Origin of the sequence: Burkholderia sp. R-40 (genome assembly GCF_049942845.1) — a bacterium.
Taxonomy (GTDB): Bacteria; Pseudomonadota; Gammaproteobacteria; order Burkholderiales; family Burkholderiaceae; genus Burkholderia; species Burkholderia ambifaria.
The window spans coordinates 1,886,938-2,001,759 of the sequence record NZ_CP187967.1 but is presented as its reverse complement, the minus strand read 5'-3'; the positions used below and the strand labels follow the sequence as shown (position 1 = coordinate 2,001,759).

Sequence of the window (114,822 nt, the reverse complement as noted above, 5' to 3'; positions counted from 1 at the left end):
AAAGAGCACGTTCCCGTTTCGATCTATCTCGTCAACGGCATCAAGCTCCAAGGGAACATCGAATCGTTCGACCAGTACGTCGTGTTGCTCCGTAATACGGTGACCCAGATGGTCTACAAGCACGCCATCTCGACGGTCGTGCCGGCGCGCCCGGTGAATTTCCACCCGGACGCGGAAGCGACCACGTCCTAACCTATCGCAGCGGCCGGCATCCGGTCGCCGCGAGCGACCGATGCCAGCCGCCTTATCTTGACACCCGATAATTTGATCAACGCAGCGCTCGTCGGCATCGACTTCGGCAAGACCGATTTCGAAGCCAGTCTGGAAGAACTCAGTCTTCTCGCCTCCAGTGCGGGGGCACGTCCCGCCGTCACCCTCACCGGTCGTCGCGCCAGTCCCGATGCCAAGATGTTCATCGGCAGCGGCAAAGCCGAAGAACTCCGGCTCGCCTGCGACGCACACAACGTCGAAATCGTCATCTTCAACCACGCACTGGCACCGGCCCAGCAACGCAATCTGGAGCAGGCGCTGAACAGGCGGGTGGTCGATCGCACGAGCCTCATCCTCGATATCTTCGCGCAGCGCGCCCGCAGCCACGAAGGCAAGCTGCAGGTCGAGCTTGCGCAGCTGCAATACCTGTCGACCCGGCTGATTCGCGCATGGACCCACCTGGAGCGGCAAAAGGGTGGTATCGGCCTGCGCGGCCCCGGCGAAACCCAGCTCGAAACCGACCGCCGGCTGATCGGCGAGCGCATCAAGATGCTGAAGTCGCGGCTCGACCGGCTGCGTCGGCAACACAGCACGCAGCGTCGCCAGCGCGCGCGCAGCGGCACGATGTCGGTGTCGCTCGTCGGCTATACGAACGCGGGCAAGTCGACGCTGTTCAATGCGCTGACGAAGGCGCAGGCCTATGCGGCCGACCAGCTGTTCGCCACGCTCGACACGACGTCGCGGCGCGTGTACCTCGGCGACGAGGTCGGGCAGATCGTCGTGTCCGATACGGTCGGGTTCATCCGCGAACTGCCTCACCAGCTGGTTGCCGCGTTTCGCGCGACCCTCGAGGAAACGATCCATGCGGATTTGCTGCTGCACGTGGTCGATGCGTCGAGCGCGGTGCGGCTCGAACAGATCGAGCAGGTGAACGGCGTGCTGCACGAAATCGGCGCGGACACGATCCGGCAGGTGCTGGTGTTCAACAAGATCGACGCCGTGCCCGAGCTGGCGGCCCGCGGCGACGCGGTCGAGCGAGACGAGTATGGTAATATTTCGCGCGTCTTTTTGAGCGCGCGCACCGGTCAGGGTCTCGACACGTTGCGTGCCGCCATCGCCGAAATCGCCTCCGCGGAACACCTTACCGGCGCGACGTTACCCAACGGCGCGCTCGACGGCGCTCCCGCAGAACCACACGAAGACCACACGATTTCCGAACACGGGCGCTAACCGGCCCCGGCCGGTTCGCTGACGTCCCATCTGGTGAACAAACTCTGGTGAACGAATACAACGAGCGGAGTACCTGGCGGCGGATGCGCGCCTTGCTGTCGATCAACGATCCCCGCTGGGGACGCGGCGAAGGCAAGGGCAACGACGCATCCCGTCCGCGTGCGAACGAATCGAAGCGTCCGCCCGGTGGCGACGGTGACGGTCCGCCCGATCTCGACGAGATGTGGCGCAACTTCAACCGGCGTCTGAGCGGCCTGTTCGGCGGCAAGGGCGGCAACGGCTTCCGGCCCGACAACGGCCGGGCCGCGCGCGTCGGCGTCGGCATCGTGATCGGCGTGCTGGTCGCGGTCTACGCGGGCAGCGGGCTGTTCGTCGTGCAGGACGGCCAGACGGGCGTCGTGCTGCAGTTCGGCAAATTGTCCGGCACGGTCGGCCAGGGTGTGCACTGGCGCGCGCCGTATCCGTTCGCGTCGCACGAGATCGTCGACACGTCGCAGGTCCGTTCGATCGAGATCGGCCGCAACAACGTCGTGCGGCTCGCGAACGTGAAGGAAGCCGCGATGCTGACGCGCGACGCCGACATCGTCGACGTGCGTTTCGTCGTCCAGTACCGGATCCGTTCGGCAACCGATTACCTGTTCCGCAGCGTCGACCCCGAGCGCGGCGTGTCGGAGGCCGCCCAGGCCGCGGTGCGCGCGATCGTCGGCACGCGCAGCGCGGCCGACATGCTGAACCAGGACCGCGACGCGCTGCGCGAGCAGCTGTCCGCCGCGATCCAGCGCGATCTCGATCGCTACCAGTCGGGGCTCGAAGTCACGGCCGTCACGATGCAGAGCGTCGCGGCGCCGGAGCAGACGCAAGCCGCGTACGCCGAAGTCGCGAAGGCGCGCGACGAGCGCGAGGCCGCCAAGCGTACCGCGCAGGCCTATGCGAACGACCTGCTGCCCAAGGCGCAGGGCAATGCCGCGAAACTCGTCGACGAAGCGAAGGCGTATGCCGATCGCGTGGTCACCGAGGCCGAAGGCGACGCCGACCGCTTCAAGCAGGTCTATGCGCAGTATTCGAAGGCGCCCGCGGTGATTCGCGAGCGGATGTACCTCGAGACGATGCAGGAAATCTATTCGAACGCGACGAAGGTGTTCGTCGGCAACAAGGGCAGCAACGTCGTGTACCTGCCGCTCGACAAGCTCGTCGAGCAGGGGCGACAAAACGCCGCGAGCGCCACGAATGCCGCGACGCCCGCCGGCGCATCCGCGCCCGACGCAGCGTCGGCGCCGGCCGGCGCGGCGGCGAGCGTGCCCGCGAGCGCGGCCTCGGCTTCGGCCGCGGCGGCGCCCGCACCGGGCAGCGACGTGCTGCGGTCGCGCGAAGCGTTCCGCAGCCGCTCGCGCGAAGACGATACGAAGTAACGGGAGCGCAGAACATGAACCGAATCATTGCGCTCGTCGTCGCAATCGTGATCGTCGCCTTCGCGGCATCGTCGACCGTGCTGACCGTCGATCCGCGCCACACGGCCGTGCTGTCGGGCCGCGACGGCACGCAGCCCGAACTCGCGGGCCCCGGCATCCATTTCAAGCTGCCGCCGCCGCTGCAGACGGCGACGCTGATCGACACGCGCCTGCAATCGCTCGAATCGTCGGATCCGCTGCAACTCGCGACCGAAGACAAGCACGATCTGCTCGTCACGTATGCGGTCAAGTATCGGATCAGCGATCCGATGAAGTACTTCATGGCGACGAGCGGCGACTCTGCCACCGCCGCCGAGCGTCTGGCCGGCGCGCTGAAGAGTGCGCTCGGTGACGCGTTCGGCAAGCGCGCGCTCGACGACGCGCTCGGCGGACAGCGCGACATCGCCAATGCGGCTCGCGATGCGGTGCGCGCGCAGGCATCCGGCTTCGGCGTCGACGTGGTCGATGTCCAGTTGACGCGCGTCGACTTGCCGGCCGCGCAGGCCGACGCCGTCTATCAGCGGATGATTGCCGCGCTGCGCGCGCAGGCCGCACAGGTGCGCGCGGATGGCGCTGCGGATGTCGAACAGATCAAGGCCGATGCGGAGCGCGAACAGCAGGCGGTGCTCGCGAATGCGTACAAGTCCGCGCAGACGATCAAGGGCGAGGGCGATGCGAAGGCCGCGTCGATCGCCGCCGACGCATTCGGCCAAGATCCGCAGTTCTACCAGTTCTACGCGAGCCTGCAGGCTTACCGGAATACCTTCAAGCGCAACGACATCATCGTGGTCGATCCCGACAGCGAGTTTTTCCGTTTCATGCGCAGCCCGACGGGCGGTGCCGCACCGGCGGCACCTGCTCCCCGCAAACACTGACCTTGGGGCGCCGCGTCGAGCGGCGCCGTCGTTCGCATGGATCTGGCTGGTTCGTTGTTGCTCGCGGTAGCACTGATGCTGATCATCGAGGGGGCGTTTCCCTTCGTGTTTCCCGTCGCCTGGCGCGACACGTTTCGTAGAATAGCGGAGCGGCCGCCGCATCATATCCGGATCGGCGGGCTCATCGTGATGGCGCTGGGGCTCATCCTGCTGCTGCTCGCCACCTGAACGGAGACCTGAACGAGACGGCCAATCCGCCGTCCGTTCCGCACGATTCCGATTTCCGATTTCATCTCGTGGCGCGCGCGTCGCGCCCTGTTTCCCGTCGTAGGACCGTACCGATGTCGACCTGGTTACTTCCCGAGAATATCGCCGACGTACTGCCGTCGGAAGCGCGCAAGATCGAGGAGCTGCGCCGCAGGCTGCTCGACCGCTTCCGTTCGTACGGCTACGAAATGGTGATGCCGCCGCTGCTCGAATACCTCGAGTCGCTGCTGACGAGCGGCGGCGCCGACCTGCGCCTGCGCACCTTCAAGCTGGTCGACCAGCTATCGGGCCGCACGCTCGGCCTGCGCGCGGACATCACGCCGCAGGTCGCGCGCATCGACGCGCACCTGCTGAACCGCCAGGGCGTCACGCGCCTTTGCTATGCGGGGCATGTGATGCATACGCGTCCGCGCGGCCTGCACGCGACGCGCGAGCAGATCCAGATCGGCGCCGAAATCTACGGGCATGCCGGGCTGGAAGCCGATCTCGAGATCCAGCAACTGATGCTCGACGCGCTGCACCTCGCGGGGCTGTCGCGAATCCGTCTGGACCTGTGCCATGCGGGCGTGCTCGCGGCGCTGCTCGCGCGCGACGCGCAGGCCGCCGAGCGCGGCGAGTCGCTGTACGACGCGCTGTCGGGCAAGGACGTGCCGCTGCTGAACGAACTCACCGACGATCTCGGCGCCGACACGCGCGCGGCGCTGCGTGCGTTGCCGCATCTGTACGGCGACGCGAGCGTGCTCGACGAGGCGCGCGCACGGCTGCCGGTGCTGCCCGAGATCACGCGCGCGCTCGACGATCTCGCGCAGCTCGCGGCCCAGGCGAAGGGCGTCGAGGTGGCGATCGATCTGGCCGACCTGCGCGGCTACGCGTACCACAGCGGCGCGATGTTTACGGCGTACATCGACGGCGTGCCGAACGCGATCGCGCGCGGCGGCCGTTACGACCACGTGGGGCAGGCTTACGGTCGCGCCCGTCCGGCGACGGGCTTCTCGCTCGATCTGCGCGAGCTCGCGCGGATTTCGCCGATCGAGGCGCGCGGCACCGCGATTCTTGCGCCGTGGGCGCAGGATGATGCGCTCGGCGCGGCCGTCGCGGCGCTGCGCGATGCGGGCGAGGTCGTGATCCAGGCATTGCCCGGGCACGACCACGTGCTCGACGAATTCGCGTGCGACCGTTCGCTCGTCGAGCGCAACGGCGCATGGGTGGTCGAACCCCGTTAAAGAGGTGTTCGTGGGCCGTCGTTCGGCGTGCATATCGTTGAAGCGAAACGGAAAAATTCGGAATCGCCCGCGAACCTAGGTAGAATACGTTTTTAACCAGCTAACGAATCAACATGTCTGCCAGCGCAGTGAACGTGACTCCCGGGCGCAATGTCGTCGTCGTGGGAACGCAATGGGGTGATGAAGGCAAGGGCAAGATCGTCGACTGGCTGACGGACCACGCTCAGGGCGTCGTGCGTTTCCAGGGCGGTCACAACGCCGGCCACACCCTCATCATCGGCGGCAAGAAAACCATCTTGCGCCTCATTCCGTCGGGCATCATGCGTGAAGGCGTCGCCTGCTACATCGGCAACGGCGTCGTCCTGTCCCCCGAGGCACTGTTCAAGGAAATCGGCGAGCTGGAAGAAGCCGGCGTGAACGTTCGCGATCGCCTGTTCATTTCCGAAGCCACGACGCTGATCCTGCCGTACCACATCGCGATCGACCAGGCGCGCGAAGCGCGCAAGGGCGCGGGCAAGATCGGTACGACCGGCCGCGGCATCGGCCCCGCGTATGAAGACAAGGTCGGCCGCCGCGCGCTGCGCGTGCAGGACCTGTTCGACGCGAAGACCTTCGCCGACCGCCTGCGCGAAAACCTCGATTTCCACAACTTCGTGCTGACCCAGTACCTGGGTGGCGCAGCCGTCGATTTCCAGGCCACGCTCGACACGATGCTCGGCTATGCCGATCGCCTGAAGCCGATGGTGGCCGACGTGTCGCGCCGCCTGTACGACGCGAACAACGCCGGTCAGAACCTGCTGTTCGAAGGCGCGCAAGGCACGCTGCTCGACATCGACCACGGCACTTATCCGTTCGTCACGTCGAGCAACTGCGTCGCGGGTGCGGCATCGGCCGGCGCCGGCGTCGGTCCGCAGCAGCTGAACTACATCCTCGGCATCACGAAGGCGTATTGCACGCGCGTCGGCGCGGGCCCGTTCCCGAGCGAGCTGTACGATGCGGACAATCCTCAGCGTCAGGATCAGGTCGGCGTCACGCTGGCGAACGTCGGCAAGGAATTCGGCTCGGTCACCGGCCGTCCGCGCCGCACCGGCTGGCTCGACGCAGCCGCACTGCGCCGCTCGATCCAGATCAACGGCGTGTCGGGCCTCTGCATGACGAAGCTCGACGTCCTCGACGGCCTCGATGAAGTCAAGCTGTGCGTCGGCTACAAGATCGACGGCAAGGACGTGGACATCCTGCCGCGCGGTGCGGCCGATGTCGCGCGTTGCGAGCCCGTGTACGAAACCTTCGCCGGCTGGAAGGAAAGCACCGTCGGCATCAAGACGTGGGACGCGCTGCCGGCGAATGCGCAGGCCTACCTGACCCGTGTCCAGGAAGTGGCCGGCGTGCCGGTCGACATGGTTTCGACCGGCCCGGATCGCGACGAAACGATCCTGCTCCGCCATCCGTTCAAGGTGTAATTTTCAGCATGACGCAGCAAATCACGATGACGGCGGCAGACTTGATGACCGATCCGCGCAACGACGACAAGAACCTGTGGGTAGGCTGGGACGAATACCATCGTCTGATCGAGCTGCTCGCGCTCCAGGTGCATGCATCGGGCTGGAAGTTCGACCAGATCCTGTGCCTCGCGCGCGGCGGTCTGCGTGTCGGCGATCAGCTCTCGCGCATCTATGACGTCCCGCTCGCGATTCTCGCGACGAGTTCGTACCGCGAAGCGGCCGGCACCGAGCAGGGTGAGCTCGACATCGCGCAGTACATCACGATGACGCGCGGCCAGCTCGCGGGCAACGTGCTGCTGGTCGACGATCTCGTCGATTCGGGCGTCACGCTCGCGCGTGTGCAGGAGCATCTCAAGGAGCGCTATCCGGCCGTCACGGCCGTGCGTTCGGCCGTGCTCTGGTACAAGGGTTGCTCGAAGGTGAAGCCCGACTATCACACGCAGTATCTGCCGACGAACCCGTGGATTCATCAGCCGTTCGAAGAGTGGGACACCGTTCGTCCGCACAACCTCGAGGCGTGGATCAAGCGTGGTCGCGCGCAGCGCGACGGTTCGGGCGCGTAAGCGCCCGGCCGATCGAACGAAAGCCTTGTACGGCGCCGCTTGCGGCGCCGTTTTTCATTGGGGCGGAAGGCGGGCGGCCGCGGCGATCGGCCGTTCGCGGTAGGCAGACGGCGCGGGCCCGGCTATGATGGCAGCCCTGCCACAGCTTGCGCAGGATTGCATGCGCAGCGTGGATCACGTGGTGTCAGGGCAACACGGCAGGGCGGTGTTTCAGGGGGGCGCGAGTAGAATAGCGCTCGTTTTGTCCGAACCGGACCCGATTATTACGCTTCATATGAACGACACGATCCAGGCGACCGACGCAGCCCATGCGCATTCGACGCACCAACACTCGATGCGGGCGCTTGCGATAGCGGCCATCGGCGTCGTGTTCGGCGACATCGGCACGAGCCCGCTATATGCGCTGAAGGAGGCGTTCAGCCCCGCACACGGCATCCCGCTGACCGAAAGCTCGATCCTGGGGGTGATCTCGCTGCTGTTCTGGGCGATCATCCTCGTGGTCGGCATCAAATATCTGCTGTTCGTGATGCGGGCCGACAACAACGGCGAGGGCGGCGTGCTCGCGCTGATGGCCCTGTCGCTGCGGCCGCTCGACTCGAAAACCCGCGTCGCGGGCGCGCTGATGGCGCTCGGGATATTCGGCGCGTGCATGTTCTACGGGGACGCAGTGATCACGCCGGCGATCTCGGTGATGTCGGCGGTCGAAGGTCTCGAAATCGCGACACCGCACCTATCCCACCTCGTGCTGCCGATCACGATCGTGATCCTGATCGCGCTGTTCTGGATCCAGCGCCACGGCACCGCGCTGGTCGGCAAGCTGTTCGGCCCGATCATGGTCGTGTGGTTCATCGTGATCGCGGCACTCGGCGTGTACCACATCGCGCGCGTGCCGGGCATCATCGCGGCGATCAATCCGTACTACGCGGCATCGTTCATGGCCGACCACCTGCTGCAGGCCTATGTCGTGCTGGGTTCGGTCGTGCTGGTGCTGACCGGTGCGGAAGCGCTTTACGCGGACATGGGGCACTTTGGCGCGAAGCCGATCCGCCTCGCCGCGTACGGGCTCGTGATGCCGTCGCTCGTGCTGAACTACTTCGGCCAGGGCGCGCTGCTGATCCAGAACCCGAAAGCGATCGAAAACCCGTTCTTCCTGCTGGCGCCCGAGTGGGCATTGCTGCCGCTCGTCGTGCTGTCGACGGTCGCGACCGTGATCGCGTCGCAGGCCGTGATTTCGGGCGCGTATTCGCTGACGTCGCAGGCGATCCAGCTCGGCTACGTGCCGCGCATGAAGGTGCTGCATACGTCCGAGCTGGCGATCGGCCAGATCTACGTGCCGGTCGTGAACTGGCTGCTGCTGTTCGTGATCCTCTGCATCGTGATCGGCTTCAAGAGCTCCGACAACCTGGCGGCGGCGTACGGTATCGCGGTGACCGCGACGATGGTCATCACCACCGTGCTGGCGTGCGTCGTGATGGTGAAGGTGTGGAACTGGAACCGGCTGCTCGTCGGCGCGATCATCGCGGTGTTCCTCGCGATCGACCTCGGCTTTTTCGGCGCGAACCTGCTGAAGGTCGCGCAGGGCGGCTGGCTGCCGCTCGGCATCGGCGCGTTGCTGTTCTTCCTGCTGATGACCTGGTTCAAGGGCCGCCACATCGTCAAGGAGCGCACGGCCGCGGACGGTATCCCGCTCGAGCCGTTCCTCCACGGGCTGCTCGCGCATCCGCCGCACCGCGTGTCGGGCACCGCGATCTACCTGACCGGCAACGACAAGCTCGTGCCCGTGAGCCTGCTGCACAACCTGAAGCACAATAAGGTGCTCCACGAGCGGACCATCTTCCTGACGTTCGTCACGCGCGACATTCCGTACGTGCGCGACGACACGCGCCTGAGTTCGCGCGATGCGGGCGGCGGCCTGTACATCGTCAAGGCCCAGTACGGCTTCAACGAGACGCCGGACGTGAAGGCCGTGCTCGAGGAATTCGGCCGCTCGCACGACATGACGTTCGAGCTGATGGACACGTCGTTCTTCCTCGCGCGCGAAACGGTCGTGCCGACGCATCTGCCCGGCATGTCGATCTGGCGCGAGCGCGTGTTCGCGTGGATGCATCAGAACGCGGCGAAGCCGACCGACTTCTTCTCGATTCCGGCGAACCGCGTCGTCGAGCTCGGCACCAAGATCGAGATCTGACCGACGCGCGGGCCGCGGATGCGGCCCACTCCGGCAGTACGCTTGCCGACGCCATGAAAAAGCCCGCCTGTCGGCGGGCTTTTTTTCGTGCGTCGAAAACCTTCGCGCGTTCAGCGCTTCAGCTTCGCGAACGCGGCGGCCATCGCACCGGCCGGTTCCGGCTCGCGCGAACGCTGCGGGCGGGCCGCGCCGCGGCCGGCATTGCCGCGCTCCTGACTGCTGCGCGGCGCCATGCCGGGCGCGGCCGCTTCGTCGTCGAGGCGCATCGTCAGCGCAATGCGCTGGCGCTTCACGTCGACGTCGAGCACCTTGACCTTGACGACCTGGCCGGCCTTCACGACTTCGTGCGGATCCTTGATGAACTTCGTCGACATCGCGGACACGTGGACGAGGCCGTCCTGGTGCACGCCGATATCCACGAACGCGCCGAACGCCGCGACGTTCGTCACGACCCCTTCGAGGAGCATGCCGGGCATCAGATCGGACACCTTCTCGACGCCGTCGCGGAACGTGGCGGTCTTGAATTCGGGCCGCGGGTCGCGACCCGGTTTTTCGAGTTCGGACAGGATGTCGCGCACAGTCGGCAGGCCGAAACGTTCGTCAACAAATTCCGTCGGCGACAGTCCGGACAGCGCGTCGCGGCTGCCGAGCACGTCGTCGATGCGCTTGTTGATCTTCGCGAGGATCCGTTCGACGACCGGGTAGGCCTCCGGGTGGACCGACGATCGGTCGAGCGGATTCTCGCCGCCGTTGATGCGCAGGAAGCCGGCCGCCTGTTCGAAGGTCTTGTCGCCGAGGCGAGGCACCTTGCGCAGATGGTCGCGCGACGGGAACGGCCCGTTTGCGTCGCGATAGTCGACGATGTTGCGCGCGAGCGTCGCGTTCAGGCCCGATACGCGTGCCAGCAGCGCGACCGACGCGGTATTTGCGTCGACGCCGACCGCGTTCACGCAATCCTCGACGACCGCATCGAGCGAGCGGGCGAGTTCGCGCTGGTTCACGTCGTGCTGGTACTGGCCGACGCCGATCGCCTTCGGCTCGATCTTCACGAGTTCGGCGAGCGGATCCTGCAGGCGGCGCGCGATCGACACGGCGCCGCGCAGCGACACGTCGAGTTCCGGGAATTCCTTCGCGGCCAGCTCGGACGCCGAGTAGACCGACGCGCCGGCTTCCGACACGACGATCTTCTGCAGCCGCAGCTCGGGGTGCTTCGAGATCAGCTCGCTCGCGAGCTTGTCGGTTTCACGGGACGCGGTGCCGTTGCCGATGCTGATCAGCTCCGCCTGCGTCTGCGCGGCGATGCGCGCGAGCTTCGCGAGCGAGCCGTCCCAGTCGCGGCGCGGCTCGTGCGGATAGATCGTGTCGGTCGCGAGCAGCTTGCCGGTGCGGTCGACCACGGCGACCTTCACGCCCGTGCGCAGGCCGGGGTCGAGACCGATCACGGCCTTCGGGCCGGCCGGCGCGGCCAGCAGCAGGTCCTTCAGGTTGCGCGCGAACACGCGGATCGCCTCGGCTTCCGCCGTTTCACGCAGTTGCGTGAGCAGTTCGTTCTCGATGTGCGGCTGCACCTTCACACGCCAGCACCAGCGGCACACGTCGGACAGCCACTTGTCGGCGGGACGGTTCTGGTTCGCGATCCCGAAATGGCGCGCGATCATCGCTTCGCCGGGATGCGGAACCTGCGCGTCGAGCTCCTCGCCGAGGCCGAGCTTGACGGTCAGCACGCCGGCGTTGCGGCCGCGGAACAGCGCGAGCGCGCGGTGCGACGGCACGGTCCGGATCGTCTCAGCGTAGTCGTAGTAGTCGCGGAATTTCTCGCCTTCCTCGTTTTCCTTGCCTTCGACCACGGCCGACGACACGACGCCCTGGCTGTGCAGGTAGTCGCGCAGCTTGCCGAGAAGCTCGGCCGTTTCGCCGAACTGCTCGGACAGGATGTCGCGCGCGCCGTCGAGCGCGGCCTTCACGTCGGCGACTCCCTTGTCGGCATCGACGTACGCGGCGGCTTCGGCCTGCGGGTCGAGCAGCGGATTCGCGAGCAGCGCCTGCGCGAGCGGCTCGAGGCCCGCTTCGCGGGCGATCTGCGCGCGAGTGCGGCGCTTCGGCTTGTACGGCAGATAAAGGTCTTCGAGCACCTGCTTGCTGTCGGCCGCGTCGATCGCGGCGCGCAGTTCGTCGGTCAGCTTGCCCTGTTCGTCGATGCTCGACAGGATCGTCGCGCGGCGATCCTCGAGTTCGCGCAGATACAGGAGGCGCTCCTCGAGCTGGCGCAGCTGCGTGTCGTCCAGGTTGCCCGTCACTTCCTTGCGGTACCGGGCAATGAACGGAACGGTCGAGCCTTCGTCGAGGAGTTGCACGGCCGCCGCGACCTGGCGCGGCTGGACGGACAGTTCGGTGGCGATGCGCTGTACGATCTTGAGTGCTACGGTTTCCGTCATGTCGTGGATGATGTGCCTGCTGAAATCGCGGCGCGGGCCGGCAGACCGCGCGCGGCGGGCTGCGAGACGGGCCCGCCGGACCAGATGCCGCGGGTGGGTGAAGCGGGGCATTTTGCCATAAATGGCGGAGCGTCCAGCCGGGGGTGATAGAATTTGACACATGTCCCGCAGCTTTCCTACGACGTTGCCAACTTCCCGCATTTCTCTCGTCGCGCTCGGCGCAGCGCTTGCCGCGGCTTTGTCCGCCGGGTCCACCGTCGCGTACGCACAGGCATCGGGCGCAAGCGCGCCTGACGCCGCTGCCGCCGTGCCCGTCGCAGCCTCCGCCACGCAGGATTTTGACGCCCGTCAAAAAGTGCTCAATCAACGTTCCGCGGAAAACGATTATCGTTATGCGGTGGCGGAGCACGATTGCTACAGCAAGTTCTTCGTCAATCACTGTCTCGGCAATGCGCGCGACCGGATGCGCGAGGAGCGGGCGAGCATCCGCCAGGAGCAGCTCGCGCTCGACGACGAACAACGTGCGGTGCGGGCGCAGCAGCGCGACCAGCAGCAGGCGCTGAAGCAGGCGCAGAATGCGGCGGAAGCGCCGCAGCGCGCGGCGAACGACGCGGCCAACGCGGCTGCGTTCCGCGACAAGCAGGAGCAGAATGCACTGAAGCGGGCGCAGCGCGGCGCGGAAGCGCCGCAGCATGCCGCGAGCAAGCAGGCCTACGACCAGAAGCAGGCCGACTTCCAGCGCAAGCTCGACCAGGCGCACCAGCAGGCTGCGCAGAAGGCGCAGGAGCGGGCGGACAACGCCACGCGCTACGAGCAGAAGCAGAAGGAAGCCGCGCAGCACAAGGCTGATGTCGAGCGGCGTCAGCAGGAAGCGGCCCAAAAGGCCAAGCAGCAGCAACAGCAGGGGCAGTAACGTATTGGATTGATCCGGACTCAGTCTCATGCGTGCCGGCACGCCAGTCGGCGCGCTGCTTCGATGAGGAGGCGCATATGCAAAACCGTCCCACGGAACAGCAGCAGGAATTGCACAACCGTTTGGCAGCATTGCAGGAGCAGCACCAGCAGCTCGCTCGAGAGATCGAGCTGAAGGAAGGACACTCCGACATCGACGACATTACGCTGCACCGGCTGAAGAAGGAAAAGCTGGCAGCCAAGGACAAAATCATTTTGCTGCAATCGCAGCTGGAACCGGATAAGCGCGCCTGAGCGCGGCCTGGCAAGCGCCGGCGCCGCCTCGGCGCTGGACACAGGAACGCTTGCCTTGAATTCACCGCTTGAAGCCAACCCCGATGCCCGGCCTGACGCGTCGTCTGCCGGGCGCGTTCGTGCGCCCGAAGGCACGTTCGAGCTGAGCCGCAAGCGCGTCGACGAACTCGACACGATCTTCGGTGAAGGCGGACTGCTTGCGCGCGCGCTCGACGGCTATCATCCGCGTCAGTCGCAGATCGAGATGGCGCGCGCGGTCGCGTCCGCGATGGAGGCGTCCGCGCGCCGTCTGCCCGAACCGGAAATCTTCGAAACCCGCAAGCGGCCGGCGCGCCGCCTCGGCGAAGGCGACAAGGCGGTCGAATCCGCCGCTGACGGAGCGGCGGCCGACGCCGACAGCGACGCCGGCGACAACACGCTGATCGTCGAGGCAGGCACCGGTACCGGCAAGACCTATGCATACCTGGTGCCCGCGATGCTGTGGGGCGGCAAGGTGATCGTGTCGACCGGCACGAAGCACTTGCAGGACCAGCTGTTCCAGCGCGACATCCCGACCGTGCGCAACGCGCTCGCGGTGCCGGTGACCGTCGCGATGCTCAAGGGCCGCTCGAACTACCTGTGCCATTACTATCTGCAGCGCACGGCCGACAACGGCCGCCTGCCGTCGCGACAGGACACCGCCTACCTGCAGGAAATCGTCCGGTTCGCGAAGATCACGAAAAGCGGCGACAAGGCCGAGCTCGCGAGCGTGCCGGAGACGGCGCCCGTATGGTCGATGGTCACGTCGACGCGCGACAACTGCCTCGGCCAGGAGTGCCCGCATTACAAGGAGTGCTTCGTGATGCAGGCGCGGCGCGAGGCGCAGCAGGCCGACGTCGTCGTCGTCAACCATCACCTGTTCTTCGCGGACATCATGCTGCGCGACACCGGGATGGCCGAGCTGCTGCCGAACGCGAACACGGTGATCTTCGACGAAGCGCACCAGCTGCCGGAGACGGCGACGCTGTTCTTCGGCGAGACGCTGTCGACCACACAGATCCTCGAACTCGCACGCGACACGGTCGCCGAAGGCCTGAGCCATGCGCGCGATGCGGTCGAGTGGGTGAAGCTCGGCGGCGATCTCGAGCGCGCGGCGCGCGACCTGCGCCTCGCATTCGCGAACGACCAGATCGTGCGCATGTCGCTCGCGCAACTGGGCGACGATCACCCGATGTTCGGCGCGCTCGACGCGCTCGAGGCGGCGCTCGATGCGCTCGCATCGGCGCTCGCGAGCCAGGCCGAGCGGGCGGAATCGCTCGGTGCGTGCCTGCGGCGCGCGCGCGAGCTTCAGGACCTGCTCGCGGGCTGGGTCGCGCCCGGGGCGGCGCAAGCGGCCGCTCAGGCCGATGCCGCGGCAGCCGCCGAGAAGGCGGGTGCCGACGACCCGAACGAGAAGGTGCGCTGGGTCGAAGTGTTCGCGCATACCGTCCAGCTGCACGAGACGCCGTTATCGGTCGCGCCGATCTTCGCGAAGCAGCGCGCCGGCGTGCCGCGCGCGTGGGTCTTCACGTCGGCGACGCTGTCGGTGCGCGGTGACTTCACGCACTACGCGGCCCAGATGGGCCTCAGCTCGCGGCGCTCGATGACGCTCGCGAGCCCGTTCGACTATCAGACGCAGGGCCTGCTGTACGTGCCGCGCAACCTGCCGCAGCCGTCGTCGCCGGCGTTTACCGACGCCGTATTCGATGCGGCGCTGCCGGCGATCGAGGCGTCGGGCGGCGGCGTCTTCATGCTGTGCACGACGCTGCGCGCGGTCGACCGGATCGCGTCGAAGCTGCGCGACGTGATCGAGTCGCGCGGCTGGAACACGCCGCTGCTGGTGCAGGGCGATGCCAGCCGCACCGAGCTGCTCGACCGCTTCCGTTCGTACGGCAATGCGATCCTCGTCGGCAGCCAGAGCTTCTGGGAAGGCGTCGACGTGCGCGGCGACGCGCTGTCGCTCGTCGTGATCGACAAGCTGCCGTTCGCGCCGCCCGACGATCCGGTGCTCGCCGCGCGACTCGATGCGCTGACCAAGAAGGGCTTGAGCCCGTTCGCGGTTCACCAGTTGCCGCAGGCCGTGATCACGCTGAAGCAGGGCGCGGGCCGCCTGATTCGCGCGGAAACGGATCGCGGCGTGCTGATGATCTGCGACACGCGGCTGGTCGACAAGCCGTACGGCCGCCGGATCTGGCAGAGCCTGCCGCCGTTCAAGCGCACGCGCGAGATCGCGGTCGTGCAGGACTTCTTCGACGAACATCGCGCGCAAAAGCGCGCGTGACGCACCGCCGCCCGCTACGGGCGGCGCCAATAAAAAACCCGGCTCGATGGCCGGGTTTTTTTGTGCGGTGAGCGTCGCTCAGAACTGCCACCACGACTTCTTCGTGCCGGGGCGCGAGTGGCCGGTGATGTACGGGCTGTCCGGGAAGGTGCCCGCGAGCACGCGCTTCGTGTCTTCCGCGAGTTGCGGCTGGTTCAGCCTGCCGTACGACAGGATCATGATGTGCAGCGCGTCCTCGATCGCCGGCGCGCCCTTGTAGTCCTTGATCGCGAGCTGCGCGCGGTTGATTGCCGCGACGTAGGCGCCACGCCGATAGTAGTAGTCGGCCGCGTGGACTTCGTGCGACGCGAGCGCGTTGACGATGTAGCGCATCCGCGCCGCGGCGTCGGGCGCATACTTGCTCTTCGGGTAGCGGTCGACGACGACCTTGAACGCGTCGTACGATTCGCGCAGTGCCTGCGGATCGCGCTCGCTCATGTCCTGGCCGGAGAAGCGGCCGAACAGGCCGAGATCGTCGTTGAAGTGGATCATCCCCTTCAGGTAGTACGCGTACGGGATATCCGGGTGATCCGGGTGCAGCTGGATGAAGCGGTCGACGGCCTGGTCGGCGGCTGCCGCTTCGTTGTCCTTCCAGTTGCAGTACGCGACGTTGATCTGCGCCTGTTGCGCGAAATGACCGAACGGATCGCGGCCTTGCAGCGATTCGAAATATTTCGCGCACTTGCCCCAGTCGCCGCCGGACAGTGCATCCTGGGCCTCTGAGTATAATTTGTTGTTCGACCAGGTAGCCGTCTCGTCCTGCTTCTGCGGTAAGCCGTGGCAGCCGGCGATGAGGGCCGCGGCCGCTACCGCCGCAGCTCGGGCGGCGACGGTTTTGGCCGTACGTTTGGTCGAATTCATCATGCTCGCATGTCCTAGCTTCAAGTCTCGGTGACCCAGTCTAAATGACCCGTTCAAGTTCGCAGAATGCCCCGCGGGGCAAGTCAAATCGCGAAGATTATAGCCCAAGCGATCGGCCCGCCGACGCCGCATCGGGGGATTCTCCCGATGACGGCCTGGCTGCAGGCGCGATGCAACCGCCTGTCGTGCCGTCCGCGGCGGCCGATGAGACGCCGCGCGTCGTCGAAGTGCCGCTGTCGCTCGCGGGCGAGCGCCTCGACAAGGCGCTTGCCCAGCTGTTCCCCGAATTCTCCCGCAGCCGCCTGCAGAGCTGGATCGAGGCGCAGCGCGTGCTGATCGACGGCGCGCCGGCGAAGATCCGCCAGCCGGTGCCGCTCGGCGCCAGGATCGAGCTCGTGCCCGACCTGCTGCCGGAGCAGCTGGCGTTCACGCCGGAGCCGGTGCCGCTCGACGTGATCTACGAGGACGACGCGCTCCTCGTCATCAACAAGCCGGCCGGCGTCGTCGTCCATCCCGCCGCCGGCAACTGGAGCGGCACGATTCTCAACGGGCTGCTGCATCGCTACGGCGACGCCGCGGCCGGCCTGCCGCGCGCCGGGATCGTGCACCGGCTCGACAAGGAAACGTCGGGCCTGATGGTGGTCGCGCGCACGCTTGCCGCGCAGACCGACCTCGTGCGCCAGCTGCAGGCGCGCACGGTGAAGCGCCGCTATTTCGCGCTCGTGTGGGGCACGATGCCCGAAGACGGCACGATCGACGCGCCGATCGGCCGCGATCCGCGCGAGCGCACGCGCATGGCCGTCGTCACCGGGGCGTCGGGCAAGCCCGCGCGCACGCATTTCCGTACGGTTGACACATGCCTGTGGCAACGTCAGCCGGTGTCCGCGATCCAGTGCGACCTCGAAACCGGCCGCACGCACCAGATCCGCGTGCACTGCGCGCATGTCGGGCATCCGCTGCTCGGCGATCCGGTGTACGGCCGCGCGCGCGGCAAGCGCTCGGTCGCGCCGCTGCCGGACGGGTTCGCGCGGCAGGCGCTGCACGCGTGGCGGCTCGGCCTCGTGCATCCGCTCACGGGCAAGACGATGCAGTGGCGCTGCCCGTTGCCGGACGACATGAACGCGCTCATCGCGGCGCTCGGTTTCGGGCAGGCCAGCGAGGAATTCGACGATGACGAAGGCGTCTACGACGATGACGATTTCGCCGGCGAATATCAGGATTACGAGGATCACGACGAGGATTGCGACGACGAGTCGGATCCGGACGACGACGAGGAGGAGTGAGTGCCGATGACGAACCTGGCGCCGTTGACGTGGCAGGACTGCGTACAGCCCGACTGGCAGGTGTCACCCCGCGTTCGCGCGCTGATCACGACGCGCGACGGCGGCGTGAGCGAAGGTCCGTACGGGCGCTGGCGGGACGGCGCCGCGTTGCCGGGCGGGATGAATCTCGGCTTGCATACCGGTGACGATCCGGCCCATGTCGCCGCGAATCGCGCGCGCTTGCTCGCGCTGGCCGGCCAGTCGCGCGCGGCGTGGCTCGAGCAGGTTCACGGCGCGCGGATCGTGCGCGCGGACGAGGTGATCGACGCCGCGCCGGATGCCGCGGCGCCCGTGCAGGCCGACGCGAGCGTGACGGACCGCGCGGGCGCGGTCTGCGTCGTGATGGTCGCGGATTGCCTGCCGGTGCTGCTGTGCGACGCGCAGGGCCGGGCGGTCGGTGCCGCGCACGCGGGCTGGCGCGGGCTCGCGGCCGGCATCATCGAACAGACCGCGGCTCGCGTCGCGGCGCTCGCCGGCGGCGCGGCGGATGAAGTCCATGCGTACCTCGGGCCCGCGATCGGCCCGCAGGCGTTCGAAGTCGGCGCCGACGTGCGCGACGCGTTTCTCGACACGGCTGCGCAGTCGGAGCATGATGGGACGCGGCAAGCGTTCGTCGCGATCGACGGCGCGCCCGGCAAGTTCCACGCCGACCTGTACGCGCTCGCGCGCCTGCGCCTCGCGCGTGCAGGTGTTGCGCACGTGAGCGGCGGGTCCGCCTGCACGGTCACCGAACGCACGCGCTTCTATTCATATCGGCGCGACCGCGTGACCGGCCGCATGGCGGCGGCGATCTGGCTGGCCGATTGACGACGGATCGCGCGCTTGCGCGCGCGGTTTATTGCGCTGCAAAATCGGTTTATCTCGATATTGACGCGGCAATGCGGCGTTGCATGGACAACCGAATGAATAATCCCGAAGTCAAGTCAACCAAAATATTTGAGGGTTCGCCGGAAGCCTTGTCCCGCCTGTTGCGCGTGGATTATCTCCGGGCAGAAACGTTCAGTGGTTTGACCCAGGCCTTCACATGGGGAAAACGATAATGATAAAAATACCGCACTGCGGCAGAATCTGGAGACGCCTCTCCAGAGCATGACGGCCCGGCTCGCAGCCGGCACGCCGCGCGCGAGCAGGATTTCACGATTGACGCTCACGAATCACCGGTAAGGCAGGTAATGACAGCATCGAAAAATTCGTCGACGTCCGCTCAGGCGGGCACTTCCGCAGGCAGCGCCGGATTCGGCCAGGCGGTCCAGCCGATGCAGCAGATGTTCGAAGCATGGCTGAATGCCTGGCGTGGTTTCGCCGATCCGGCACGCGCCGCCACGGCCGCGACCACCGCGAACCCGTTCGCCGCATTCCAGTTCCCGACATCGCTTCCGTTCCAGATGCCGTCGATGCCCGATCTGAGCAGCTTCGGCAGCATGGCGTCTCCGTTCGCGGGGCTGAAGCTGCCGGCAGCCGCGATCTCGCCCGAACGGCTCCAGAAGTTGCAGGCCGACTATGCGCGCGACTGCGTGACGCTGATGCAGCAGGCGGCCGCCGCGAAGCTCGAGTCGCCCGAACTGAAGGACCGCCGCTTCAGCTCGGATGCGTGGAAGGCCTCGCCCGCGCATGCGTTCGCGGCGGCGTGGTATCTGCTCAACGCGCGCTACCTGCAGGAACTGGCCGACGCGCTCGAGACCGATCCGAAGACGCGCGAACGCATTCGTTTCTCCGTCCAGCAATGGACGGCCGCCGCCGCGCCGAGCAACTTCCTCGCGCTCAATCCCGATGCCCAGAAGTCGATCCTCGAGACGCAGGGCGAAAGCTTGCGGCAGGGGATGATGAACCTGCTCGGCGACATGCAGCGCGGCAAGATTTCGCAGACCGACGAATCGCAATTCGTCGTCGGCAAGAACCTCGGGTGCACCGAAGGCGCGGTCGTGTACGAGAACGACCTGATCCAGCTGATCCAGTACTCGCCGAAGACGGACAAGGTGTTCGAGCGGCCGCTGCTGATCGTGCCGCCGTGCATCAACAAGTTCTACATCCTCGACCTGCAGCCCGAGAATTCGCTCGTCGCGCATGCGCTGTCGAGCGGCCATCAGGTGTTCCTCGTGTCGTGGCGCAATGCCGATGCATCGGTCGCGCACAAGACGTGGGACGACTACATGAACGAAGGGCTGCTCGCGGCGATCGACGCGGTGCAGCAGGTCAGCGGCCGCGAGCAGATCAACACGCTCGGCTTCTGCGTCGGCGGCACGATGCTCGCGACCGCGCTGGCGGTGCTCGCCGCGCGCGGCGAACATCCGGCCGCGTCGATGACGCTGCTGACCGCGATGCTCGACTTCACCGACACCGGCATCCTCGACGTGTTCGTCGACGAGGCGCACGTGCAGATGCGCGAGCAGACCATCGGCGGCAAGAACGGCACGGCGCCCGGGCTGATGCGCGGCGTCGAGTTCGCGAACACGTTCTCGTTCCTGCGGCCGAACGACCTCGTGTGGAACTACGTCGTCGACAACTACCTGAAGGGCCGCACGCCCGCGCCGTTCGACCTGCTGTACTGGAACAGCGACTCGACGAGCCTGCCCGGTCCGATGTACGCGTGGTACCTGCGCAATACCTATCTCGAGAACAAGCTCCGCGTGCCGGGCGCGCTGACCGTGTGCGGCGAATCCGTCGACCTGTCGCGCATCGACGTGCCGACCTTCATCTACGGGTCGCGCGAGGATCACATCGTGCCGTGGCAGACGGCCTACGCGTCGACGTCGATCCTGACGGGCCCGCTGAAGTTCGTGCTCGGCGCGTCGGGTCACATCGCGGGCGTGATCAATCCGCCGGCGAAGAAGAAGCGCAGCTTCTGGGTCAACGAAGGCGACCTGCCCGAATCCGCGGACGACTGGCTTGCCGGCGCGACCGAGCAGCCGGGCAGCTGGTGGACGACCTGGGTCGAGTGGCTCGATCAGTACGGCGGCCGCAAGGTGGCGCCGCCTGCCCAGCCCGGTTCCGCGCAGTTCCCGGTGATCGAGCCGGCGCCGGGCCGTTACGTGTTGCAGCGCGATTGACGAAAGCCGGACGGCAGCGCACGCTGTCCGGTGCACCGCAGTTTTTTTAACAGGGCCGGTAACGATGCGCCGTGTCGTGCGGGCCTGGAGGAAAGGGAAATGACGGACGTAGTGATCGTATCGGCCGCGCGGACCGCGGTCGGCAAATTCGGCGGCTCGCTCGCGAAGATCGCGGCACCGGAACTGGGCGCGACGGTGATTCGCGCGGTGCTGGAGCGCTCGGGCGTGAAGCCCGAGCAGGTGAGCGAAGTGATCATGGGTCAGGTGCTGGCGGCCGGCTCGGGACAGAACCCGGCGCGTCAGTCGCTGATCAAGGCCGGCCTGCCGAGCGCGGTGCCGGGCATGACGATCAACAAGGTGTGCGGCTCGGGCCTGAAGGCCGTGATGCTGGCGGCGAACGCGATCGCGGCGGGCGACGCGGAGATCGTGATCGCGGGCGGCCAGGAAAACATGAGCGCGGCACCGCACGTGCTGCCGGGCTCGCGCGACGGGTTCCGGATGGGTGACGCGAAGCTGGTCGACACGATGATCGTCGACGGCCTGTGGGACGTGTACAACCAGTACCACATGGGCATCACGGCGGAGAACGTCGCGAAGGAATACGGGATCACGCGCGAAGACCAGGACGCGTTCGCGGCGCTGTCGCAGAACAAGGCGGAAGCCGCGCAGAAGGCCGGCCGCTTCAACGACGAAATCGTGCCGGTGTCGATTCCGCAGCGCAAGGGCGAGCCGCTGCAGTTCGCGACCGACGAGTTCGTGCGTCACGGCGTGACGGCGGAATCGCTGGCGGGCCTGAAGCCGGCGTTCGCGAAGGAAGGCACGGTGACCGCGGCGAACGCGTCGGGGCTGAACGACGGTGCGGCGGCGGTGCTGGTGATGTCGGCGCAAAAGGCGGCGGCACTGGGCCTGACGCCGCTGGCGCGGATCAAGGCGTACGCGAATGCGGGCGTGGATCCGAGCGTAATGGGCATGGGCCCGGTGCCGGCATCGCGCCGCGCGCTGGAGCGTGCGGGCTGGACGCCGGGCGACCTGGACCTGATGGAAATCAACGAGGCATTCGCGGCGCAGGCGCTGGCGGTGCACAAGCAGATGGGCTGGGACACGTCGAAGGTGAACGTGAACGGCGGGGCGATCGCGATCGGTCACCCGATCGGCGCATCGGGCTGCCGGATCCTGGTGACGCTGCTGCACGAGATGGTCAAGCGCGATGCGAAGCGAGGTTTGGCGTCGCTGTGCATCGGCGGCGGGATGGGTGTCGCACTCGCGGTCGAACGTCCGTAACCGGTCGTCCGTCAACGCCAAACCAATCCGTGCGCCGGCCGATTGCGGCTTCGGCCGGCGCCACGTGAAGTCAGAGGGGCCTCCGGCGGGTCTCGAAACCAAAAAATGGAGTGAGATTTATGTCTCAGCGAATTGCGTACGTAACGGGCGGGATGGGCGGCATCGGCACCAGCATCTGCCAGCGTCTGTTGAAAGACGGCTTCAAGGTGGTCGCGGGTTGCGGCCCGAACTCGCCGCGCCGTGTGAAATGGCTCGAGGACCAGAAGGCGCTCGGCTACGATTTCATCGCGTCGGAAGGCAACGTCGGCGACTGGGACTCGACCAAGGCAGCGTTCGACAAGGTCAAGGCTGAAGTCGGCGAGATCGACGTGCTGGTCAACAACGCGGGCATCACGCGGGACGTCGTGTTCCGCAAGATGACGCACGAAGACTGGACGGCCGTGATCGACACCAACCTGACGAGCCTGTTCAACGTGACGAAGCAGGTGATCGACGGCATGGTCGAGCGTGGCTGGGGCCGGATCATCAACATTTCGTCGGTGAATGGCCAGAAGGGGCAATTCGGGCAGACGAACTACTCGACCGCGAAGGCCGGCATCCATGGTTTCACGATGTCGCTCGCGCAGGAAGTCGCAACGAAGGGCGTGACGGTCAACACCGTTTCGCCCGGCTACATCGGCACCGACATGGTGAAGGCGATCCGTCCGGATGTGCTCGAGAAGATCGTCGCGACGATCCCGGTGCGTCGTCTTGGCGCGCCGGAGGAAATCGGTTCGATCGTCGCGTGGCTCGCGTCGAACGAATCCGGTTTCTCGACGGGCGCCGACTTCTCGCTGAACGGCGGCCTGCACATGGGCTGAACGTCGGGCTGCCCGGGCCCGGTTGGCCGCGCAGCCTGGCGTTTCCGAAAGCCCCCGCCTCCCGGATCCGGGCGGCGGGGATTTGTCACTTGCGCTACGCTGCACTCAAAGGCGTTACATGACTACTACAAAGAAAACGGCCGAGCGGCTCATCAAGAAGTACCCGAACCGCCGGCTCTACGATACCGAGACGAGCACGTACATCACGCTGACCGACGTCAAGCAACTCGTGCTGGAACAAGAGGACTTCAAGGTCGTCGATGCGAAATCCAACGAAGACCTGACGCGCAGCATCCTGCTGCAGATCATCCTCGAGGAGGAGAGTGGCGGCGTGCCGATGTTCTCGTCGTCGATGCTGTCGCAGATCATCCGTTTCTACGGTCATGCGATGCAGGGCATGATGGGCACGTACCTGGAAAAGAACATCCAGGCGTTCATCGACATCCAGAACAAGCTGACGGATCAGTCGAAGAACCTGTACGAAGGCAACGCGATGAATCCGGAAGTCTGGTCGCAGTTCATGAACATGCAGGCGCCGATGATGCAAGGGATGATGACGAGCTACATCGAGCAGTCGAAGAACATGTTCGTGCAGATGCAGGAGCAGATGCAGAACCAGGCGAAGTCGATGTTCAACACGTTCCCGTTCAAGCAACCGGGCGCGACGGAGCCGGAGAAGAAGTAAGCGGCGATCCGGTGTGGACGCGCAAAGTGTCGCGCCGGCATCGCGCGGGACGGCCCGTAGGGGACGGCCCGTGTGGGACGGCAACGGGCCGCGTCGCGGAATGATTGTCCGCACGGTGGCATTGCCCGCGAGTGCATGGGCGTTGTTGTACCGTAGCACATCAGTGCAGATTAAAACGCACAAGGCCGACCGGCAAAGCCCGGTCGGCCGAATATCAGATAAAGCGCTGATTGTAAAAGATGCCGATGGCCGGATTTTCGGCCGGCTTATCGAACCGCGAAGCGGCTTGCCGCCGATCCGTTCGCGCAGTTATTTCCGTAAATAAAGAGATTTCTATTTTCGGAAAATGCCGAGTAGATGATCGGAAAAACTTCCTTGGCACTGAACGAGTAAATGCCGTCGTTGATGGATATGAGGAGGTTGCCGCTCGTATCGGTTTCGATTTTGTCGATTTTACCTGCCTTGCAAAGCGATTCCGCGGAGGCGTACGAGGATGCGGCAAGCATCATCGCGAAAACGAGGGTGGTCGCGAGTTTTCTCATGGTCTTTCCTTGGTGAATGAGTGGATTGCTTGGGTTGTGATACAGGTAATGCACGGTTCAGTATTGGCTGGTCGAACAGGCGCCGATGTCTGATCGACGTGAAATATATCGGAGATTAATTGGGTGTTGAATGGGGGTGGCGGATTTGGAAATGGTTTTTGTGGATTGTTGAGTGTTTTAAAATATTATGGTGAATTGTGTGTTGTGCGGTCCGGCAAAGGCTGGGGTTAATGATGGTTGGAGTAAAATAAATCTACCGATCATTGTTGTTTTTATGATTTTTGGTTGTGGTGCGGTTTGTGTTTTTATTTATTTTTATTTGCTCGGCCGATTTTTTTGAATAATTGCCTTAGGTATTGAGGCTGGCAGCCGCCACCGACGAAGTGCGCAAGGCCATCGACGAGCGTGCCGCCGGGCGCATACGTTTCATAGGCGTGTTTCGGTGTGGTACTCGTGCAGGATCGTGCACGTGTCTGCAGCCGGAGCGAGGATTGGGTCGCCGGTGCGGTTTGTCAGTACCGCGCGGTGAGTGCGGTCGATGGTGGGAAGCTTCGCCCGGTGGCGTTCTGCGAGGCGCTGGCGGAGGCACGCGATAACGGCGGCGCGCAGGCTGCGTGCGTTCGGGTACGGTCGACAGCGATAGTTACGCGCCTGCGCCGACAACCGGCCGGCCGCAACTCGATGCGGCGCTGTGGCTGGTCGGCGATGGCGACGAGGCGATCTGGTTCAACCGGTGCCTGACGGCGGCGACGTATCCGAAGTGAGCATCGGATCGAGTACGGGCCTGCTTCGGTGGACTTTTTGCGATTTCGTCACGGGACTGGATGCGTCATGACGCCGGATCGAATCCGTCTTCGCCATCCGATGGCGGTAGATCGAGAACGAGCTTGACCGCGCTGTAGTTGGCCTTGAGCGAAAACACGCGGCCGATCACGAAAAACGTCTGCCGGGAATTTTCGAGCTCGACGAAATCGCCGGGCTGCGGCACGTGGGCACCCTGGTCGTAGGAGAAGCTGGTGCTGGTTTGCTCACCGATGGCTTCTGCCGCGTGCTCGGTGAATTCGATCGTGATGTGGGTGGTCATGCGAGCCCCGTTGAGTGGATGGAAGAGAGCGATGGCTTCGATTTTCGCATGGCAGCGCCGCGAATCCGCGGCGATTGTTGCGCGACCGCGGTTGCGCATCGTGCTCGCCTGCCGGCCCACGCATATGCGATCGCAACGACCGGGCCGAAGCGGGGGCGGGAGGGCGGGACGAGGCCGGACAGGCCGGCGCCGATGCCTGCGAATGCGCGCAGGAACACGCCGAGCGCGCGTTGCCGGACGTGGCGCTGGTGGTAGGCCGACAGCCCTCCCCGAAATGAAAGGGTCGTATCAAACTCACGATTCGTGACCCGCCGCCCATCATGTCGCGTATTCGAGCGGGCGGCCCACGCCGTCGCCAGCCGCTCATTTTGGCTCGCCGCCCATAAATAGCTGTAAACTCACGCTTTTGCCGCCACGCCCCCACATTCCAGATGTCTCAGTCCCCCAAAGTAGGCTTCGTATCGCTCGGGTGCCCGAAAGCCCTCGTCGACTCCGAACAAATCATCACGCAGCTGCGCGCCGAAGGTTATGAAATCTCCGGCACGTACGACGGCGCCGACCTCGTCGTGGTCAACACCTGCGGTTTCATCGACGAAGCGGTGCAGGAAAGCCTCGACGCAATCGGCGAAGCGCTGACCGAGAACGGCAAGGTGATCGTCACCGGCTGCCTCGGCGCGAAGTCGAGCGCGAGCGGCTCGAACCTCATCGAGGAAGTCCACCCGAAGGTGCTCGCCGTCACCGGCCCGCACGCGGTGGGCGAAGTGATGCAGGCCGTGCATTCGCACCTGCCGAAGCCGCACGACCCGTTCGTCGATCTCGTGCCGGCCGCCGGCATCAAGCTCACGCCGCGCCACTACGCATACCTGAAGATCTCCGAAGGCTGCAACCACCGCTGCACGTTCTGCATCATCCCGTCGATGCGCGGCGATCTCGTGTCGCGTCCGGTCGCCGAAGTGATGCTCGAGGCGGAGAACCTGTTCAAGTCTGGCGTGAAGGAACTGCTCGTGATCTCGCAGGACACGAGCGCGTACGGCGTCGACGTGAAGTACCGCACGGGCTTCTGGAACGGCAAGCCGATCAAGACGCGCATGACGGATCTGGTCGCCGCGCTCGGCGAACTCGCCGCGCAGTACGGCGCATGGGTGCGCCTGCACTACGTGTACCCGTATCCGAGTGTCGACGAAGTCATTCCGCTGATGGCCGAAGGCCCGTTCAAGGGCCACGTGCTGCCGTATCTCGACGTGCCGTTCCAGCACGCGCATCCGGAAGTGCTGAAGCGCATGAAGCGCCCGGCCAACGCGGAGAAAGTGCTCGAGCGCGTGCAGAAGTGGCGCGAGATCTGCCCGGACCTGACGATCCGCAGCACGTTCATCGCCGGCTTCCCCGGCGAGACGGAAGAGCAGTTCGAAACGCTGCTCGACTTCATCCGCGAGGCGGAACTCGATCGCGTCGGCTGCTTTGCGTATTCGCCGGTCGAAGGCGCGACCGCGAACGAACTGGACGGCGCGCTGCCGGACGACGTTCGCGAAGAACGCCGCGCGCGCTTCATGGAAGTCGCCGAGGAAGTGTCGGCGCAGCGCATCCAGCGCAAGGTCGGCAAGACCCTCAAGGTGCTGATCGACGAAGTCAGCGCGGAAGGTGGCATCGGCCGCACGGCGGCGGATGCGCCGGAGATCGACGGCGTCGTCTACGTCGAGCCGGCGACGAAGGCATCGAAGCGCTACAAGGTCGGCGATTTCGTGTCGGTGAAGATCACGGGCGCGGACGGCCACGACCTGTGGGGCGAGGTGTAAGCGATGACCGCGGCATTTCCGGAGATCCTCGCGCTCGGCGAGGCGATGATCGAATTCAACCAGTCGCAGCCGGGGCGTCCGGAGTTTCTGCAGGGCTTCGGCGGCGACACGTCGAACTTCTGCATCGCCGCGGCGCGCCAGGGCGCGTCGACGGGCTTCGTGTCGGCGATCGGTGACGATCCGTTCGGCCGCTTGCTGACCGGCATGTGGGCGGCGGAGCATGTGGACACGACCTACGTGCGGATCGACCGCGCGGCGCCGACCGGCGTGTATTTCGTCACGCACGGCGCCGACGGCCACCAGTTCGACTATCTGCGCGCGGGCTCCGCGGCGAGCCGCTACACGGTGGCCGACCTGCCGCTCGACGCGCTGGCCGCGGCGAAGGCCGTGCACCTGTCGGGCATCAGCCTCGCGATCAGCGCGGCCGCGTGCGATGCCGCGTTCGCGGCGATCGACCATGCGCGCAGCAACGGCGCGCAGGTCAGCTTCGACACGAACCTGCGCCTGAAGCTGTGGCCGCTGCCACGCGCCCGCGCGGTGATGCGCGAGGCGCTGCGCCAGACGGACATCTGCCTGCCGAGTTGGGACGACGTCACGGCGCTCACGGGCGCGAACGATCGCGACGCGATCGTCGATGCGATGCTCGAACACGGGCCTCGGGTCGTCGCGCTGAAGCTCGGCAAGGAAGGCGCGTATGTCGCGACCCCGAACGAACGGCGCGTGGTGCCGGGCTTCGCGGTCGAGGCCGTCGACGCGACGGGCGCGGGCGACTGCTTCGGCGGCGCGTTCGTCGCGCGGATCGTCGCCGGCGACGATCCGTTCGCGGCGGCGCGTTATGCGAACGCGGCGGCGGCGCTGTCGACGACGGGCTACGGCGCGGTCGCGCCGATTCCGCATCGCGATGCGGTGGAACGTCTGGTGCACGGCTGACGCGGATCCCGCACGCCGGCCATGCGCTGCGCTCATTCGAACCTTCGGATGGCGCGCGCGACCTGAACGGGGGCGGGCGGCACGCGTACTGCATCGGCGGCGGCTATACGCTCGTGACGATATACATCGGCGACGAGCAACTCATCGCCAGGTTTTTCGAGCGAATCTGAAGTAAGGGAGCAACACAAGGTGGGTCGATATCTGGAATGGCAACGGGCGCTGGTAATCGCCGGCGCGCTGGCGGCGGGCCTCGCGATGCCTGGCATGGTCGCGGCCCAGCCCGCCGCGCCGGGCGCGCAGCAGGATGAAGCGGCGCCCGTACGGCCGCTGCGGCCGAACCCGGAATTCGCCCGCCTGCCGCGCTACGAGGGCACGCTCGGCGACCGGCCGATCGTCGCGCATCTCGGCCCGAAGACGGACGAGGAAGGCGTGCACGGCGAATACCAGTTCACGGACACGGGCGAGGTGATCCTGCTCGCCGGCGATCGCGACGGCGACACGCTCGAAATCGAGGAATCGAACGACGGCACGAACATCACGGGCGTGTGGATCGGGCGCTTCGATTCGACGGGCGAGCTGAAGGCCGACCGGATGAACTCGGACGAATCGGATCCGCAACCGGTCGTGCTGCGCGCGGCGCCGGGCAAGCGCGCGGCGCTGCAGGTACGCGACGGCCGCGTGCAGGAAATCGAGACGGTCAGCGGCATCGTCAATCTGCGCACCGACGACTGAGCGCGCGCGCTGGCTCGGTGCGCGCGGCGCGCATTGTACCGGGCCAACCGCGCCGAATTTGGCTAATGTAGCGACACATTCCGCAACCGAACGGCCTTTCCCCGGGCCTCCTGCCATGACTGCATCCACTCCGAAGCGCGCACTCCAGACCCGCATCGTTCAACCCGACGACGTCATTCCGGACGGCTTCCGTTCGTTCGTGCCGCCGGTTGCGCGTGCATCGACGGTCGTGTTCCCCGATCTCGCGACGATGCGCGCGCTGGTCTGGCACAACGACAACCAGTGGCGCTACGGCCTGCACGCGACCCCGACGTCGCTCGCGCTCGCGCAGCGGCTGGCCGAGATCGAGGGCGGCGCGCATGCGCTGCTGCAGCCGTCGGGCCTCGCGGCGATCATGAACGTCTATTTCGGGATCGTGAAGGCGGGCGACGACGTGTTGATCCCGCACAACGTCTACGGGCCGAACGCCGATTTCGGCAACTGGCTCGCGAAGGATTTCGGCATCACCGTACGCTTCTACGATCCGCTCGTCGGCGCCGGGATTGCCGAGCTGATCCAGCCGAACACGCGCTTGATCTGGATCGAGGCGCCGGGCTCGGTGACGATGGAAGTGCCCGACGTGCGTGCGATCACGACGGTCGCGCAGGCGCGCGGCATCGTCACCGCGATCGACAACACGTATTCGGCCGGGCTCGCGTTCAAGCCGTTCGAGCATGGCGTCGACATCTCGGTGCAGGCGCTGACCAAGTATCAATCGGGCGGCAGCGACGTGCTGATGGGCGCGACGATCACCGCGAACGCCGAGCTGCACGCGCAACTGAAGCTCGCGCGGATGCGCTGCGGGATCGGCGTTTCGGTCGACGATTGCTCGCTCGTGCTGCGCAGCCTGCCGAGCATGCAGGTGCGCTTCGATGCACACAGCAAGAGCGCGCTGGCGCTCGCGCAATGGCTGAAGGCGCGGCCGGAGATCGCGGCGGTGCTGCATCCGCAGTTGGCCGATTGCCCGGGACACGCGTCGTTCGTGCGCGACTTCACCGGCGCGGGCGGGCTGTTCTCGGTGGTATTCGATGAACGCTACAGCAGCGAGCAGATCGATCGTTTCGTCGAGGCGCTCGAACTGTTTGCGATCGGCTGGAGCTGGGGCGGCGCGTGCAGCCTCGCGATGCCTTACGACGTCGCGTCGATGCGTGCGGACTGGCCGCATCGCGGCACGCTGGTGCGCTTCTACGTCGGTCTCGAGGACGAAGCCGACCTGCGCGCGGACATCGAGCGCGCGATGCAGGCGACGCTCGGCCGATAACGAAACCGCGGCAAAAAAACACAACGCCGGCGCGAGGCAACCTCGCACCGGCGTTTTTCATGGGCGGCTTGCGCGGATCAGAACAGCCGCAGCAGCCCGTCGAGGCCGACATGGTCGAATGCGACGGTGGCCGCACCGCGCACGACGGGCTTCGCGTGGAACGCGACCGACAGCCCGGCTTCGGCCATCATCTTCATGTCGTTCGACCCGTCGCCCATTGCGATCGCGCGGGTAGGCTCGATGCCGAGCGAAGCACAGGTTTCACGGAGCAGGCGCGCCTTCACGTCCGCGTTGACGATCTCGCCGAGCACCTTGCCGGTCAGCTTGCCGTCGACGATCTCGAGCGTGTTCGCATGCGCGAAGTCGATGCCGAGACGTGCCTTCAGGCGCTCGGTGAAGAACGTGAAACCGCCCGACACGAGCAGCGTCTTCAGGCCCGCGGCCTTCACGCCGGCGAGCATCTTCTCGGCGCCCGGCGACAACTGCAGCCGTTCCTCGTACACGCGCTCGAGCGCCTGCGCGTCGAGCCCCGCGAGCAGCGCGACGCGGCGCGTGAGGCTTTCGTTGAAGTCGCGGATCTCGCCGCGCATCGCCGCGTCGGTGATCTCCGCGACCTGCGTCTTAAGCCCGCAGAAATCGGCGATCTCGTCAATGCATTCGATCGTGATCAGCGTCGAATCCATGTCCATCACGGCGAGCCCGAAGTCGCCGAGCGTGCGGCCGGCTTCGACGAAGCCGAAGTCGAGCGCATGCGTGCCGCAGTACGCGTCGATGTCGAGACGCTGCGCGGGGTTCGCGTTTTCGATGCGCAGCGCATGTTCGTCGGTCTGCACGATGCGGGTGCCGCGCGACAGCGCGAGCAGCGGTTTGTGATGCGCGTCCGACAGCGGCGCGAGACTCTGGATGACGAGGTTGTGGGTCATGGCGGAATGATTGAAAGCGAATGAAACGCGTGCGCGGCCGGCATGCGGCCGCCTGCGAACGCGGGCCCTGTCCGGCGTCGGGCTGCTGCGTCGCGAACGCGCCATTGTAGCCGGTTGGTATCGGATAGCTATCCGATAGGTAGCCGGTTGGTATCCGGTCGCGGCCGGATCGCCGCGGATGGCCGGCCAGCGCCGCCGCCAGCGCCGCTCGCCGGACGGCGTTCAGCGTTCGTCCGCGCGATCCCAGTAGGGTGGATCGCCGAAGTGTTCGGCCAGGAACGCGATGAACGCGAGCGTCTTCAGCGGCACGTGCGCGCGGCTCGGGTAGACGGCCCAGATCGCGACGTCCTGCGCGAACGGGTAGTCGTCGAGCACGGTGACGAGCATGCCGTCCGCGAGCAGCGGGCCGACGTCCCAGGTCGACTTGATCGCGATGCCGAAGCCGTCGACGAGCGCTTCGCGGATCGCCTCGCCGTTGCTCGCGACGAGCCGGCCGCCGACCCGCACGGTGAGCGGGCCCTGCGGCGTGACGAACGACCAGTCGCGCTGGTCGCCGAGGATCACGCATTCATGCTGGGCGAGGTCGGCCGGATGGCGCGGCGTCCCGTGTTCGGCGAGATACGCGGGCGAGCAGCACAGCACGCGCCGGTTCGCGGCGAGCTTGCGCGCGACCAGCGTCGAATCCTTCAGCGCGCCGAGGCGGATCGCGACGTCGTAGCCGTCGTCGACGAGATCGACGATTTCGTCGGAAAGCCGCAGGTCCAGCGACACGGACGGGTAGCGGCGCAGGAACGCGGGAATCACGGGCGCGACGTGCTGGCGGCCGAACGACGACGACATCGACACCTTCAGCCGTCCGTACGGCTCGCTGCGGCCGTGGCCGACCGACGCCCGCGCGGCGTCGGCGGCCGACAGCAGCGCCTCGGCCCGGGCCATGAAGACCTCGCCGTCCTGCGTGAGGCTGATGCGGCGGGTGGTGCGGTGCAGCAATCGCGCGCCGAGCTGGCGCTCGAGCTGCGCGATGCGCGCGCTGGCGACCGCGGCCGACACGCCGAACTCCCGCCCGGCGGCCGTCACGTTCGCGAGCAGCGCGGCGCGCACGAACAGGCCGACGTCGAGCAGATCGAGCGGCTTGTCGGGGGCCGGAATCGGATCGGCACTCATTGTTCTGAAATTCCTGAAAATGTTTCAGGAAATATAGCGGTTTTCTCGAAGGATCGGGCCACCTACGATGGCATGCATGGGGCTGCGCCGCGGCCCGCCCGATTTCCCTGAAGGAGCTTCATGATGAAAGCCGTTGGATTGACCCGTTACCTGCCGATCGACGACCCGCAGGCGCTGCTCGACGTGGAACTGCCGCAACCGGTGCCGGGCCCGCGCGACCTGCTCGTGAAGGTCGAGGCGATTTCCGTGAACCCGGTCGACACCAAGGTGCGCGCGCCGAAGGCGCAGGTCGAGGAAGTACCGCGCGTGCTCGGCTGGGATGCGGCGGGCACGGTCGTCGCGGTCGGTGCCGAGGTCACGCTGTTTCGGCCCGGCGACGAGGTGTTCTACGCGGGCAGCATCACGCGCCCCGGCGCGAACAGCGAATTCCACGCGGTCGACGAGCGGATCGTCGCACGCAAGCCGCGCACGCTCGATTTCGCGGCGTCGGCCGCGTTGCCGCTCACCGCGCTGACCGCATGGGAGGCGCTGTTCGACCGGCTGCGCGTGTCGCCGCAGGGCGCGGACGCGGGCAAGTCGGTGCTCATCATCGGCGGCGCGGGCGGCGTGGGGTCGATCGCGATCCAGCTCGCGAAGACGCTCGGCAAGCTGCGCGTGATCGCGACCGCGTCGCGCCCGGCGTCGGCCGAATGGGTGCGCTCGCTCGGCGCGGATGACGTGGTCGATCATTTCGGCGACCTGCCCGCGCAGTTGCGTGACATCGGCCATCCGGAAGTCGACTACGTGCTGATCTTCAACGACACCGACCATCATTTCCCGGCCGCGGCGGAAGTCATCCGGCCGCAGGGCGGCATCTGCACGATCGTCGAGAACGCCAAGCCGGTGCCGGTCGAACTGCTGAAGGCGAAGAGCGCGGCGTTTCACTGGGAGTTCATGTTCACGCGCGCGATGTTCGAGACGCCGGACATGATCGAGCAGCACAAGATCCTGAGCGAGGTCGCGCGGCTCGTCGACGGCGGCACGCTGCGCACGACCGTCGGCGAGCAGCTCGGCACGATCAACGCGGCGAACGTGCGGCGCGCGCATCAATTGCTCGAGGGCGGGCGCGCGATCGGCAAACTGGTGCTGAGCGGCTTCTGAGCCGGCGTCGCGCGTAAGGGTGGCTGCGCCATGAACGCAAGCGGGGTAACACCCGATGCGTTTGCGGCGCATTGCATGCCGCTTGGCGGTAGACTGGCAACGCATCATGCATCGAAAACCGCGCGGCACGCGCGTGCCGCCGCATTACAAGGAGGTCAGCATGAGCCAACGCAGCTTGTCAGTCGCCGCATCGTGGTCGGCCGTGTTCGCGGCGGCGTGCGTCAGCGCGAGCGTATTCGCGGCGCCGCCGGTCAAGGGCAGCCTGAAGGGCGGCGGGACAGGGCAGCTCGAATACACCGTCAAGGTCGACTCGAAGACCTTCGGCAATACGCAGGAGACCCGCAAGATCCGCTCGGGCGAAACGGACGACTTCAACTGGAAGTCGGTGCCGCCGAGCGGTGCGGTCGCGATGCCGGACGGATGCCCGAACGCCGACAACCTGCCGCGCGACGCGAACGGCGCGATGGTGCGCCAGACCCAGGTGCGGCTCGCGCCGTCGGTCGACGCGAAGGGGAACGCGAACGTGCAGATGAGCTTCCAGGCGGCCGCGCCGAAAGGCACGCGCAACGCGAGCGCGGGCGGCAAGTCGCTGCAATGCCCGGACGTCGTGTCGGTGAGCCAGGTCAAGTGGGTGTCGCTTTCGACCAATGGCGGTTCGAAGACGGTCACGATGAGCGACGGCACCAGGGTGACGGTGTCGATCAAGCACTGAGTGCAGTGCGCGGGCCGGCCGCGGCCGGTGCGCGCGCAACCAATCGCGGGGTGTTGCAGAGCCGCGCGTGACGGTTACGTGGCGCGCGGCTTCGGGCTTTTCATCCTCGATGTTCGACTTTGTCGAGCCCGGCGTGCGTGACGTCACGCAGGTGTCGCGCTATCCTCGCGGAATTCGCCACCTCCTTCCCTGAACGTCATTCCATGAAACATCGCATGCGCGCGCTGCTGTCGGCCGCTGCGTTCGTCGCCGCCCATGCGCAGGCGGCCGACGATTGCAGCTTCGTGAAAAAAGTCGAGCTGTCGTCACGACAGCAGACCGCCGTCGTGTCGAGCGGTGCGCTCGAACCGTGCTCGACGGGCAGCTATGCGGTGCGCGTGTACTCGACCGCGCATGCGACGCCCGGCTTCGATACGGACGACTACGTGACGGGCGTGCTGCATGCGCGCGACGGCACCGTCGCCGATGCGTTTACCGCGGACCTCGGCGCGCGTGCGCCGCAGGCGCTCGTCGTCACGACGCGCTCGGCCGGCAGCGGCGGTTATGTCGGTGCGCAGGCCTATGTGACGACGCCGCGCGCGGTGCGGCTCGTCGCGTCGGTCGACGGGCTGGCGCCCGACGCCGACGTGACGGCCGCGTTGCGTCAGGCGCTCGGAAAGCGCCGCGCAGCCCGCTGACCGCACGCCGCGCGAAGGCCGCGTGCGTGGCGGCAGGCGCGCGTCACGGCGCGCGTTCCTCGAGCCGCGACGCGAGAAAGCGGTGGTCGGCCGAGAACAGCCGGCGATACGTCATCAGCACCGCGCCGACGGTACCCAGGGCGGATGCCGCGGCGATCAGGAACATGATCACGATCTGATAGCGCACGGCCTGCAGCGGCGACTGGCCGGCCAGCACCTGACCCGTCATCATCCCCGGCAGGCTCACGACGCCGACCACGGCCATCTGGTTGAGCGTCGGCAGCATGCCTGCGCGCACGGCCTGGCGCGCGGCGTCCTGCGCGGCTTCCCAGCGCGTTGCGCCGAGCGCGAGTGCGGTCTCGACGCGGTCGCGCCGCGCGGTCAGTTCCTCCATCATCCGCTCGACGCCGAGCGACACGCCCGTCAGCGTATTGCCGAGGAGCATCCCGAGGATCGGGATCACATATTGCGGCGCGTACCACGGATGAATGCGGATCACGACGAACAGGCCGATCGCCGCGACGAACCAGCTGCTGAACCAGATCGCCGCGATGCTGTCGACGCGTTGTCCGCGATACGCATGCTTGCCGCGACCGGCGCCCGCGAAGCCGGCGATCAACGTCATCAGCGCGGTGATCGGCAGCACGACGCTCCAGTGCGGATGGCCGAACACCCAGCCGAGCACGTAGCCGATCGCGAGCAACTGCACGACGGTGCGCACGGCGGCGAGCGCGAGCTTGCGCCCGAGGCCGAGCGACAGCGCGGCCGAGATCGCGCCATTGACCGCGACGAGGCCGGCGGCGATGCCGACGTCGACCAGACTCAGTTCCTGCAGGGATGGGCTCATTGCGCCGCCTGCGTCGCGCGCGCGGCGTGCAGCACGCCGGCCTGCATCACGAGCCGCATCGTGCCGATTCGTGCGGCCTGCGCCGGATCGTGCGAGATCCACATGTACGCGCGCGCGTCGGGCGCCGCGTCGAACCACACGCCGACGAGCGCTTCGATCGCGCGCGTCGACTCGGGGTCGAGCGCGGACGTCGGCTCGTCGAGCAGCAACACGTCGGGGTCGAGCTGCAGCACGCGCAGCAGCGCGGCGATCTGCGCTTCGCCGCCCGACAGTTCGCTCGCACGCTTGTCGAGGAAGTCGGCGCCGCGACCGGCGCGCGCGGCGAGCGCTTCGGCGCGCGCACGGTCGAACGTCGCGTCGCGATAAATCGCGAGCGAGTACGGGTAGCGCAATTGCGCTTCGACGGTCCCGTCCATTTGCGCGGGCCGCTGGCGCACGTACGCGACACGGCGCCGGTAGCCCGGAATCGCGCCGCGCCGGATGCGCTTGCCGTGCCACAGGATGTGACCGCCATCGAGCGGATCGAGCAACGCGAGCGCGCGCAGCAGCACGCTCTTGCCGGAACCCGACGCTCCCGTGATAGCAATTCGCGATCCCGCGGCGAGGCTGAAGTCGGTCGGCGTCAGCAACGTCTTGCCGCTGCTGGCGTCGCGGCGCGTGATCTGTTGCGCATCGATGAGGCCGGTGGGGACGGTCATGTCACAAATGAAAAAAAGCGTTAATGGCGCCGAAGCATTGGCGCAGCGTGCGCCATAATACCGATTGAAAGCCGCCGGTGTCGTGTTCGATTCACTCACGGGAGGGGCCCGACATGGCGCGCAAACTCTGCAGAACAACAACGGAACCGCCATGACGCTAGCTCGAGCCATTGGCAAGTCGGCTGCATGGATTGTCGGTATCGTCGCACTGGTCATTGCGGCAACCGGCATCTTCATTTTCACGTTCGACTGGAACCACGCGAAACCGTGGGTCAACGAACATGTGAGCACCGCACTTGGCCGTTCGTTTGCGATCCACGGCGATCTCAGGGTCGACTGGCACCGCCCGCAGGGCGAGACCGGCTGGCGCGCTTGGGTGCCCTGGCCGCGCTTCTCGGCCACGCAGCTCGAGATCGGCAACCCCGACTGGGCGAAGGGCCCGAAGTTCGTCACGCTCGACGCCGCCCACTTCGATCTCGCGATTCTCCCGCTCTTCACGCACCAGATCGTCATTCCGTCGATCGACGCCGTCAATCCCGCAGTCGACCTCGAGCGGCTCGCCGATGGCCGCAACACGTGGACCTTCGAATTCAAGCAATCGGGCAAGCCGACGCGGTGGAACCTCCGGCTCGACAGCTTCGCGTTCGCGAAGGGGACCATCGTCTATCGCGATGCGATCACCAAGGCCGATCTCACGATCGCGGTGGATACGCTCGGCCATCCGATTCCGATCGGCGACGTGCTGAAGGAGCAGGAACAGACCTCGCTCGCGGCGTCCGCCCAGCATGTCGGCAAGCAGGGGGCCGCGCAAATGGCCGCAAAGGCGCATGCGGAGGCCGCGTCCGCCGCGTCGGGTGCATCCGCGGCACAGGGCGCAAGCGCGGCGTCGACGCCCGTGGTCGCATCGGGGGCGGCGTCTGCCTCCGCGGCCAAGCCGGTCTCGTCAGCATCGACGGCCGTGCCGGCATCCGCCGCGAGCGGCGCATCCGGGGCCGCGGTACCCGCGAAGTCGGAGCCGACGTATGCGTTCGGCCTGAAGGTCGACGGCCGCTACAAGAACGTGCCGGTGACCGGCACCGGCAAGGTGGGCGGCGTGCTGGCGGTCGAGAGCGCGACGCAGCCGTTCCCGCTGCAGGCCGACGTGAAGGCCGGCGATACGCGGCTCGCGATCGTCGGCACGCTGACCGATCCGCGGCATCTCGCGGCGCTGAACCTGCGGCTGTGGCTGCAGGGCACGTCGATGTCGCACCTCTACCAGCTCACCGGCATCACGCTGCCCGACACGCCGCCGTATGCGACCGACGGACGGCTGATCGGCAACTTCAATCCGCCCACGAGCACGTTCCGCTACGAGAACTTCAAGGGCCGCGTCGGCGGAAGCGATCTGCACGGCACGCTCACCTGGGCGCAGCGCAAGCCGCGGCCGAAGCTGTCTGGCGAAGTCGTGTCGAACCTGCTGCAGTTCTCCGACCTCGCGCCGGTGATCGGCGCCGATTCTCCCGCGAGCAAGGCGAAGCGCGGCGACACGACGCGCCAGCCGCCGGACCGCGTGCTGCCGGTCGCGGCGTTCCGCACCGAGCGCTGGAGCGCGATCGACGCGGACGTGAAATTCACCGGCCGCAGGCTGATCAAGAGCCCGCAGTTGCCGATCACCAACCTGTACACGCACATCCTGCTGCAGGACGGCGTGCTGACGCTCGAGCCGCTCCAATTCGGCGTTGCTGGCGGCACGCTCGCGACGAATGCGCATCTCGACGGCAGCCGCACGCCGCTCAAGGGCCGCTTCACGCTGAGCGCGCGCCACCTGAAGCTCAAGCAGCTGTTCCCGACGCAGAAGGTGATGCAGACCGCGCTCGGCGAGATCAACGGCGACGCGTCGCTGTCGGCGACCGGCAACTCGCCGGCCGCGCTCGCCGCGACGTCGACCGGCGAGGTGAAGGCGCTCATCACGGACGGCCGCATCAGCCTGCTGCTGATGGAGGCGGCGGGCCTGAACGTCGCGAACGTCGTCTACGAGAAGCTGTTCGGCACCCGCGACGTGAAGATCAATTGCGCGGCGTTCGATTTCGTCGCGAATGACGGCATGCTCGAGCCGAAGGTCTTCGCGCTCGATACGGACGACGCGCTGATCAACGTCGACGGCCCGGTCAACCTGCGCGACGAATCGGTCGACCTGAAGATCCATCCGCACACGAAGGGTTTCCGGATCTTCTCGCTGCGCTCGCCGCTGTACGCGAAGGGCACGTTCAAGAATCCGAAGGTCGGCGTCGAGGCGGGCGCGCTCGCGCTGCGCGCCGGCGCGGCGGTCGGGCTCGGGCTGATCAACCCGTTCGCGGCGCTGATTCCGCTGATCGCGCCGAGCAACAACCGCGACGTGCCGTGTTCGCAGCTGTTCGCGCAGATGAAGGCCAAGGCGGCGGAGAAGGAAGCGGCGAAAGCGGGCAAGTGACGGCGACGGCGGTGGGGCAGGCGGGACGGCGCGGCCCTGGCCGGCCGCGCTCGTTGGGGCGCCGCTCCCGGTCGCCGCCTCTAGGTCCCGCCGCCGCCGCGCGGTATCTCCAGCGGCCGCTGCTCAGCGGCGGGCGCGCACCCAGACGAGTACCGCGTCAACCTCCCGGCCGCTGATGACGACGGGCCCGGCGGTGCCGAGTTGCATCCGGTCGCCGTCGATACTGACAACCCGCTGCTGGACGTTGCCGATCCAGTTCGGATACAGGCTCACGTCCATTTCATGGGTCAGCGTGCCGTCGTCGTCGACGTTAAAAGGGCCCGAATACGCGATGTAGCCGTGCGCCGCGGCGGCGCGTTCCTCGACACTGCCGCCCTGCAGGTCGCCGTCCGCATAAGGCGGGCGGCCGGGCGCCATCAACTGCGCGGACATGTAGCCGTCGGGCGTGTACAGGATCCAGCCGCGCGCGTCGCGGCCGAGCGGGTAGGTGACGGTGCCGCCGTCGCGCGGGCGGATTTCGTAGGACACGAGGCGCCATGCGCCGACGAGTTGTTCTCGAAGCTGGCTGGTTGGCATGCGGGGTTCCGGTGTGACGGCGATGGCGCGTATGCCGTCGTGTTGACGGGGCAGCGGGCACCGGGCAACGACCGTAGCGCGGGTGCCGCGGCGGTGTGGTCGGCAGTTTCTCCGACACCTGCTAAAATACACGGTTTTCCGTCGATTTCTCTCTTACGGGACCTGCCGTGCTTTCTACTGCCAACATCACGATGCAATTCGGGCCGAAGCCCTTGTTCGAGAATATCTCGGTCAAATTCGGCGAGGGCAACCGCTATGGTCTGATCGGCGCGAACGGCTGTGGCAAGTCGACCTTCATGAAGATCCTCGGCGGCGACCTCGAGCCGAGCGGCGGCAACATCGCGCTGGAGCCGAACGTGCGTCTCGGCAAGCTGCGCCAGGACCAGTTCGCGTATGAAGACGTGCGCGTGCTCGACGTCGTGATGATGGGTCACACCGAGATGTGGGCCGCGATGACCGAGCGCGACGCGATCTACGCGAACCCGGAAGCCACCGACGACGACTACATGCACGCGGCCGAGCTCGAAGGCAAGTTCGCCGAATACGGCGGCTACGACGCCGAGGCCCGTGCGGGCGCGCTGCTGCTCGGCATCGGCATCGAGGAGAAGTTCCACACCGGCACGATGGCCGATGTCGCGCCGGGCTGGAAGCTGCGCGTGCTGCTCGCGCAGGCGCTGTTCTCGAAGCCGGACGTGCTGCTGCTCGACGAACCGACCAACAACCTCGACATCAACTCGATCCGTTGGCTCGAGCAGACGCTCAACGAGTACAACTCGACGATGATCATCATCTCGCACGATCGTCACTTCCTGAACTCGGTGTGCACGCACATGGCCGACATGGACTTCGGCACGCTGAAGGTCTGGCCGGGCAACTACGACGACTACATGCTCGCATCGGCACAGGCGCGCGAGCGCCAGGCCGCGGCGAACACGCGCGCGAAGGAACGCGTGGCCGAGCTGCAGGACTTCGTGCGCCGCTTCTCGGCGAACAAGTCGAAGGCCCGCCAGGCAACGAGCCGCGCGAAACAGATCGACAAGATCAAGATCGAGGAATTCAAGCCGTCGTCGCGTCAGAACCCGTTCATCCGCTTCGAGTTCGACAAGAAGCTGCACAACGTCGCGGTGGTCGCTGAAGACATCACGAAGAAGTACGAGCGCACGATCTTCCAGAACTTCAACCTGTCGGTGCAGCCGGGCGAGCGCATCGCGATCATCGGCGAGAACGGCGCGGGGAAGACGACGCTGCTGCGTTCGCTGCTCGGCGCGCTGCCGCTCGATCACGGCACGGTGAAGTGGTCCGAGAACGCGAATGTCGGCTACATGCCGCAGGATACGTACGAGGAGTTCCCGAACGACATCACGCTGATGGACTGGATCGACCAGTACCGCAAGGACGGCGATGACGAGACGATGGTGCGCGGCACGCTGGGCCGCCTGCTGTTTTCGTCGGACGACATCAAGAAGTCGGTGAAGGTGCTGTCGGGCGGCGAGAAGGGCCGCATGATCTGGGGCAAGCTGATGCTCGGCCGCCACAACGTGCTGCTGATGGACGAGCCGACCAACCACATGGACATGGAGTCGATCGAGTCGCTGCAGATCGCGCTCGAGCAGTTCGAAGGCACGCTGATCTTCGTATCGCACGACCGCGAATTCGTGAGCGGGCTGGCGAACCGGATCATCGAAGTGCGCACGGACGGTACGCTGTACGACTTCGGTGGCAATTACGAGGAGTTCCTGACGAGTCAGGGGCAGGAGTAAAACCGCTGGTTTGTTCCAAGACGGCCCTTCATGGGTCCCGGATTGTCCCACGGAATTGTCCCGTTGGGACAATGACAGAGTCGCCTTCTAGGGGCGCCTAGGCGGAGCGTGTAACGCGGGACCGCCAGAAATACGAAAGGCCCACATCGGCAGATTGTCGGTGTGGGCCTTCTTGCTTCGTAGCTGGAACATCGTGGCGGCCGGGATTGGGAGCTAATGGTGTTCTGCAAGGGCGTAATGACGCTCACTTGTTTTTGCACTTGGCGCAGAGGTAAACGCGGTTTCCACTGGCATCGGTGCGAAACCAGACCTGTTTCCGACCAGAGCTATTCCAGCCGCGCAGTTCGACATTGCATCTAGAGCAGACTGTGGGTCCAAACGTTGACCCAGGCTTGTTTCTAAAAAGATACGATAACAGCAAGAATGGAACGAAAACGGCGATGACAATGCCCGCAAAGATGTCCATAGCGCTCTGAAGCCATCGAGTATGTGGGGACGTAAAGAGACGCTGATGCGTCTCGTATATATGAAGCGCATGGCTTCATGCCGAGGTCTTGTGAGCAACTCCTACTACGGGGCTGTCAATACGGGGACTTCGTTCCCCACTGGCCGGTATATGGATTTTGGTTTCCTTGGGTAGACCAGTTGTCTAGCTTTGTATCGTTCGGGTTGGTCTGGTAGTGGCCCTGAACGTAAGTGCCGTTTGAGCGTGTGTAACCGTTGACGTAATGCTCACCGGAAGACGACCCGTAGAGATTCGAGCCGGATGAGTGGTGGCCGTAGCCGGAGGTATGCGCGTATGCTGTACCAGCGCTTACTAGAAGCGCGGCGAGAATGATCTTTTTCAAGGTGGTCCCCTGTAGCGTATCGGAAGTAGTTATTCTGCGCGTAGCAAATCCAAGGCGCAGTGCTCCGATACTACACCGGCCTTCCTGCTATTTCGACTGGTGCTTACCAGTCTCCAAATAAAATTCCGGAAATTTCCGAGAGGGTATCTGATAAAGTCCCGCCGCGAAATTCCCCCCGGTGGCCCTCCCGATTCTCGCGAGCGCGCCATCATGATGCGCATCAGGTAACGCGCGCGACTCCTGATGCGGGCACGTGCGTTTCTCCAGCGCGGTGGTTACTTGAGGCAGCGTGCAGGCATGCTCTCATGTACCGTGGCTCAGGACTCGCGAGGGCAGAAAGAAGAACGGGCCGCACGGCCCGTGATGGTGTAAGAGTGCTCGATTTGTAGGAAGCACCGAAGTCAAAAGAATCTGGCAATCCCGAGCTTCTTCGCGATTTTCTCAAGCAATAGTGCCGTGTTGTAGTAGTCCGTCACCCCAACAACCGCGCCGCAGGAGCTGCACTGCACCGTAACGACTTTGAAATTAGAGCCAGATGGTGAAAGGGTCTTTGACTCAAAGGAAGTGCTAGAACACTTCGGACATGTGGACGTCGCCATCGCTGTCTTTTTCTGAGTTATGGGATTTTGATTCTGTCCGAACGATTCACACCCGTCTAGTGGCTTTGACGTGCGCATCACGTCCAAAACCGCTCCCTTTCGGACACGGTCTGAGGATGTACGAAAGTGTGCTTGTAAACAATTCGGACATGGCCTAGTATTCGTACGTCTCTTTCGTACAGGTGTCCGATATGTCCCGCGTCTTCGCTTACTGCCGCGTGTCCACCCATGACCAATCCACTGAGAACCAGCGCCTGGAGATTGAGCGGGCTGGGTTCGCTATCGACAAGCGGCGCATCGTGGAGGAATCCATCAGCGGCTCTGTTGCTGCCTCTGAGCGTCCCGGTTTCACTCGCTTGATGGACCGCATGGAATCAGGCGATGTCTTGGTGGTCACCAAGCTGGACCGGCTGGGCCGCAATGCGATGGACGTGCGGGCTACCGTAGAGGCTCTGGCGGGCTTGGGAGTGAAGGTCCACTGTCTTGCCCTGGGTGGCGTTGACCTGACCAGCGCAGCGGGGAAGATGACGATGCAGGTCTTGAACGCCGTAGCTGAGTTTGAACGGGACCTGTTGATTGAGCGGACCAATGCAGGCATCCAGCGGGCCCGTACTGAGGGGAAGCAGTTCGGCAGGCCACCGGCATTGACCACTGAGCAGCAAGCGGAGGCAGCTGAGCGGCTGGCCAAGGGGGAGGCCGTAGCGGCGCTGGCGCGGGACTTTAAGACCAGCCGGCAGACCATCATGCGGCTGCGTGAGAAGGTGATTACGCCGGAGGTGAGCTGAGCATGGAACAGCAATTTCCCAAAGAGGGATTCTTCGACCTGACCGCGCCGGACCTGTTCAGGCTCGCGTGCGGTCAATACGAGAGCTTTTATCACGACCAGTCTCCAGTCAATGCCTTTCTGGTGTCGGTTACGCTGTTTCACCTGCTTGACTGGCTAGTTAAAGACGGCACGACACGCAGGGCGAAAATCTCAATTGAGGCTAAGGAGCTGGGTGACCGGACCCCGGAAGAGGTAATCGCGCTGGCTATTCATGAGTTGCCAGAGTTTCGCGCAGTAGTGAGCGCAGCAAACAACTCAAAGCACCGTGAGCTTGACGGTTACCGGCCTGCCTATGCAAAGAAGCGGAGAGTGGGGGCGTTCGCAGGTGTGACCAGGGCGGGGGATTCGCTAGACGATGAGCACCTCATCCTAGACATCGAAGATGAGGAAGTATGGCTGCGCGACGCGTTCGGCACGGTGCTAGAGCGGTATCGCGAATATTTCGACAGCCAGAAGCAGTGATGTAGCGTGACACCGGTTTGGGACGGTAATCAGGCAGACTCCCAGCCCACCAACCCCTGTATTGCCAGGACAGGTTTTCTGGGCGGTTCTTCGTCGTCGGCAAGCTTAACCCATGTGTTTTGAATTTCTTCCGGCACGACAGCGCCGGTAGTGAACGCGTTCGTATGGACAAGGCCAGTATGCTCATCCACAAAGCCACTTAGCTGCTTGATACCTACTTGGCCGAAGTACCGCACGCGCTGGACAAGTATCGAGGCTGTCAACTGGACGTTGATGAGATCATCGTAGCCATTCGAGACTTGAACGGCCGCATGCTCATAGAGAGGCAGGTCGTGATGTTCGCCTGAGGCCACTGGAAACGCCCCTGCGTTCCACTTTTCGATCGCCATTTGGAAGGCAGTCGGTAGTTCATCCCCCTGGGGGCTGAGAACTCGAAGATGGCCCGGGTGTTCTGCAACGCGAAATGCCTTAGCCGCGGTAGTTGAAATCGAGATGCTAATGCCAGCGCTGAAGAAATCGCATACGGCTGGTAGAGCGATGACGGTTCGCCACTTATGGTCTCCGGTGTCCAAGGGTCGGTACAGAGCTATCCGGAGACTCTTCGCGCGCTTCTTCGCTGTCGCTGTGAATCCAGCGGGGCAGACTAGCACTCCTTTGTTGACGCCGATATCGTCTACGAGCCCACTGAACTCTTCGACTCCCTTCACGTCCACCGGGGTCTTGTAGTCCTTGCAATCGATGGCGACCCGCATCGTGTATTGACCAATATTCTGTGTCAGTAGCACATCCACTTGACGACGCTCCCCAGTCACCTCTCCCACAAGCATTACGTCGTGCTCGACCTTCGCATCAGGGGCGAGATCTTGCTGAATCCGGGCCACCAACTGTTCGAATTCTCGCCATTCTTTTTTAGCCATGTGCTGCCCCGGTATCTGAATTGTTTGGAGCCACTGTTTTGTCTAACCACTCGCGCTTGATGGGGAGGCTGTACCCCTTGCCGTACCCCGCAGCTTCGCCCTTGGTTGCCCAGCCGCCAACCGAATGGCGAACCTCTGTAGGGCATCCGACAGCGCGTAAGCGGTCAGCCATCGTATGGCGGAACTCGTCCGCTGTGTGTTCCCACTTGTTCGCTCGTAGCCAGCCCGCAACGGTGGCCGATGCGCTGTCAACGTTGCATCCTTTGGCGTCTCAAGTGTAACGCGAGAAAGGAAATGGGCGGGCACGCGGCCCGCCATCCGTTAGTCCAGTTTGAGTGCGAGGTCCTCAGCGCGAAGGTGTGTGTAACGCTGGAGGTGCTTGAGATTCTTATGACCGGTGATAGCTGCTACTTCCATCACATTCAGCCCCTTCTCAAACAGGCGGCTAGCTGCCTCATGCCGCAGGTCATGGAAGTGGAGCGTGCCCAGCCCGCATTCATCGCGGACACGGCAGAACGCGTACTTCATAGCGGACTGCGTCAGCTTGAAGACGCGGCCTTTGTGAGGTGGGGGACACCACGTTAGAGCCTCGATGGCCCGAGTGGATAGCGGGACTTTGCGGGGCGTTCCATTCTTCGTCATGGGAAGAAAGGCGGTGCGCGCTTCAAGGTCGATGTGTTCCCACCGCAGCTTTGCTATCTCACCTTGGCGCATGGCTGTCTCAATGGCAAGGATGATTGCTGGGGCAATCTCGCGGTTGAAGTCTAGAGCTTTCTCAATCAGCCGCTCGTCGTCACCGGCCATTAGCCGCACGTCACGCGGAAGGGGGAGCTTAGGGCGACGGAAGCCGCGTACAGGGTTTACCGTGAGACCCATCTCCCATTCGTCTATCGCGACTCGGTAGACGGCTGAGATGGCGTCCAACTCACGACCCGCGGAGCTACCGAGCACTTCCGTTATGCGCCGGTCGCGCCATTCGGCAAGATGGGACTTGTTGAGCTGGGCAGCAGGAACGGAACAGAGTTTCTTTTCCTTCTTGAGCAGTCGCAGCAGCGTCCGGCGGTCCCACTCGCTTGACCGCTTTCCGGGCATAGGATGCTCTATGTACTTCCGGAACAGGTCCCCAACAGTCGGGCCGGTATCGACAGGCTTGGCCGCGTGTCCGGGCTCATGTTCGGCAGCCCACTGCGTAGCGGCTTCCTCACTGGCGAAGGTTGCGGACAGGCTGGGGAGCCCTTTGCGGCGGATTTTGACCTGCCATTTTGTCCCACGCAGGGTGATTGTTGCCATTCATGTTCTCCAAGTGGTTGATTTAGAACATGAAAGGGGTCCCGTGTCGCACGACCGCGAGTTCGTGAGCGGGCTGGCGAACCGGATCATCGAAGTGCGCACGGACGGTACGCTGTACGACTTCGGTGGCAATTACGAGGAGTTCCTGACGAGTCAGGGGCAGGAGTAAGTGCCCGGAGGTTTCCTCCGCGCATGAGTTCCGGTGCGGCACCGACCAGAACGCCCGGAGCGAACCGTCACAAGCGCATCAAGCCCGCATCGACAGCAGTGTCGATGCGGGTTTTTTCATTTCCGCTTGCGCCCGGGGCCAGCCGCCCCGCGAATTCCGGTTTCCTCCCGTTGACCGACTTCAGGTAAATTACCGCCGAACGCCATTCATCATTCCCCATTTCGACCCGGAGCCGTCCCTCGATGCAGGACCATCCCCTCCCGCTCGACCTGTCCGGCCTTGCGCAAAGCCTTTACGCGCAGGGCACCGAAGAGGGCATCCTGGCGCGCCTGATGGAGCGGATCGCGCCCGCTAACCGCTTCTGCGTCGACATCGGGGCGAGCGACGGGCTGCGCAACAGCAACACCGCGCGGCTGCTGCACGAACAGGATTGGGCCGGCGTGCTGGTGGAAGGCAGCGCATATCGGTTCGGCAAGCTTGCCGCCCACTACGCGGGCGCGGAGCGCGTCCGTCTGTATCAGGAACGCGTCCAACCCGATACGGTCGATCAACTGCTCGCCGATGCGAACACGCCGGCCGACTTCGACCTGCTGTCGATCGATATCGACGGCAACGATTACTGGGTGTGGCGCGGCCTGCAAGCGTTTCAGCCGCGCATCGTCGTGATCGAATACAACCCGTACTACACGCCGCCCGAACGCTGGGTCATGTGCTTCAATCCGGACCACGAATGGGATGGCTCGACCTACTACGGTGCAAGCCTCGAATCGCTCGTTCATCTCGGCAGGCGGAAGGGCTATGAACTCGTCTGCTGCGACGACATGGGCAACAACGCGTTCTTCGTACGGCAGGACCTGTACCCGCTGCTCGGCATCGCGAACAACGATCCGTCGGTGCTGTTCCGGCCGGCGATGTACAAGCTGCGCTATGTCGGACACAACACGTTCCTGACCGGTCATCCGTATCGATACGGACCGGCGGAGCACATCTGAATGGACCAGCTCGCGATCACCTTTGACGAGATTCGCGACGCCTACGCGCTGGGCCGAAGCGACGCACCGCGCCAGGTCAGCGAACGCGTGTGGTATCTGCCGACTGACAGCGGCGGTGTGGCAGTCAAGCTCTACGCGCTCGAACACCATGCGCGCGCGGCCACGGAGACCGGCGTCCTCGCGCATCTGGAAAGGCACGGCGATGCCCGCGTTCGTGTCCAGACGCTCAAACGCACGACAGGCGGCGCATCGCTGTGGACGGGGCAGGACTCGCACGCGATGCTCACGCGCTGGGAAGCCGGGCAGTTCAGAACCTACGATACATTTTCGCCGGCCGAGTGGGATGCGCTCGGCGCGAGTCTGGCCGCGCTGCACCTGAGCCTCGACCGGCTGCATCTGCCGTCGCTCGACACGATCCGCGCGCGGCTGACCGCGATCGATGCGGACGCGGTGCGCCGCAGCCTGCTCGACGCAGGGGATCGTGCGCACGCGAACGACGGCGGCGCGGACCTGCGCCGCTATGTCGATCTCGCGCTGCGCATGCTCGAGCGCTACTATCCGGGCAGTCTCGACGCGTTTCCCGCCGACGATCCGCAGCACCCGATTCACAACGACTACAACCAGTTCAACTATCTGTTCACGGGCACGCTGCCGCCGCTGATTCTCGACTGGGAAGCATCGATCGGCGCGCCGCGCGAATACGAACTGGTGCGATGCCTGAATCATTTGCCGCTGGAGGCGCCGCATCTGGCGGCAGCCTTCGTGCGCGCGTATGGCCGGGTCCGGCCGGTGAATCCCGCGCACCTCGCGTGGGCCGTCGATGCCGCGTGCCTGCAGCACGCGCTCAAGCTGTGGGTCGTGCAAGGCTGGCTCGACGATCCGTCGCGCTTCGCGTCGCACCTGAGCGGCGCGGTGACGATGGCGTCCGCGATGGTGGACGCGCGCGAGCGTCTGATCGATTTCTTTTCCCGTTGCGTGGAAGCAGGAAGCTGAAGTGAGTGCGAATCCGAACGACATCCCGAATCCGCCGCGCTCCGGCGAGCGACAGCATGTCTTCCCGCCGCCGCTGGATCGCGACTACCGCGTCGCCGATGGGCGCGTCCGGACGCGCTCGCTGGAAGCGCATATCGTCGACCACTGCAACCTGACCTGCGCGGAATGCTGCTCGCTGTCGCCTCTGCTGCCCGAGTGGTATGCGAGCCCCGAATCGATCGAGTCCGATCTGCGCAAGGCCGCGAAGGTGCTGAGCCCGCGCATTTTCAAGCTGGTCGGCGGCGAACCGCTGTTGCACCCGGCGCTCGTCGAACTCGTCGAACGCGTGCGCGGCACGGGCATCGCGCCCGACATCTCCGTCACGACGAACGGCCTGAAGCTCGGCGAGATGCCGGACGCGTTCTGGCAAGCGGTGGATGCGCTCACCATCTCCCGCTATCCGAAGCCGGCGCTTTCGCCCGACCTGATCGCGCATGTCGAGCACCAGGCCGCGCGTTTCGACGTGCGCCTGAACTGGAAGGTGCAGGACGTGTTCACGACGATGAATCGTGCACGGCCCGGCACGGATCGCGACGACGCGCGGCGTCTCTATCACGATTGCTGGATCCGCGAGCGCTGCCATATGATTCGCGACGGCATGTTCTACACGTGTACGCGTCCGGCGCATTTCCATACGCTCTACAAGGGCGAGAAGGATTTCCAGGCCGACGGCCTGCCGCTGCGCGACGACGCCGGCATGCTCGATGCGATGCTCGCCTATCTGCAGCGCGAGGCACCGCTCGAAGCATGCCTGCATTGCCGCGGCGGCAGCGCGCCGGTCGCGCCGCATCGCATCCTGAAACGCATTGAAGTGGACACCTTGAAGGCTCGTTATCCATGATCGTCGGCACGCGCGACCCGTTCGGTTTCGATCGTCTGCACTACCATCCGCGCAGCGGCGTGGCGGCGTCCGGCATCCGCGCCGTCCTGCAGGCGTCGGGGCAGGCGGCCGGCGCGCCGGATGCGGCCGCCATCGCGGGCTACCTGAGCGGCGAGCGCCTGATCGGCCGCACGGTGCTGCGCGACGTGCTCGCGGTGCCGCCCGGTCATGCACTGATCCGGGCGCCGCACGGCCTGACGGTGCGGCCGGCGCCCGAGCGGCCCCGGCATGCCGATCTGGACACCGTGCTGCGCGCATCGTTGCAACGCGCGCTCGACAGCGGCAAGCGCGTCGCGCTGGCGCTGAGCGGCGGGCTCGATTCGGCGCTGCTGCTCGCGTTGCTGCGCGAACTCGGCGCACAGCGGCACGTGACGTCCTATATCCTCGCGACCGACATGCCCGACTACTGCGAACTCGACGCGGCGCTCGAACTCGCCGCGCAGATGCAGGCGAACGTGAAGATCGTGCGCGCGAACGAGGCCGACTTCGTCGCGGCGCTGCCGAGAACGACCCATGCGGTCGAGGAGCCGATGTTCAACCTGCATCCGGTCGCGAAGCTGCTGCTGGCCGAGGCGATCGCCGCGGACGGCGTCGAGGTGGCGATCACCGGCGACGGCGCGGATCAGGTCTTGCGCCGCGACCGGTCGGCCAACTATCTGCCGCTGTGCCATGCGTTGTTCGACGAGGCGTCGGTCGATCTGCATCCGCCGTTCGTCGATGCCGACGTCGTCGCGCATCTGACGAGCATCGCACCCGACCCGAACAAGCAGTGCCTGCGCGATCTCGGTGCGCGCCTGAACCTGCCGGACCGTCTCGTGCACGGCCCGAAGCGCGGGCGGCTCGCACCGGCGATGGATCTCGCGCCGCTGCTCGATCGCGACCGCACGCGTGCACTGGCCGACTCGCTCGGTCTGGCCGCGCCCACGTTGCAGGCGGATACCGAGCGCGTGCTGTGGGTCACGCTGACGCTGATCCTCGATCATCTCGATCGCCTTCATCTCGATGCCGCGCATCGCCCAACCTGAGTCGCTCATGAAACGCATCCTGTTCTGCGTGGTGCCCGAGAAGGGCCACGTCAATCCGTGCATCGGCCCGGCCCAGCATCTGCGCGCGGCCGGCTGCGACGTCGCGTTCTACGCGCCGGCCGACATCAGCGCGCAGCTCGACGGCGCCGGCGGCTTTGCATTCGTCGGGCCGCGCGAGACGCCCGAACGCCACGACCTGTCGCGCGGCGCGAGCTTCGCCGCGAACATTCGCGACGCCGACTGGCTGAGGCACTGGATCCGCACGCTGCTGATCGACCTCGCGCCCGCTCAGGTGGACGGCATCCGCGCCGTGCTGCGCGAATGGCGGCCCGACGTGGTCGTGATCGATCCGCTGCTCTACGCCGCGGCGATCGCCGCCGAGCTGGAAGGGCTGCCGTGGGTCTCGATGTCCAATTCGCTGAATCCGGTGCTGCCCGACGCGCTCGATTCGGAACTGCTCCGTACGGTGCGATGGCTCGAGCCGGAACGCACGCGCCTGTTCGCGCGCTACGGTCTCGACGCGCGTTTTCGCGGTTGCGACATCCTGTCGCCGCATCTGACGCTCGCGTTCACGACCGACGCGCTGGTCGGTACGCCGCCGCCCGGTGTCGAACTGGTCGGCCCGGCGATGCCTTCGGGCCCGCGCGGCGACGAGACGGCGTTCCCGTGGGAACGCCTCGACGCGGATCGCCCGCTCGTCTACATGTCGCTCGGCAGCCAGCTTTACTACCACCCGGAGCTATTCGCGAAAGTCATCGACGCGACGCGCACGACGTCGGCGCAACTGGTGCTGTCGGTGGGCGAACTGGCCGATTCGGATTTGCTGCCGGTCGATGACGAGCGCGTCGTCGCGGTGCGTTACGCGCCGCAACTGGCGCTGCTGCGGCGCACGCACGCGTTCGTCAGCCACGGCGGCGCGAATTCGGTGATGGAGTCGCTCGCGTGCGGCGTGCCGATGCTGCTGTCGCCGTTCTGCAACGACCAGTTCCATTCGGCGCACTTCGTCGAACGGGCCGGCGCGGGATGCGTGCTCGATCTGCAGCAGGCCGGCGTCGCGGAGATTGCCGACGCGCTCGAACGCCTGTTGCGTCCCGGATCGTTGCGCGAGCAGGCGGCGCGGATCCGCGCGAGCTACGCGCGCGACGGTTCGGCGCAGGCCGCCCGCCTGATCAGCGCACTCGCTTCAGGAAGCCGCCTGGCGACAGCGTCATGAGCACGCGGTCCTCGATGTCGTGGTCGACTTCGAACCGGTCGTCGCCGGCGAGAAACGCATGCACGGCCGTGGCCGGGTTGTTGCCTCTGCCGTACGGCTTGCCGTCGAACATCGACTCGGGCAGATACTCCATGATGGTATCCATCACGATCGCGTAGCTGCCGGGCGTCACGAGCGGCGCATAGCAGGCGAGTTCTCGCAGCACGTGCGCGTGCGTATGCGTGAGATCGAGGATCGCCATCACGCGCGCGCCGTCGCCGATCCGCGCGCGTACCGACGCGAGCGTGTCGGTTGCGCACGATTCGCCTTCGATCAGCACCATGCGATGGGCGAGCCGGTGCGATTGCAGGCGCTGCCTGACCTCGTCGCGCAGGCGCGGTTCGATCGCGACCACACGGCCGTGGCCACCCGTCAATTCCAGCATCGACGCGGAGAACACGACGCCGCCGCCCGCCGCGATGCCGGTCTGCACGATGCAGTCGGGACGCGCGCGCCAGATCAGTTCCTGCAGCGCGAGCATGTCGCCGGGCAGATGGAAGAAGCGCTCGCCGAGCCAGCGCGTCTGGAACAGATGGTCGAATTCGGCGGCGCGCGTCAGCCATTCGATGTTGATGTCCCGCATGCGGGCCGAAGGACGCTCTGACATGGTCAATGCAACGAGTAGGAATGACGTGAAAACGCTGGAACCGTGGCTTCACCGGTACTGGAACATCGCGCCGGCGCGCCTGCAGGCGCTGGCGTCGGGCCATACTAACAAAACGTACCTCGTCGAGTGCGCCGCGGGGCGCACGGTGCTGCGCGTGTCGTGGTCCGGCAAGCCGGTCGGGCAGGTGCATCGCGAGGCGTCGATACTCGGGCGTCTCGGCGGTTTGCGCACGGCGCCGACATTGCCCGCGCTGCCGCGGCTGCGGCCGACCGTGGATGCGCAAACCGGTGTGCAGGCCGCGGATGAAAGCTGGCTGCACCTCTTCGAGCATATCGACGGACGTCCCGGCCTGCCCGACGATGCGCAGGCCGGCGCGATCGATGCGATGCGTGCGCTCGCGCATCTGCATGCGGCACTGGCGTCGATACCCGTAAGCGAATCGGCACCGCTGGCGTGGCTGTCGGCGCGCCATGCGCGCGTCGCCGCGCGGGCGATGCCGGCGTTGGCGGGCGATCTGGGTCGTGACTATGCCACGGTGATCCAGCGAATCCGCGCGCATCTCGACGCCGCCGCACGCTGGCTGACCGGGCCGGTGCAGTGGCTGCACGGCGACTATCACGCGGGTAACCTGCTGTATGTGGGCAATGCGGTGAACGGCGTGCTGGATTTCGACGATGTGGGGCAGGGCGCGCAATGGCTCGAGGCGGCCTTTGCGTTGTTCGCGCTGTCGCGCGATGCGGCCACGGACGATCGCTTCGTATTCGATGCACGGCGATGGGAAGCCGGCCTGCAAGCCTACGCAGCGACGCGGCCTGACGCTGCGCCGGACTGGATGCGCGTGAACCGGGATGCGCTGATGGTGCTGTTCTGCGCGGACCAGACGCTGATCCACCTCGAAGCCGCGCAGCGCGGCCTGTGGATGCCGGGGCCGGGCATCGGATTTCTCGGCGGCTGGCGCCAGTTGCTGGACGAGGCGGCACCCGAAAGCTAGCAGGCCGTCGCGTCAGCGCTGCCGATTCAGGAACAGGCGCACGGCTTCGACCGTGTTGGGCCGCGCTTCGCCGTGCCGCGACCCGTCGTGCATGCAGAACAGCACGTCGCGATGCCGCGCCGCGCTGGCGTCGACATGCGCGCACATTGCGTCGAATAGCACCTGCGGTGACGGCGCCGGCCGCTGCCAGTCATCCAGTATCGCGGTCCAGCCGGTGTGTTCGCGTTGCAGGCGCGCGAGCACGGCTGCGCGATTGTCCCGCGGCATCAACCCGTACGGAAGGCGCAGCGGGATCGCGTCCGGCGCAGGAACGCCGGCGCGGCGGCAGGCCTCGCGAATCAGCGTGTCGGTCGCCTCGATCTCGTCGATCAGCACGTCGTCCGCCAGCGCGCCCGGTCTCGCGTGCGAATGGGTGTGATTGCCGAGCCGGTGGCCTTCGTGCGCCATTCTCGCCGCGACGTCGAGCGCGCCTGCCAGGTTCGTGCCGAGCAGGAAGAAGGTCGCCTTGCACGATGCGTCGCGCAGGACGTTGAGCAACGCGGGCGTCGACGGGCCGGGGCCGTCGTCGAAACTGAGGTGAATGGACATCGCGTGGACGGCGCGTCGTGTGAGTGGAACCTGAACGATAGCGCAATCCGGAGGCTGATCGGTCATGCGTTGTCAGCGAGCGAAAGCATGCGCGCGCAACCGCCGTGCTCAAGCGTTGAATCGCTCAATTGTCGCAAGCGAGCGCCGGCTCGTCCGGAATTGCCCGCTCTGCCAGCGCGACATAATCGCCCGACGCCGTGCGTTCGACCCTTGCATCGACGCGGTACGCGCGCCGCAGGTTCGGCGGCGTCAGCACGTCGGCCGGCGCGCCGTCCGCGACGAGTCCGTCGGCGCTCAGCAGCACGAGCCGGTCGCAGAAACGCGAGGCGAGATTCAGGTCGTGCATCGCGACCAGCACGATTGCGCCACGCTGGCGGGCCGCCTCGCCCACCGCCTCGAGCGCGAGCAATTGCCAGCGCAGGTCGAGCGCGCTGGTCGGTTCGTCGAGCAGCAGCAGCGGCGTGTCGCGCACGAGCACCTGCGCGAGCCCGACCATCTGCCGCTGGCCGCCCGACAACCGGTCGAGTGGCGACATTGCCAGCGGGTGCAGCCGCAGCCGCGTGAACACCTGTTGCAAACGCCGGTCGCGCGTCGCGTCGGACAGGCCGCCGCAGGTGGCGCGCAACGCGCTGCGCACGGCTTCGTACACGAGTAGCGACGACGGTTGCGGCAAGGTCTGCGGCAGATAACCGACTTGCCGCGTGTGTTCGCGGCGCGACCCGTCCAGCAGGTCGAAGCTGCCGAATGTCGCGCGACCGGTCGCGGACGCAAGCCGCGCCAGTGCGCGCAGCAGCGTCGACTTGCCGACGCCGTTCGGACCGAGCAGCCCGACCGTCGTGCCCGGCTCGACCGGCGCGAGCGACAGCCCGTCGAGCACGACCCGGGCGCCGTAGCGGACGCACAGCGCGTCGAGATGCAGCATCGACTCAGCCATGGAGCCTCCTGCGCCGGCTGACGAGCAGCATGAACAACGGCACGCCGACCAGCGCGGTGATGATGCCGATCGGCAGCGTCACGCCGGGGATCAGCGTCTTGCTGAGCACGGACGCGCTGGCCAGCATGATCGCGCCGGCAAGCGCCGCGCCCGGCAGGTAGTAGCGATGCTCGTCGCCGACCAGCAGCCGCGCGACGTGCGGCCCGACGAGGCCGACGAAACCGATCGTGCCGACGAACGACAGCGCCGTCGCGGACAGCAGGCTGATGCGCGCGAGCGCGACGAGCCGCAGCCGCTCGACTGAGATACCCATGCTGCGCGCTTGCTCGTCGCCGGCGCGCAGCGCTGTCAACGATGCGACGTCGACGCTCGCCCACAGCGTGCAGGTGGTGAACACGCAGGTCAGCAGCGCGATCTTGCCCCACGTCGAGCGCGCCAGGCTGCCCATGCTCCAGAACACGATCTGCTGCAACGCATTTGCGTCGGCGATGAACTGCAGCAGCCACTGCAGGGCCTCGAAGCTGAACATCAGGCCGATGCCGAACAGCACGACGGTTTCGGTCGTCGCGCCGTGGCGCCACGCGAGCCAGACGATCAGCAGCGTCGCGACGCACGCACACGCGAACGCGCCGAGCGACAGCGCGACGTTCTCGTTCCACAGCACCAGGTGCCAGCCGGAAATCACGACGAGCGACGCGCCCACGCTCGCGGCGGCCGACATGCCGAGCGTGAACGGACTCGCGAGCGGGTTGTTCAGCACGGTCTGCATTTCGGCGCCGGCGAACCCGAGCGACGCGCCGACGAGCACGGCCATCAGCGCATAGGGCAGCCGCACGTCCCACAGGATCACGCGCTGTTCGAGCGGCAGCCCGTCGGGCCGGAACAGGCCGCCGACCACATCGGCGAGCGGAAACGGCGATGGGCCGGTCGAGACGTCGACGACGAGCAGCGTGACGAGCACGCATGCGAGCGCGGCCAGCGCACCGACACGCCGCGCGGCGACTGCGCGATAGCGAAGTCGCAGCGACGAAGGTGAAACGCGGGTCGTCGTGCTCATGCGAGCGCTCCGGACGCGGGCTCGAACACCACGCGTGACGCCAGCGCGAGACTCGGCAGCACGACGCCGCCGTGATCCTCGCCGTCGATCAGCCGGAACGCGGCGTCGAGCCCCGGGCGGCCGCCCACGCGCGCGACGAAGTCGCGGGCGGAACTGACCTGCTTGCGCGCCTGCTGGCGGCGCATCCGTTCGGCGTCGGGGTTCGGTGCACCTTCCTCGAGACTGCCTGCGGTCACGAGGACGCGCAGCGGCCATGCGAGCGGGGCGGTTTGCGCGGCGAACCGGTCGGCATAGGGCAGCAGCGCGCGCTCGCCCCACCAGATCGACGGGCTCGCGGCCACGTAGCGCCGAAACAGGTGCGCGCGCGTGAGCATCGCGTACAGCGTCAGCAGGCCGCCGTACGAGTGACCGAACAGCGTCTGCCGCTCGGGATCGACCGGCAACTGGCGGGCGAGCCACGGCTGGAGGTCGTGCTCGATGAAGTCGAGAAAGCGGTCCGCGACGACGCCGCGGCCGTTCGGTAACGGCGCGAGCGTGTAGTCGTCCGCGCGCGCGGCCATGTCGTAGGGCCCGTCGACCGGATAGCCGATGCCGATCACGACGGCCTCGGCGTCGCGCGCGCCGTCCGGCCGTGCGCGGCGATTGCGGGTGAGCTGCGCCGCGAGCGGGAACAGCGCATTGCCGTCGAGCACGGTGAGCACCGGATGGGGCGCCGAGCCGGAACGCTCGGCCGGCAACGCGACGAACAGGCGCCGCGTGCGGCCGGCGATCGTCACGTCGAACTGGCGGCTGTCCGGCACGAAGACCGGGGACGCGGCGTCGAGGCCGGGCCACGCAGGTGCATCGGCGGCACAGGCGGGCGCGAGCCGGCCGCCGAGCGGGCCGGCCAATCCGGCGACGAGGAGGGCGCGGCGCATGGAGGAGGCGGGCATCTGCATGTCAGGATCCTTCCTGCATCCAGTATTCGCCTTGAAGCGGAACGGGCTGGAAGCGTCGCACCATCGTGTCGAACGTGGTGCGCGGATCGAGATCGGTGAACAGTGCCGGATGCAGCCACTTGGCCATCACCTGCACGGCGACGACGTTGAACGGTGAATTGTAGAAGTGATGCCAGATCGCATACGCACGCCGCTCACGGACCGCGCGCAGCCGCGTGATCTGCGGCCGCTTCAGCGACCGGTCGAGCGAGCGGACGGCGGCGTCGTGCGGCACGCCGGCGCCGAGCGCGATGCGTTGCGGCGCGCTTTGCAGCGTCTGGAGCGAGCCAATCGCGGTGCCGATGTAGAAATCGGGCTGGCGGCTCAGCAGGTATTCGGGGTTCAGCGTGCCGTGCTCGCCGGGCACGCGGCCTTTCGCGACGTTGTTGCCGCCGGCGGCGTCGAGGAGGCGGCCCATCATGCCGGTCATCGTGTCGCAGCAGTCGCTCGACAGGCCGACGCGGCTTTCGAGGAACACGCTCGGCGCGGCCGGGTGCGCGGTCGCGAGCCGCGTGCGGACGAGGTCGAGCTGCTGTTGCCAGTACGCGTTGAATTCCGCCGCGCGCTGCGGCGAGCCGAGTACCTGGCCCAGCAGGGCGATGCTGCGCGGCGTGTTGACGAGCGGGTCGTGCCGGAAGTCGACGAACACGATTGCGACGCCGGCCGCCTCGAGCCGCGCGAGCGTTTCGCGATCGCGCTCGCCGGGGCCGTGGCCGCCGCCGAGCCCGAAGATCGCAACCTGAGGACGCAGCGCGAGCGCGCGCTCGTCGCTGAAGCTGCCGGTCTGCGAGCGTCCGATGCGCGGCACGTCCTTCAGGCGCGGGAAGCGCGCGAGCCATTGCGCGTAGCTCGCGGGATCGAGTTGCTCGAAGTCACCCATCATGCCAACGAGGCGGCGCGTCGGATCGTCGCCGTCGACCACCGCCAGCGCCGGCAGCAGGCGGCCCTCGCCGAGCAGCACGCGCTCGACGCGCGCGGGAATCCGGACCTGCCGCCCGGCCAGGTCGGTGACGGTCGTCGTGTCCGCCCGCGCGGTATGCACCACGAGCCATCCGCACAGCCATACGCCCAGCATGGCCCACATTCCGCTTGTCTTTTTCACGTGACTCCCGATACGATATAAATGAGAATAATTCTCATTTAATTGTAGCCGAGCCGAGGCCGTGGGGATGGGCGTCGGATGTTTGATTGAACGCGAAAATAGTTTGTGCAGGCGCACGACGCCTGCGCGCGGGGGTATGACGACATGACAGCGCTGACGCCAGCCGCTTTCCATTCCGATCGGAACCGACACGACGCGCACGTCGCGCGGATCCGCGAGGTGCGGCCCGGGCTGCGGATCCATTCGGACGATGCAACGGACGAATTCGACGCCGTGATGTCGGGGCAGTGTTCGCCGGGCCTGCATCTCGTGCTGCTGCTCGAGGGCGCACTCGACGTGTCGTACGGCAGCCGGCGCGTGGTGTTGACGACCGACGGGCGCCGCACCGGTCGCGCGGATCGTGACGCCGTGCGGCCCGCGGTGCGGATGCAGTCGTTCCTGCGCAACGCCGTCGAGCCGGACACGTTCCGCAGGCGGCTCAGCAAGGGCGGTTACGCGCGGCGGCTGAGCCTCGCGATGTCGGGCGAATGGCTCGGCCATCTGCAGGCAGCCAGCCGCGGTGTCCTGCCGGAACAGCTCGGCACGATGCTGTCCGCCCATCTCGCGATCCGCTTCTGGCAGCCGACGCCGCGTGCGACGGCGCTCGCCGAACAGATCGTGCGGCCACCCGCGTATCAGCCGATGCTGCAGGCGATCTATCTGGAGAGCCGCGTGCTCGAACTGCTCGCCGAGGCGTTCACGCCGCTCGAGACCGACGCGGCACAGGCGGCGGACGCGTCGCTCGGCTCGCGCGACTATCGACGGATGGCCGAACTGCGCGCGTTCCTCGCGAGCGACGCGGCGCAGGCACTGTCGATCGACGACATCGCACGGCACGCCGGGATGAGCGCGAACGCGATGCAGCGCCAGTTTCGTGCGGCCTACGGCACGACCGTGTTCGACTTCGTCCGCGAACATCATCTGCAACGCGCGCGGCTCGCGCTCGAACGCGACGCGGTGAGCGTCAAGCAGGCCGCAGCGCTGGCCGGCTACACGAGCGCCGCGAACTTCGCGACAGCCTACAAGCGCCGCTTCGGCGTCACGCCGACGCTCGCGCGACGCAGCGACAAGCGCTGACGACGGCCGGCGACGGCGCTCAAACGACTTCGATGCTTACGCAAAGATTTCGGTGGATTACATGTTTCATAATGCAAATGAGAATCAATCACATTACGAAACGTCGAAAGCGCCACCATGTCGAGTCAAGCCGCAAGCTTTGTATTGAAGCCGGTCGTCGTCGCCGGTCTGTATCTGATGAGTGCGCCGTGCGCGTGGGCGCAGACGCCTGACGCAACGGCGGAACCCGCCGCCGCATCCGCCGTCGCCACACCGGCCAAGCCGGCCAAGCCGGCCAAGCCGGCCAAGCCGGACAAATCCGCGTCGCCGGAGGCCGCCGCCGACCCGGCCGCGATGAAGGAGATCGTCGTCACGGCGAGCCGCCGCGAGCAGGCGATCCGCGAGGCGCCCGCGAGCATTTCGGTGATCACCCGGGAAGAGATCGAGGCGAAGCCGTATACGTCGGTCGCCGAGATCGTCGCCAACGTCGAGGGCGTGAGCGTCGTCGGTGCATCGCCGAACGATCAGGACATCTCGATTCGCGGGATGCCGGGCGAGTACACGCTGATTCTCGTCGACGGCCGTCGCCAGAACACGCGCGAAACGATGAACCGCGGCACGGCGGGCGTGCAGTCGAACCTGATGCCGCCGCTGTCCGCGATCGAGCGGATCGAGGTCGTGCGCGGGCCGATGTCGTCGCTGTACGGCGCCGACGCGATGGGCGGCGTGATCAACGTGATCACGCGCAAGGTGCCGAAGCGCTGGGGCGGCACGATCACGGCCGGCAGTGTGTGGCAGCTCGAATCGAACCAGGGCGACACGCAGAGCGTCGACTTCTGGCTCGGCGGCCCGCTGAAATCCGACGTGCTCGGGCTGCAGGCATCGGGGCGTCTCCTGCATCGCGGCGAAGACGACATCTACTACCCGAACAGCGGAACGGGCGGGGCGAACGGGCAACGGATCGGCAGCTTCGACGTGAAGTTGTCCGCGAAACCCGTGAGCAACCAGGACGTGAGCGTGAACGTCGGGCGCGAGCAGCTCACCTATCTCAGCACGCCGGGCAAGAGCGCCGCGCCGCTCACGCCGCGCACGGCGGCCACCGCGCTCACGGAGACGCGTCATGTCCGCGATTACTGGGGCATCACGCACGACGGCCGCTGGGGCTTCGGCGACACGACGGTGTCGCTGTACGGCGAGCGCGGCGTGCAGGACCAGTGGACGCCGGCCGGGCGTTCGCCGGTCAAGCCCGCGCTGACCGACACGATCCTGGAAGCCAAGACCGCGGTGCCGTGGTGGGGCGAGCGCAACATCATGACCGTGGGCGGCCAGCACATCTGGTCGAGGCTGTCGGGCGTGAGCGTGCAGGACGCGGTGCCGAAAGGGCATGGGGCCAATGCGGATCGCGTCGCACGCAACGCGTGGGCGCTGTTCGGCGAGAACGACTACTTCTTCAACGCCCGCCTCACGCTGACGACCGGCGTGCGACTCGATCACGACGATCGCTACGGCAGCCACGTGAGCCCGCGCGTCTACGGCGTGTACCAGCTCGGCAACGCATGGACGGTGCGCGGCGGCGTATCGACCGGTTTCCGTCCGCCCTCGCTGCGCCAGAGCACGGCCGGCTACTGCATGACGTCGGGCGGCGCGGCGGGCGCGGTCCCCGGCACGCTGTGCGGCAATCCGGATCTCAAGCCGGAGACGAGCCTGACCGAGGAACTCGGCGTGCGCTACGACCTTGGCGACACGTACGCGGGCCTGACGCTGTTCAACAACCTGTTCAAGAACAAGGTGGCGAGCTACGACACGGGCAACGCCGATCCGCGCTCGCCGGGCCGCAACATTTACGTGTACGACAACATCGACCGGGTCAAGCTGTACGGGCTCGAGATCGGCGCGGGCACGCGCCTGTCGCGCACGCTGAAGATGTCGGGTGGATACACGCTGACCGAATCGCGCCGCGAGGGCAGCGGCGAGAAGGCGTTCAACGGCAGTTCGCTCGACGGCTATCCGCTCGACAAGACGCCGAAGCACAAATTCAACGTGCAGGTCGACTGGACGCCCACAGCCAAGCTCGATCTCTACGCGACGGCGAACTACAGCGGCAGCGAATACTGGGCTGCGTTCCGCAACGGCGCGCAGGGCGTGCGCGAGCGGCCGTCGACGACGACCTTCGATCTCGGCGGGCGCTACCGGATCGACAAGCGTTTCTCGGTCAATTTCGCGGTGCTGAACCTGACCAACAAGATGGTGCCGATCGACGATCGCACGCGCACGACCGGGCTGAGCGGCAACTGGCTCGTCGACCAGGGGCGCCGCGTCGCAGTGAGCATGACCGCGGAAATGTGACGGCATGGCCGGCGCGCCGGCTCATTCAATCTGGAGGCAATATCATGAATGCGATTTCCCGACCTGATGAATTATTAGTACCCCATAGCGTGTGGGATGTGTATCGCGCGGATACCCCGCTGTTTCTCGCAACCCCCGCGCATACGCTGCTGGTCTGCGATGTCGCGGAGGCGATCCCGCATGCGGACGCACCGCTCGCGGCGCGCGTGAGCGACGCGTTGCACCGCGCGCGGGCCGACGGTCACGCGGGCGCGGCGGTAGTCGGCGCGGTGCCGTTCGACGTCGACGCGCCGGCCGTGCTGCGGGTCGCGCGCACGATGCTGCGCGCGCGGCCACTCGGCGCGCAGCGGGCAGCCGTGCCGGCCGGTACGCGCTACGCGACGCGCGAGGTGCCGTCCGCGAATGCCTATGCGGACGCGGTCGCGCAGGCGGTCGCCAGGATTCGCGCGGGCGAACTCGACAAGGTGGTGCTGGCGCGCACGCTGGAGGCGACCGGCGACGCACCGGTCGACGTTGCGGCGCTCGTCGCGCGCCTGGCGTCGTGTAATCCGCACGGCTATACGTTCTCCGTGGATCTCGGCGCGGGTCGCACGCTGCTGGGCGCGAGCCCGAAGCTGCTCGTGAACCGCTTCGGCAGCGTCGTGCGCGCGAATCCGCTCGCGGGCTCCGCGCCGCGCAGCCGTGATCCGGTCGAGGACCGGCGCCGCGCGCAGGCGCTGCTGGCGTCCGCGAAGGATCTCGACGAGCACCGGGTCGTCGTCGAAGCCGTGCGCGACAACCTCGCGCCGCTGTGTCGGCGGCTCGACGTGCCGGCGCGCCCGTCGCTCGTCCATACGGAAACGATGTGGCATCTGTCGACCGAGGTGTGCGGCGAAACCGATGCGGATGCGTTGACGCTCGCACTCGCGCTGCATCCGACGCCCGCCGTCTGCGGCGCGCCGCGCGCGGCGGCGCGCGACTGCATTCGCGATGCCGAGCCGTTCGATCGCGGCTTCTACGCGGGGATGCTCGGCTGGGTCGACGTACGGGGCGACGGCGAGTGGGTCGTCACGATCCGCTGTGCCGAGGCGTTCGACCGCACGCTGCGGCTCTATGCGGGCGCGGGCGTGGTCGGCGAATCGACGCCCGACGGCGAACGCGCGGAAACCGCCGCCAAGTTCCGGACGATGCTGGATGCGCTCGGTATCGATCGCGATGCCGCAACGGGCGCCGCGCGGGAGTTCGCATGAAGTCCGCGAAATGCACACCGTGGCCGGACGCGTTCGCCGCGGCGTATCGGCAGAAGGGGTACTGGCTCGGCCAGTCGTTCGCGCAATGGTTCGACGAACGCGTCGCGCGGCACGCCGAACGCGTCGCGCTCGTACAGGGCGACCTGCGCTGGTCGTACCGGACGTTCGCGGCGGAAGCCGAACGCACGGCCCGTGCGTTGACCGCGTGCGGGATCGTGCCGGGCGAGCGCGTCGTCGTGCAGTTGCCGAACTGCGTCGCTTTCTTCGCGGTGACGTTCGCGCTGTTCCGGATCGGCGCACTGCCGGTGTTTGCGCTGCCCGCGCATCGCCGGCGCGAGATCGGCTACTTTTGCCGGCACGCGGGCGCGGTCGCCTATGTCGCGGCGGAACGGCACGACGGGTTCGACTACCGGGCGCTCGCGAGCGAGATCCGCGCCGATGCGCCGACGCTGCGGCACATGCTGTTCACCGCGCCCGGCAATACGCGCGTCGCACTGCCGGAGCCGACGCCCGACGTCGCGCTGCCGCCGGGGCCCGGCGCGCACGAGATCGCGTTCCTGCAACTGTCGGGCGGCAGCACGGGTACGCCAAAGCTGATCCCGCGCACGCACGACGACTATCTGTACAGCGTGCGCGAGAGCGCGCGCATTTGCGGGCTGACCGAGCGCAGCGTCTATCTCGCGGCGCTGCCGGCCGCGCATAACTATGCGCTGAGTTCGCCGGGTTCGCTCGGCGTCTTCGATGCAGGCGGCACCGTCGTGCTGAGCGACGGCGCGAGCCCTGATGCCGCGTTCCCGCTGATCGAGCGCGAGCGCGTGACAGTGGCGGCACTGGTGCCGCCGCTCGTGCCCGTGTGGTTGGCAGCGGCCGGGCAGCGGCGCGGCGCGCTGGCGAGCCTCGAACTCGTGCAGGTCGGCGGCGCGCGCTTCGATCCGGCGCTGGCGGCCCGCGCGGCGGACGGCTTCGGCGCGCAATTGCAGCAGGTGTTCGGGATGGCCGAAGGGCTCGTCAACTACACGCGGCTCGACGATCCGCGCGACGTGGTGATCGCCACGCAGGGGCGCCCGATCTCGCCGGACGACGAGGTCCGCATCGTCGACGACGACGACCGCCCGGTCGAACCCGGTGAGGTCGGCCATCTGCTGACGCGCGGCCCGTACACGATCCGCGGCTACTACGACGCCGCCGCGCACAACGCGCGCGCGTTCACGGCGGACGGCTTCTATCGCACCGGCGATCGCGTCCGCCTGACGGCGGGCGGCCAGCTCGTCGTCGAGGGGCGCGCGAAAGACCAGATCAACCGCGGCGGCGAGAAGATCCCGGCCGAGGAGATCGAACACCTGCTGCTCGCGCATCCGGGTGTCGTCGACGCGGCGCTGGTCGCGATGCCCGACCCGTATCTCGGCGAACGCAGTTGTGCGTACGTGATTCGCGGCGTGCCGGCGCCGGCCGCGGCGGATCTCGTGCGCTTCGTGCGTGAGCAGGGCGTGGCGGCGTACAAGGTGCCCGACCGGATCGAATTCGTCGACGCATTCCCGAAAACGCCGGTCGGCAAGATCGACAAGCGCGCGCTTCGACAGCACATCGCGGATCGGCTCGCCGCCGCCGCTTGACGGGCGCGGCGACGTCCGGTCGATTCCTCCATTCCAATCCTGTCCATCATGGCCATTCCGAAAATCGCTTCCTATCCGATGCCGGCCGAGCTGCCGGCGAACCGCGTGAACTGGCGGTTCGACCCGCACCGCGCGGCGCTGCTCGTGCACGACATGCAGGATTACTTCCTCGACTTCTATGACCGTGCGGCCGCGCCCGTGCCGACGCTCGTCGCGCATGTACGCCGCCTGATCGATTTCGCGCGTGCGGCCGGGATGCCGGTCTACTACACCGCGCAGCCGGCGACTCAGGCGGCGGCCGACCGGGCGCTCCTGACCGACATGTGGGGGCCGGGCCTCACCGCGCAGCCGTCGCGCGCGGCGATCTGCGACGCGCTCGCACCGGCGTCCGGCGACACGGTGCTCGACAAGTGGCGCTACAGCGCGTTCCGGCGCTCGCCGCTCGAGACGTGCCTGCGCGAGCGGGCGCGTGACCAGCTTGCGATTTGCGGGATCTATGCGCACATCGGCTGTCTGATGACCGCTTGCGATGCGTTCATGCGCGACGTGCAGCCGTTCTTCGTCGCCGACGCGCTCGCGGATTTCTCCGAGCGCGAGCACCGAATGGCGCTCGACTACGTGGCGGGCCGCTGCGGGATGGCGGTGACCACGGACGCGCTCGTGGGCGTCGCGCCGGCGGATGATTCGGCACCCATGCTCGTCGCGATCGCGGCGCAGGTCGCGCGCAGCCTGCGGATACCGGCCGCCGACCTGCGCGAGCACGACAATCTGGTCGATTGCGGGCTCGATTCGATCCGGATGATGACGCTCGTCGAGCAGTGGCGCGCGCAAGGCTACGACGTCACGTTCGTCCAGCTCGCCGAGCAGCCGACGCTAGGCGCGTGGACGCAGGTGCTGCAGCGCGCGGCGCAGGTGAGCGCATGACGGCGCATCCGGCGATGCCCGATGCCCGTCCGGCGTCGTTCGTCAGCACGGCGCGGGTGTCGGTGCCGCAGGCCGACCGCGTGCTGTTCAAGCTGTGCAAGCACTACGCGATCAAGGTACCGGTCGTGTTCGACGAACATCGCGCAACCATCGATTTCCCGTACGGCGTCTGCCGGATGCTGCGCACCGACGACGTGCTGCAGCTTCGCTGCGAAGCCGATTCTTCGGAGCGGCTCGAGCAGATCCAGTACGTGATGGACGAGCACCTGGTGCTGATGTCGCGCAACCGTGCGCTGGTGGTCGCATGGGAGCGGGGCGCGTGACGCGGCCCGCCGCCGGCTCAACGAACTTCGGAGCAAGCCTGCCGATGAAAAACGAATCCTTGCCGATCCGCGCGACTTCCGCGCAATACGGAATCTGGGTCGCGCAACAGGTCGACTCCGACGATCCGGGCTATCTGACGGCCGAGACCGTCGAGCTCGACGGCGCGCTCGACGTCGCCGCGCTGACCGACAGCGTCGAGGCCGTGCTCGATCATGCCGACGCGCTGCACATGCGGTTCGTGTGGCAGGACGATGCGCTGTGGCAGGCGCGCCGGACGCCGCGCACGCGGTTGCCGCTCGTCGACCTGTCGGCGCAAGCCGATCCCGTGCAGGCGGCGCACGCGTGGATGAAGGCGTCGCTGTCGGTCTGCTGCGACGTGACGGCCGATCCGCTGTACCGTACCGCGCTGCTGCGGCTGTCGCCGACCCGGCACTGGTGGTATCTGCAGGTGCATCACATCGCGCTCGACGGCTTCGGCTACGGGCTGCTGCAGCAGGCCGTGGGCGCCCGCTACAACGCGCGCGTCGGCGGCGGGCCGCTGCCGGCGCTGCCCGACTGGCGGCTGGATCGCGTCGTGGAGGCCGAGGCGCGTTATCGCGCCGACGGCGGCTTCGATGCCGATCGCGCGTTCTGGCGTGCGCATCTGCGCGACGTGCCCACGCCGCTCGTACTCGCGCCGAAGCAGGACATCGCCGCCGATGCGCGGCGAGCGACGCACGTGCTCGACGCCGACCGCGTGCACGCGCTGCGCGCGGCCGCCGAGCGAGTCGACGTCGACTGGAATGCGTGGCTGCTGTGCGCGGTCGGCATCTGGCTCGCGAAGCAGGGCGGCCAGCGCGACCTGACGCTCGGGCTGCCGGTGATGAACCGGCTCGGCACGCCGGCGCTCGGCGTGCCGTGCATGGCGATGAACATCGTGCCGCTGCGCATGCACGTCGACGCCGAACGCTCGCCGCGCGCGCTCGCGCGCGAATGCGCGGAGCGCCTGCGCGCGATCCGGCCGCATCTGTATTACCGGTACGGCTGGATTCGCGGCGATCTGGGGCTGCTGGAGCGCAACGCGTTCCTGTTCAATCAGGCCGTCAACGTGATGCCGTTCGAACGGCGGGTCGCGTTCCACGGGCTCGTGAGCGATACGCGCGCGGTGAGCGGTGGCCCGGTGAAGGATCTGAACGTGACGCTCACCGTGCGTGGCGGCATGTGGCACCTGACGCTGGAAGCGAACCCGAACGCGTACGACGAGGCCATGCTCGCCGCGCACGCGCGTAACCTTGCCGAGTGGCTCGACGCATTTGCCGAACAGGCGCCGGACGCGCCTGTCGGCGCGTTGCTCGAGGGGATGCCCGCGCCGTCGATCGTGCGCGGCGCGCCGATCGCCGGGCCGTGCGACGACGTGCTCGCGCGGATCGAGCGCATCGCGCGCGATGCACCGTCGCACCCGGCGATCGAGGCCGGTGACCGGCGCATCGACTACCGGTCGTTGCTCGCCGACGCCGCTGCACTCGCGACGGAACTCGAACGACGGGGCGTGGGGTGCAATGCACGCGTCGTGATCGCCGCGCCGCGTGCGCCCGACGTGATCGCAGCGATGCTGGCCGTGCTGAAGGTCGGCGCGACGATCGTGCCGATCGATCCGGACGGACCGCCGCAGCGCGTCGCGGCGATGCTGGCCGATGCGGCGCCCGCACTGGTGATCACGCGCGATGCGTATCGCGAATGCGCGGGCGAGCGGTCGGTGCTCGATCTGGACGCGGCGCGTGTGCCGTTGCCGCACGACGTGGTGTGCGTGGCGCCCGATGCGGCCCGGCCCGCGTACCTGCTATACACGTCGGGATCGACCGGCCGGCCGAACGGCGTGCTGGTCGGGCGCGGCGCGCTCGCGCATTTCGTCGCGAGCACGCGGGACCTGTATCGGATCGGTCCGGGCGACCGCACGCTGCAGTTTGCGCCGCTGCATTTCGATGCGAGCTTCGAGGAGATATTCGCGACGCTCTGCAACGGCGCGACGCTCGTATTGCGCGACGACGCGATGCTCGACTCGGTCGACGCGTTTACGGCCGAGGTCGAACGCCGCCGCATCACGGTGCTCGATCTGCCGACCGCTTACTGGCACGTGCTCGCCCACGCACTGGACGCACGCCATGCGCAGCGCCTCGCCGGCGTGCGCCTGACGATCATCGGCGGGGAGGCCGCGTTGCCGGAGCGGATCCGGCGCTGGCATGCGCACCTGCCGCATCTGGCGCTGCTGAACACCTCTGGGCCGACCGAAACGACGATCATCGCGACCGCCGCCTGCGTGAGTGGCCCCGGCGCGATCTGGCGCGACGGCGAGCCGGTGCCGATCGGCACGCCGCGCGCGGGCGTCGACGCGTGTGTCGTCGACGAGCGGCTGTATCCGGTGGCCGAGGGCCGCACGGGCGAACTGGTGCTGTGCGGCGACGCGCTTGCGCTCGGCTATCCGGGCAATGCGGCGCTGACGTCCGGGCGCTTCGTCAGGCTGCCGGGGAGTGGCGTGCGCGCGTACCGGACCGGCGATCTCGCCACCGTGCGCGACGGCCGGCTGGTGTTCGACGGCCGGATCGACCACGAGGTGAAGATCAGCGGCGTGCGCATCGATCCGCGCGAGATCGAGGACTGGCTGCTGCGCACGCCGGATGTGCGCGAGGCGGCGGTCGTCGCCCTGCGCGGCGACGCCGACGTGACGACACTCGCGGCGTTCGTCGCCGGGGTCGACGACACGGCCGCGCTGCGGGCGCGGCTCGCCGACGCGCTGCCGGCCGCGGCGATTCCCGACGCATGGCACGTGCTCGAACGGCTGCCGCGCAACGTCAACGGCAAGACCGATCGCAACGCATTGCGGCAACTGGCGATAGCGGGCCGCATCGGCGTGGACGACGATCCGCGCGCCGACGCGCTCGAACGGCAGGTGATGCACGCGTGGCGCAGCGTGCTCGGCGGCGTCGCGCTGACGCCGGATTCGAATTTCTTCGACATCGGCGGCAAGTCGTTACAGGCGATCCAGATGAGCGCACGGCTGGCGACCGCGCTCGGTCGCGATGTGCCGGTGTCGATGCTGTTCCGCCATGCGACGGTCGCGGCATTGACGGCCGCGCTGCGCACGCCGCTGCCGTACCGGCCGCGCGCTGAGCGCGATGCGTTTGCACCGCATCTCGCGATCCAGACGGCCGGCGCGCCCGCGCAGCGGCTGATCTGCATCCATCCGGCCGACGGCCTCGCGTGGAGCTACCTGCGCCTCGCCGCGTACCTGCCCGACACGACGATCGACGGGCTGCAACTGTCGGTCGGCGACACGAACGGCGCGGCCGATTTCGACGCGCTCGTCGACACCTATGTGCGGCGCGTACGGGCGCTGCAGCCGGACGGTCCGTACCACCTGCTCGGCTGGTCGCTGGGCGGCGCGCTCGCGTACGCGGTCGCGGCGGCCCTCGAACGCGCCGGCGCGCCGGTCGGCGTGCTCGCGCTGATGGACAGTTATCCGTCGTCCGCGTGGACGGCACAGCCACAGCCGGAGACTGGCGACGCGCTGCGGATCCTGCTGACGGTGAACGGCGATTTCGACACGGCGGCGTTGTCCGACGTGCTGCTGCGGCAGCGCCTGCTGCGCGCGAACAGCCCGTTCGCCGCGCTCGGCGGCGCGGGGCTCGACGCGCTGGTCGGCGCGACGCTGCGGCAGATGCGCCTGTTCCGCGCGGCGCCGACCCCGCATTACGGCGGCGAGCTGCTGCTGTTCAACGCGACCCGCAAGCGGCCCGGCACGCCGACGCCCGACAGCTGGGCCGCGCTCCGGCCGGTGGCGTTGACGACTTGCGTGGCGCTCGACTGCTCGCACGACGGGATGTCCGATCCCGAGCCGATGGCGGCGATTGGCGCCGCACTGACCGAACGGCTCGCCGCATGGGCCGACATGGAAACCGTTATGAGGAACGCGAATCGATGAGCAGGGAAACCGAGATGACATTTCCGGCGGGCGTGGCCGTCGTGACCGGCGCGGCGCGCGGGATCGGCGCCGCGGTGGTTCGCGCGCTCGCCGCGTGCGGGGTCGACGTCGCCGCGTTCGACATCGACGCAGACGCGCTCTCGCGTGCGCACGAGGATCGCCCGCCGGCGCCGGGCCGCGTCCATTCGTTCGCGGTCGACGTGGCCGACGCGCGCGCCGTGCGCGCGGCGATCGAGCACGTGGAGGTGACGGTCGGCCCGATCGGCATGCTCGCGAACGTCGCCGGCGTGCTGCGGCTCGCGGCCGCGACGTCGCTGACCGACGACGACTGGGCGCATTGCTTCGCAGTGAACGCGCATGGCGTGTTCCACCTGTCGCGCGCGGTCGCACAGCACATGATCGAGCGGCGCGCGGGCAGCATCGTGACTGTCGGGTCGAATGCAGCGCTCGTGCCGCGCACGCAGATGGCCGCCTACGCCGCGTCGAAGGCCGCCGCGCATCAGTTCACGCGCTGCCTCGGCCTGGAACTGGCCGGCCACGGCATTCGCTGCAACATCGTCGCGCCGGGTTCGACCGACACGCCGATGCAGCGCCAACTGTGGCGCGGCCCGGAAGGCCCGGCGGGCGTCATCGCGGGTTCGCTCGAAACCTATCGCACGGGCATCCCGCTCGGCCGCATTGCGGCCCCTGACGACGTCGCCGGCACCGTGCTGTTCCTGCTGTCCGATGCCGCGCGCCACGTGACACTGCACACGCTGTGCGTCGACGGCGGCGCGACGCTCGGCGTGTGATCGCCCATCCACCTTCCGTTGCCCGACGTTTACCTTCTTTCATCGGAACACCTTATGTCGACGACTTCCGCTGACTCGCTGCCTACGCCGGCCGATGCCGGCAAGTCTTTCCTGCCGCTGCTGCTCGCCAATTTCGCGATGGTGGCCGGCACCTATGTATTCGTCACGATCGCCGGACCGATGGCGCGGCGCATGCATCTCGAGCCGCTGCACGTCGGCGCGATCATCGGCATCGTCGGGCTCGTGTGGATGATCGCCGCGCCGCGCTGGGGGCGCGTGGCGGACACCCGCGGGCGGCTGCCGGCGATGCGCGCGGCGATCGGCGGCTTCGTTGCGAGTTCGCTGCTGCTGACCGGCTACGTTGGCTGGGCGTTGCGCGACGGCGGCAGCGCCGTGCCGCCGGTATGGGCGGGCTTTGCCGCGCTGCTCGTCACGCGCGCGGCGATGGGCGGCTGTTATGCGGGGCTGCCCGTCGCGGCCATGGCGTGGATCGCGGACCGGACGCCGGCCACGGGGCGCGCGGCCGTGATCGCGCGATTCGGTGCAGCGGGTGCGATCGGGATGGTGCTCGCGCCGCCGCTTGCGGGCTGGTTGGCCGGGTTTGACATGACGCTCGCGCTCGCCGTTTTCGCGCTCCTGCCGCTCGCGGGACTGGCGGGGCTGCGACGGCTGCGCGACGACGGCGCGCATGCAGTGCGGCGGCCGTCGCCGCGGCTGAAGCCGGCTGATCCGCGCGTGCGCCTGCCGTGGTGCAGCGCGTTCGCGCTGTACAGCGCGGTGATGATCGCGAACAGCGTGCTCGGCTTTTACGTGATCGACCGGCTGCACGTGCGAACGGGCGACGCGTCGAGGGTGGCCGGCTACGTGCTTGGCAGCGCCGGCATCGGGCTGATCGCGGCGCAGTCGGTGGTCGGCCGCCTGCGTGCGGTCGCGCCGCTCCAATGGCTGCGTTGGGGCGCGCTGGCGGGTGGCATGGGGTTCGTGTCGACGCTGGCCGCACCGGCCGGGCATCCGATGCTGCTGTGCGCGAGCTACTTCGTGGCGGCGTGCGGGATGGGCGCAGCATTTCCCGCGGTCGCGGCGCTCGCGAGCACCCGCGTTGAAGCGCACGAGCAGGCCGCGTGTGCGGGTACGATGTCGATGGCGCAAGGGCTCAGCATGGTCGTCGCACCGCTGGCCGGCACGATGCTGTACGAACTGCATCCGGCGGCGCCGTTCGTGTCGATCGGCGTGGTGCTCGCGGCCGTATGCGTCGCGACATGCGGCGTTGGGGCGCGCTCGCCGGCGGCGTGACGGTTTTCGCGCATCGCGCGCGCCGGCTCAGCGGGCGGTGCGCGCGCACCATATCCGCCAGCGATTCCGGCTGCTGCGTCCGCATCGACGATAAAACCCGGGCGCATAGCGAGTGAGCCGCCTGCACGCCTGCGGCTCGAGATGCGGCTCAATCGGCCAGCCGCTTGTCCGCGAGCGCCTTGCAGCAGTCTTCGTACACCCATTGCACGAGTTTCGCCCGATAGTCGAGATCGTCGGTATCGACGATTTCCTCCACTGCGTCGCGCGCCCACGACGCGTCGACGAACCCCGCATGCCGCTTCGCGATGTCCTGTGCGAGCGCCGCGAGCCGGGCGACCGCGAGCCAGTCGGCCTGACGGTGATGGCGGTCGAGCCAGCGGTGCGCGGCCTGGACCTGGAACGTGGCGTCCGGCCACGATTCGTTGAGGTAAAACGCGCCGAGATTGCCGCAGGTGAGCCAGCAAAGCAGTTCCAGGCGGTCTTGCGAGCCGAGAGTGTGGGATGCGTCGGACATGGCAGCGCTCACGAAATGCGTCGATTCCGGGCGGCGCCGGCCGCAACGGGCCGATGCCGATAGTAAAAACATAGCACGATGCGAGCCCGCCCGCGCACCCGGGCGGATGCTGACGCGGCGGCGGCTGCGCGTCGGGCGCGCCGGTCTGGGTCGCCGGCGGCGCAGCAAGGGCGCGATAGCGCCGGGTCCTTTCGAATGGCTGTCAATCGTCACACCAGCGGACGGAAACGCTCGCTAGAATGTCGGCTTCCCTGGAGGCGGAAAACGATGAAAATCTACGACCAGTTCTACATCGACGGCGCATGGCGCAAACCGGCCGGCACGGGCACGATCGACGTGATCGACTCGGGTACCGAGGCCGTGATCGGCCGGATTCCCGAAGGCGTCGCGTCGGACGCGCAGGACGCGATCCGCGCGGCGCGCGCGGCATTCGACGCATGGGCCGCGACGCCGGCCGCGACGCGCGCGGGCTATCTGCGCAAGATCGTCGAGCGCCTGCAGGCGCGCAGCGAGGAACTCGCGCAGTCGATCACCGGCGAAGTCGGGATGCCGATCAAGCTGTCGCGCGCGATCCAGGTCGGCGGCCCAATCTACAACTGGAAGGCGTACGCGAAGCTCGCCGAATCGTTCGAATTCGAGGCGACGGTCGGCAACTCGCTGGTCGTGCGCGAGCCGGTCGGCGTCGTCGCGGCGATCACGCCGTGGAACTATCCGCTCAACCAGGTCACGCTGAAGGTCGCACCGGCACTCGCGGCCGGCTGCACGGTCGTCCTGAAGCCGTCCGAAGTCGCGCCGCTCAACGCGTTCATGCTCGCCGAAGCGATTCACGAAGCGGGCCTGCCGCCGGGCGTGTTCAATCTCGTATGCGGGTATGGCCCGGTCGTCGGCGAGGTGCTGGCGACCGATCCGGACGTCGACATGGTGTCGTTCACCGGTTCGACGCGTGCCGGCAAGCGCGTGGCCGAACTCGCGGCCGCGGGCGTGAAGCGCGTCGCGCTCGAACTCGGCGGCAAGTCGGCATCGGTGATCCTCGACGATGCCGATTTCGCGGCGGCGGTGAAGGGCACGGTCAACGCGTGCTACCTGAACGCGGGCCAGACCTGTTCGGCCCACACGCGGATGCTGGTGCCGGAGGCGCGCTACGACGAGGCGCGCGAGATCGCGAAGAAGGCGGCCGAAGCGTATGTCGCGGGCGATCCGCGTGACGAAACGACGCGCCTCGGCGCGCTCGCGTCGGCCGCGCAGCAGCAGCGCGTGCAGGCGTATATCCAGCGCGGAATCGACGACGGCGCGGAACTCGTGACCGGCGGCACGGGCCTGCCGGAAGGGCGCGCGAAGGGCTTCTTCGTGAAGCCGACGGTGTTCGGCCGCGTCGATCCGAAATCGACGATCGCGCAGGAAGAGATCTTCGGGCCGGTGCTGTCGATCATCACGTATCGCGACGAAGACGAAGCGGTGCGCATCGCGAACGATTCGCCGTACGGGCTCGGCGGCGCGGTGTGGGCGGGCAGCGACGAACGCGCGATGCGCGTCGCGCGGCGCATCCGCACGGGTCAGGTCGACATCAACGGCGGCATGTGGAACGGCGCCGCGCCGTTCGGCGGCTACAAGCAGTCGGGACACGGCCGCGAGAACGGCGTGTACGGGCTCGAAGAGTATCTCGAGTACAAGTCGATGCAGCTCAAGCCGGCGAATCCGGCCTGAGCGTTTTACCCCGCATGACCCGAAACGGCACGCTCGCGTGCCGTTTTTTATTGACGGCCGTCAAGGTGCGCACCGGTGGATCGTCGATCATCGCGTTTCCGATTTTCGATGTTTCGACGAGGTTCAGATGACCGCACGCACTTCCTTCCCGCCGCTCGAGATTCGCGGCCGCACGTTGCTGCCCGTGGTGCAGGGCGGCATGGGCGTCGGCATTTCCGCGCACCGCCTCGCCGGCAGCGTCGCGCGCGAAGGCGCGCTCGGCACGATCGCCAGCATCGACCTGCGTCACCACCATGCGGACCTGCTCGCGCGCTGCCGCGCGAATCCCGACCGCGCGACGCTCGAAGCCGCGAACCTCGACGCGCTCGCACGCGAGATTCGCCTCGCGAAAACCTACAGCGAAGGGCGCGGGATGATCGCGGTCAACGTGATGAAGGCGGTGAGCGCGCATGCGGACTACGTGCGCGTCGCGTGCGACGAAGGCGCGGATGCGATCGTGATGGGCGCCGGCCTGCCGCTCGATCTGCCCGACCTCACGCAGGGTCACGACATCGCGCTGATCCCGATCCTGTCGGACAGCCGTGGCATCGCGCTGGTGCTGAAGAAGTGGATGAAGAAGGGGCGGCTGCCCGATGCGATCGTGATCGAACATCCCGCGCATGCGGGCGGCCACCTAGGCGTCACGCAGATCGACGACATGCACGATGCGCGCTTCGATTTCGTACGCGTGCTCGACGAGACCGCCCAGGTGATGGCATCGCTCGGCCTCGCGCGCGACACGATCCCGCTGATCGTTGCGGGCGGGATCAACAGTCACGACACGGTGCGCGCGGCGCTGGCGGCCGGCGCGAACGGCGTGCAGGTGGGCACCCCGTTCGCGGTGACGGAGGAGGGCGACGCGCATCCGAACTTCAAGCGCGTGCTGGCCGATGCGCTGCCCGATGACATCGTCGAATTCGTCAGCGTGACGGGGCTGCCGGCGCGCGCGGTGAAGACGCCCTGGCTCGATCGTTACCTGCGCAACGAAACGCGTATTCGCGACAAGCTCGGCGCGTTCCGGCAGCGCTGCCCGACCGCGCTCGAATGCCTGAGCGTCTGCGGGCTGCGTGATGGCATCGAGAAGTTCGGCCATTTCTGCATCGACACGCGGCTCGCGGCCGCGCTGCGCGGCGACGTCGCGAACGGCCTGTTCTTCCGCGGCCGCGAAGCGCTGCCGTTCGGCAACGCGATCCGCAGCGTTCGCGATCTGCTCGATCTGCTGCTGACGGGCCGCGCGGCGGAGCCTGCGACAAACCGTCCGATGTTTACGCTGGCTTGACGAATATCAAGATGCCTCAAAGACCCTACAGGGAGAATGGAATGCATTCTTCAGGGGTCCGCACCATGCATAAAACGATTCGAACTTGTGTCACCGCCGCCGCGATCGCGGCAAGTCTCGCCGCGCTGCCTTCGCTGTCGCACGCGGCTTCGCCGGGCGACGGCATCAACCAGGGTGACGTACTGGTCCGGCTGCGCGCGATCAGCATCCAGCCGAACGAGCGCGCGAGCGACACGCTGGGCGCGATCAACACCGGCGTGAACAACGCGATCGTGCCGGAGCTCGACTTCACGTACATGATCCGCGACTACCTCGGCGTGGAACTGATCCTCGGCACGTCGCGGCACCAGATGACGTCGAGCCTCGGCAATCTCGGCGGCGTCGGCGTGCTGCCGCCGACGCTGCTGCTGCAGTACCACTTCAATCATGCCGGCAAGGTGCGCCCGTACGTCGGCGCGGGCCTGAACTACACGTACTTCTACAACAACGGGCTCAACGTCGGCGGCGAGGGCGTGTCGATCAACAAGAGCAGCTTCGGTCCGGCGCTGCAGTTCGGCGTCGACGTGCAGCTCACGAAGAAGGTGTTCATGAACGTCGATGTGAAGAAGATCTGGATGAGCACCGACGCGACGCTCGGCGACAAGGGCATCGGCACGCTGCACATCGATCCGCTGATCGTCGGCGTGGGCGTGGGGATGAAGTTCTAGGCGCGTTCGGACAAGAACAGAGTTGGGGTTGGCGGCATGTCAGTCGGCATGCCGCTCTTTTTTTGTGCGGCTTGCGCGACGGACGCGGGCACCGATTCGCAGCGCGCGTCGGCCCTTTCGTAATAGCGCGTCGTCGCAGGCGGCTCGGCTGGCAGCGCGATCGCCAGGCGGCAGTACGCGCCGTCCGGCAACGCGACCCGCAGCGGCGTCGTCAGTTGCGCGCCCGTGAGCAGCAACCTGCCTTCGCTTCCGCTGACGGTCACGAACCGGTCGTCGACGTCGACGACGGTCGACAGCACCGGCAGCGGTGCGCCGTTCGAGAGCGTCACGGTCAGCAGCACGCGCCGCGTTTGCTCGACGGCGAATTCGACGCGACTGACCGAACCGCGGCCGGCTTCGACGGTCTGTATGCCGTTCTTCAGGTCGAGATTGCGCGGCAGGCTTTTCGTGTTGATCCGCACGAGCGTTTGCGTGTACGCGGGCAGCGACGCGATGACGGCGCGGCCGTGGCGATCGGTCCAGACCGGGCCCGACGGCGTGACGAGTTCGATGCCGGCGCGATCGCCGACGCGGGCGAGTGCGAGCGTGTCGCGGATCTCGTACGGCGACAGCATGCCGACGCCATCGAGCAGCGCGACCGCACCGCGCAGATTGACACCGAGCGTGGCGCGATCGGCGCCGTAGAGGCCCGCGTTGACGATCGCGCGCACATGCTTCGGCGTGGCGCTGACGGTCGCGCGGATCGACGGCGACCGGATCGCGGTGTCGTAGTCGGCCGCGACGCTGTAACTGCCGGTGCGGCCGAACGTGTCGGAATAGCGGGCGCCCGAACGCACCGAATCGCCGGTGACATTCGCAAACGCGCTGACGCTGCGCGTACCGATCGGCACGGTCGCGCTCACATAAACCTGGGTGCCGACGGCGCCGCGGGTGCCGAACGTCCGGCTCACGTTCAGCGCGAGCGAGCCCCGCCCGAGCGGGCGGGTCCATGCGCCGGCGATGCGCTGCATCGCGGGGCCGTCGAATACCGCGACGCGCGTGTAGTCGAACGACAGCATGCCGAGCGTGCGATCGCGCCAGCCGAGCGCCGCCGCGAACTGGGTACGCGCCGGCGGCGTGAATGCGTCGGTCGACCGCACCGCATCGGTCAGTTCACGGTATCCGGACGTGCGCCGGACGAACGACACATTGGCGCGCAATGGCGTGTCGCCGTTGCTCGACAGCGCGATACGCGTCTGCGCGCCGTTGCGTCCGGCGGCGCGGGTGAGATCGACACCGACGGCCGCGGCGACGCCGGCAAGCGGTGCGAATTCCACGCTCGCGGCGCCCGACTGCAACGGCGACGACATGAGGATGCCGGCGTTGAGCCGCGCGCGTTGCCGGATCTGCCAGCCGCGCGTGGCGGTCGCGAGCCACGGCGCTTGTGCGTAGCCGTCGTTCTGCAGGCGGCCCACCGCGATCGCCAGCCCTTGCGCGGCGGCGAGCCCGGCACCGGGCAGCGACGAACCCGGCACGATGAAATGCTGCACGTCGCCCGTGGCCTCGACGACGGTCACGTCGAGATCCGCGCTGCCGCTGACGAGCGGCAGGTCGCTCAGCGTGAACGGCCCCGGCGGCAACTGCGACGCATGGATCAATACGCCGAGCTGGCGCACCTCGACGCGCGCCTGCGTGCGTGCGATCCCGGTCACGCGTGCGGCCGCGCCGGGCGTGACGGCGAGCGCTTCGTCCGGAAACATCTGCACACCGAACGTCCGGCCGATCGCGAACAGCGTCGAGCGCGGCACGATCTGCCCGGCCTGCAGCGTCGTGCCGCGCGAGGCGAACGTGCGCTGGGCGTAGGCTGCCTGATGATCGACGCCGGCATGGCCGCCGACGACCGTGGCGATCTGGCTGCTGCGCACGATCCAGTCCGCCGCGTTGAAGCCGGCTTCGGTCGTGGCTTGCCAGTATTGCGACGTGCCGGCCGGGTTGCGCGTCGTCATCGCGAGCAGGTCGTAGTTGACGAGCCCGGCGAAGCCGCCGTGCTCGAACGTGTCGGGCGTGCGCGGCCCCGTGTCGAGCGCGTCGGCCGGCACGACGAGGTCGACGGCGCCGTGGGCCGGGCGCAGCGTGACGATCGCCTGCGGATAGGCGCGCCGGTAGTCGTAGCATGGCGGCGTGTCGGTGCGGGCGTTCTCTGCGTTCTCTGCGGTCGCTGCGGCCGCATCCCGAAGCGCATCGGGCACGACGAGGCCGGCCGCGCGCAGCAGGCCGGGCGTCGCGCACAGGTTGCCGTTGTCGTCGAATCGCGCATCGGCGCGGCCGGCGCGCTTGCCGTTGACCGTCAACCGCACGGAAGCCGTGCCCGGCATGAAGCGCGGCGCGTGCGCGAAATAGCGGCTCGCCGTGGCGTCGATCCCGTGCTCGCGCAGCGCGCCGGTGTCGAACTCGACCGTGTCGGGCGCGGTGTGGCCCGGGCGGGTGGCGGCGGCGCACCGCATGCAGGTCGCAACGGCGAACAGCGCGAGCGCGACGAAGCCACGCGCGACGCGGCCGCGCGGGCCATGAATGGCACCTGACATGGCAAATCAGCAATCGCAGACGCGGTGCTTACCGTTGCTTGGCCGTATCGGCCGCATTGGCCGCAGCTGGTGGGACCAGCGCTGCGTCGTAGTGATCGACCGAGTAGCCGTAGACGGTGGCGGGGAAGAGGCGTACGTGCTCGGGCGTCGCGGCCTCGCGGGCCAGTGCGATCCGGCGGGTCTGTCCGGCCAGCACGTAGGGTGCCGGCAGCGACACGATCTGCCCCGACGGCAGCAACTGCACTTTCTGTTCGAGACGCACCACATAGCGGCTGTCGTTGCGCACGATCAGCTTGCCATCCTCGATCGACCACTTCAGCAGTTCCCATGGCCTGTCGTTGCGCGCGAGGTCTTGCGGCTGGATCAGCACCGGCAGGTTCTGGCGAATGATCGTCTGGATCTCGTTTTTGTTCTGGCGTTTCGGCGGAATGCCGGAGAACGAGACGCGGGCGAGGCGCTGCGTGGCGAGCGGCGCGTTGTCGGCGAGAACGAACCGGACGAGCTGCACCGCACCGGCTTCGACACGCGCGATCGGGGGCGTCACGATGAGGAGCTCGGCCTTGTCCTCGGGGATGGGCTCGACCGTCGTATGCAGGAGTGTCGGGTGATTGTCGGTGTTCCTGACCGAGATCGTTCCTTCGCCGTCGGCTTCGTCGACGATCACCACGGACGTCTCGGGCACGACGCCCATCGCGTGGACGACGCTCGAACCGATCAGGCAACCGAGGAGCGGGGCGAGCAACGACGCCCGCAGGGTATGACGTGCATGGAATTTCATGGGCAGCAGGCTAGGCGGTAATCGTGCGGCGCACCGCCGCTTCGGCGAAGCGGCGGTGCAGTCGACGCCTGTCAGGCAATCGACGCGATCGGAGGAAAAACGCGTACCGGAATTACAGGTACACGAGCGACACGGTGGCGAGGCCGTCGAGATTGATTTCCTGGCTCAGGTCGAGATTCGACGTCTTGTCGATCGCGGCCTGCACGTCGAGCGTGCCGGTGAAGACCTTCGCCGCGACCGGGACGGTCTGGCCTTTCTTCGCCCACGACTCGTAGTCGCCGGTGTTGGTGGCGACCCCGTTGGACGTCGCCCAGCTGGCGCCGCTGGTGGTCGAGCCAATCGAATCGACCGCCGCACCATCCGCCGTGAACGAGTTCGTTCTGAAACGGAATGCAAAAGCGCCGATATTCTTGCCGCCGGCCGCTCCGAGACCGAATTGCGTTTTAACCGGATTGGACGAGCCGAAGAAATTGATATTGCCGGTAAATGCGCCGGTGCCCGCGCGATTGTCCTGCGCGCTCAGTGCGACGCGGGCCGCAGCGTCACACGTGATCGTGATCGAATCCGACAGAACCTGCAGCAGCGTGGGCGCGGTCGGACTGAGTTCGGCCGAGCCGATCAGTCCGTAATCGAACGTGCCGCCGCCAGCGAGCGTCGGCGTGCAGGCGCCCGGCTTGATCTTGCCGGTGACCGCGACGTCGAACGAGTCGGCGAACGCCGACGCGCTCCCCAGGGCGAGCAGACCTGCCATCACGACATGCGACGCTTGGTTAGTCATCTTAATGAATTTCATTGGAGCGGTTTCCTTTAACTAGCCGGAATTCCGAAGGTAATTCGGTGATCCGGTTTTTCGATGGGTGGAAGATAAATCGCTCGCCATAATTTCCGGGGAGCGGATGGAATTTATCAATTAGATTTAATAATTGAAATCGTACTTGTACAGATTTTTGCGACTATTTCAGTGGAATTTATGGCATTTAATCGAGAAAATAATCCGATTTATCGATGGAAACTGGTGTTTCGATCGTTACGAATGTCAGATGTAATATTTTTCAGCTTCGATAAGGAACGAGCGGATTGGATTCAATCTGAGCGGACAATATCGAAAAAAAACGGGTGCGCGGGCATGCCGGTTGGCAATGGACGATCGTGACGAAGCACGCGCGACGTCATTGCGCCGATGGCGCTTGCCGGCAGCGGGAAGTCGGAACGGAAACGGAGCGGTCCCCTCGATCGCGACGGAGCGAGTGCGGTGGTGAGGCGGGGGGGGAGAGAAGTGCGGCTGGGTCAGGCCCGCCGGCGGCCGGCCCATGATCGGTCCAGCGGCGCCCGGGGCGGGCGCATCGCGTCGGCATGCGCCGACGCGGGACGGCTTACAGCTTGTCGTACTGGAAGCGCATCGCGGTGCCTTCGCGCGTGATGCGCTCCCACACGGCCCGCTTTTCGTCGTCGCTCAGGAACACCCAGTTCGATACCTCGGCGGCCGTGCGGCCGCAGCCCTTGCAGACTTCGTCGAAGAGGGTCGAGCAGACGCCGATGCAGGGGCTGTCAGGCAGGTCGTGGAGATTGGAGGCCATCGGAAGGTTTTGCGCCGTGAAATCGTCAGGGCATCATTTTAATGCATGGAGGCCGGGCGGCCGGCCGGATGCCGACGCGCCGCCGGTGCGCACGCGGTTTTGCCACCGCTTTCTTTTCCTGATGGACAGGCGTCGATTAACCGATAGAATTCCCCGGGAACGCCCCGCCGTGCGGGCCGCCCGGGCGGCTTGCGACAGCAATCTGTTCCGTTTGCGCGACACGGGCATGATTTTTTTGTGACGGCGCGCGAATAATGGTAGCGTTCGGGGTTTTCGAGGGGTGGCGTGCCGCAATGCGCCGCCATGACGAGGCAGACGGCAGCCGGACACACGGTCCGGCCGGAGGGAGAACGGGATGAAAGCAAAGGTAGTGGGCCGGTTCGCAGCGCTCGCGCTGTGCGTGGGTGCGTCGGCCGCAGCGGCGAAGGATACGCAGCTCAATATCTATAACTGGTCGGACTACATTGCGAAGGACACGATCCCGAACTTCGAGAAACAGACGGGCGTCAAGGTTCGCTACGACAACTACGACAGCGACGACACGCTGCAGGCGAAGCTGCTGACGGGCAGCTCGGGCTACGACATCGTCGTGCCGACCAGCAACTACGCGGGCAAGCAGATCGCGGCCGGCATCTTCACGCCGCTCGACAAGTCGAAGCTGCCGAACCTCAAGCACCTCGATCCGCAACTGATGGCGCTCGTCGCCGGCGCCGATCCGGGCAACAAGTACACGGTGCCCTGGGCCTACGGCACGACCGGTCTCGCCTACAACCTGACGAAGGCGCAGCAGGCGCTCGGCAAGGTCCCGCTCGACAACTGGGACATCCTGTTCAAGCCGGAAAACCTCTCGAAGCTGAAGACCTGCGGCGTGTCGGTGCTCGACGCGCCGGATCAGATGTTCGCGGCGGCGCTGCACTACATCGGCAAGGATCCGATGAGCACGAACCCGGCCGACTACAAGGCCGCGATGGAAGTGCTGAAGAAGATCCGCCCGTACATCACGCAGTTCAACTCGTCGGGCTACATCAACGACCTGGTCGGCGGCGACATCTGCTTCGCGTACGGCTGGTCGGGCGACGTCGTGATCGCGAAGCATCGCGCGCTCGAAGCGAAGAAGCCGTACAAGGTCGAGTACTACATTCCGAAGGGCGGCGCACCGGTCTGGTTCGACGTGATGGCGATCCCGAAGGACGCGAAGAACAAGGACGCCGCGCTGCAGTGGATCAACTACATCGAGGATCCGAAGGTGCACGCGGCGATCACGAACGCCGTGTACTACCCGAGCGCGAACGCCGAGGCCCGCAAGTACGTGCGGCCGGACGTCGCGAACGACCCGGCCGTCTACCCGCCGGCCGACGTCGTGAAGACACTGTTCCTGCTCAAGCCGCTGCCGCCTGAAATCCAGCGTCTGCAGACGCGTCTGTGGACCGAGCTGAAATCGGGCCGCTGACGCGAGCCGAAGTGAGCCAGCAGTCATGAAGCCCCTGGTGCCCCCGGGGGCTTTGTTCGTCAAACGCAGGAGAGAAGCAGCACATCATGAATAGCCAGTCGGGTGCGCCGGTTGCGGGCGCGCCGTCCTTCGTTCCTTCGTCCGGCGCGACTACGCGCGCCGAGACCTTTGTCCAGATCGTCGACGCCGTCAAGAAATTCGGCGAGACCGAAGTGGTGCGCAACGTGAACCTGACGGTGCGCCAGGGCGAGCTGTTCGCGCTGCTCGGCAGCTCGGGTTCCGGCAAGTCGACGCTGCTGCGGATGCTCGCGGGCCTCGAGACGGTCACCTCGGGCAAGATCCTGATCGACGGCGAGGACCTCGCGCAGATGCCGCCGTACAAGCGGCCCGTGAACATGATGTTCCAGTCGTATGCGCTGTTCCCGCACATGTCGGTCGAAGCGAACGTCGCCTACGGCCTGAAGCAGGAAGGCACGCCGAAGGCGGAGCTGAAGGAGCGCGTCGCCGCGGCGCTCGAGCTCGTGCAGATGAGCAAGTACGCGAAGCGCAAGCCGCACCAGCTGTCGGGCGGCCAGCAGCAGCGCGTCGCGCTTGCGCGTTCGCTCGTCAAGCGCCCGAAGGTGCTGCTGCTCGACGAGCCGATGTCGGCGCTCGACAAGCAGATCCGCCAGCGCACGCAGATCGAGCTCGTCAACATCCTGAAGAAGGTCGGCGTCACCTGCATCATGGTCACGCACGACCAGGAAGAGGCGATGACGATGGCGAACCGGCTCGCGGTGATGAGCGAAGGGCAGATCGTGCAGATCGGCTCGCCGAACGAAGTCTACGAATATCCGAACAGCCGCTTCTCGGCCGAGTTCATCGGCTCGACGAACCTGTTCGACGGCGTCACGGTCGAGGACGAACCCGACTACGTGTACATCGAATCCCCGGAGCTGCCGAGCCGGCTGTACGTGAGCCACGGGATCACGGGCCCGCTCGGGATGCCGGTCACGGTGTCGGTGCGCCCCGAGCGGATCGCGCTCACGCGCAAGCCGCCCGAAGGCGCGTTCAACTGGGCGCGCGGCAGGATCACCACCGTCGCGTACATGGGCGGCTATTCGCTGTATCACGTGAAGCTCGACGCGGGCAAGACGGTGATCGCGAACGTGTCGAGCCTCGCGATCACCGAGCTCGACACGCCGTCGCTCGGCGACGAGATCTACGTGCGCTGGAGCGCGACCGCAGGCGTGGTGCTGACGTCATGAACGCGTTCAAGTCCCTGCTCGCATGGCCGGTGCGGCGCTTCAACCTGACCGGCGGCTCGGCGGTCGTCGCGGGGCCGTATACATGGCTCGTGCTGTTCTTCCTCGTGCCGTTCGTGCTGGTCGTGAAGATCAGCTTCGCGGAGCTGCAGCTCGGCATCCCGCCGTACACGGAGCTCGCGTCGTACACGGACGGCGTGGTGCACATCGCGCTGAACCTGTCGCACTACGCGTTCCTGCTCACCGACAGCCTGTATTTCGCGACCTACGTGAATTCGGTGGTGGTCGCCGCGATCACGACCGTGCTGTGCCTGCTGATCGGCTATCCGATGGCGTACTACATCGCGCGCTCGAACCCGGCGACCCGCAACCTGCTGATGATGGGCGTGATGCTGCCGTTCTGGACGTCGTTCCTGATCCGCGTGTATGCATGGATCGGGATCCTGAAGAACAACGGGCTGCTGAACAACTTCCTGATGTGGATCGGCCTGACCCATACGCCGATCGAGCTGTACCGCACGAACTACGCGGTGTACATCGGGATGGTGTATTCGTACCTGCCGTTCCTCGTGATGCCGCTGTACGCGCACCTCGTGAAGATGGACCTGCGCCTGCTCGAAGCCGCGTACGACCTGGGCGCCAGGCCGTGGCGGGCGTTCGTGCAGATCACGCTGCCGCTGTCGAGGAACGGGATCATCGCGGGCTGCCTGCTGGTGTTCATTCCGGCGGTCGGCGAGTACGTGATTCCGGAGCTGCTCGGCGGCGCGAACACGCTGATGATCGGTCGCGTGATGTGGAATGAGTTCTTCAACAACGCAGACTGGCCGATGGCGTCGGCCGTGACCTGCGCGATGGTGCTGCTGCTGCTCGTGCCGATGGCGATGTTCCAGCACTTCCAGGCGAAGGAGCAGGAGGGCCGCCGTCGATGAAGCCGAATCGCTACCTGCAGTTCGCGGCGCTGTTTGCCGGCTTCGCGTTCCTGTACATCCCGATCATCAGCCTGATCGTCTATTCGTTCAACGAGTCGAAGCTCGTCACCGTGTGGTCGGGCTTCTCGCTGCGCTGGTACGCGGCGCTCGTGGACGACGACGAGCTGCTGACGGCCGCGTGGCTGTCGCTGAAGATCGGCGTGCTGACCGCGTTCGCATCGGTGTTCATCGGCACGTGGGCCGGCTTCGTGCTCGCGCGGATGGGCCGCTTTCGCGGCTTCGCGCTGTTCAGCGGGATGATCAACGCGCCGCTCGTGATTCCCGAGGTGATCCAGGGCATCTCGCTGCTGCTGCTGTTCATCGAGCTGGCGAAGTGGATCGGCTGGCCGGCCGAGCGCGGCGTGTTCACGATCTGGCTCGGCCACGTGATGCTGTGCATCTCGTACGTCGCGATCATCGTGCAGTCGCGCGTGCGCGAGCTCAATCCGTCGCTCGAGGAAGCCGCGCTCGATCTGGGCGCGACGCCGCTGAAGGTGTTCTTCACGATCACGCTGCCGCTGATCTCGCAGGCGCTGATCGCGGGCTGGCTGCTGGCGTTTACGCTGTCGATCGACGACCTCGTGCTGTCGGCGTTCCTGTCGGGCCCCGGTTCGACGACGCTGCCGCTCGTCGTGTTCTCGCGCGTGCGCCTCGGCCTGAACCCGGAGATGAACGCGCTCGCGACGCTGTTCATCGTCGCGGTGACGGCCGGCGTCGTGATCGCGAACTTCGTGATGCTGCGCCAGGAACGCAAGCGGATGGCCGCGTTCGCCGTCTGACGTTCTCACGCACAGGTTGCGCACGCAACGAACAACGCCCGGTGCCGACGACGAGTCGGGCCGGGCGTTTTGTTTTGGGGTGCGCGCCGCGTGCGGCTCGCGGCTTAGGCGCTGAACGCCGCCTTCGCCAGCAGCCCGCACGCCACGCAGACGAGCACGGCCGCGAAGCCGGCCTGCACGTGCCGCGCGGACAGGTGCCGGGACGCGCTGCGGCCGATGGCCATCCCGAGCGCGGTCGCGACCGTGAACCACAGCATCATGTCGAGCGGCGCGCGCGTGCCCGACACGAGCGTCGCGAACACGCCGCCGGTGCCGACCAGCGCGATCACCATCAGCGACGTCGCGACCACGCCGTGCATCGACACGTTCGTGAACTTGCGCAGCATCGGCACGATCACGAAGCCGCCGCCGACACCCAGCAGCCCCGTCATCAGTCCCGTCACCGCGCCGGTCGACGCGAGCGCGACGCCGACCGGCCAGGACCACACGAGCCGGCCCGTATCGGGATTCACGCGACCGACGCACAGCGGCGATTCGGCCGTGTCGCCGGGCGCGTTGCGCAGCGCCTGCCGTAGCAGGCGGCCCGCGACGACCAGCATCGTCAGCGCGAACAGCGCCAGCAGCACGCGCTGCGGCAGCACGTGCGCGAGCCGCACGCCGAGCGTCGTGAGCGGCACGCCGGCCACGGCCATCAGCAGCGCCGCGCGATAGCGCACGAGCCCGCGGCGAAACCCTTCGAGCGCGCCGAGCGCGGCACTGCCCGCGACCGCGACGAGGGCGACGGGCGTAGCTTGCTGCATCGGCCAGCCCATCCCGGCGACGAGTGCGGGCACCGCGAGAATGCCGCCGCCCGCGCCGGTGAGGCCGAGCACGGCGCCGACGAAGCCGCCGAGTACGAGGGAGATCAGCATGATGTCAGCGGGTTCCGGTCAACGGGCGATCGCGGGCTTCGCGAGCCATTCGCGGCCCTTGAGCATCGCTTTCCAGTAGAGCGGCGGCAGCACCCGCTCCTTGAGCAGCCACGCGAGCCGCGACGGGCGCTTGCCGTCGATCAGCCACGCGGGGAAGGTCGGCGCGACCTTGCCGCCGTACAGGAATTCGGCGAGCACGATCTTGCCGCGCTCGACGGTGAGCGGGCACGATCCGTAGCCGTCGTACGCGGCGTTGCCGTGCGCGCGGCCCAGCGACGCGAGCAGGTTGTGCGCGACGACGGGCGCCTGCTTGCGTGCGGCCGCGGCGGTTTTCGCGTTGGTCGTGTTGGTGACGTCGCCGAGCGCGAAGATGTCCGCGAACCGCCGGTGCCGCAGCGTCGCCGGATCGACGTCCACCCAGCCGGCCGCGTCGGCGAGCGGGCTCGCGCGCACGAAATCGGGCGCCTTCTGCGGCGGCACGACGTGGATCATGTCGAACGCGCGCTCGACGGTTTCCGTGCCGCCGTCGGGCAGCGCGCGCGTGAACGTCGCGCGCCGCGCCGGCCCGTCGATCGCGACGAGGTTGTGGCCGAACGACAGCGCGATGTCATAGCGCTTCACATACTCCATCAGCGCGGGCACGTAGTCGGCGACGCCGAACAGCGCGCCGCCCGCATTCAGGAACTCGACGTTCGCGGCGTCGAGGCGCCCCGTGCGCCGCCAGTGATCGCACGACAGGTACATCGCCTTTTGCGGTGCGCCCGCGCACTTGATCGGCATCGGCGGCTGGGTGAACAGCGCATTGCCGCCGCGGAACGCCTGCACCAGTTCCCACGTGTACGGCGCGAGATCGTAGCGATAGTTCGACGTGACGCCGTTGCGGCCGAGGGTTTGCGCGAGGCCGTCGATCGCGTGCCAGTCGAGCTTGAGCCCCGGGCACACGACCAGCCTGCGGTAGCCGATGCGCCGGCAGCCATCGAGCACGACCGTGTGCGCGTCGGGTTCGAAGCCGGCGACCGCCGCCTGGATCCATGTCACGCCGCGCGGCAGCAGGTCGGCCATCCGGCGCGCGGTCGTGTCGGGCCGGAACACGCCCGCGCCGACCATCGTCCAGCCCGGCTGGTAGTAGTGGGTATCGGCCGGGTCGATCACCGTGATATCGAGCGACGCGTCGCGCGCAAGCAGGCTCGACGCGACCGCGACGCCGGCCGCGCCCGCGCCGACGATCACGATGTCGTGCCGCGCGTCGACGGCCGGTGCGGCCTGATCGACGCCTGGTGCCACGCGTTGCGCAAGACGCGGCGCGAGCGCGCCGAGGTCGTAGCCGGCCGCGGCGGCGATCGCGACGATGTCGCCGGCCGGGCGTCGGCCTGCCTGCGACAGCGCCCACAGCGTCGCCGAACGCGTGCCGCTGCGGCAGTACGCGAGGACCGGGCCGGCGAGCGTCGCGACGAGCGCGCCGAACTGCGCGGCCTGCTCGTCGGTGACCTTGCCGGTATCGACGGGCAGGTAATGCACGGCGATGCCGAGCGGCGCGGCGGCGGCGCGGATCTCGGCGACGGTCGGCTGGTCGGCGCCTTCGCCGTCCGGACGGTTGCAGACGATCGCGCGGATGCCCGCCGCGTGCAGCGCGGGCAGGTCGGTCGCGGCGATCTGGGGCGAGACCGACAGCAGGTCGGTCAGCGGGCGGATGGTCATGTCGGGGTTCTCCGGTCGGGGCGGCGGCTCAGATCGCGTCGAGCGGGATCTTCAGGTAGCGCACGCCGTTGTTTTCGGGCTCGGGCAGGTGGCCGGCGCGCATGTTGACCTGCACCGACGGCAGCATCAGCACCGGCATGTCGAGCGTCGCGTCACGCGCGGTGCGCATCGCGACGAAATCGTCTTCGGTCACGCCGTCCTTCACGTGCACGTTCGCGCGGCGCTGCTCGGCGACCGTCGTCACGAACTGCACGTCGCGGCCACCCGGCTGGTAGTCGTGGCACAGGTACAGGCGCGTGTCGGGCGGCAGGCCCAGCACCCGTGCGATCGAGCGGTACAGCGTGCGTGCGTCGCCGCCGGGGAAGTCGCAGCGGGCGGTGCCGTAGTCGGGCATGAACAGCGTGTCGCCGACGAATGCCGCGCGCTGCGTCGCGTCGTCGACGCAGTACGTCAGGCAGGCGGGCGTATGGCCCGGCGTATGCAGCGCGCGGATCGTCAGCGCGCCGAGCGCGAGCGTGTCGCCGTCGTCGAGCAGGCGATCGAACTGGCTGCCGTCCTGCGCGAAGCCGGGGCCGGCGTTGAACAGCGTGCCGAACACGTGCTGCACGCGGCGCACGTGCGAGCCGATCGCGATCCGGCCGCCGACATGCGCCTTCAGGTACGGCGCGGCCGACAGGTGGTCGGCGTGCACGTGCGTTTCCAGCAGCCAGTGCACGGTCGCGCCGAGTTCGGCGACGCGGGCGATCAGCCGGTCGGCGCTCGCGGTGCGTGTGCGTCCGGACTTCGGGTCGTAGTCGAGCACGCTGTCGATCAGCGCGCACGCGCGGCTCTCGGTATCGAGCAGCAGATAGCTGACGGTGTGGGTCGCCGGGTCGAAAAAGCCTTCGACCGACAGCAGGGGGGCATGGCTCACGGGATGTCCTCGATCGGGTTCTGCATAGGCAATCGGCAATCCCATGTTCAAGAAGCGTGCCAATCCGCGTCACGAGGCTGGGCGATCCGGCAGGTACTTGATTCGGTTCGGATTTTCGTTGCGATGGGGACGCGTCGCGGTCACGACCGGCGAATGGCCGCCCGCGCGGACTGCCATGTCTGGCAGTGTCGTGGCAGAATTGGCAGTCGGCCTGGCAGTTCGCTCGGCCATTCGTTCTCCAGCCTCCCCATGAATCCGCACGACACTATTCCGATCGTTCCCGCGCAGTCGCCCGCCGTGATGCCCGACGTGCGCGCGCTCGTCGCGTATCTGGAACAGGATCCGCAGCCGATGATCGTCCTCGATCCCGACTACCGCATCCTCGCGGCGAACGATGCGTACCGGCGCCAGTTCGGCGTGGCGGGCGTCGAGCACGTCGGCCGGCACTGCTTCCAGGTCTCGCATCACTACGACGTGCCGTGCGACCAGGCCGGCGAGCATTGCCCGATGAAGCAGGCGCTCGAGTCGCGCAGCCTGAACCGCGTGCTGCACATTCACCATACGCCGCGCGGCCCCGAGCACGTCGACGTGGAGTTGCGGCCGATCTTCGACGCGCGCGGCGACGTGATCGCGTACGTCGAGCGGCTGACGACGGTGCGCAGCGCGTCCGCGCAGCCCAGCGCGGAAGGGCTCGTCGGTGGCGCCGACGCGTTCAATGCGGCGCTCGGCGCGCTGCAGCGCGTCGCGCCGTCGATGCTGCCCGTGCTGCTGCTCGGTGAATCGGGTACCGGCAAGGAACTGTTCGCGCGAGCGCTGCACGAGGCGAGCGCCCGTGCGATGGGGCCGTTCGTGGTCGTCGATTGTTCGGGCATCGCCGAGACGCTGTTCGAGAGCGAGCTGTTCGGTTACGAGAAGGGCGCGTTTACCGGCGCGAACCAGCGCAAGCCGGGCCTCGTCGAGACCGCGCAGGGCGGCACGCTGTTTCTCGATGAAATCGGCGACGTGCCGCTGCCGATGCAGGTGAAGCTGCTGCGGCTGATCGAGTCGGGGACGTTCCGGCGCGTCGGTGGCGTGGAGGCGCTGCGCGCCGATTTCCGGCTCGTCGCGGCCACGCACAAGCCGCTGCGCGAGATGATCGACGACGGCCGGTTCCGGCAGGATCTCTATTACCGGATCAACGCGTTTCCGATTCCGCTGCCGGCGCTGCGCGAACGGCAGGGCGACGTCGCGTTGCTGGCCGAATCGATCCTGCGCCGCATCGCGAACGCGCGCGGCAACGCGGGCGACGCGAGTGCGCGGCCGTTCATGCTGACCGAGCGCGCCCGCGCGTGTCTCGATGCGTATGCATGGCCCGGCAACATCCGCGAGCTGCGCAACGTGCTCGAACGCGCATGCCTGTTCGCGGACGACGGCACGATCCGCGTCGAGCACCTGCCGGCCGAACTCGTCGCGGCGGCAGCGGCGCCGCAGGAGCGTGACGCGGATGCGCGCGGCCTGTCGGACGCGGAGCTCGTGCGCATCGCGCGCACGTTCGACGGCACGCGCAAGGCGCTGGCCGAGCACGTCGGGATGAGCGAACGAACGCTGTACCGGCGGATGAAGGCGCTCGGCCTCGGCTCGCGCGAGCGCTGAACGGGGGCGCGACGCTGGTGGCGGCGCGCGGCTTTGTCGATAATGGCGCGTTCGATTCCACTGCCATCGCCGATGAAAAGACCTTTCCTTTCGCGTTGCCTGTTGCTTGCAGCCGCCGCGCTGGCCAATTCGGCCCGGGCCGCCGACTACACGTGGACCGATGCGGCCGGCGCGCATGCGGTGACGCTGGCCCGAACCACGTCCGGCGACGACGTCGAGCTCAAGGTGTCGGCGACGCTCGACGGCCGGCCCGACTGGACCGTGCGCGACTACGTGAAGGCGTGTCCGGTCGACGTGATCCTTGACGTCGTGCCCGCATCGATCGAGATGCGCGACCTGCTCGGCAACGGCCGCAAGCAGTTCCTGTTCGCCTACAGGATCGGCTGCCGCGGCGACGTCAGCGCCGACCAGGTCAAGTACTTCCTGATCGACGCCGGCACGAAATACGTGTTGCGCGGCGAGGAAACCGTCACGGTCAAGGGCAAGGTCGTGGACGGCGGCGCGGCGCCAGTGCCGAATGCGGACCTGAAGGCCCAGCCCGTATTCCTGCGCTACATGACGAAGCACTGGCGCGCGATCAGCATGCGCGACTACGACTAGGGGGCCGGCCCCGGCCGTTGCGCGCGATACAGGCGGGCGGTCGACACCAGCTGAGCATGCTGAACAATAAAAAATCACAATTGAACAACAATTAATTATCGTTTTACGATAATTATCGACGTACAATCGACGCTCGTTCATTCGACGTCGAGGACTTCTCATGCATTCCGATCGCATCGCCCGTATCAGCCAGCAGATGGCCACCGTCACGCTGGGGTTCATCGTCGGCATGCTGGTGCTCAACGCCGCGTGCTGGGCGTTTCCGTCACTGAACGGGGCCTCCGGGCCCGGCCTCGTGTTCGGCCTCACCGATTCGGTGATCTCGAACCTGCGCGTGGATGTCGCCGCCTTCCCGTGGTGGCAGAAGGCCGTCGGCATCCTGCTGTCGAGCGTGCCGCTGATTGCGCTCGCGAACGGCCTGCGTCATCTGCGCGCGTTGTTTCGCACCTACGCGCGCCGCGACTATTTCTCCGTGCAGGCGGCCGGCCACCTCGGCAAGACGGGGCGTGCGATTGGCCTGTGGGTGCTGCTGAGCCTGCTGTGCGAACCGCTGCTGAGCATGTGGGCGACGCTGCGCGAACCGGTCGGCCATCGCGTGGTCAGCATCGGCTTCAGCCTGCCGTACGTGGTCGCGCTGTTCACCGCGGCGTGCATCGCGGTCATCGCGCACATCCTCCGGCAGGCGAGCGAGCTCGACGCCGAGCATCGGCAATTCGTCTGAGGCGCGCGATGACGATCGTAGTCAGACTCGATGTGATGCTCGCGACCCGCAAGGTCCGCTCGAAGGATCTCGCGGCGGCCGTCGGCATCACCGAACAGAATCTGTCGCTGCTCAAGCAAGGGAAGGTCAAGGGCATCCGCTTCGCGACGCTCGAAGCCATCTGCCGCTATCTCGACTGCCAGCCCGGCGACCTGCTCGCGTTCAGCGATGACGGTGTCGGCGAGCCGGACTGACACATCGCCGCCGCGACGTGTCGAGACGGCGGGGTGCCGTCGGCCGCGCATCGTCGCGCTGGCCGTCGCAGTCTCCGTATCGATTCACCTGCTCGGATGGTTCGTGCTGCAACAGGCATCGACGGCTACCGGCCTGAAAGGCGGGGCGCCGCCCCGGATCGCGCTGCGTGTCGAGCTGATCCCCGCGCAGCCCACGCCCGCGGAGCGCACGCGTGACGCCGGGCGAACCGGCCCGATCGCGGGTGAGGGCGGCGTCGAGAGCGCCGTGCGATCGACGAAACGATCCGCCGCGGTTGCAACGTCGCGCATGACGATGCGGTCGACTTCGGAGGTGGCGGGCGTTCCGCATCGGCCACGCGAGACACCTGCCGGCGCAATCGCAAACCGATTTGAAAATCATCCCGAGACCGCATCAGGCCCCGACCTCGACTGGCGCCGCGATCTGGATGCAATCGGCTCGCGGCATGCGGCGGCGCGCAGTCCGGCGCAGGCGGCCGTCGGTGCATTGGGTGCGTCGTCCGGCGGCTCGGCTGCGAGCCGCGACACCGTCGACGCGAAGCTGGCCGACGGCATGTCGGACGCCCGTCGCGCCGACTGCCGGCACGCCTATTCGGGCGCGGGCCTGCTCGCATTGCCGATGCTCGCACTGGATGCGGTTCGCGACACCGGCTGCAAATGGTGAAACGGGCGGCATGCGGGAAACCCGCCTGCCGCCCGCACCTTCATGCGCTCAACACGCTCAGCGCGCTGGCACAAGCTGCGCCATCGCGTCGCGCACGAAACCGAGCAGCGTGTCGTCGGTCCACGAATCCTTCGTCAGCGCCGGCTCGTTCATCAGCGCATGGCGAAATTTCGCGTGCGTGGCCGGATCGTGGCCCGCGTAGCTGCAGAACAGATCGAGCCAGCGCTGCGCGAGCGCGCGGCCTTGCGGCGAATCGGGCGTCGCGCCCGCGTCGATCGCGTCGCGCACGTCGGCCATCAGTTGCGGCCATTCCAGCGCGCGTTCGCCGTAGTGCGCGCGCATGAAGCGGATCTCGTCCGGCGCGAGATACTTCTCGAAAATGCGCATTTTCGACTCCGCCGTCGCGCGCAGCACATAGTCGCGCAGCGCGGTCGAAATGCCGATCTTCGACTGCATCGCCGGTTCCCGTTCGTGCATCAGGTTCAGCTTGGCGAGCAGCCGCGGGTCGTTGTTCGTGTCGCGCACGAGCAGCGCCATCCAGCGCGCGGCGAGCGCACGCACGCGCTCGTCCTCGGGCGGCACGCCCGCGTCGTGCAGCGCACGGACCTCGCCGATGAGCGAAATCCATTCCGCGTCGCCCGCCTGGCTCTTCTGGTACATCGGCATGCGCGCGAGTTCTTCCTCGGAGAAATATTTGTCGTACACGGTCATCAACTCCAGTGTGGTGAGCCAATCGGCCAGTTCCGGCTCGGTGCCCGCCGCGAGCTGCGCGTGCAGGCTCACGAGCCGCTCGCGTAGCTGCGCGGTCTGCGCGAGCTGACGGTCGAGCAGCGCGATCTGCTTCGAGATGAGATCGACGAGCGGGGTGGTGCCGGGCTGGTTCAGGTGATCGCCGATTTCGGCGAGCGACAGTCCGAAGCGACGCAACGCCTGGATCTGGTGGAGCCGGGCGATGTCGTGGCGGTCGTACAGCCGGTAGCCGTTGTCGGCGCGCGCCGACGGCGTCAGCAGACCGATTGCGTGATAGTGATGAAGCGTGCGGACGGTCAGCCCGCTGCGTTTCGCCAGTTCTCCCACTTTCAGTCGCATTCGTTCCTCCGTTCGGTGCGCACACTGGAGTCTCGAACGTTACGCTACGTGAGGGTCAAGCGGAAGATCGCGGATCGGCGCGCGGGAGGGCACCGCGCGCCGTGCGCCTGAAGGAAACCGCGCGTTATTGCGGTGACGGCGGTGACGGCGGCGCGTCGGGCGCGGCCGTGCGCGCCTGGGTGGCGGGGGCACCGAGGGCATCGTGAGCCGCGTTGCCGGGATTGCCGGCCGTATCGGCTTTCCCGTCCTTGCCGGTGCCGTCGACTGGCGGCGTGCCCATCGCCTGGTAAAGCCGCGCGGTATCCGCGAATCGTGCGCCGGTCGCGCGAAGCTCGTCGAGTCGCGCATTGCGGTACTGCAGTTCGCTGGCGCGCGCGGCCGACGGCGGCAGCGCGCCGAGCCGCACGCGGGCGGCCGCGTCGTCGTACGCGCCGCGCGCGGAAAGCGCGGCGTGCGACGACGCGTCGAGCGCCTCGGCATCGTGCTCGAGTGCCGCGAGCGAATCGGCGACGTTCTGGAACGCGCCGAGCACGGCCTGCTTGTACTGGTCGACCGCGGCCTCGTAGGTCGCCTTCGCCGCGCGACGCTGGGCGAGCAGCGCACCGCCGTGGAAGATCGGCTGGCTCAGCGACGCGCCGACGTTCCAGATCGAGCCGGCGCCCGACAGCATCGTCGGCCAGCTGAAGCCGCCTTTGCCCATCGCCGCCGACAGCGACAGTTGCGGGAACATCTGCGCGGTCGCGAGGCCCACTTCGGCCGCGGCCGCCTTCAGCCCGGCGTCGGCGGCCTGGATGTCCGGACGGCTTTGCAGCAGGTCCGACGGCACGACGACGGGCACCTGCTCGGGCAGGTGCAGATCGGCGAGCGCGAGATCGGCCGGCGGCCGGTCGGGCGTGCGGCCGACCAGCACCGCGAGCGCATGGCGGGCCGAGTCGCGTTGCTGGCGCAATGCGGGCAGGCTCGCCGCGAACGTGTCGGCGCTTTGCCGTGCAGTCAGCGCGTCGCTGCGCGACGCCGAACCGAGCGCATGGCGGCGTTCGGCGTCGTGCGCCTGATCGTTCGCGAGCGCGACGAGCCGCTCGGTCGTCTCGATCTGGGCATTGAGCACCGCCACGGTGATCGACGCGGTGACGATGTTCGCGGCCAGCGCGCGCCGTGCGGATTCGAGCTGGAACGCACTGACGTCGACGCGTTTCGCGAGCGCGCGGTTCGCGAAACGCGACACGCCGAACAGATCGACCGTGTAGCTCGCCTGCAATTGCCCGACGAACGTGTCGTACAGCAGCGTCGGCGCGCCGAGCGCGGGAATCGGAACGCCGAGCGCGCGCTGGCGCGTGGCCTGGGCGCCCGCGTCGATCGACGGCAGCATCGAGCTGCCGATCTGCCCGCGCAGCTGCTCGCGCGCGGCATCCAGCGAATGCGACGCCGCGCCGAGCGTCGGGCTGTTGCGCAGCCCTTCGTCGACGAGCGCGTTCAGCGCATCGGAACGGTACTGCGTCCACCAGTCGGGCACCGGTTGCGCGCCGACCTCGAACTGCTGCGCGACGCCTTGCGCGGACACCGTCTGCTGCACTTGGGGCGTGGCGCCGTAATGCGCGGGCGACGGCATCGCGGGCGGCTCGCCGCTCGGCGCGAACCACGCGCAGCCGGCGAGCGGCCCGACGAGGCTCGCGGCCGCGAGCGCCCGCGCGGCCTTCGTTTTCAGGTTCATCGACAGTTCCATGGTCAGGCTCCCGACGGCGTGGCAGGCGTGCCGTCGTGCGGCGGTTCGTGCGGGTCGCGTTCGTCGCCTCGCACCTTGAAGCACGTCGCATAAAGGGCGGGCAGGAAGAAGATGGTCAGTCCCGTCGCGACCGTGATGCCGCCCATCAGCGCCGTTGCCATCGGGCCGAAGAAGCCCGAGCGCAGCAGCGGGATCAGGGCGAGCACGGCGGCGGCGGCGGTCAGCATGATCGGCCGGAAGCGCCGCACCGTCGCGCTGACGATCGCCGTGAAGCGCGGCTGTCCGGCTGCGATGTCCTGGTCGATCTGATCGACCAGGATCACGGAGTTGCGCATGATGATCCCGAACATCGCGATCACGCCGAGCAGCGCGACGAAGCCGAACGGCTTGCCGAACAGCAGCAGCGCGGCGACCACGCCGATCAGGCCGAGCGGCGCGGTCAGCACGACGATGAAGGTGCGCGAGAAGCGCTTGAGCTGAATCATCAGCAGCGTCAGCACCGCGATGATCATCAGCGGCATCTGGGCGTTGATGGACGTCTGGCCCTTCATGCTTTCCTCCGCCGCGCCGCCGATGTCGATCCGGTAGCCGGTGGGGAGCGTCGCGCGCAGCGTCGCCAGCGCACCGTCGATGTCGCGCGTGACGCCGATGCTCGCTGCGTCGCCGCGCACGTCGGCCTGCACGGTGATCGTCGGCTGGCGGTCGCGTTCCCAGATCACGCCGTATTCGAGCGTGTCGCGCACGTGGCCGATCGCGCCGAGCGGCACCGGGCCGTGCGGCGTCGGAATCGCGATGCCGGCGAGCTTCGACGGGTCGACGCGCTCGCTCTTCGGCGCGCGCAGGTCGACGTTGATCAGCTTGTCGCGCTCGCGATATTGCGTGACCGTGTAGCCCGACAGCGTCATCGCGAGGAAGCCCGACACGTCTTCCGACGTCACGCCGAGCTGGCGCGCCTTGAGCTGATCGATTTCGAACGACACCGAGCGCTCGGCCGGCTCGTCCCAGTCGAACTGCACGTTGCGCGTGCGCGGGTCGGCGCGCACCTTGTCGCGCCACCTTCTCGGCGATCGAGCGCGCGGTCGCGATGTCGTCGCCGCTCACGCGGAACTTGATCGGGAAGCCGACCGGCGGCCCGTTTTCAAGCCGCGCCACACGCGTGCGCACGGTCGGGAAACGGATTGCGAGCGTCGACTCGAGCCAGTGCGACAGCCGGTCGCGTGCTTCGACGTCCTTCGCCGTGATGACGAACTGTGCGAAGTTCGGCTGCTGAAGCTGTTGATCGAGCGGCAGATAGAAGCGCGGCGCGCCGGTGCCGACGAAGTCGACGACGTGATCGATTTCGGGGCGGCCAGCGAGCGTCTTCTCGAGCCGCGTGGCCTCGCGCAGCGTCGCGTCGAACGACGCGCCTTCCGGCAAGCGCAAGTCGACCAGCAGTTCGGGGCGCTCCGAGTTCGGGAAGAACTGCTGCGGCACGCGCGTGAAGGCGGCCATCGCGATCGCGAACAGCACCGCGGTCACGCCGAGCACGACCCAGCGGCGTTCGATGCAGGCCGAGATCCAGCCGGACAGGCGCCGGTAGAAGCCCGTGTCGTACACGTCCTGCCCGTGATCGTCCGGCAGGTGGGCTTCGTGCGCGTGCTTCTTGCGCTCGGGCAGCAGGTGATAGCCGAGCAGCGGGATCAGCACGACGGCCGCGAACCACGACGCGATCAGCGCGATCGCCGACACCTCGAAGATCGAGCGCGTGTACTCGCCGGTGCTCGACTTCGCGAGCGCGATCGGCAGGAAGCCCGATACCGTCACGAGCGTTCCCGTGAGCATCGGGAACGCCGTGCTCGTGTAGGCGAACGCCGCCGCACGCGTTCGCGTCCAGCCTTGCTCGAGCTTCACCGCCATCATTTCGACGGCGATGATCGCGTCGTCCACCAGCAGCCCGAGCGCAAGCACCAGCGTGCCCAGCGACACCTTGTCGAGCCCGATGCCGAACACGTGCATGCACAGCGCGGTCACGGCCAGCACGATCGGAATCGTGATGACGACCACCATCCCGGTGCGCAAGCCCAGCGACACGAGGCTGACCACGAGCACGATGGCGACGGCTTCGCCCACCGCCTCGACGAAGTCGTCCACCGAGTGTTTCACCGCGTGCGGCATGCTCGACACCGCGCTCAGCTTCACGCCGGCCGGCAGGCCTGCCTGGAGTTCGGCGGTCCTGGCGTCGAGCGCCTTGCCGAGATCGATCACGTCGCCGCCCTTTTGCATCGTCACGCCGATGCCGAGCACGGCATGGCCGTTCGCGCCTGGACCGGCCGTCCGCATCTGCGTGACGACCGGATCGTCGTAGCCGCGCTTCACCGTCGCGAGATCGCCGAGCCGGAACGTGCGGCCGTTGTTCACGGTATCGGCATGTCCGCGAGCGCCTCGCATTGTCTTGAACGCGCCGGTGGGACGCACGAACACGCGATCGTCCGCCGTCGTGATCGTGCCGACCGGCGCGACGGCATTCTGCGCGTCGATCGCCTGCGCGAGCTGTTGCGGCGTGATCGCGAGCCGGGTCAGCTGCGCGTTCGAGATCTCGACGAACACGTGCTGATCGGGGTCGCCGAAGTAGTCGACCTTGCCGACGCCGGGCACGCGCAGCAGCACCGCGCGCAGCTTGTCCGCGTAATCGTGCAATTGCGCCGGCGAGTAGCCGTCGCCTTCGAGCGCATAAATGTTCGTATAGACGTCGCCGAATTCGTCGTTGAAGAACGGGCCGACCGTGCCCTTCGGCAGCGTCGCGCGGATGTCGCCGACCTTCTTGCGCACCTGATACCAGGTTTCCGGCACCTGATTGACGGGCGCCGAATCCTTCATCGCGAAGAAGATCATCGACTCGCCGGGGCGAGAGTAGCTCTTGATGTTGTCGACGTACGGCGCGGCCTGAAGCTGGCGGCCGATCCGGTCGGTGACCTGCTCCTGGACTTCTCGGGCGGTGGCGCCCGGCCAGTAGGTCTGGATCACCATCACGCGGAACGTGAACGGCGGATCTTCGGATTGCGCGAGCCGCGTATAGCCGATGATGCCGAAGAGCGTCGCAAGGCCGATCAGGAAGATCACCAGTTGCTGATGGCGCAGCGCCCAGGACGACAGGTTGAAGCGACGTTCGTCGGCCTGGCCGGCGTCGGTTCGCGCGTCGTCCGGCAGATGTGTTCGGGGGCCGTTCATGACGGGAAGTCCTCCGGATGCAGCGGCGGCACGACCGGCCGCACGCGTCTCGCCCGCGCTGACGGTATGCACACCCTGCAGCACGACGCGCTCGTCAGGCTGCGAGCCCGTGCGACGTGATGGACACCGTGCGTTCGTCGTAGCGTGCGACGTCGACACCGTGCGCAGTTCCAGCGTGTCGCTGCCTTGGTGCGCACGACCCAGACCGCCGGCTGCTTGCCGCGGTGAAAGAGCGCGGTGGCCGGCAGCGTGATCGTATGGCCGCGTTGCCGGCAACCGGTGCGCCGTCGAACGCGACGTTCGTGGTCATCCCGAGGCGCACGTCCGGGCTCGGGCGCGACCAGCGTCAGCTTTACCCGCCACGTGCGGCTTTGCGGATCCGCGGCGGCCGCGACCTCGCGCACGCGCGCTTCGAACACTTTGCCCGGCAGCGCCGTCAGCCTGACGCGCGCGCCGCATGGCCGATCGCGAGGATCGCGCAGGTCGCGGCCTCCGACGCGTCGCACACGACGTCGAGCTCGCCGCTCCAGTCCAGATGAAACACCGCCTGCCCGGCCTCGACGTTCTGCCCGGTATCGGCATCCTCGGACGTCACGACGCCGTCGTGATCGGCGACGAGCGTCGCATAGCGGAGCTGGTTCTTCGCGAGCGCGAGCTGCTGCTGCGCCTGGTCGCGCTGCGCGAGCGCCGACGTGTAGCTGTTCTGGGTCTGTTCGAGCTGCGCGGTCGCGATCAGGTTCTCGCGCGCCTGCGCGCGGTCGCGCTCGAGCTGCTGCTTCGCGAACGCGAGGCTGTGCGTCGCGGCATCGAACTGCGCGCGCGCACTCAGCAGCGTGCTTCTGCAGACGTCGGCCGGATCCAGCGCCGCGAGCGTCCTGTCCGGCCTTGACGGTGTCGCCGAGGCGCACCTGCCGCTCGACGATCTTGCCGCCGACCCGGAACGACAGCGCCGTCGAATAGCGCGCCTGGACCTCGCCGGGCAGCACGCGCTCGCGATCGCGCCGCTGTCTGCATGAGCCGGCAGCGCGACCACCGACCGCGGTTCGGGCGGCGCGGCTTCCTTCGGATGACAGGCGGCAAGGACGAGCGCGGTGCCGATCAGCAGCACGGCGCGGGAACCGGAGCGATTCACGAAACCCCCAGATCAGGTGAGAGCGGAACGAAGCCGGCAAGCGCGATGGGCGCTTGCCCCGAGTGGCGCCGGGTGGGCGCGCACGGACAGTGCCGAACGAAGTCGTTCGGAAACTGCGGCGAATTCTAATACACACCTGTATCTGAATGCAAAGATGAATCCGAATGGGGGTTGATGCTAGACTGCGCGCCATGAAACCACAGCGCTTAACTCGCGAGCAGAGCCGGGACCAGACGCGCGAACGTCTGCTGAAAGCCGCGCACCGGATTTTTCTGAAGAAGGGCTATGTCGCCGCGAGCGTCGAGGACATCGCGGCGGCCGCCGGCTATACGCGCGGCGCGTTCTACTCGAACTTCCGCAGCAAGTCGGAGCTGCTGCTCGAGCTGCTCGAGCGCGACCATGATTCGGTGCGGGCCGATTTCGAGGCGATTTTCGAGGAAGGCGGGCCGCGCGAGCAGATGGAGTCGACGGCGCTCGCGTACTACAGCACGCTGTTTCGCGACGACGAGTATTCGCTGCTGTGGGGTGAGGCGAAGCTGCAGGCGGCGCGCGACGCGAAGTTTCGCGTGCGCTTCAACCAGTTCCTGCACGGCAAGCGGCTGCAGATGGCCGAGTTCATCCAGCGCTTCGCCGAGCGCGCGGGCACGCCGCTGCTGCTGCCGGCCGACACGCTCGCCTTCGGGCTGATGTGCCTGTGCGACGGCGTGCAGTCGTATTACACGGCCGATCCGCAGCACGTGTCGGCCGACGCGGCCGAAGCGGTGCTGGCGGGGTTCTTCGCACGGGTCGTGCTGGGCCGCGAGCCGGGCTGAACGCTCGGGCGGCGGGCGGCGCGGCGATCGGGGATGCGGCGGCGCGGCTCACCTAATGCGTCAACGCTCGCCGGTCATCCGCCGGTACGCGTCGAGCAGCGACGTCTTGTAGACGACCCCCGCGAGCGTCGGCTCGGCTTCGCTTTCGATCACCGGCAGCCGCTCACCCTGGAACGCCATGAAGCGTTCGAGCGCGGTCGCGAGCGGCATGTCGGGCGTGAGCAGCGGAAACGGCGTGTGCGCGTAGTGCGCGGCCGTCTTGTCGGTCGTGTCGCGCTTGTCGAGCAGGTCGGACGTGATGTCCTTCAATGCGACCGCGCCGCGAAAGCGCCCGGCGTCGTCGGTCACGTATAGATACTTCACCGGATATTCGAGAAACACGCGCGTCATGTCGGCGACGCTCGCGGCGAGCGGCACGACCGTCTGCGCGGGCTGGATCAGTTCGCGCATCTGCGTGGTGCGCAGCCGCAGCCGTTCCTGCGCGTCCTGATGGTGGCGCAGCGTGATCTCGTACATCGACGTCGTGCCGGTCGCGCGCGCGACGAAATACGCGAACACGCACGACACCAGGAGCGGCAGCACGACCTGGTAGCTCAGCGTCATCTCGAAGATCATCAGGATCGCCATCAGCGGCGCCTGCGTGGCGCCGGCCATGAACGCGCCCATCCCGACCATCGCATACGCGAAATATGCGGACGTGTGGCCCGGCCACAGCGCGTTCATCGCGAGGCCGAACAGCGAGCCGAACACGGCGCCGACGAACAGCGTCGGCGTGAACACGCCGCCGACCGCGCCCGAGCCGGCCGTCGCGGCGGTCGCGATCACCTTGAACACCAGCACCGCGACGAGCGCCTGCCAGGTCCACGGCGCATGCAGGATCTGGTTCACGACGCTATAGCCGTTGCCCCACACGTCCGGAATCCACACCGAGATCACGCCGACCACCAGGCCGCCGAGCGCGAGCCGCACCGGCAGCGGCACGGGCAGCCGCTTGAACTGGTTCTTCGACGCATCGAGCAGATGCAGGAACTGCGGCGCGAGCACGCCGCACAGCGCGCCGAGCACGACGAACAGCAGCACCTCGGGGCCCGTCACGGCCGGGAACACCGGCATCTCGTACGGCGGCCGGTAGCCGGCGAATTCCCGCATCACGATGTTCGCGACGACGGACGCGACGACCATCGGCCCGAAGCTCTCCATCGCGATCGTGCCGAGCACGATTTCGGAGATGAAGAACGCGCCCGCGATCGGCGCGTTGTACGCGGAGGTGATACCGGCCGCCGCGCCGCATGCGACGAGCAGGCGCAGGCGCGGCGGGTCGAAGTGCACGAAGCGGCCGACCAGCGACGCGGCCAGCGCCGCGAGTTGCACCATCGGGCCTTCGCGGCCGATCGAGCCGCCGCTGCCGATCGTCAGCAGCGACGAGACGCTGCGCCACAGGCTCTGGCGCACCGGCACGACGCCGTCGCCGAGCGCGACGGCTTCCATGTAGTCGGTCTTGCCGGCCTTGCTGTCGCCGCGCGTCGCGAGCAGCAGCACGCAGCCGGCCAGGAAGCCGCCCGCGGCCGGCATCCAGAAGCGCACGTACCACGGCAGGCTTCTCGCCATCTGCACGAAGCTGCCGCTGTGCCCGGAGATCAGGTGCTGCATCAGGTCGATGCCTTCGCGGAACGTCATGGTGGCGAAGGCGCCGCCGACGCCGACGACGGCCGACCAGATCAGCATCGTATGGGCGTCCGACAGGCGGAACAGCGTCTGGGCGCGAGTGCGCAGCTTCAGCAGGAACGAGAGCACGGCTGAAAGAGATTGATGAAGGGGACGAAGGAAAACGACGCGAAGCATAGCACTGCGCCGCGCCCGCGGGACCTTCCCGTCGGGCGCGGCGCGTGTCGCGGCGTGGATGTGCGGCTCAGCCAAGGCAGCGCTGCACGGCCCAGGTGATCCCGTAGCCGCCGGCGATCAGCCAGACGTAGAGGATCAGGCCGGTGGTGAGGGCGCGGGGGCCGGCTTCGCGGATCTGCGACACGCGGGTCTCGATGCCGAGCGCGGTCATCGCCATCGTCAGGGCGAAGGTGTCGAGCAGGTTCAGCGTATGCGTGACATCGGCGGGCAGCACGTTCAGCGAATTGACGATCACGAAGCCGAGGAAACCGAGCGCGAACCACGGCACGGCCACCTTGCGCTTGCCTTGCGCGCCGTCGGCGCTCGCGCTAGCCGAGCGGGCGGAGCGGGCGAGCCACCAGCCGAGCGCGAGCAGCACCGGCACCAGCAGCATCACGCGGGTCATCTTCACGATGGTCGCGACGTGCGTGACCTGCGGGCTGATGTCGCTCGCCGCGCCGACCACCTGCGCGACTTCGTGGATCGTGCCGCCGAAGAACAGGCCGAGGCCGGTCGGGTCGAGACCGAGCAGGCCGGCGTGATACGCGAGCGGGTACAGGAACATCGACAGCGTGCCGAACAGCACCACGCTGCCCACGGCCATCGCGCTCTGGTGCGGCTTCGACTGCAGCGTCGACTCGAACGCGAGCACGGCGGCCGCGCCGCAGATTGCGCTGCCGGCGGCGGTCAGCAGCGCCGCGTCGCGATCGAGCTTCATCACCTTCATGCCGACCCAGGTGCCGATCACGAGCGTGCTGAGGACGACCAGCACCGATACCGTCAGGCCCGGCAGGCCGACCTGCGCGATTTCCTGCAGGCTCACGCGCAAGCCGAAGAACGCGACCGCGATGCGCAGCAGCTTGCGCGCGGAAAAGTTGACGCCGGCCGCCCAGCTCGCGGGCATGCCGTCGCGCAGCGCGTTGCCGTACAGCGCGCCGGCGACGATCCCGACGATCAGTGGCGACAGGCCGAGCCCGGCGATCGCCGGCAGTTCCGACAGGCTCGTGACGGCGGCGGCGAACAGCGCGACGAACAGCACGCCGTTCAACTGGCCGCGCATCGACGGCGCGGCGTGGCTGAGATGGGGAGCAGGAGCAGTGGACATGAAGGGCACCGTGGCGAAGCAGGTTGCGATGGCTTAATCCTAATTTGGATATATCGATATGAAAAATTGTGATTTGTGACGTAAACTATCCGGAAAGCCGATAATTCACTCCCATGACCCCGGATCAACTGATAACGTTCGCGGCCGTAGCCGAACATCTGAACATCAGCCGTGCTGCGGTGGCGTTGCATCTGTCGCAGCCGGCCGTATCGGGCCAGCTACGCCTGCTGCAGGACGAGTTCGGCGAGCTGCTGTACCAGCGCGACGGGCGCGGCATCCGCCTGACGCCGGTCGGCGAACAGCTCGCGGAATACGCGAAGGCGCAGCGCGACACGTTCGCGCAGGCGCGCGCGTTTCGCGACGCGGTGCGCGGGCTCGACGCCGGCACGCTGCGGATCGGCGCGAGCACGACGCCGGCCAGCTACCTGCTGCCGTACCTGATCGCGGCGTTCCAGCCGCGCGTGCCGCGGGTGACGATCCAGACGATGAGCGGCAATACGGCCGACGTGGTCGCCGCGCTCGCGTCGCTCGACATCGCGATGATCGAAGGACCGCCCGGCGAGGCGCTGCCGCCCGGCACCGCCGTGCATGCGTGGCACGAGGACGAGATCGTCGCGGTCGTGCCGGCCGGGCATCCGCTCGCCGCGCCGGAGTACGAAGCCGGCGTCACGCTCGACGCACTCGCCGCGCATCCGCTCGTGCTGCGCGAGGAGGGCTCCGGCGTGCGGCAGCTCGTCGAACGCGTGTTCGCGCACGGCGGCGCGCCGATGCGCGTCGCGTTCGAGATCGCGGGCGTCGAGGCCGTGAAGGAGGCCGTGCGCGCGGGGATGGGCGTCGGGTTCGTGTCGGCGATGTCGCTGCGTCACGAAGAGGCGGCGCTCGTGCCGCGTTCGCTGGCCCCCGCGCCGCTCACGCGCCATTTCTCGATTCTGGTGCCGCACGGCGCCGCGCCGTCGCGCGTGGCCGCCCGGTTCCTCGAGATGAGCCTCGCGCGCGACGCCCGATAAGCGGCGGAACCCTTGCCGGCAACGCCGGACGCCGCTGCGCGGCCCACGGGATTCGCGCGGCCGCCGGCCTTAGGGATTTCCTCTATGGTGTGCACCCGCAGCGAAGCGCACCATCCGTCTCAAGCAAATGGAACCGGTTCCATTCCGGTAAAAAAAGGGCAGAAATGGCAGACATCGTGATCGTGGCGAGCGCATTCGGGATGGACCGCGTGCGTCAGGAGGGCCACCGGGCGTTTCTCGCGACCGCGGCGGCATCGGGCGCGACCGGGTTCGAGGTGCGCCGCGAGCTGTTCGCATCCGACGACGACGCGACGCCCGCCGCGCTGGCCGAACTCGGCACGGCACTCTCCGCACACGGGCTGTGGTCGGTCTATTCGACGCCGGCCACGTTGTACACGGAAGCCGGCGCGCTCGACGCCGACGCGCTGCGCGACACGCTTGTGGAAGCCGATGCCCTCGGCGCGCGCTTCGTCAAGTTCCAGCTCGGCGGCTTTGCCTGCGACGCGCATGCGGCGCAGATCGTCGCGCTGTCGCGCGGTGCGCGTGCCCGCGTGGTGGTCGAGAACGGCCAGCTGCCGGTGGGCGGTGCGCTCGCGCAGTTCCGCGGGCTGTTCGATGCGCTCACCGAGGCCGGCACGCCGGATGCACTCGGCATGACGTTCGATATCGGCAACTGGCAGTGGCCGGGCGAAGCGCCGCTCGCGTGCGCGCACGCGCTCGCGCCGCATGTGGAATACATTCATTGCAAGGCGGTCGTGGGCGACGGCGCGCGCCGCTTCGCGGTGGCGCCCGCACCGGGCGATCCGCTCGTCACGGGCGTGCTCGCGGTTCTGCCGCAAGCGGTGCCGCGCGGGATCGAGTTCCCGTTCGATGCGGCCGACCTGGCGGGCGACGCCGGGCGGCGCGTGGCGTGGCTCGCCGCCGCGTGACGCCGGAAGGATACGGAGGAATGCACTCATGAAAGCAGCACTCGATGTCGTGACCTACGGCGAAGCGATGGCGATGTTCGTCGCCGCCGAGCCGTGCCACCTCGCGCACGCCGCGCAATTCACGAAGCGGATCGCGGGCGCGGACCTGAACGTCGCGATCGGCCTGTCGCGGCTCGGCTTCCGGGTCGGCTGGATGAGCCGGGTCGGCCGCGATTCGTTCGGCACCTACGTGCTCGACACGCTCGCGCGCGAAGGCATCGACGCGTCGTGCGTGACCGTCGATCCGCGCTATCCGACCGGCTTCCAGCTGAAGTCGCGCAACGACGACGGCAGCGACCCGACCGTCGAATATTTCCGCAAGGGCTCGGCCGCGAGCCACCTGTCGTGCGACGACTACGTCGCCGATTACGTGCTCGGCGCACGGCACCTGCACCTGACGGGCGTCGCGCCGGCGATCTCCGCGACGTCGTGCGAGCTCGCGTTCCAGCTGGCGCGCGAGATGCGCGCGGCCGGCAAGACGATCTCGTTCGACCCGAACCTGCGCCCGACCCTGTGGCCGTCCGCCGACGTGATGGCGAAGACGCTGAACGCGCTCGCGACGCTCGCGGACTGGGTGCTGCCGGGGCTCGCCGAAGGGCGGCAGCTCACCGGGCACGACACGCCGGCCGACATCGCGGGCTTCTATCTGGCGCGCGGCGCGCGCGGCGTGGTGATCAAGCTGGGTCCCGAAGGCGCGTATTTCCGCACGGCCGACGGCCGCGCGGGCACGGTGGCGGGCGAGCGTGTCGCGAAGGTGGTCGACACGGTCGGCGCCGGCGACGGCTTCGCGGTCGGCGTGGTCAGCGCGCTGCTGGAAGGGCGCTCGGTCGAGCAGGCGGTCGCGCGCGGCAACCGCATCGGGGCGCTCGCGATCCAGGTGATCGGCGATTCGGAAGGCCTGCCGACCCGTGCGGCACTCGATCAGCTCGAAAACGTCAGCAATCGCGCCGATCGCTTAGAGGAAACCGTCACCGCGCAATGAGAGGCCGGACACGGCACAATCCGCGGACCCATTTCGTGCTTCACGCACGGTTTTGCATGAGGCCGGACGAGGCGACCAGACGCCGAGGCCGGTCGATTCCCGACAGGACGGGAGCGGAGCCAGGCGACGACTCGCCACTCCAACCTATCTAGGAGACATTCTGATGGCAGCCAATCTCGCAGTCCGACGCTGGTGGACGATCATGCCGATCGTCTTCATCACCTACAGCCTTGCCTACCTCGATCGCGCGAACTACGGGTTCGCGGCCGCGGCCGGCATCAACCAGGACCTCGGGATCAGCAAGGGCCTGTCGTCGCTGATCGGTGCGCTGTTCTTCCTCGGCTACTTCTTCTTCCAGATTCCGGGCGCGATCTATGCGGAGCGCCGCAGCGTCAAGAAGCTCGTGTTCGTCAGCCTCGTGCTGTGGGGGGCTTGCGCGGCGCTCACGGGCGTGGTCGCCGACATCCCGTCGCTGATGGTGATCCGCTTCGTGCTCGGCGTGGTCGAGGCGGCCGTGATGCCGGCGATGCTGATCTACATCAGCAACTGGTTCACGAAGAGCGAGCGCTCGCGCGCGAACACGTTCCTGATCCTCGGCAACCCGGTCACCGTGCTGTGGATGTCGATCGTGTCGGGCTATCTGGTGCACGAATTCGGCTGGCGCCACATGTTCATCGCCGAAGGCGTGCCGGCCGTGATCTGGGCCGTGTGCTGGTGGTTCCTCGTGCAGGACAAGCCGGCCGATTCGCCGTGGCTCACCGCGCAGGAAAAGCGCGACCTCGACGCCGTGCTCGCGGCCGAGCAGGCGGCGATCAAGCCGGTGCGCAATTACGGCGAGGCGTTCCGTTCGCCGGCCGTGATCAAGCTGTGCGCGCAGTACTTCTGCTGGAGCATCGGCGTGTACGGCTTCGTGCTGTGGCTGCCGTCGATCGTGAAGAACGGGTCCGAGCTCGGGATGGTCGCGACCGGCTGGCTGTCCGCGCTGCCGTACCTCGCGGCGACGATCGCGATGCTGGTCGCGTCGTGGGCGTCCGACAAGGTCGGCTCGCGCCGCGGCTTCGTGTGGCCGTTCCTGCTGATCGGTGCGGCCGCGTTCGCCGCGTCGTATGCGCTCGGCTCGTCGCATTTCTGGATCTCGTATGCGCTGTTGGTCGTCGCGGGCGCGGCGATGTACGCGCCGTACGGCCCGTTCTTCGCGATCGTCCCGGAACTGCTGCCGAAGAACGTCGCCGGCGGCGCGATGGCGCTGATCAACAGCATGGGCGCGCTCGGCTCGTTCGTCGGCTCGTATTTCGTCGGCTACCTGAACGGTGCGACCGGATCGCCCGTCGCGTCGTATGCGTTCATGAGCGCGGCGCTCGTCGCCGCGGTGATCCTCACGCTGTCCGTCAAACCCCAGGCGCGCGATGCGCACTCGCTCGCGACGCCGCTGCAAGGAAAATGAAAACGATGAAGCCTCGTATCGTCGCGTACAAGCCGTTGCCCGATGATGTTCTCGCGTACCTGCGCGAGCATGCGGACGTCGTGCAGGCCGACGGCCCCGCCGCGCTCGCCGATGCGTTGGGCGACGCGCACGGCGCGATCGGCGCGAGCCTGAAGGTCACGCCGCAGATGCTCGATCGCGCGCCGAAGCTGAAGGCCTGGTCGACGATTTCGGTCGGCTACGACAACTTCGACGTCGCGGATCTCACGCGGCGCGGGATCGTGCTCGCGCATACGCCCGACGTGCTGACCGAATCGACCGCCGACACCGTGTTCTCGCTGATCCTGGCCTCCGCACGGCGCGTGGTCGAACTGGCCGAGTGGGTGAAGGCCGGCCACTGGCATCGCAGCATCGGCCCCGATCTGTACGGCACCGACGTGCAGGGCAAGACGCTCGGCATCGTCGGCCTTGGGCGGATCGGCGGCGCCGTCGCGCGCCGCGCGGCGCTCGGTTTCCGGATGCAGGTGCTGTACGCGAACCGTTCCGCGCACGCCGAAGCCGAGACGCAGTACGGCGCGCGCCGCGTGACGCTCGACGAGCTGCTCGCGCAGTCGGATTTCGTGTGCCTGCAGGTGCCGCTGTCGCCGCAAACGCATCACCTGATCGGCGCGGCCGAATTCACGAAGATGAAGCGCGGCGCGATCCTGATCAACGCGTCGCGCGGGCCGGTGGTCGACGAGGCCGCGCTGATCGACGCGCTGCGCGCGGGCACGATCCGCGGCGCGGGGCTCGACGTGTTCGAGAAGGAGCCGTTGCCGGCGGATTCGCCGCTGCTGCGGATGAACAACGTGGTCGCGCTGCCGCATATCGGCTCGGCGACGCACGAGACGCGCCATGCGATGGCGCGCTGCGCCGCGGAAAACCTGATCGGCGCGCTGGCCGGCACGCTGCGCACGAATCTCGTCAATCCCGACGCGCTCGCGCACGCTTGAGCGGCGCGGGCCGGCCGGCGGGGCTGCAGGCGCGGTTAGAGTCGATGGTCTTGGTGCGGGAGGGCAGGCTGCGTTATGATCGCCCGCTCGTTGCATCGATGACCCGGCCACGCGGCCGGCAGCGTTCGACGACGGGCATCCGTGCCAGGTCCGGCGCGGCCGATCGCCGTGCGTGCCAGGCGACCGGGGCGGGCGCAAGTGCGCCGGCTTCGGGCGAGCGCGCGGCACGGGATCGGCGGCGTCGGCCCGGTGGCTTTCGTATCCAACAACAAAGGTCCGTCCGCACACGAAGCGGCGCGGATCGTACGTCGCGAGGCACGACTTGAGCGATTCGCAACCTTCCACGCAGCGTCCCGCGACGATCAGCGACGTCGCACGCGAAGCCGGCACGGGCAAGACCAGCGTTTCGCGCTATCTGAACGGCGAGACGCACGTGCTGTCCGCCGATCTGCGCCAGCGGATCGAGACGGCGATCGCGCGCCTGAACTACCGGCCGAACCAGATGGCGCGCGGCCTGAAGCGCGGCCGCAACCGGCTGCTCGGCATGCTCGCGGCCGACCTGACCAATCCATACACCATCGAAGTGCTGCAGGGCGTGGAGGCCGCGTGCCACGCGCTCGGCTACATGCCGCTCATCTGTCACGCGGCGAACGAAGTCGAAATGGAGCGGCGCTTCCTGCAGCTGCTCACGACCTACCGGGTCGAGGGGCTGATCGTCAACGCGCTGGGCGCCGAGGAAGACGTGCTGCGCCCGCTGCGCGGCGCCGGCATCCCGGCGGTGCTCGTCGACCGGACGGTCGAGGGCTTCGAGGCCGACCTGATCGGGCTCGACAACACCGATGCGATCGAGACGGCGCTCGCGCACCTTGTCGCGCGCGGCTTCGATGCGATCCATTTCGTCGTGCAGCCATTCGAGCGCGTCAGCTCGCGGCGCCTGCGCGAGGCTGCGTTCCGCGCGGCGCTCGGCGCACGCGGGCTGCCGGTGCCGCCGACGGTCGTGCTCGACCTGAACGAGCCTGCGGCGGCCGCTGCGGCGCTGGCCGACCTCGACGCGCGCCTCGACGACGCGACGCGACGCGGCGTGCGGGCGGCGCTGTTCGCCGCGAACGCGCCGGTCGCGCTCGCGATCGCGCGCCACCTGCGCGCGCGTTTCGGCGCCGCGTGGCAGGAAAAGGCCGCGCTGCTGTCGATCGACGATCCGGAATGGGCCGAACTGATCGGCATCACGACGATCCGCCAGCCGACCTACGAGATCGGCTACAAGGCCGTCGAATTCGTGCACGAACGCATCGACGGCGCGGCCGGCGACGTGCGCGTCGCGATGCTGCCCGGCGAGCTGATTGCGCGCGCGTCGACCGCAAGCTGAGTATCATTCGGGGCACGCAGCGCGCCAGGTGCGCTGCCCCGAACAAGGAAATTCATGACTGTCGCTCCCGTCACGCTGGCGGTGCTGATCGCCGCCACGCTGATCATCGCGCTACTGCCGTTCGTTCTCTTCCGTATCCTGCGCAAGCCGCTTGCGCTCGATCGCCGCGACACGATCGTCGGCGTCGCCGTCTTCACGCTGTTCGCGATGATCGTCGAACGCGCATTCCACGGCTTCGTGCTGAGCCAGACGCCCGCCGGCGGCTGGCTCACGCAGCCGCTCGCGTTCGTCGCGTACAGCGCGCTCGCCACCGCCGTGTTCGAGGAAGTCGGCCGCTATCTCGGGATGCGGGTGCTGAACCGCCGCTACGGCGCGTCGGCCGGCGACGGGCGCGGCATCGGCTACGGGATCGGCCATGCCGGCGCCGAAGCGTGGTTCGTCGGCGTGCTCGTATGGGGCCAGTGGTCGTATCTCGCGTGGCTCGCGAGCCGCGGGCAGCTCGAGACGCAGCTCGCGGATCTCCCCGGCGATACCGTCGTGCGGCTGCACGTGATGCTGGCGACGCTGTCGGCACAGTCGATCCTGCTGTTGCTGCTCGAGCGCTGCGCGGCGTTCGTGGTGCAGCTCGCGCTGTCGGTGCTGGTCTGGCGCGGCGTGCGCGCCGGCCGCGCGGGCGTGCTGCCGCTCGCGATCGTGCTGCATGCGCTGGCGGTCGCGCCCGCGCTGCTGTATCAGGTGCGCGTGTTGCCGGCCGCCTGGGTCGAAGCCGGGTATTTCGTGCTGGCCGCGATCCTGGTCGTCGTGCTGGTGAAGGCGTGCCGGTCGCCGCGTGCGGCGGCCTGACGGGAGGACGGAATGGACGACTATCTGATCGAGTGCCAGAGCGCGGAATTCGACGCGCTCGCGCGCGTGATCTGCGATCTCTTTCCGGAGCAGACGCGCTTTGCCGAAAGCAGCGACGAGCGCGGGCGGTTCCTGTCCGTGCACTGGCTGGCGATGCGTTTCGGCTCGACGCCGAAGAGGATGACGCTCGACATTCGCATCGTGCCGCCGGCGCTCGCGCGCTATCTGGCGCTCAAGCCGATGCAGCGCGCCCGCAGTCATGCGGTGCTGCATGCGTACACGGAAGCGATGCTGGGCTCGCTGGAAGAGCGCCACGCGGCCGGCGAGGCCGTCGAGCGTGACGCGGAACTCGAACTCGACGAAGACTTCGCTTGAACGTGAGCGCGCGCCGGCGCGATGCGGGCAGAGCGCCGCTGTGGCAACGCAGGCATGACGCCAACGTTTCAGGCCGCGACGCGCGACGACAGCACGCGATTCTTCGCGCCCCTGCGGTGCGTCAGGCGTCGCGGTAGACCTGCGCGAAACGCTGCGCCTGCACGACACCGTAGTCGCCGGGCGCATACTGCATGACCCAGTCGCCGGCGACGCCGCGCAGCGTGTCGCCGTTTTCCGAGCGGGCGATCGTGAACGGCTCGTCCATGCGGCGGGCGAGCACGACGGCCGGCCGATTGCGGTACGCGCCCGGCGTGCCGTGCGCGAGCGCCGGGTCGGCGGGCAGGTACTTCGCGTCGAAGCGTGCGCGCGACACGACCCAGCGGTCGCCGGTCGAGCCGGTGATCAGTGCGTCGCCCGCGACATAGCGGTTCGGGCCTTCGAGGCTCATCAGTTCGCCGTCGGCAGCCGCGAACGCGACCGTGACGGTTTCGTCCTTGACGACGTGACGGGCCTGCGGGTCGGTACGCAGATCGATGTGCTTGAGTTCGAGCATGGCGGGGAAGTGCGGGAAAAGCCGGGAGCTTATCCCGAATTCGGCGCGCCGTGTGACGCGCCGAATTCCCGCGGGATGCGCGACGCCGTTCGCCCGTCCGGGCAACGCGGCGTCGGCGATGCGGACCTCAGGGTTGCGCGGGCGCGCTGGCGGCCGGCGCGGCGGCTGCCTTGCCTTCCTTTTTGGCCTTGCCCGAGCCGCGATGTTCGCCGCCATGGTGCAGCCAGCTGCGGAACGTCGTGTCGGCCAGCGCCTTCTGTTCGGCCGGGAAGCTCTGGTAGAGCGGCGCGAATGCGTCGGCGAGCTTCTTCGCGCCGTCCGCGTTCGCCTGCGCGAGTTCCGCGTACTGCTTCATGTCGTCGACGGCGGACACGTTGTGGTTTTCCATCCGTGCGCGATACAGGTGACCCATCGTTTCACCGTTCTCGCGCATCGTGTCGGCGAACGTCTTCCATTGCGGCTCCTGCGCCGACGTGATCTTCAACTGATCGTGCAGGTACTTGATGCGCTGCTCGATGCGCGCTTCGTGGCGTGCCGCGCGCTGTTCGGCGCTCGGCGCGGATGCTGCCGCTGCCGTCGTTGAGGCGGGCGTTTGCGGTTGCGGCGGCGTTTGTGCGAATGCGCCTGCTGCAACGGCGAGCATCGCGAGGGTGAGCGAGATTTTCTTCATGGTTGGCTCTCCGGGGTGGTGTCGTGCGAGCGGGCGCCGCGGCCTGTGCCGCGAGCACGCATCTCGCGTCGCCTGCTATTAGTAGCACGTTGCGTGTCACGCGGCGGTGAAAGCGACACTTGCTTACATCCGAAACGAATCGAAATTGAAGGGGAACGCACATAGCGGATGGGCGGCGGACGATGGCGTGCGATGGCGTTCGGTTGTGCGTGTATCGGCACGCCGGGCGTCGCACGCGAGCGAGGAGCGCGGTTCGAACGCATGAACCAGCGATGGCGTGCGACGCCGTTTGGGCGCGCCGGCGTTCGGCGCTATCATCGCGTCACGTTCCATTTCGCCGGCGCGCTGCCCGCCGGCCCAGCCTCATGCGTCCACCTCGCCTCGACCAACTCGACGACCTCGACCGGCAACTCGTTGCGCTGCTGCAAGCTGATGCGCGCGCAAGCGTCGCCGATCTCGCGCGACAGCTCGACGTCGCCCGCACGACGGTCGTCGCGCGCATCGCGCGGCTCGAGCGCACGAACGTGATCGCCGGGTACAGCGTGCGGCTCGGGCAGGACGTGCTCGATGCGAGCATTTATGCGTATGTCGGCATCATCCTCACGCCGAAGTTCGGCAAGGACGTGTTGCGCAAGCTCGACCGGATGCCCGAAGTGCAGCTGCTGTGCGCGGTGAGCGGCGAATACGACTATGTCGCGTGGCTGCGCGCCGATTCGCCGGAGCGGCTCAACGACCTGCTCGACCAGATCGGCACGCTCGAGGGCGTCGAGCGCACGACGACGTCGATCATTCTGTCGCGCAAGATCGATCGCGGCACGATCGGCGGCTGATGCGCCGCATGCGGCGTCGCGCTTGACGCCGTGGCGCGATTCGTCGCGCAGATTGTTGCTGCTTTACCTTCCGTTGAACCCTCGCCGTTTGCGTTCGCCGCAGGGCGGGGCGTTCTCGCGCATCGTCGCGCAGGCTGTTACTCCTTTGCCTTGCCTTGAACCCCGGCCGTCGGCGTTCGCCCCAGGGCGGGGCGTTGGCTCGTGCATCGTCACGTGAGCGTCGTCGGGTCGAATGCCGGCCTGCATGCGCGTAACGATTTCTTCGCCGGGCGCCTGTCCCGCTTTGCCCGCTTCTTTCTCTCCGTTCAGACGCATCGATCGCGGCCCGTTTGCGGCGCGTCATATATGCGATTTTTAGATGTTTTGGTCGTTGTGACGAAATGCGTCGTCATTTCGTCGAATTTATCGGTCGTTTCGCATCATTCTTCGTCTTGGAACTGATTTTGCGCGTCCCTAAACTGTGTTCATGGCTCGACGCCGTACACCAACACCAAACCCATCATCAGGAGATAAGCGCATGAAAATCGCCATCGTCGGCGCAGGTCTGATCGGCCACACCATTGCTCACATGCTGCGTGAAACGGGCGACTACGAAGTCGTCGCGTTCGACCGAGATGCGGATGCGCTCGCCAAGCTGTCGCGTGAAGGGATCGCGACGCAACGCGTCGATTCGGCCGACGCCAATGCGATCCGTGAAGCCGTGAAGGGCTTCGATGCGCTCGTCAACGCGCTGCCATACTACCTCGCGGTCAACGTCGCCGCGGCGGCCAAGGCGGCCGGCGTCCATTACTTCGACCTGACCGAGGACGTCCGCGCCACCCACGCGATCCGCGAACTCGCCGACGGCTCGGACCGTGCGTTCATGCCGCAGTGCGGCCTGGCACCGGGCTTCATCGGCATCGCTGCGCACGAGCTCGTGAACGGTTTCAGCGAAGTGCGCGACGTGAAGATGCGCGTCGGCGCGCTGCCCGAGTATCCGACCAACGCGCTGAAGTACAACCTGACGTGGAGCGTCGACGGCCTGATCAACGAATACTGTCAGCCGTGCGAAGCGATCCGCGACGGCCGCAAGCAGTGGGTGCAGCCGCTCGAAGGCCTCGAGCACTTCTCGCTCGACGGCACCGAATACGAAGCATTCAACACGTCGGGCGGCCTGGGCACGCTGTGCGAGACGCTGTCGGGCAAGGTCGAGACGCTCGATTACAAGTCGGTGCGCTATCCGGGCCACCGCGGACTCGTCCAGTTCCTGCTCGAGGATCTGCGTCTGTCGAGCGACCGCGACACGCTGAAGTCGATCATGCGCCGCGCGGTGCCGTCGACCAAGCAGGACGTCGTGCTCGTGTTCGTCACGGTAACGGGCGTGAAGGACGGCCAGCTCGTGCAGGACGTGTTCACGCGCAAGATTTTCGCGAAGGACGTGTGCGGGATGCACATGAGCGCGATCCAGATCACGACGGCCGGCGCGATGTGCGCGGTGCTGGATCTGTTCCGCGAGAAGAAGCTGCCGCAGAGCGGCTTCATTCCGCAGGAGAAAGTGTCGCTGAAGGCGTTCCTGTCGAACCGCTTCGGCAAGCTGTACGAAGGTGGCACGATGGAGCGCGTGCACGAAGTCGCCTGACGGATCTCCGGCACGAGGGCCGTGCAACGCCGGGAGCGCAACAGCGCTTCCGGCGTTTTTTTTGAGGCTGGTCGAAGCAGGCAGGAGCAGGGTGGTGCGTGTGCGGCTCAGGCGGGCAGCGGCGGGACCATCGTTGCCTGCGGCGCCGGCGGCGCCGGCGGCACGATGCGGTACAGCAGCGCATCGATGTCCGCGTCGGACGGCGCGGTATTGTCGAACATCACGATGCCGTCGCATTCGTGGCCGGTCGGCACGAAGCGGCGT

At 67.4% G+C, this 114,822-nt stretch carries 101 protein-coding genes and 3 pseudogenes (2 of these 104 cut by a window edge); 70 read left to right on the top strand and 34 right to left on the bottom strand.

Translation table 11 applies throughout. From position 1 onward, the window contains the following. From hfq to ACP26O_RS09180, 9 genes are all read left to right on the top strand, one after another. Positions 1–192, top strand: the 3' portion of a protein-coding gene (hfq, locus tag ACP26O_RS09220; protein WP_006754897.1) for an RNA chaperone Hfq. Its footprint begins 51 nt before the window's first position; the window shows 192 of its 243 coding nt (coding positions 52–243); the start codon falls outside the window, past its left edge; its stop codon occupies positions 190–192. Between the two features lie 72 nt (positions 193–264). Beyond that, on the top strand, positions 265–1,440 hold the full coding sequence (gene hflX / locus ACP26O_RS09215; protein WP_175656188.1) for a GTPase HflX: 1,176 nt from the start codon (positions 265–267) through the stop codon (positions 1,438–1,440). A gap of 47 nt (positions 1,441–1,487) precedes the next feature. Beyond that, positions 1,488–2,849 (top strand): FtsH protease activity modulator HflK, encoded by a 1,362-nt coding sequence (gene hflK / locus ACP26O_RS09210; protein ID WP_126227977.1) that lies wholly within the window; start codon positions 1,488–1,490, stop codon positions 2,847–2,849. A 14-nt stretch (positions 2,850–2,863) separates the two neighbouring features. After that, complete coding sequence (gene hflC / locus ACP26O_RS09205) at positions 2,864–3,763, top strand: protease modulator HflC (protein ID WP_175664803.1); 900 nt, start codon at positions 2,864–2,866, stop codon at positions 3,761–3,763. A 36-nt stretch (positions 3,764–3,799) separates the two neighbouring features. After that, the gene (locus ACP26O_RS09200) at positions 3,800–3,991 is read left to right on the top strand and encodes a DUF2065 domain-containing protein (RefSeq protein WP_006755322.1); all 192 of its coding nucleotides are present in this window, start codon (positions 3,800–3,802) and stop codon (positions 3,989–3,991) included. A gap of 113 nt (positions 3,992–4,104) precedes the next feature. Continuing rightward, positions 4,105–5,253, top strand: coding sequence for an ATP phosphoribosyltransferase regulatory subunit (locus ACP26O_RS09195; RefSeq protein ID WP_006755321.1), 1,149 nt, complete (start codon positions 4,105–4,107; stop codon positions 5,251–5,253). 113 nt (positions 5,254–5,366) lie between these two features. Then, positions 5,367–6,713 (top strand): adenylosuccinate synthase, encoded by a 1,347-nt coding sequence (locus ACP26O_RS09190; RefSeq protein WP_006760651.1) that lies wholly within the window; start codon positions 5,367–5,369, stop codon positions 6,711–6,713. Positions 6,714–6,721: 8 nt separating this feature from the next. After that, positions 6,722–7,318, top strand: coding sequence for a phosphoribosyltransferase (locus ACP26O_RS09185; RefSeq protein ID WP_006755319.1), 597 nt, complete (start codon positions 6,722–6,724; stop codon positions 7,316–7,318). A gap of 274 nt (positions 7,319–7,592) precedes the next feature. Beyond that, on the top strand, positions 7,593–9,506 hold the full coding sequence (locus ACP26O_RS09180; protein WP_165751507.1) for a potassium transporter Kup: 1,914 nt from the start codon (positions 7,593–7,595) through the stop codon (positions 9,504–9,506). Between the two features lie 110 nt (positions 9,507–9,616). Here ACP26O_RS09180 and ACP26O_RS09175 read toward each other — a convergent pair whose 3' ends face one another. Beyond that, on the bottom strand, positions 9,617–11,941 hold the full coding sequence (locus ACP26O_RS09175) for a Tex family protein (RefSeq protein ID WP_105834130.1): 2,325 nt from the start codon (positions 11,939–11,941) through the stop codon (positions 9,617–9,619). Between the two features lie 160 nt (positions 11,942–12,101). Here ACP26O_RS09175 and ACP26O_RS09170 point away from each other — a divergent pair, with 160 nt between their 5' ends. The 3 genes from ACP26O_RS09170 (at position 12,102) to ACP26O_RS09160 (ending at position 15,446) form a co-directional block, all read left to right on the top strand. Next, positions 12,102–12,854, top strand: a complete 753-nt coding sequence (locus ACP26O_RS09170; RefSeq protein ID WP_011657013.1) for a hypothetical protein — start codon at positions 12,102–12,104, stop codon at positions 12,852–12,854. A gap of 77 nt (positions 12,855–12,931) precedes the next feature. Next, a complete protein-coding gene (locus ACP26O_RS09165; protein ID WP_006755091.1) occupies positions 12,932–13,147 on the top strand; it encodes a YdcH family protein in 216 nt (71 codons plus the stop codon). A gap of 55 nt (positions 13,148–13,202) precedes the next feature. Beyond that, complete coding sequence (locus ACP26O_RS09160) at positions 13,203–15,446, top strand: ATP-dependent DNA helicase (protein WP_175664801.1); 2,244 nt, start codon at positions 13,203–13,205, stop codon at positions 15,444–15,446. Between the two features lie 78 nt (positions 15,447–15,524). Here the strand turns inward: ACP26O_RS09160 and ACP26O_RS09155 are convergent, their stop codons facing one another. Then, entirely contained in the window at positions 15,525–16,349 is an 825-nt protein-coding gene (locus ACP26O_RS09155) for an outer membrane protein assembly factor BamD (RefSeq protein ID WP_175664800.1), read from the bottom strand. A 41-nt stretch (positions 16,350–16,390) separates the two neighbouring features. Here ACP26O_RS09155 and ACP26O_RS09150 point away from each other — a divergent pair, with 41 nt between their 5' ends. The 7 genes from ACP26O_RS09150 (at position 16,391) to phaR (ending at position 23,541) form a co-directional block, all read left to right on the top strand. Beyond that, positions 16,391–17,629 carry an RluA family pseudouridine synthase gene (locus tag ACP26O_RS09150; RefSeq protein ID WP_175664799.1) on the top strand — a complete coding sequence of 413 codons (1,239 nt, stop codon included), beginning with the start codon at positions 16,391–16,393 and terminating at the stop codon, positions 17,627–17,629. Between the two features lie 6 nt (positions 17,630–17,635). Beyond that, positions 17,636–18,475, top strand: a complete 840-nt coding sequence (gene pgeF, locus ACP26O_RS09145; RefSeq protein WP_175701278.1) for a peptidoglycan editing factor PgeF — start codon at positions 17,636–17,638, stop codon at positions 18,473–18,475. Positions 18,476–18,570: 95 nt separating this feature from the next. Next, the gene (locus tag ACP26O_RS09140) at positions 18,571–18,708 is read left to right on the top strand and encodes a hypothetical protein (protein ID WP_175660663.1); all 138 of its coding nucleotides are present in this window, start codon (positions 18,571–18,573) and stop codon (positions 18,706–18,708) included. Positions 18,709–18,840: 132 nt separating this feature from the next. Beyond that, positions 18,841–20,715, top strand: coding sequence for a class I poly(R)-hydroxyalkanoic acid synthase (gene phaC, locus ACP26O_RS09135; RefSeq protein WP_175664797.1), 1,875 nt, complete (start codon positions 18,841–18,843; stop codon positions 20,713–20,715). Between the two features lie 99 nt (positions 20,716–20,814). Then, a complete protein-coding gene (locus ACP26O_RS09130) occupies positions 20,815–21,996 on the top strand; it encodes an acetyl-CoA C-acetyltransferase (protein WP_426281476.1) in 1,182 nt (393 codons plus the stop codon). A 119-nt stretch (positions 21,997–22,115) separates the two neighbouring features. Beyond that, complete coding sequence (locus ACP26O_RS09125) at positions 22,116–22,856, top strand: 3-ketoacyl-ACP reductase (protein ID WP_011657007.1); 741 nt, start codon at positions 22,116–22,118, stop codon at positions 22,854–22,856. 118 nt (positions 22,857–22,974) lie between these two features. Further along, positions 22,975–23,541 (top strand): polyhydroxyalkanoate synthesis repressor PhaR, encoded by a 567-nt coding sequence (phaR, locus tag ACP26O_RS09120; protein WP_011657006.1) that lies wholly within the window; start codon positions 22,975–22,977, stop codon positions 23,539–23,541. A gap of 266 nt (positions 23,542–23,807) precedes the next feature. Here phaR and ACP26O_RS09115 read toward each other — a convergent pair whose 3' ends face one another. Continuing rightward, positions 23,808–24,083, bottom strand: a complete 276-nt coding sequence (locus ACP26O_RS09115) for a hypothetical protein (protein WP_175666488.1) — start codon at positions 24,081–24,083, stop codon at positions 23,808–23,810. Between the two features lie 614 nt (positions 24,084–24,697). Here ACP26O_RS09115 and ACP26O_RS09110 point away from each other — a divergent pair. After that, the gene (locus ACP26O_RS09110) at positions 24,698–24,847 is read left to right on the top strand and encodes a hypothetical protein (RefSeq protein WP_175666489.1); all 150 of its coding nucleotides are present in this window, start codon (positions 24,698–24,700) and stop codon (positions 24,845–24,847) included. 65 nt (positions 24,848–24,912) lie between these two features. On the opposite strand, the gene ACP26O_RS09105 is transcribed toward ACP26O_RS09110, so the two are convergent. Then, positions 24,913–25,167 carry a hypothetical protein gene (locus ACP26O_RS09105; RefSeq protein WP_011657003.1) on the bottom strand — a complete coding sequence of 85 codons (255 nt, stop codon included), beginning with the start codon at positions 25,165–25,167 and terminating at the stop codon, positions 24,913–24,915. 431 nt (positions 25,168–25,598) lie between these two features. Here ACP26O_RS09105 and rimO point away from each other — a divergent pair, with 431 nt between their 5' ends. The 4 genes from rimO (at position 25,599) to ACP26O_RS09085 (ending at position 29,922) form a co-directional block, all read left to right on the top strand. Further along, entirely contained in the window at positions 25,599–26,960 is a 1,362-nt protein-coding gene (rimO, locus tag ACP26O_RS09100; protein ID WP_175660882.1) for a 30S ribosomal protein S12 methylthiotransferase RimO, read from the top strand. A gap of 3 nt (positions 26,961–26,963) precedes the next feature. Further along, positions 26,964–27,890, top strand: coding sequence for a sugar kinase (locus ACP26O_RS09095; protein ID WP_175666490.1), 927 nt, complete (start codon positions 26,964–26,966; stop codon positions 27,888–27,890). Between the two features lie 189 nt (positions 27,891–28,079). Further along, positions 28,080–28,622 carry a hypothetical protein gene (locus ACP26O_RS09090; RefSeq protein WP_105834496.1) on the top strand — a complete coding sequence of 181 codons (543 nt, stop codon included), beginning with the start codon at positions 28,080–28,082 and terminating at the stop codon, positions 28,620–28,622. Positions 28,623–28,737: 115 nt separating this feature from the next. After that, positions 28,738–29,922, top strand: coding sequence for a cystathionine beta-lyase (locus tag ACP26O_RS09085; protein ID WP_175666491.1), 1,185 nt, complete (start codon positions 28,738–28,740; stop codon positions 29,920–29,922). Between the two features lie 77 nt (positions 29,923–29,999). On the opposite strand, the gene serB is transcribed toward ACP26O_RS09085, so the two are convergent. Both serB and ACP26O_RS09075 read right to left on the bottom strand, forming a co-directional pair. Next, on the bottom strand, positions 30,000–30,845 hold the full coding sequence (gene serB / locus ACP26O_RS09080; RefSeq protein WP_012363971.1) for a phosphoserine phosphatase SerB: 846 nt from the start codon (positions 30,843–30,845) through the stop codon (positions 30,000–30,002). 222 nt (positions 30,846–31,067) lie between these two features. Further along, positions 31,068–32,009: a LysR family transcriptional regulator gene (locus tag ACP26O_RS09075; protein WP_175666492.1), complete on the bottom strand. Its 942-nt coding sequence runs from the start codon at positions 32,007–32,009 to the stop codon at positions 31,068–31,070. A gap of 123 nt (positions 32,010–32,132) precedes the next feature. Here ACP26O_RS09075 and ACP26O_RS09070 point away from each other — a divergent pair, with 123 nt between their 5' ends. The 3 genes from ACP26O_RS09070 (at position 32,133) to ACP26O_RS09060 (ending at position 34,538) form a co-directional block, all read left to right on the top strand. Then, positions 32,133–33,149 (top strand): zinc-binding alcohol dehydrogenase family protein, encoded by a 1,017-nt coding sequence (locus ACP26O_RS09070; RefSeq protein WP_175660896.1) that lies wholly within the window; start codon positions 32,133–32,135, stop codon positions 33,147–33,149. A gap of 160 nt (positions 33,150–33,309) precedes the next feature. After that, positions 33,310–33,861, top strand: a complete 552-nt coding sequence (locus tag ACP26O_RS09065) for a DUF6013 family protein (RefSeq protein WP_105834522.1) — start codon at positions 33,310–33,312, stop codon at positions 33,859–33,861. Positions 33,862–34,064: 203 nt separating this feature from the next. Next, the gene (locus ACP26O_RS09060) at positions 34,065–34,538 is read left to right on the top strand and encodes a PliI family lysozyme inhibitor of I-type lysozyme (protein WP_175666493.1); all 474 of its coding nucleotides are present in this window, start codon (positions 34,065–34,067) and stop codon (positions 34,536–34,538) included. 43 nt (positions 34,539–34,581) lie between these two features. Here the strand turns inward: ACP26O_RS09060 and ACP26O_RS09055 are convergent, their stop codons facing one another. Both ACP26O_RS09055 and ACP26O_RS09050 read right to left on the bottom strand, forming a co-directional pair. Beyond that, entirely contained in the window at positions 34,582–35,385 is an 804-nt protein-coding gene (locus ACP26O_RS09055; protein WP_175666494.1) for an ABC transporter permease, read from the bottom strand. Beyond that, positions 35,382–36,083 carry an ABC transporter ATP-binding protein gene (locus ACP26O_RS09050; protein WP_175666495.1) on the bottom strand — a complete coding sequence of 234 codons (702 nt, stop codon included), beginning with the start codon at positions 36,081–36,083 and terminating at the stop codon, positions 35,382–35,384. Before ACP26O_RS09050 ends, ACP26O_RS09055 begins: the two co-directional genes overlap by 4 nt. Positions 36,084–36,234: 151 nt before the next feature. Here ACP26O_RS09050 and ACP26O_RS09045 point away from each other — a divergent pair, with 151 nt between their 5' ends. Next, positions 36,235–38,532 (top strand): AsmA family protein, encoded by a 2,298-nt coding sequence (locus ACP26O_RS09045; RefSeq protein ID WP_175666496.1) that lies wholly within the window; start codon positions 36,235–36,237, stop codon positions 38,530–38,532. A 123-nt stretch (positions 38,533–38,655) separates the two neighbouring features. Here ACP26O_RS09045 and ACP26O_RS09040 read toward each other — a convergent pair whose 3' ends face one another. Then, positions 38,656–39,108, bottom strand: a complete 453-nt coding sequence (locus ACP26O_RS09040) for a lipocalin-like domain-containing protein (RefSeq protein WP_175666497.1) — start codon at positions 39,106–39,108, stop codon at positions 38,656–38,658. Between the two features lie 167 nt (positions 39,109–39,275). Here ACP26O_RS09040 and ACP26O_RS09035 point away from each other — a divergent pair, with 167 nt between their 5' ends. From ACP26O_RS09035 to ACP26O_RS09025, 3 genes are all read left to right on the top strand, one after another. Beyond that, on the top strand, positions 39,276–40,868 hold the full coding sequence (locus ACP26O_RS09035; RefSeq protein WP_175666498.1) for an ABC-F family ATPase: 1,593 nt from the start codon (positions 39,276–39,278) through the stop codon (positions 40,866–40,868). 1,638 nt (positions 40,869–42,506) lie between these two features. After that, positions 42,507–43,100: a recombinase family protein gene (locus ACP26O_RS09030; RefSeq protein ID WP_175666499.1), complete on the top strand. Its 594-nt coding sequence runs from the start codon at positions 42,507–42,509 to the stop codon at positions 43,098–43,100. A 2-nt stretch (positions 43,101–43,102) separates the two neighbouring features. Continuing rightward, the gene (locus ACP26O_RS09025) at positions 43,103–43,603 is read left to right on the top strand and encodes a hypothetical protein (RefSeq protein WP_175666500.1); all 501 of its coding nucleotides are present in this window, start codon (positions 43,103–43,105) and stop codon (positions 43,601–43,603) included. Positions 43,604–43,632: 29 nt separating this feature from the next. Here ACP26O_RS09025 and ACP26O_RS09020 read toward each other — a convergent pair whose 3' ends face one another. Together ACP26O_RS09020 and ACP26O_RS09015 are read right to left on the bottom strand one after the other, a co-directional pair. Then, positions 43,633–44,520: a restriction endonuclease gene (locus ACP26O_RS09020; protein WP_175724405.1), complete on the bottom strand. Its 888-nt coding sequence runs from the start codon at positions 44,518–44,520 to the stop codon at positions 43,633–43,635. A 321-nt stretch (positions 44,521–44,841) separates the two neighbouring features. After that, the gene (locus ACP26O_RS09015) at positions 44,842–45,810 is read right to left on the bottom strand and encodes a site-specific integrase (protein ID WP_175666501.1); all 969 of its coding nucleotides are present in this window, start codon (positions 45,808–45,810) and stop codon (positions 44,842–44,844) included. 43 nt (positions 45,811–45,853) lie between these two features. On the opposite strand from ACP26O_RS09015, the pseudogene ACP26O_RS09010 reads away from it, so the two are divergent. The 6 genes and pseudogenes from ACP26O_RS09010 to ACP26O_RS08985 form a co-directional block, all read left to right on the top strand. Then, positions 45,854–45,979: pseudogene (locus tag ACP26O_RS09010) on the top strand (hypothetical protein); the annotation flags it as partial. A 242-nt stretch (positions 45,980–46,221) separates the two neighbouring features. After that, positions 46,222–46,971 carry an FkbM family methyltransferase gene (locus ACP26O_RS09005; RefSeq protein ID WP_175666502.1) on the top strand — a complete coding sequence of 250 codons (750 nt, stop codon included), beginning with the start codon at positions 46,222–46,224 and terminating at the stop codon, positions 46,969–46,971. Beyond that, positions 46,972–47,964, top strand: a complete 993-nt coding sequence (locus ACP26O_RS09000) for a phosphotransferase enzyme family protein (RefSeq protein WP_175666503.1) — start codon at positions 46,972–46,974, stop codon at positions 47,962–47,964. Between the two features lies 1 nt (position 47,965). Next, on the top strand, positions 47,966–48,844 hold the full coding sequence (locus ACP26O_RS08995; RefSeq protein ID WP_175666504.1) for a 4Fe-4S cluster-binding domain-containing protein: 879 nt from the start codon (positions 47,966–47,968) through the stop codon (positions 48,842–48,844). Next, on the top strand, positions 48,841–49,908 hold the full coding sequence (locus tag ACP26O_RS08990; RefSeq protein ID WP_175666505.1) for an asparagine synthase-related protein: 1,068 nt from the start codon (positions 48,841–48,843) through the stop codon (positions 49,906–49,908). The genes ACP26O_RS08995 and ACP26O_RS08990 overlap by 4 nt, the downstream gene beginning before the upstream one ends. 7 nt (positions 49,909–49,915) lie before the next feature. After that, positions 49,916–51,121, top strand: coding sequence for a glycosyltransferase (locus ACP26O_RS08985; protein ID WP_175666506.1), 1,206 nt, complete (start codon positions 49,916–49,918; stop codon positions 51,119–51,121). Here ACP26O_RS08985 and ACP26O_RS08980 read toward each other — a convergent pair. Next, complete coding sequence (locus tag ACP26O_RS08980; RefSeq protein ID WP_041491185.1) at positions 51,078–51,767, bottom strand: cephalosporin hydroxylase family protein; 690 nt, start codon at positions 51,765–51,767, stop codon at positions 51,078–51,080. The two genes, ACP26O_RS08985 and ACP26O_RS08980, sit on opposite strands and share 44 nt — an antisense overlap. A gap of 25 nt (positions 51,768–51,792) precedes the next feature. Between ACP26O_RS08980 and ACP26O_RS08975 the strand changes: the two genes are divergently transcribed. Beyond that, a complete protein-coding gene (locus ACP26O_RS08975; protein WP_175666507.1) occupies positions 51,793–52,758 on the top strand; it encodes a phosphotransferase in 966 nt (321 codons plus the stop codon). A gap of 12 nt (positions 52,759–52,770) precedes the next feature. On the opposite strand, the gene ACP26O_RS08970 is transcribed toward ACP26O_RS08975, so the two are convergent. The 5 genes from ACP26O_RS08970 to ACP26O_RS08950 form a co-directional block, all read right to left on the bottom strand. Next, positions 52,771–53,346 (bottom strand): polysaccharide deacetylase family protein, encoded by a 576-nt coding sequence (locus ACP26O_RS08970; RefSeq protein ID WP_175666508.1) that lies wholly within the window; start codon positions 53,344–53,346, stop codon positions 52,771–52,773. 124 nt (positions 53,347–53,470) lie between these two features. After that, the gene (locus ACP26O_RS08965; RefSeq protein WP_175666509.1) at positions 53,471–54,280 is read right to left on the bottom strand and encodes an ABC transporter ATP-binding protein; all 810 of its coding nucleotides are present in this window, start codon (positions 54,278–54,280) and stop codon (positions 53,471–53,473) included. Further along, on the bottom strand, positions 54,273–55,337 hold the full coding sequence (locus ACP26O_RS08960; protein ID WP_175666510.1) for a FecCD family ABC transporter permease: 1,065 nt from the start codon (positions 55,335–55,337) through the stop codon (positions 54,273–54,275). The genes ACP26O_RS08965 and ACP26O_RS08960 overlap by 8 nt, the downstream gene beginning before the upstream one ends. After that, positions 55,334–56,275 carry an alpha/beta hydrolase gene (locus ACP26O_RS08955; RefSeq protein WP_175666511.1) on the bottom strand — a complete coding sequence of 314 codons (942 nt, stop codon included), beginning with the start codon at positions 56,273–56,275 and terminating at the stop codon, positions 55,334–55,336. Before ACP26O_RS08955 ends, ACP26O_RS08960 begins: the two co-directional genes overlap by 4 nt. Position 56,276: 1 nt before the next feature. After that, entirely contained in the window at positions 56,277–57,398 is a 1,122-nt protein-coding gene (locus ACP26O_RS08950; protein ID WP_175666512.1) for an ABC transporter substrate-binding protein, read from the bottom strand. Positions 57,399–57,560: 162 nt separating this feature from the next. Here ACP26O_RS08950 and ACP26O_RS08945 point away from each other — a divergent pair, with 162 nt between their 5' ends. The 9 genes from ACP26O_RS08945 to ACP26O_RS08905 all read left to right on the top strand — a co-directional run bounded on the left by ACP26O_RS08945 (position 57,561) and on the right by ACP26O_RS08905 (position 70,989). Beyond that, the gene (locus ACP26O_RS08945) at positions 57,561–58,532 is read left to right on the top strand and encodes a helix-turn-helix transcriptional regulator (protein WP_426356235.1); all 972 of its coding nucleotides are present in this window, start codon (positions 57,561–57,563) and stop codon (positions 58,530–58,532) included. Positions 58,533–58,649: 117 nt separating this feature from the next. Continuing rightward, complete coding sequence (locus ACP26O_RS08940) at positions 58,650–60,857, top strand: TonB-dependent receptor domain-containing protein (protein ID WP_175701438.1); 2,208 nt, start codon at positions 58,650–58,652, stop codon at positions 60,855–60,857. Positions 60,858–60,901: 44 nt separating this feature from the next. Then, on the top strand, positions 60,902–62,086 hold the full coding sequence (locus ACP26O_RS08935) for an isochorismate synthase (protein WP_175666514.1): 1,185 nt from the start codon (positions 60,902–60,904) through the stop codon (positions 62,084–62,086). Next, complete coding sequence (locus ACP26O_RS08930; RefSeq protein ID WP_175666515.1) at positions 62,083–63,699, top strand: (2,3-dihydroxybenzoyl)adenylate synthase; 1,617 nt, start codon at positions 62,083–62,085, stop codon at positions 63,697–63,699. Before ACP26O_RS08935 ends, ACP26O_RS08930 begins: the two co-directional genes overlap by 4 nt. Before the next feature lie 48 nt (positions 63,700–63,747). After that, positions 63,748–64,623: an isochorismatase family protein gene (locus ACP26O_RS08925; RefSeq protein ID WP_175666516.1), complete on the top strand. Its 876-nt coding sequence runs from the start codon at positions 63,748–63,750 to the stop codon at positions 64,621–64,623. After that, positions 64,620–64,946 (top strand): DUF2218 domain-containing protein, encoded by a 327-nt coding sequence (locus ACP26O_RS08920; RefSeq protein WP_105834471.1) that lies wholly within the window; start codon positions 64,620–64,622, stop codon positions 64,944–64,946. Before ACP26O_RS08925 ends, ACP26O_RS08920 begins: the two co-directional genes overlap by 4 nt. 44 nt (positions 64,947–64,990) lie before the next feature. Next, entirely contained in the window at positions 64,991–68,905 is a 3,915-nt protein-coding gene (locus ACP26O_RS08915) for a non-ribosomal peptide synthetase (RefSeq protein ID WP_175666517.1), read from the top strand. Continuing rightward, the gene (locus ACP26O_RS08910; RefSeq protein ID WP_208446722.1) at positions 68,902–69,696 is read left to right on the top strand and encodes a 2,3-dihydro-2,3-dihydroxybenzoate dehydrogenase; all 795 of its coding nucleotides are present in this window, start codon (positions 68,902–68,904) and stop codon (positions 69,694–69,696) included. Before ACP26O_RS08915 ends, ACP26O_RS08910 begins: the two co-directional genes overlap by 4 nt. A 54-nt stretch (positions 69,697–69,750) precedes the next feature. Beyond that, positions 69,751–70,989 (top strand): MFS transporter, encoded by a 1,239-nt coding sequence (locus ACP26O_RS08905; RefSeq protein ID WP_175666518.1) that lies wholly within the window; start codon positions 69,751–69,753, stop codon positions 70,987–70,989. Between the two features lie 148 nt (positions 70,990–71,137). On the opposite strand, the gene ACP26O_RS08900 is transcribed toward ACP26O_RS08905, so the two are convergent. Then, complete coding sequence (locus tag ACP26O_RS08900; protein ID WP_011656964.1) at positions 71,138–71,503, bottom strand: hypothetical protein; 366 nt, start codon at positions 71,501–71,503, stop codon at positions 71,138–71,140. Positions 71,504–71,770: 267 nt separating this feature from the next. On the opposite strand from ACP26O_RS08900, the gene ACP26O_RS08895 reads away from it, so the two are divergent. From ACP26O_RS08895 to ACP26O_RS08885, 3 genes are all read left to right on the top strand, one after another. Further along, the gene (locus tag ACP26O_RS08895; protein WP_175666519.1) at positions 71,771–73,207 is read left to right on the top strand and encodes an aldehyde dehydrogenase family protein; all 1,437 of its coding nucleotides are present in this window, start codon (positions 71,771–71,773) and stop codon (positions 73,205–73,207) included. Positions 73,208–73,334: 127 nt separating this feature from the next. Further along, complete coding sequence (locus ACP26O_RS08890; RefSeq protein ID WP_175666520.1) at positions 73,335–74,525, top strand: NAD(P)H-dependent flavin oxidoreductase; 1,191 nt, start codon at positions 73,335–73,337, stop codon at positions 74,523–74,525. Positions 74,526–74,590: 65 nt separating this feature from the next. Continuing rightward, positions 74,591–75,232 carry an OmpW/AlkL family protein gene (locus ACP26O_RS08885; protein WP_012363958.1) on the top strand — a complete coding sequence of 214 codons (642 nt, stop codon included), beginning with the start codon at positions 74,591–74,593 and terminating at the stop codon, positions 75,230–75,232. Here ACP26O_RS08885 and ACP26O_RS08880 read toward each other — a convergent pair. The 4 genes from ACP26O_RS08880 to ACP26O_RS08865 all read right to left on the bottom strand — a co-directional run bounded on the left by ACP26O_RS08880 (position 75,229) and on the right by ACP26O_RS08865 (position 80,151). After that, entirely contained in the window at positions 75,229–77,796 is a 2,568-nt protein-coding gene (locus ACP26O_RS08880; protein WP_175666521.1) for a fimbria/pilus outer membrane usher protein, read from the bottom strand. The two genes, ACP26O_RS08885 and ACP26O_RS08880, sit on opposite strands and share 4 nt — an antisense overlap. Before the next feature lie 28 nt (positions 77,797–77,824). Continuing rightward, positions 77,825–78,574, bottom strand: a complete 750-nt coding sequence (locus ACP26O_RS08875) for a fimbria/pilus chaperone family protein (protein WP_175666522.1) — start codon at positions 78,572–78,574, stop codon at positions 77,825–77,827. A gap of 112 nt (positions 78,575–78,686) precedes the next feature. Further along, the gene (locus ACP26O_RS08870) at positions 78,687–79,352 is read right to left on the bottom strand and encodes a DUF1120 domain-containing protein (RefSeq protein ID WP_233410123.1); all 666 of its coding nucleotides are present in this window, start codon (positions 79,350–79,352) and stop codon (positions 78,687–78,689) included. Positions 79,353–79,947: 595 nt separating this feature from the next. Further along, positions 79,948–80,151 (bottom strand): DUF1289 domain-containing protein, encoded by a 204-nt coding sequence (locus tag ACP26O_RS08865; RefSeq protein WP_006493160.1) that lies wholly within the window; start codon positions 80,149–80,151, stop codon positions 79,948–79,950. A gap of 355 nt (positions 80,152–80,506) precedes the next feature. Here ACP26O_RS08865 and ACP26O_RS08860 point away from each other — a divergent pair, with 355 nt between their 5' ends. The 4 genes from ACP26O_RS08860 to ACP26O_RS08845 all read left to right on the top strand — a co-directional run bounded on the left by ACP26O_RS08860 (position 80,507) and on the right by ACP26O_RS08845 (position 84,592). Beyond that, entirely contained in the window at positions 80,507–81,601 is a 1,095-nt protein-coding gene (locus ACP26O_RS08860) for a polyamine ABC transporter substrate-binding protein (RefSeq protein ID WP_105788906.1), read from the top strand. An 86-nt stretch (positions 81,602–81,687) separates the two neighbouring features. Next, positions 81,688–82,848 carry an ABC transporter ATP-binding protein gene (locus ACP26O_RS08855; protein WP_175666523.1) on the top strand — a complete coding sequence of 387 codons (1,161 nt, stop codon included), beginning with the start codon at positions 81,688–81,690 and terminating at the stop codon, positions 82,846–82,848. Next, the gene (locus ACP26O_RS08850) at positions 82,845–83,774 is read left to right on the top strand and encodes an ABC transporter permease subunit (RefSeq protein WP_011656955.1); all 930 of its coding nucleotides are present in this window, start codon (positions 82,845–82,847) and stop codon (positions 83,772–83,774) included. The genes ACP26O_RS08855 and ACP26O_RS08850 overlap by 4 nt, the downstream gene beginning before the upstream one ends. Beyond that, positions 83,771–84,592 carry an ABC transporter permease subunit gene (locus tag ACP26O_RS08845; protein WP_175660848.1) on the top strand — a complete coding sequence of 274 codons (822 nt, stop codon included), beginning with the start codon at positions 83,771–83,773 and terminating at the stop codon, positions 84,590–84,592. The genes ACP26O_RS08850 and ACP26O_RS08845 overlap by 4 nt, the downstream gene beginning before the upstream one ends. A gap of 104 nt (positions 84,593–84,696) precedes the next feature. Here ACP26O_RS08845 and ACP26O_RS08840 read toward each other — a convergent pair whose 3' ends face one another. Genes ACP26O_RS08840 through ACP26O_RS08830 form a run of 3 tightly spaced genes read right to left on the bottom strand, consistent with a single transcriptional unit; the run spans position 84,697 to position 88,159 of the window. Beyond that, positions 84,697–85,503 carry a sulfite exporter TauE/SafE family protein gene (locus tag ACP26O_RS08840; RefSeq protein ID WP_175666524.1) on the bottom strand — a complete coding sequence of 269 codons (807 nt, stop codon included), beginning with the start codon at positions 85,501–85,503 and terminating at the stop codon, positions 84,697–84,699. 18 nt (positions 85,504–85,521) lie between these two features. Beyond that, on the bottom strand, positions 85,522–87,201 hold the full coding sequence (locus tag ACP26O_RS08835; RefSeq protein ID WP_175666525.1) for a bifunctional protein tyrosine phosphatase family protein/NAD(P)/FAD-dependent oxidoreductase: 1,680 nt from the start codon (positions 87,199–87,201) through the stop codon (positions 85,522–85,524). A gap of 28 nt (positions 87,202–87,229) precedes the next feature. Beyond that, complete coding sequence (locus ACP26O_RS08830) at positions 87,230–88,159, bottom strand: MBL fold metallo-hydrolase (RefSeq protein WP_425101608.1); 930 nt, start codon at positions 88,157–88,159, stop codon at positions 87,230–87,232. A gap of 204 nt (positions 88,160–88,363) precedes the next feature. Here ACP26O_RS08830 and ACP26O_RS08825 point away from each other — a divergent pair, with 204 nt between their 5' ends. From ACP26O_RS08825 to ACP26O_RS08805, 5 genes are all read left to right on the top strand, one after another. Then, complete coding sequence (locus ACP26O_RS08825; RefSeq protein ID WP_175666526.1) at positions 88,364–89,746, top strand: sigma-54 interaction domain-containing protein; 1,383 nt, start codon at positions 88,364–88,366, stop codon at positions 89,744–89,746. A 72-nt stretch (positions 89,747–89,818) separates the two neighbouring features. After that, complete coding sequence (locus ACP26O_RS08820; RefSeq protein WP_175666527.1) at positions 89,819–90,346, top strand: M949_RS01915 family surface polysaccharide biosynthesis protein; 528 nt, start codon at positions 89,819–89,821, stop codon at positions 90,344–90,346. Between the two features lie 160 nt (positions 90,347–90,506). Further along, positions 90,507–91,067 (top strand): DUF2975 domain-containing protein, encoded by a 561-nt coding sequence (locus ACP26O_RS08815; RefSeq protein ID WP_165751461.1) that lies wholly within the window; start codon positions 90,507–90,509, stop codon positions 91,065–91,067. 8 nt (positions 91,068–91,075) lie between these two features. Continuing rightward, positions 91,076–91,300, top strand: a complete 225-nt coding sequence (locus ACP26O_RS08810; RefSeq protein WP_011656947.1) for a helix-turn-helix domain-containing protein — start codon at positions 91,076–91,078, stop codon at positions 91,298–91,300. 103 nt (positions 91,301–91,403) lie between these two features. Then, positions 91,404–91,982, top strand: coding sequence for a hypothetical protein (locus ACP26O_RS08805; protein WP_244103705.1), 579 nt, complete (start codon positions 91,404–91,406; stop codon positions 91,980–91,982). A 57-nt stretch (positions 91,983–92,039) separates the two neighbouring features. On the opposite strand, the gene ACP26O_RS08800 is transcribed toward ACP26O_RS08805, so the two are convergent. The 4 genes and pseudogenes from ACP26O_RS08800 to ACP26O_RS08785 form a co-directional block, all read right to left on the bottom strand. After that, positions 92,040–93,071 (bottom strand): MerR family transcriptional regulator, encoded by a 1,032-nt coding sequence (locus ACP26O_RS08800; protein ID WP_175666529.1) that lies wholly within the window; start codon positions 93,069–93,071, stop codon positions 92,040–92,042. Between the two features lie 124 nt (positions 93,072–93,195). Beyond that, a complete protein-coding gene (locus tag ACP26O_RS08795; RefSeq protein WP_175666530.1) occupies positions 93,196–94,794 on the bottom strand; it encodes an efflux transporter outer membrane subunit in 1,599 nt (532 codons plus the stop codon). A 2-nt stretch (positions 94,795–94,796) separates the two neighbouring features. Next, a pseudogene (locus ACP26O_RS08790) lies at positions 94,797–98,001 on the bottom strand (efflux RND transporter permease subunit). After that, positions 97,998–99,133, bottom strand: a pseudogene (locus ACP26O_RS08785) (efflux RND transporter periplasmic adaptor subunit). Before ACP26O_RS08785 ends, ACP26O_RS08790 begins: the two co-directional pseudogenes overlap by 4 nt. Before the next feature lie 191 nt (positions 99,134–99,324). Here ACP26O_RS08785 and ACP26O_RS08780 point away from each other — a divergent pair. After that, on the top strand, positions 99,325–99,945 hold the full coding sequence (locus tag ACP26O_RS08780) for a TetR/AcrR family transcriptional regulator (RefSeq protein ID WP_105834449.1): 621 nt from the start codon (positions 99,325–99,327) through the stop codon (positions 99,943–99,945). 60 nt (positions 99,946–100,005) lie between these two features. Here the strand turns inward: ACP26O_RS08780 and ACP26O_RS08775 are convergent, their stop codons facing one another. Both ACP26O_RS08775 and ACP26O_RS08770 read right to left on the bottom strand, forming a co-directional pair. Next, positions 100,006–101,739, bottom strand: coding sequence for a ClcB-like voltage-gated chloride channel protein (locus ACP26O_RS08775; protein ID WP_206444909.1), 1,734 nt, complete (start codon positions 101,737–101,739; stop codon positions 100,006–100,008). A 115-nt stretch (positions 101,740–101,854) separates the two neighbouring features. Beyond that, entirely contained in the window at positions 101,855–102,931 is a 1,077-nt protein-coding gene (locus ACP26O_RS08770) for a YeiH family protein (RefSeq protein ID WP_175666533.1), read from the bottom strand. Positions 102,932–103,044: 113 nt separating this feature from the next. Between ACP26O_RS08770 and ACP26O_RS08765 the strand changes: the two genes are divergently transcribed. From ACP26O_RS08765 to ACP26O_RS08730, 8 genes are all read left to right on the top strand, one after another. Beyond that, positions 103,045–103,938, top strand: a complete 894-nt coding sequence (locus ACP26O_RS08765; RefSeq protein ID WP_175666534.1) for a LysR family transcriptional regulator — start codon at positions 103,045–103,047, stop codon at positions 103,936–103,938. 164 nt (positions 103,939–104,102) lie between these two features. Then, entirely contained in the window at positions 104,103–104,867 is a 765-nt protein-coding gene (locus ACP26O_RS08760; protein ID WP_175666535.1) for a sugar phosphate isomerase/epimerase family protein, read from the top strand. Between the two features lie 28 nt (positions 104,868–104,895). After that, on the top strand, positions 104,896–105,888 hold the full coding sequence (locus ACP26O_RS08755) for a sugar kinase (protein ID WP_006754794.1): 993 nt from the start codon (positions 104,896–104,898) through the stop codon (positions 105,886–105,888). 163 nt (positions 105,889–106,051) lie between these two features. Beyond that, positions 106,052–107,332: an MFS transporter gene (locus tag ACP26O_RS08750; RefSeq protein WP_175666536.1), complete on the top strand. Its 1,281-nt coding sequence runs from the start codon at positions 106,052–106,054 to the stop codon at positions 107,330–107,332. A 5-nt stretch (positions 107,333–107,337) separates the two neighbouring features. Then, positions 107,338–108,303: an NAD(P)-dependent oxidoreductase gene (locus tag ACP26O_RS08745; protein ID WP_175666537.1), complete on the top strand. Its 966-nt coding sequence runs from the start codon at positions 107,338–107,340 to the stop codon at positions 108,301–108,303. Positions 108,304–108,625: 322 nt separating this feature from the next. Beyond that, positions 108,626–109,669 (top strand): LacI family DNA-binding transcriptional regulator, encoded by a 1,044-nt coding sequence (locus tag ACP26O_RS08740; protein ID WP_011656933.1) that lies wholly within the window; start codon positions 108,626–108,628, stop codon positions 109,667–109,669. A gap of 54 nt (positions 109,670–109,723) precedes the next feature. Further along, a complete protein-coding gene (locus ACP26O_RS08735) occupies positions 109,724–110,512 on the top strand; it encodes a YhfC family intramembrane metalloprotease (RefSeq protein WP_175666538.1) in 789 nt (262 codons plus the stop codon). A gap of 12 nt (positions 110,513–110,524) precedes the next feature. Continuing rightward, positions 110,525–110,887, top strand: a complete 363-nt coding sequence (locus tag ACP26O_RS08730) for a DUF3022 domain-containing protein (RefSeq protein ID WP_175666539.1) — start codon at positions 110,525–110,527, stop codon at positions 110,885–110,887. A gap of 121 nt (positions 110,888–111,008) precedes the next feature. On the opposite strand, the gene ACP26O_RS08725 is transcribed toward ACP26O_RS08730, so the two are convergent. Beyond that, positions 111,009–111,440: a PGDYG domain-containing protein gene (locus ACP26O_RS08725; protein WP_011656930.1), complete on the bottom strand. Its 432-nt coding sequence runs from the start codon at positions 111,438–111,440 to the stop codon at positions 111,009–111,011. A gap of 127 nt (positions 111,441–111,567) precedes the next feature. Beyond that, a complete protein-coding gene (locus ACP26O_RS08720; RefSeq protein WP_175666540.1) occupies positions 111,568–112,110 on the bottom strand; it encodes a Spy/CpxP family protein refolding chaperone in 543 nt (180 codons plus the stop codon). Between the two features lie 365 nt (positions 112,111–112,475). On the opposite strand from ACP26O_RS08720, the gene ACP26O_RS08715 reads away from it, so the two are divergent. Then, entirely contained in the window at positions 112,476–112,940 is a 465-nt protein-coding gene (locus tag ACP26O_RS08715) for an Lrp/AsnC family transcriptional regulator (RefSeq protein WP_006481526.1), read from the top strand. Positions 112,941–113,457: 517 nt separating this feature from the next. Beyond that, positions 113,458–114,558 (top strand): saccharopine dehydrogenase family protein, encoded by a 1,101-nt coding sequence (locus tag ACP26O_RS08710; RefSeq protein ID WP_175666541.1) that lies wholly within the window; start codon positions 113,458–113,460, stop codon positions 114,556–114,558. A 107-nt stretch (positions 114,559–114,665) separates the two neighbouring features. On the opposite strand, the gene ACP26O_RS08705 is transcribed toward ACP26O_RS08710, so the two are convergent. Then, positions 114,666–114,822: the final stretch of an AAA family ATPase gene (locus ACP26O_RS08705; RefSeq protein ID WP_175666542.1), read on the bottom strand. It continues 470 nt past the right edge of the window; only the last 157 of its 627 coding nucleotides appear in the window; the start codon falls outside the window, past its right edge — the gene reads right to left on this strand; its stop codon occupies positions 114,666–114,668.

Coding starts and splice junctions, on each gene's coding strand:
- ACP26O_RS08755 (WP_006754794.1), top strand. CDS start 104,896: ATGAAAGCAGCACTCGATGTCGTGACCTACGGCGAAGCGATGGCGATG.
- ACP26O_RS08865 (WP_006493160.1), bottom strand. CDS start 80,151: ATGGCCTCCAATCTCCACGACCTGCCTGACAGCCCCTGCATCGGCGTC.
- ACP26O_RS08820 (WP_175666527.1), top strand. CDS start 89,819: ATGAAAAGACCTTTCCTTTCGCGTTGCCTGTTGCTTGCAGCCGCCGCG.
- ACP26O_RS08840 (WP_175666524.1), bottom strand. CDS start 85,503: ATGCTGATCTCCCTCGTACTCGGCGGCTTCGTCGGCGCCGTGCTCGGC.
- ACP26O_RS08800 (WP_175666529.1), bottom strand. CDS start 93,071: ATGCGACTGAAAGTGGGAGAACTGGCGAAACGCAGCGGGCTGACCGTC.
- ACP26O_RS08885 (WP_012363958.1), top strand. CDS start 74,591: ATGCATAAAACGATTCGAACTTGTGTCACCGCCGCCGCGATCGCGGCA.
- ACP26O_RS08780 (WP_105834449.1), top strand. CDS start 99,325: ATGAAACCACAGCGCTTAACTCGCGAGCAGAGCCGGGACCAGACGCGC.
- ACP26O_RS08925 (WP_175666516.1), top strand. CDS start 63,748: ATGGCCATTCCGAAAATCGCTTCCTATCCGATGCCGGCCGAGCTGCCG.
- ACP26O_RS09015 (WP_175666501.1), bottom strand. CDS start 45,810: ATGGCAACAATCACCCTGCGTGGGACAAAATGGCAGGTCAAAATCCGC.
- ACP26O_RS08830 (WP_425101608.1), bottom strand. CDS start 88,159: ATGGGATTGCCGATTGCCTATGCAGAACCCGATCGAGGACATCCCGTG.
- ACP26O_RS08980 (WP_041491185.1), bottom strand. CDS start 51,767: ATGTCAGAGCGTCCTTCGGCCCGCATGCGGGACATCAACATCGAATGG.
- ACP26O_RS08955 (WP_175666511.1), bottom strand. CDS start 56,275: ATGCAGATGCCCGCCTCCTCCATGCGCCGCGCCCTCCTCGTCGCCGGA.
- ACP26O_RS08930 (WP_175666515.1), top strand. CDS start 62,083: ATGAAGTCCGCGAAATGCACACCGTGGCCGGACGCGTTCGCCGCGGCG.
- ACP26O_RS08725 (WP_011656930.1), bottom strand. CDS start 111,440: ATGCTCGAACTCAAGCACATCGATCTGCGTACCGACCCGCAGGCCCGT.
- ACP26O_RS08870 (WP_233410123.1), bottom strand. CDS start 79,352: ATGACTAACCAAGCGTCGCATGTCGTGATGGCAGGTCTGCTCGCCCTG.
- ACP26O_RS09040 (WP_175666497.1), bottom strand. CDS start 39,108: ATGCCAACCAGCCAGCTTCGAGAACAACTCGTCGGCGCATGGCGCCTC.
- ACP26O_RS09165 (WP_006755091.1), top strand. CDS start 12,932: ATGCAAAACCGTCCCACGGAACAGCAGCAGGAATTGCACAACCGTTTG.
- ACP26O_RS08990 (WP_175666505.1), top strand. CDS start 48,841: ATGATCGTCGGCACGCGCGACCCGTTCGGTTTCGATCGTCTGCACTAC.
- ACP26O_RS08900 (WP_011656964.1), bottom strand. CDS start 71,503: ATGTCCGACGCATCCCACACTCTCGGCTCGCAAGACCGCCTGGAACTG.
- ACP26O_RS09105 (WP_011657003.1), bottom strand. CDS start 25,167: ATGACCACCCACATCACGATCGAATTCACCGAGCACGCGGCAGAAGCC.
- ACP26O_RS09020 (WP_175724405.1), bottom strand. CDS start 44,520: ATGGCTAAAAAAGAATGGCGAGAATTCGAACAGTTGGTGGCCCGGATT.
- ACP26O_RS09155 (WP_175664800.1), bottom strand. CDS start 16,349: ATGATGAATTCGACCAAACGTACGGCCAAAACCGTCGCCGCCCGAGCT.
- ACP26O_RS08985 (WP_175666506.1), top strand. CDS start 49,916: ATGAAACGCATCCTGTTCTGCGTGGTGCCCGAGAAGGGCCACGTCAAT.
- ACP26O_RS09140 (WP_175660663.1), top strand. CDS start 18,571: ATGAATAATCCCGAAGTCAAGTCAACCAAAATATTTGAGGGTTCGCCG.
- ACP26O_RS08945 (WP_426356235.1), top strand. CDS start 57,561: ATGACAGCGCTGACGCCAGCCGCTTTCCATTCCGATCGGAACCGACAC.
- ACP26O_RS09180 (WP_165751507.1), top strand. CDS start 7,593: ATGAACGACACGATCCAGGCGACCGACGCAGCCCATGCGCATTCGACG.
- ACP26O_RS08845 (WP_175660848.1), top strand. CDS start 83,771: ATGAAGCCGAATCGCTACCTGCAGTTCGCGGCGCTGTTTGCCGGCTTC.
- phaC (WP_175664797.1), top strand. CDS start 18,841: ATGACAGCATCGAAAAATTCGTCGACGTCCGCTCAGGCGGGCACTTCC.
- ACP26O_RS09075 (WP_175666492.1), bottom strand. CDS start 32,009: ATGAGTGCCGATCCGATTCCGGCCCCCGACAAGCCGCTCGATCTGCTC.
- ACP26O_RS08750 (WP_175666536.1), top strand. CDS start 106,052: ATGGCAGCCAATCTCGCAGTCCGACGCTGGTGGACGATCATGCCGATC.
- ACP26O_RS09030 (WP_175666499.1), top strand. CDS start 42,507: ATGTCCCGCGTCTTCGCTTACTGCCGCGTGTCCACCCATGACCAATCC.
- ACP26O_RS08715 (WP_006481526.1), top strand. CDS start 112,476: ATGCGTCCACCTCGCCTCGACCAACTCGACGACCTCGACCGGCAACTC.
- ACP26O_RS09070 (WP_175660896.1), top strand. CDS start 32,133: ATGAAAGCCGTTGGATTGACCCGTTACCTGCCGATCGACGACCCGCAG.
- ACP26O_RS09005 (WP_175666502.1), top strand. CDS start 46,222: ATGCAGGACCATCCCCTCCCGCTCGACCTGTCCGGCCTTGCGCAAAGC.
- ACP26O_RS09045 (WP_175666496.1), top strand. CDS start 36,235: ATGACGCTAGCTCGAGCCATTGGCAAGTCGGCTGCATGGATTGTCGGT.
- ACP26O_RS08880 (WP_175666521.1), bottom strand. CDS start 77,796: ATGTCAGGTGCCATTCATGGCCCGCGCGGCCGCGTCGCGCGTGGCTTC.
- ACP26O_RS09025 (WP_175666500.1), top strand. CDS start 43,103: ATGGAACAGCAATTTCCCAAAGAGGGATTCTTCGACCTGACCGCGCCG.
- ACP26O_RS08730 (WP_175666539.1), top strand. CDS start 110,525: ATGGACGACTATCTGATCGAGTGCCAGAGCGCGGAATTCGACGCGCTC.
- rimO (WP_175660882.1), top strand. CDS start 25,599: ATGTCTCAGTCCCCCAAAGTAGGCTTCGTATCGCTCGGGTGCCCGAAA.
- ACP26O_RS08905 (WP_175666518.1), top strand. CDS start 69,751: ATGTCGACGACTTCCGCTGACTCGCTGCCTACGCCGGCCGATGCCGGC.
- ACP26O_RS09085 (WP_175666491.1), top strand. CDS start 28,738: ATGACTGCATCCACTCCGAAGCGCGCACTCCAGACCCGCATCGTTCAA.
- ACP26O_RS09115 (WP_175666488.1), bottom strand. CDS start 24,083: ATGAGAAAACTCGCGACCACCCTCGTTTTCGCGATGATGCTTGCCGCA.
- ACP26O_RS09125 (WP_011657007.1), top strand. CDS start 22,116: ATGTCTCAGCGAATTGCGTACGTAACGGGCGGGATGGGCGGCATCGGC.
- ACP26O_RS09150 (WP_175664799.1), top strand. CDS start 16,391: ATGACCCGTTCAAGTTCGCAGAATGCCCCGCGGGGCAAGTCAAATCGC.
- ACP26O_RS08735 (WP_175666538.1), top strand. CDS start 109,724: ATGACTGTCGCTCCCGTCACGCTGGCGGTGCTGATCGCCGCCACGCTG.
- ACP26O_RS09050 (WP_175666495.1), bottom strand. CDS start 36,083: ATGACCGTCCCCACCGGCCTCATCGATGCGCAACAGATCACGCGCCGC.
- ACP26O_RS09190 (WP_006760651.1), top strand. CDS start 5,367: ATGTCTGCCAGCGCAGTGAACGTGACTCCCGGGCGCAATGTCGTCGTC.
- ACP26O_RS08940 (WP_175701438.1), top strand. CDS start 58,650: ATGTCGAGTCAAGCCGCAAGCTTTGTATTGAAGCCGGTCGTCGTCGCC.
- ACP26O_RS08950 (WP_175666512.1), bottom strand. CDS start 57,398: ATGTGGGCCATGCTGGGCGTATGGCTGTGCGGATGGCTCGTGGTGCAT.
- ACP26O_RS08920 (WP_105834471.1), top strand. CDS start 64,620: ATGACGGCGCATCCGGCGATGCCCGATGCCCGTCCGGCGTCGTTCGTC.
- ACP26O_RS08910 (WP_208446722.1), top strand. CDS start 68,902: ATGAGCAGGGAAACCGAGATGACATTTCCGGCGGGCGTGGCCGTCGTG.
- ACP26O_RS08810 (WP_011656947.1), top strand. CDS start 91,076: ATGACGATCGTAGTCAGACTCGATGTGATGCTCGCGACCCGCAAGGTC.
- ACP26O_RS09130 (WP_426281476.1), top strand. CDS start 20,815: ATGACGGACGTAGTGATCGTATCGGCCGCGCGGACCGCGGTCGGCAAA.
- ACP26O_RS08965 (WP_175666509.1), bottom strand. CDS start 54,280: ATGGCTGAGTCGATGCTGCATCTCGACGCGCTGTGCGTCCGCTACGGC.
- ACP26O_RS08720 (WP_175666540.1), bottom strand. CDS start 112,110: ATGAAGAAAATCTCGCTCACCCTCGCGATGCTCGCCGTTGCAGCAGGC.
- ACP26O_RS09060 (WP_175666493.1), top strand. CDS start 34,065: ATGAAACATCGCATGCGCGCGCTGCTGTCGGCCGCTGCGTTCGTCGCC.
- pgeF (WP_175701278.1), top strand. CDS start 17,636: ATGACGAACCTGGCGCCGTTGACGTGGCAGGACTGCGTACAGCCCGAC.
- ACP26O_RS08835 (WP_175666525.1), bottom strand. CDS start 87,201: ATGACCATCCGCCCGCTGACCGACCTGCTGTCGGTCTCGCCCCAGATC.
- ACP26O_RS08960 (WP_175666510.1), bottom strand. CDS start 55,337: ATGAGCACGACGACCCGCGTTTCACCTTCGTCGCTGCGACTTCGCTAT.
- ACP26O_RS09065 (WP_105834522.1), top strand. CDS start 33,310: ATGAGCCAACGCAGCTTGTCAGTCGCCGCATCGTGGTCGGCCGTGTTC.
- ACP26O_RS09095 (WP_175666490.1), top strand. CDS start 26,964: ATGACCGCGGCATTTCCGGAGATCCTCGCGCTCGGCGAGGCGATGATC.
- ACP26O_RS08875 (WP_175666522.1), bottom strand. CDS start 78,574: ATGAAATTCCATGCACGTCATACCCTGCGGGCGTCGTTGCTCGCCCCG.
- ACP26O_RS08710 (WP_175666541.1), top strand. CDS start 113,458: ATGAAAATCGCCATCGTCGGCGCAGGTCTGATCGGCCACACCATTGCT.
- ACP26O_RS09185 (WP_006755319.1), top strand. CDS start 6,722: ATGACGCAGCAAATCACGATGACGGCGGCAGACTTGATGACCGATCCG.
- serB (WP_012363971.1), bottom strand. CDS start 30,845: ATGACCCACAACCTCGTCATCCAGAGTCTCGCGCCGCTGTCGGACGCG.
- ACP26O_RS08825 (WP_175666526.1), top strand. CDS start 88,364: ATGAATCCGCACGACACTATTCCGATCGTTCCCGCGCAGTCGCCCGCC.
- ACP26O_RS08935 (WP_175666514.1), top strand. CDS start 60,902: ATGAATGCGATTTCCCGACCTGATGAATTATTAGTACCCCATAGCGTG.
- ACP26O_RS08745 (WP_175666537.1), top strand. CDS start 107,338: ATGAAGCCTCGTATCGTCGCGTACAAGCCGTTGCCCGATGATGTTCTC.
- ACP26O_RS08765 (WP_175666534.1), top strand. CDS start 103,045: ATGACCCCGGATCAACTGATAACGTTCGCGGCCGTAGCCGAACATCTG.
- ACP26O_RS08860 (WP_105788906.1), top strand. CDS start 80,507: ATGAAAGCAAAGGTAGTGGGCCGGTTCGCAGCGCTCGCGCTGTGCGTG.
- ACP26O_RS08850 (WP_011656955.1), top strand. CDS start 82,845: ATGAACGCGTTCAAGTCCCTGCTCGCATGGCCGGTGCGGCGCTTCAAC.
- phaR (WP_011657006.1), top strand. CDS start 22,975: ATGACTACTACAAAGAAAACGGCCGAGCGGCTCATCAAGAAGTACCCG.
- ACP26O_RS08795 (WP_175666530.1), bottom strand. CDS start 94,794: ATGGAACTGTCGATGAACCTGAAAACGAAGGCCGCGCGGGCGCTCGCG.
- ACP26O_RS08890 (WP_175666520.1), top strand. CDS start 73,335: ATGACCGCACGCACTTCCTTCCCGCCGCTCGAGATTCGCGGCCGCACG.
- ACP26O_RS08760 (WP_175666535.1), top strand. CDS start 104,103: ATGGCAGACATCGTGATCGTGGCGAGCGCATTCGGGATGGACCGCGTG.
- ACP26O_RS08815 (WP_165751461.1), top strand. CDS start 90,507: ATGCATTCCGATCGCATCGCCCGTATCAGCCAGCAGATGGCCACCGTC.
- ACP26O_RS08895 (WP_175666519.1), top strand. CDS start 71,771: ATGAAAATCTACGACCAGTTCTACATCGACGGCGCATGGCGCAAACCG.
- ACP26O_RS08970 (WP_175666508.1), bottom strand. CDS start 53,346: ATGTCCATTCACCTCAGTTTCGACGACGGCCCCGGCCCGTCGACGCCC.
- ACP26O_RS09200 (WP_006755322.1), top strand. CDS start 3,800: ATGGATCTGGCTGGTTCGTTGTTGCTCGCGGTAGCACTGATGCTGATC.
- ACP26O_RS09055 (WP_175666494.1), bottom strand. CDS start 35,385: ATGAGCCCATCCCTGCAGGAACTGAGTCTGGTCGACGTCGGCATCGCC.
- ACP26O_RS08855 (WP_175666523.1), top strand. CDS start 81,688: ATGAATAGCCAGTCGGGTGCGCCGGTTGCGGGCGCGCCGTCCTTCGTT.
- ACP26O_RS08915 (WP_175666517.1), top strand. CDS start 64,991: ATGAAAAACGAATCCTTGCCGATCCGCGCGACTTCCGCGCAATACGGA.
- ACP26O_RS08770 (WP_175666533.1), bottom strand. CDS start 102,931: ATGTCCACTGCTCCTGCTCCCCATCTCAGCCACGCCGCGCCGTCGATG.
- ACP26O_RS09175 (WP_105834130.1), bottom strand. CDS start 11,941: ATGACGGAAACCGTAGCACTCAAGATCGTACAGCGCATCGCCACCGAA.
- hflC (WP_175664803.1), top strand. CDS start 2,864: ATGAACCGAATCATTGCGCTCGTCGTCGCAATCGTGATCGTCGCCTTC.
- ACP26O_RS09170 (WP_011657013.1), top strand. CDS start 12,102: ATGTCCCGCAGCTTTCCTACGACGTTGCCAACTTCCCGCATTTCTCTC.
- ACP26O_RS09195 (WP_006755321.1), top strand. CDS start 4,105: ATGTCGACCTGGTTACTTCCCGAGAATATCGCCGACGTACTGCCGTCG.
- ACP26O_RS09000 (WP_175666503.1), top strand. CDS start 46,972: ATGGACCAGCTCGCGATCACCTTTGACGAGATTCGCGACGCCTACGCG.